The following is a 115,343-nucleotide window of genomic DNA, read 5'->3' as shown; positions in this document are numbered from 1 at the left end:
ATCTTGATACAATAACAAGATCGTGTTCATTGTCAATCACAATATAATTACCTCCAAAACCATTGGCATAAAAAAGATTTGACGGAGCACCCTGAATAGCATTGTCCGAATTAATCCACCACAAATAGCCATATGCTTTATTCGGAGACGAAGGCTGATGCACCGAGTTAACCCATTTTTCTGAAAGAATTTGTTTGTCTTTCCATTTACCTTTTCGCAGAAAAAGAAGTCCGTAACGGGCCTGATCCAGCGAATTAATAAATAAACCGCCGCCAAAATGCCCTCCGCCACTGACCGACTGCGTCATCACACCATCTATATTTACAAATGAATTATCATAGCCGTACCAGCGCCAGGTAGTGGAAGCACCGATCGGATCCTGGATTTTTTCCTTAAGAACTACGGCCAGCGGTTTGCGCCAGACCTGCAGCAGCGAATATGCCAGCAAATTGACCCTGATATCGTTGTATTCAAAATTAGTACCCGGTTCAAGCATTTTGCGGTTTTTCCAATCGTCTATCGCGCCTTCCTTCGGCGGACGATCTGCCCAGTCGTGCTGGGTAAAAAGTGTTCCCGACCAGTCGGAACTTTGGGTTAACAAATGTTCCCAGGTTATTTTACCATTGTGTGCGCCTTCATAGGTATCATCCCATACATATTTACTTACCCTGTCATGAACATTTTTTATCAGGCCATTATCAAGAGCCAGTCCTGCTATGGTAGAAAGATAGCTTTTAGTTACGCTGAAAGTCATGTCAACTCTTTCAACATCACCCCATTTGGCTACGATATATCCATTTTTGATAATTAGCCCGGCCGGTCCGCCTCTCTTTTTCATGGGTCCGAGAATTTGGTAATCAGGTTCACGCTGATAAGATTTAAGATTCGCAATCCGAAGATCCCGGTCAACCTCATTTTCATTATGCAGCGCAATATTTACCGCACTGTCTAGCCATTGTTTGTTCATTTTCAGCTCGGCAGGTGTTTTACTTTGCCAGACGGAATCGGGATAATAAATTCCCTGGGCATAAACCTGGCTGACCAGAGCCACAATAATACAAAGCAGGAAAATACTTGATTTTTTAAACATCAGCTTAAAACTTAACTTTGTGGGAGTGAGAATTTCTTTCCAACATAGTTAAGATAATTACATCGAAAATCAAGATTCTTTGATTTAGAAATTGAGACTATTTATTCATAATTATCAACCCGCTAATTTTCAGCGCCCCCTTATTCCCGGTCAAAATGTAAAAATTAGTTTCGCTCGATACTTTTTCTCCCGAACTGTCGTAGTTGTCCCAAGCAACCTGGCTTATGAAAATTGTTTCTGAAAGCTGTTGTTCGCTGAGTACTCTTGGCATTGCTTTTTCGATATTTTGTGCCTTGTAGGGCTCAATGCCTTGTTCCCAAAATGCTATTACTTCCGACATTTCGGCAACAGTCTGCACTCCCTGATCGGAATAAACAGCCATGGGTGTCTGATAAAAACCGGAAATATTTTCAGCTGAAAAGGAAGTTAATGCTGTTGCATAATCTTCAAAAAATAATTGAACTGAAGTTGCCATAATATTTTGCTTTTAGTTGTTACCTAACTCTTTTACACATACTTACTAAACTTAGTGTAAAGCTCATATTAAGATGAAACTAAAAAATCCTGCCAAAATATAATACGGCTTTGGAATAATAGCACGAACCAACTAAACTGCCCGCAGTAAACGAAGTTTGATTTCGGAAACATTCTGTTCGCGAACAACTTTAAACTCGCCTGCTTCCCAGACTATTTCCCAGCTACCGGGTTCACCGTTGCGTATTTTTAGCAAATCTACCTGCCAGCTCGGAAAACCAACACCAGGCATTCCATCTTCAAGTTTACTGGGGATCGATTTGATTTTCCATCGGGAAACACAGGCCAGGGTATTTATAGTTCTTGGGTTATTTCGGTGCAAAAATCCCGTAACCCTGCTTCGTTCTACAGCCAGCTGAAGACGCCTGGATTCAGTGAAACTAATTTCCCGTATCTCACCAACTACCGCTGCCAGTGATTTGCATTTCAGGGCTTCTTCTATTACCCATAATTTATCCTTTTCGTGATTAAGATCTATAAAAATGATCTTGTCAGGCTCAAGACCGAATATTTTCAAAGCCGGGGGAAATATTGTTCTTTTTGTACTGATCCATAAACATTTACCTCCGTTTTGCATGAGCTTTCCCAATAACCCGGACATGAAACCGGTGGTTGCTGCACCATCCTTGGGATCCGTGCTGATAAATTCGTGTATCGCTCCAACCGGAAAAGCATGGTTTGGAAATGATGCCTCGATCTGTCCCAAACCAAAATGGATGCGTGGAAGGTCCGACGGCGAAACCAATCCCTGTAAGGAAATGACATCTCTCCTCAGTTTTTCAAGTATCTCAATTTTTGTCGTCGGATGTTCCATAAACAAAATAATTAAATTACATTTGTTGCTATAAGCAACAATATTATGTTTCCAATATTAACACCATACATTGACAATGGCAACTCTTTTTTTTCATAGCAACATCCGGTTTCTTAGGGAGAGGCGAAAATTTAGCCAGGAAGAAATTTCTGAAAAACTGGATTTGTCAAGAAACAAACTTCAGGCCCTGGAGTCGGGAAAGACTAAAAACCCGTCTGCTGCCGATCTGGTTAAATTTTCTGAGTACTTCAAAATTAGTATGGACAGCCTTTTTAAAGTTGACCTTACCAAGCTGTCTGAACTTAAAATCAGGGAACTGGAAGCAGGCAATGATGTGTATATGACCGGAACAAAAATCAGAGTTTTGGCAATTACAGTTAATAACGACAATAAGGAAAATGTTGAATATGTTCCTGTAAAAGCAAAAGCCGGATACCGGAGCGGATATTCGGATCCGGATTTTTTGGCCATGTTACCAAAATTTTCCATGCCCAATCTTCCTGCCGGTACACACCGTATGTTTCCGATTACGGGAGATTCCATGCTTCCGGTGCCCGACGGCAGTGACGTAATTGCCTGTTATGTTGACGACTGGAAACAATTAAAGCCCGGCACGCCCTGCATCGTGATTCTGAAAGGAGAACAGGATTTTGTTTTTAAACTGGTTACTGTGTCAGATAATCAATTGTTTTTAAAATCGCTGAATTCTGTTTACGAGCCTTTCACCGTTCCTGTCACGGAAGTTTTGGAAATATGGCAATTCCACTGCTACCAAACCAAAGAATTCCCCGAACCATTGCCCGACCTGAAAGTACTGGCAAAAGCAGTGCGGGATTTACAGGAAGAATTCAGGGACATGAAAGGGAAAGGTTGATTTAGTATTATTACAGTCATGTAATTATTGTTTATATTAAGAGTGTCAAAATGAACAAGTAACAACTTCACCTCATTACCTTTTCTTACAAATTAACCTGAAATGGTATGCTCCGCAATTATTTTAAAATTGCCTGGCGCAATCTTGCCGGAAACAAGACTTACTCTTTCGTCAATATTGGCGGGCTGGCAGTTGGAATGGCGGTTGCTATGTTGATAGGCTTGTGGATTTACGATGAGCTTTCTTTTAATCAATCCCATAAAAACTACCGACAGATCGCACGCGTCATGCAGCAGCAAACTCTGGATGGAGAAATAAATATGGGCGGTAACGTACCGGCGCCGTTATTCAAGGAGCTTCAAACCAATTTTAAAACGGATTTCAGCAGTGTAGTTATCACTTCCTGGCTTCAAAGACATACGCTGACATACGGCACAGCTACATTTACAAAGCCCGGCAACTTCATGTCGGCCGGCACAGCTGAAATGCTTTCTTTAAAAATGAAATCCGGAAGCGCCTCGGGGTTAACAGATCCGTCAACGATCCTTCTTTCCGAGTCGACTGCAATAGCAATTTTTAAAAACGCTGATCCGGTTGATAAAATGATTAAAATCAATAACGACCTGGATGTCAGGGTGGTCGGCGTCTATGAAGATATTCCCTACAATTCGGAATTTCACGAACTGGGATTTATAGCACCATTTGCGCTTTTCGTTTCATCCAACCAATGGGTGAAGGAGGCTGTAGAAAACGGTGAATGGAAAAACAGTTCTTTCCAAATTCTGGTGCAGCTCACAGAGAACACCGATTACAAAGTAGTTTCCGACAAAATCAGAGACATTAAACTTCAAAAAGCGGGGTCAGATGATTTGAAATTCAAGCCACAAATCCTGCTGCATCCAATGAATAGCTGGCATTTATATTCAGAGTGGGATAATGGCAAAAACGTTGGAGGACGCATTCAGTTTGTGTGGCTGTTCGGCATTATTGGCGTATTCGTTCTGCTGCTGGCATGTATCAATTTCATGAACCTAAGTACCGCACGCTCGGAAAAACGCGCTAAAGAGGTAGGAATCAGAAAAGCGGTCGGCTCACAACGGGTGCAACTTGTAGGACAGTTTTTCAGTGAGTCATTCCTGATTGTATTTTTTGCATTTTTTATCTCATTACTACTTGCATGGCTCGTTTTACCAACTTTTAACGGGATTGCCGACAAGCAAATGTTTATACCCTGGCGCGACCCTGTTTTTCTGGTTATCGCGTTTGTCTTCACACTTTTTACCGGACTTACAGCAGGCAGTTACCCCGCGTTCTATTTATCTTCATTTCAGCCCATTAAAGCACTTAAAGGCAAATGGACACCGCTCGGATTGCGTGCTACGCTGCCCCGCAAAATTCTGGTGGTTCTGCAATTCACAGTTTCCATTACACTGATTATTGGAACATTCGTTGTTTACAAACAAATTCTTCATGCAAAAAACCGTCCCATTGGGTATAACAAACAAGGCCTTGTGACCATGCTGGTAAATACTCCAAACCTCCACAGGCATATTGACGCATTATTGGACGACCTCGTAAAAACCGGAACAGTAACATCATTAGCAGAATCGGCCGCACCGCCAACCGAGGTGTTTTCGGCGAATGTAGGTTTTAACTGGAAGGGTAAAGATCCTGGGCTGAATTCAGAATTTGCAACAATAGGCATTTCACATGATTTTGGAAAAACAGTTGGCTGGCAGTTTATTGCAGGACGTGATTTTACCAGAACTTTGTCCAGCGATTCTGCCGGATTTGTGGTTAATGAAGCGGCGGTAAAGTTTATGGGATTGGCAAACCGCGGTTTGAATCATGCGGTCGGAGAAACGGTAACCTGGGACGGAAAACCATTTAAAATCATTGGCGTGATTAAAGATATGATCATGGAATCTCCCTACGACCCGGTCAAAAAGTCAATCTTTTTCATTCACCCAAGAGGTGGCCGCTTTATCACGGCAAGGCTTAATCCAGGCACGAATTCAAGTTTGGCATTAAAAAATATAGAAACCGCATTCAAAAAATACAGTCCCGATTCTCCGTTTAACTACCAGTTTGTAGATCAGGAATATGCATTAAAGTTTGCGGCTGAGGAAAGGATAAGTAAACTGGCAGCAGTTTTTACAGTTTTAGCTATTTTTATAAGCTGTCTTGGCCTCTTCGGAATGGCGTCATTCATTGCAGAACAACGGACAAAAGAAATTGGTATCCGTAAAGTTCTGGGTGCCTCTGTGACCAATTTATGGCAGTTACTTTCAGGTGATTTTGTGATTCTTGTTCTGGTTTCCTGCCTGTTGTCCATACCAATTGCCTGGTATTGTATGGACAGCTGGCTGGAAAAATACACCTATCACACCAACATTTCCTGGTGGATTTTTGCAGCCGCCAGCGCAGGTACACTTGTACTAACGCTGAGCACAGTAAGTTATCAGGCGATTCGCGCTGCTTTACTCGACCCTGTGAAAAGTCTGCGTAGCGAGTAGTAGTTTTTGGTCTTCAACCTATCTTACTTTTCCAGTCCTTTTTGAGCTGAGCATATTTAACGTGGCTTTCTGCTTCTTTCCACTTGGTAAAAAATATGGCAGCTGCTTTGGCTTTTTCCTGCTGCCCTGTACCTTTTTCCAAAAGCTGATAGTCATGTTCCTTATCATATTTTTTACCGCCTTTATAGTTAGCGTAACGTCGGGCACGGGTAAAGCCCATCTGCAGATATTTGCGTGACATGTCAGCACCGACAAAATCATTTTTTTCTAAATAATCAAGAAAAAGTTCATAGATCCTATTGCTGCTTTCCCGGGCAATCTCCTTTGTTTTAAAGCGCCAGAACTGCCCGATCTCTGTCTTATAAGGCTCACAAATTAACACACCCTGCTCCCCTTTCCCGACGCGATAAAGCTCCGGGTATTGCCTGTAGTCCACATCCGGCTTCCAGGCATATGCGGCTAAGTCAAAATTCAGGTAGGTTGGTTTGTCGTTCATGAATATTTATTAGGGTATTGATGATCTTCCCCTATTGCGGTTTTCAATTAAAAACAAAAAAGCTGCCCTTTCAAGACAGCTTTTTTTTGGTTGATTTAATTTGCCTTAGCAGCGTCCCGCAGCGCCTTGATTTTATCATGTGCAGCGTTTATTTCCTGCGCCTGAGTGTTCACTATTTCCTGTTCATCCAAAGTAAGTTCACTGTCCAGAGCATCTTTGTATGCTTTTTTAATTGCATCCTCTCCGCGTTCAGCTTCTGATAATATGCTCGCACGGTCACTTCCGCCAAACAATGATTTCACATCAATCCAGACACGATGTAAGGTCCCGCTTACACTTTTTCCGGTTTCCAAATGTGGTGCCGATCCGGCGACTGCCGACAATGCCTGCGCATTTTTACGGCTTTGCTGTGCGTAATTCTCAAAGAGATCTTTCAGGTCAATATTTTCGTCACTGATATCTTCGATTGCCTTTTCAAAGCCGGCTACACGGTCATTGTTAATTTCAATCAGATCGTTAATTACTCCTGTGGCGTTTGATGTATTGGTCATAATTTTGATTTCTGTTTTGTTAATTTATTGTGTCATTCAAGAATATCATGCCACAAGGATTCTTATCGTCGTCACAATAATACTGTATGGATCATCTCTATAAATAATAAATATCTGATTCAACACTATTGAGTCTATGATCAAATTGTATTTCCTAAGCCTTATTAACATCGCCAAAATCCATTTGCCAGCACACCGGGAAGTTTACGTCATAAGGAGAATCTGCCATCTTAGATAAAATGCCTGTAAAGGCTCAGTCAGAATTACCCGTTGTTTCTAAATTTGGAAATCTCTTTACAAAGTAGACCAAAAAGATGAAAAGTCTGGCGGGTAATTTATCTCGAACGAGACCTTTTTAGTTTACTAACCATTAAGCTAAATCCCAATGAAGAAGTATTCGCTGTTGATGTATTTTGTTTTAATCTGTGCATTTGTGACACAAGGACAGAATAAGAGCCCGCATGAAGATGTTGTAATCACAGTCCAAAAGGAGAAAACCCGCGTTTACACAGAAGAAAACGGCAAATTACACATCAATGTTTCACCAAAAGATCTAGCCAAATACAAAGCCGCCGGATATGTGCGTTACAGCGACTTCGGTGCCAAAGGCGATGGGAAAGCAGATGATATAGACGCTATCGCAGGAACACATGCATTTGCCAACCTGCACGGCCTGACAGTAAAAGCCGATGATGGTGCCTCTTACTACATCGGAGGAAAAGAGCGAACTGCTGTAATCAGTACCAACACGGATTTTGGTAAGGCTGCTTTTATCATTGATGATATAAATGTTCAAAATCGCAATGCGTCTGTATTCATAGTGAGTTCAAGTCTCAAACCATTCAAACTGGAAAAGGTAACGACACTGAAAAGAAATCAGCAGAAAATTGATGCGTCTCTACCCGGTCCATGCCTGATCACGGTCACAAACTCTAATGTCAGGCAGTATATCCGCTTCGGACTTAACCAAAATAACGGATCTTCACAAACCGATATCTTTGTCGTTGATAAAAACGGAAATGTAGATAAAAATGCTCCGATTATTTGGAATTTCGACCAGATCACGGAGATTACTGCTTTACCAATTGATGAAAAACCGCTTAAAATTACCGGCGGGCGTTTTACCACTATTGCCAATAAAGAAGAATCAAAATACACTTACTACAACCGAAACATAGCCGTTAGACGATCCAATGTACTTATCGAAGGACTGGAACACCGCATCACAGGTGAAGAAGACCATGGCGCACCTTACGGAGGTTTCATCAATATCGGTGATTGTTCTTACGTGACAGTAAAAAACAGCGTCCTGACAGGGCACAAAATGTATAATACCATCGGCGCGGCAGGCAAACCCGTTTCAATGGGTACCTATGACCTTTCTGCCAACCGAGCACTCAATGTGTCGTTCATTAACTGCACCCAGACAAATGACATTGACGATAGTAGGTATTGGGGCATTTTAGGTTCTAATTTTTGCAAAAACCTTCTTTACGACAATTGTGTATTGTCACGATTTGATGCACACCAGGGTGTTGCCAATGCCACTATCCGCAATTCTACCCTGGGACATATGGGAATCAATGCTATTGGCAGCGGGTTATTGCTAGTGGAAAACTCCACAATCCGGGGCAGAAGTATTGTCAACCTGCGAAACGACTATGGCAGTACCTGGCAGGGCGAGCTAATCATCCGAAACTGTGTTTTTGTTCCATCCGGCGGAAAACCGGTTAGCCCCTCAATCATAACCGGATCCTATTCCGGCCAGCACGATTTCGGATACACTTGTTATATGCCGGAAAAAATTACGATAGAAAATCTTCGCATAGATGATTCCAAGCATCCGGAAAATTACCAGGGACCTGCCATTTTTAGCAATTTCAATCCGCAGATGACTGACGGTTCTTATCAGGAGAAATTCCCCTATGTCAAAACAAGAGAAGTAAGTCTTAAAAACGTAAAAATTGCCAGTGGAAAAACGTTGAGAGTTAGCGATAATCCGTTCATGTTTAAGGATGTACAGGTGAAGAATAATTAACAATACTCGTACATAATGCCAAGAATTTTACCCTGCCGCCTAGGGTCTAAGATTTTCGACTAATGATTATTTTTGATGACCGAACGCTCAATAATTCGGCTTTTCAAACGGGATGCACGGGTTGAAGCTGCATTGTTTTGGCCATGGGCATCTTTTTCAAAAACAGGATTGTACGGATCATCCATAAACTGATGGTGATGAGACGAAACATTTTCTGAAACATCAACTGCCCCATAACCATCCAAAATGGCAGCCACTTTTTCTGCGTCATCCCTATTGGTTGTATGCACTGTGATAATCGTGCCTCTGTGGCCAGCTTCGGAGTAGGTCGTTACCTCTTCATCATCGGCTCCGAAAAGATCTTTGAAGAAATCTGCTATTTTCTCCATGACATCGGTAGGCTCATTTTCCTCAGACGGAGTATTCGTTTTATAAGAAGCGGTTCTGACGGACACCTGCTCATCTGCAAAACCACTTGCACGAAGTAAATCCTGGGCTCTTTCTGCCTGCTCAGCAGTTTCGAATATTGATACGACTGTGTTTGCCATGATTAAAAATTTTAAGGTTGTAAATCTGTAAGAGAAAAATTAAGTCTAGCCCTAATTTTTAAAAACGTCGGGTTACCTTCGTCAGTCTGTCGTTTCTTCGGATTTTGGCTGGTTTGGTCAAAAGATTAAAAACCATGCCACTGTTTTCCGATATTTATTATGCAGGATATGATTGCTTGTATATTATAGTTTATTCCATTGTTTTTCAGATACAAAATGTTTCGATAACGACAGGATATTTCCTTGAACAATAATTAATTAAAATGTCAATTCCAGCAGGACTGAATATTATACCAACCGGCAAAACTTAGCAAATGAACAAAAATGGAGAGATAATTATTATTGAGGATGATGAGGATGATCAGTTCCTTTTAGAAGAAGTTTTCACTACACTGCAATACCCAAATGAGCGGATTTACTTTCCGGACGGTCTGGCTGCCCTGGAATATCTGCATGGAACAGGCAATGCACCCTTTTTGATATTATCTGATATCAACATGCCCAGGCTGAATGGTTTCGAGCTGAGAAATAAACTGCATACCGATGCAGAACTAAAACTTAAATGTATTCGCTATCTGTTCTTTTCAACCGTAATTAACCTAAACGTTGTAATTGATGCATCCAGCACTTCTGCCCAGGGCTTTTTTGTCAAGCAAACTTCTTTTGAAGAACTACTGGATACGATCAGAGTCATTATGGAATATTGGAAAAAGTGTGCGGCACCCAATAATTTCTAAACTTTCCATCCCATCACATTGATCTTAAGAGGTTTTTAAGTTCATCCAGGTTTACAGGTTTTTGCAAAAAGGCAAAGGCACCTGATTCTAAACATTTTTGGATCAGATCCCGGTCCGAAGAACTACTGTAAATTACCACCGGCACCTCAACATATCCGGCGCTGCCTTGATCCTTACTTTTTAAAATAGTAAGTGCCTCATAACCGTCCATTTCCGGCATCTGGTAATCTAGGAAGATAACTTGCGGATAATCTGCACCATTTTCTTTTACCCGAGACAGCATATCAAGAAGTGCCCGGGCTCCGTCGAAAACAACGAGCTCATATTTGGGATTTATCCTTTTAAGCAAAAAACTGAGCAAAAAACGCTGATCGGCCGAGTCATCTACAATGTATATGGTATTCATTTTAAAGGAAAATTTTAGACAAGATTGGCGCATGAGATAAAATCATTCCAATAGGTCAGAAAGCCGTTTATCACAACACTTGGGCACTTTATAATTTCCCAGGAACAAGCCAAAGCATATACGGCGCAAAAAAATCCACTTGAATTCACCAAAACACTTTATCCGTCAACCGTTGCGCATTTTCGGACAGTTGATGTCAGCAGAAATTTCATTAAGCCTTTCCAATAAGCTGGTACAATTTTCATGTAATCCGGGCGAAACAAGAACAATTCATTTAGACTTTTAGCTATGAGGCCTTACCTCATTTAGTTTTCAGATAGTTACATTAACACTTACACCATGAATCAGCATATCGAAAATGAATTAGTCCAGTCGCCGGAGTCAGTGGAAATAAAGGCTTGCCCTGGGAAACCATTTCCACTTGGCGCCACCTGGGATGGAAAGGGAGTTAACTTCTCGGTTTTTTCCGAACATGCAGACGGTATGCAGCTATGCCTGTTTAGCGACGATAATCATGAAAAAGAAAATGTTGTAATTAAAATTGAAGAAGTTACCCATCACATCTGGCATGTTTATGTTCCTGACCTCGGGCCCGGGCAGCGCTACGGTTTCAGGGCATCAGGACGTTACGAACCTGAAAACGGGCACAGGTTTAATCCAAATAAACTCCTCATAGATCCCTACTCAAAGGCTTTGGACGGGACGTTGAAATGGGATGAAGCAGTTTTTTGCTACCAGGCTGGAGCTCCCGACGAAGATCTGAGTTTCAGCGAAAAAGATAGTGCTGCATTTATACCCAAGTCTGTTGTAATTGATAATCGTTTTGACTGGGAAAATGACGAAAAGCCTGATATACCGTACAGCGACACAATTATTTACGAGGCGCATGTCAGAGGATTTACCATGCTCCACAAGGATATTCCGGATTACATAAAAGGAACCTATGCGGGAATAGCGCATGAAGTCAGCATCAATTATTTGAAAGAACTGGGTATAACAGCTATTGAACTTTTACCCATCCATCATTTTGTCGCCGATCAGCAACTGATTGAAAAAGGGCTCACTAATTATTGGGGATACAACACGCTGGGCTTTTTTGCACCTGACGCCCGTTACAGCAGCAGTGGCACGGCTGGTGAACAGGTAATTGAATTTAAAAAAATGGTTAAAGCGCTGCACAAAGCGGGTATAGAAGTCATTCTGGATGTTGTCTACAATCATACAGCAGAAGGAAACCACCTGGGCCCTACCCTTTCTTTTCGAGGACTTGACAACGCTTCCTATTACCGCCTGTGTGCTGATGATCAACGCCATTATATGGATTACACCGGAACCGGTAATACCTTAAATGTGCAGCTGCCGAACGTTTTGGCTTTAATCATGGACAGTCTGCGGTACTGGATAACCGAAATGCATGTAGACGGTTTTAGATTTGATCTGGCGGCATCGCTGGCAAGGACGCTTGAAGAAACCGATAGTTTAAGTTCTTTTTTTAATATCATTTACCAGGATCCTGTCATATCTCAGGTAAAACTGATTGCCGAGCCCTGGGACATAGGCGATCAGGGATATATGGTAGGCAAATTTCCGGTCGGCTGGGGAGAGTGGAATGACAAGTTTCGTGACCACATCCGTGATTTCTGGCGCGGAGGCGACATCAACCTATGTGAGTTTGCACACCGGTTTACAGGTAGCCCCGACCTTTACCAGGGAGATTACAGGCGCCCAACGGCCAGTATCAATTTTCTGACAGCACATGATGGTTTTACACTTAATGACCTGGTCACTTATAACAGGAAACATAACCTGGCCAATGGAGAAGATAATAAAGACGGAGCCGAAGCCAATAACTCATGGAACTGCGGAGTCGAAGGCCCAAGTGCTGATCAAGAAATTATACTTCTTCGCCACAAACAAAGAAGAAATCTTCTGACTACGATGTTTTTATCGCAGGGCGTTCCCATGCTGGTTGCAGGAGACGAATTGGGTCGCACACAAAATGGCAACAACAATGCCTATTGCCAGGATAATGAAATTTCATGGATCAACTGGGAGTCGGCTGATCTGAAATTATTGGAGTACACCAGATCACTGATACAATTTTGTAACGACCATCCGTCATTCCGGCGCAGAAGATGGTTTCAGGGACTGCCTGTTACCGGAACAGAATCAAATGACATTTTGTGGCTGCATGCCGACGGAAGTACTTATTCTGACCCGCAGTGGGATATTGAACTTGCCAAGACTTTTGGCGTATACCTGAATGGTAAAGGAATCAGATGTGTAAACTGGGACGGAAAGAGAATCACGGATGATAGCTTCTATATTATTTTCAACTCTGAGGAAAATCCGGCAGAATTCGTTTTGCCATCAGCAGAGTGCGGGGATCAGTGGCGAATTGTAATTGATAGCAGCGAAGGTTTTATCAGTGAAAAGGATGAAGAATTCAAAGCAGGTCACACACTGAATGTGCCTGGCCGGTCGGTGATGGTTTTGAAATGCCCCATTGACTAATTGTTTATTGGAATTGGATGTCGGGAGAACAAATGCCTATTGTCCTGTGGTATAGTTTTTTACAAGCGCACACGACTCAATGCCAACTGATTCTAAAAGTTATGATTTCATTAACGTATAAAAAACATAACCAACAATAATCAGAAGGCTTGATTTAACAAACCAACTAACCACTTTTACTTTATGAAAACGCTTTTTATCTCTGCCCTGATTTTAACAGGACTACAATTTGCTGTCTTTGAGGCAAGCTCCCAGACAGCTCCGGCCCAGGATACTGACTTTGTAAAAAAGGCTGCCGAAGGCGGTATGCTCGAAGTTAACCTTGGCCAGCTTGCACTTAAAAACGGAGAATCACAGGAAGTGAAAAACTTCGCAAAAATGATGGTTGATGACCATACAAAGGTTAACGGCGAACTGATGGCACTGGTAAAAAAGAAAAAAATGGAAGTCCCGGCACAATTAGGAAGTACCAAAAAAATGATGACAGACAGTCTGGCCTCTCAAAGCGGAAGCAGCTTTGATATGCTGTACATGAACATGATGATTGCTTCTCACGAAGAGACAATTGGCTTGTTTCAGGATGAATCAACCGGAGGCAAGGATGCTGACTTGAAGAAGTGGGCAGGTGCTAAAATTCCGGCTTTGAAACATCACCTTGAAATGGCTAAAAAGTTGTTTAAGACAAATTAATTATCTCGAATCAACCAAAAGGCTGTGCACAAAGGCACCTTTTTGGTTGATTTGATCGTTCTGAGAGTCTATGAACAGAGATTTATATATTGTTGATGATAGCGCCGACCATCAGTTTCTGATGTACAAGCTTTTAAAAGACTCGGTTACACCATATCCAATAAAATTTTTCGAAAGTGGACAGGCCCTTTACAGGCATATCCAGATACTTGTACAAACCAGTAAGCCGGATTTTTTACCGGCACTAATTATTTTAGATCTGAATATGCCGGGTATGAATGGAATCGGACTTCTTAAATTATTGCGACAAATTTCTAAGGCAAATAATTTAGAGATTCCTGAAATCCCTGTTGTGATCATGAGCAGTGATATATCTTCTGACCAAATCAATCAGTGTTACCAGGCGGGCGCCAACGCCGTTGTGGTTAAACCTTTCGATTACAATCAGATGAAGAATACGGTACTTTCCATTTGCCGGTTCTGGATCAGAAATCAGGATTCTGTCTTAAATGTCTGATTTTTTAATAACTCTTAAAAACAAATCCTTCAATTTCCGCTACATCACCGTCTGCACCTTTGGCTAAAATGCCTGCGCGAACGGCCCTGTCCCAGGGAGGCAGAAACTTAATATCCGGACTTGCTACTTTTAAGGTCGTAAAATCAGATCCTTTACTGCTGTAAGAAAAACTGATATCCGTATTATTTTTTACATTCATCTTAAGAAACAAATGCATGCCTTTCGCAGCGATTGGAAACACACCCAGATTGCTTTTCGCGCCATTTTTAACAAGCGTAACAACAATACTATCCTGCGTTGCAACCGTATAAATCAGATTTTTATCGTCTCCAATCAAAGCAACACCCGCAAGTGTATTCTTTCCCGGTATTGTTTCTACTACTGCTTCGTAGTTTTGGCTGTCTATTCTCCGGGCAATATAGGTTTCGCGGTCACCCTTGACTTTCATTCCCAGCCTGCCATTTTTTATTTCAACTGATGGTTTGTTGAAAACAGACCAGCTCCATTGTAGATCAAGTTTTTCTTTATCAAAATCATCAGTTATGGAATAGGATGAACTTACATCTGAGGGCGAAATATATTCATCAGTAAAGCGCAGCCAGTTGTCAGAAGTGAATTCAAAACCGCGAACCAATGCCTGCCGGCCGGTATATTTGTTTGAGGCCCTGTCATAGGCGTGGTACATAAAGTAGTTTTTACCCTTGTGCGTAACCGCCGTCCCGTGGCCCGGGCACATCCACTCTCCTTGCCCTGTCAGAATCGGATTTCCGGAATATTTTTCCCAGGGCCCCATTAGCTTTTTTGAACGTGCAATACCAGTTGCATACGTGCAGCCCGCTCCGCAGCAACCGGCAGCCGCATAAATTGCGTAGAAATATCCATTATTTTTTATGACCGAAACACCTTCAACCAAATTTGCTTCCCAGGGTGTGTCATTTCGAAAAAGCTCCTTTTTTCCCCCCGTCAGCGCCGTCCGCTGCTCGTTGATCGTCTGAATCCAGATCGGCGTCGGTTTGCCCACGCTGTTGCCATCTTCTTTCCAGGTCAGGTGCAGCTTGTTGTTTTCATCCCGTATTGGAAACCCGTCGATCGATCCTGCTTCCTGACAGACCAACGGCCCGTGATCTTTGAACGGTCCTTCCGGAGAATCGGCGCTGGCAACTCCGACACAAAGATTCCCACCTTTTTTATGTGCGGTGTAGTACACATACACTTTGCCATTATCATAATTCAGCTCGGGAGCCCAATAGTAAAAATCTGCCCAGGAAGTCAGATCAGGAAAAACGGATCCTGCCTGCTGCCAATTTTGCAAATCTTTCGATTTCATAAGTGGAAATGCAGGAGCCCAGTTGGAACTCGTCGCAGCAGCATAGTATGTATCTCCCACTTTAATCACTGACGGATCGGCAAAATCTCCGCGAATTACTGCCTGCTGTGCGTTTGCAAACTGGATAAATGTAAACAGCAGCGTACAAATGCTAAGTTTCTTCATAAATGAACTTTTATGTAAATGTTTTTTGCCAAATATAAGCAAACAGTAACTTATCCAGGGAAACTCGATCCACGATATATTCAGGTTTGTAAAAAAACGCATTCGTATTCCGGCAAATTTCATTTCGGACTTTTTTAAAGCATTTAATAGCAATCAAGCAGGGTGTAACAATTTCGAAATGTAATGAATAAGACGAAATTATTGTTAAACAAGAGCAGCCTTAGCCGGCCAGCCTATTTTATGAATACTTAATTAATAAATAAGTCGATCATGACAAGTAAAGTAAAAGAAATACATCAGTTTGGTCAGAGCATCTGGCTGGATTTTATCGACCGCAAAATTATTTTTTCCGGTGAGCTGAAGAAGTTAATTGATGATGATGGCGTCAGAGGTGTCACTTCCAATCCTGCCATATTTGAAAAAGCCATCAGCAGCAGTTCAGATTACGATGCTGACATCAGCGAATTGGCCAAAAGTGACATCACCAATGAAGAAATATTTTTCGGTCTGGCAATTGCAGACATAAAGCTGGCTTGTGACATATTGAAACCTGTTTATGATCAGGAGGTTGTGGGAGCCGACGGCTATGTAAGCCTTGAAGTATCCCCTTTCCTTGCGCTTGATACAGAAGGCACTATCAAGCAGGCAGGGGATCTTTGGAAAGCGGTAGATAAAGAAAATGTGATGATCAAAATTCCGGGAACGAAGCCCGGACTTGCCGCCATTCAATCAGCAATCAGCGAAGGAATTAACATCAACGTTACCCTGCTCTTTAGTCTCGATCGTTACGAGGCTGTTGTAGAATCGTATATTTCAGGATTGGAGAAAAGGTCTGAAAAGGGTCTGCCTATTCATAATATAGCTTCGGTAGCCAGCTTTTTCCTTAGCCGGATAGATATTCTGGTTGATCCTTTACTGGATGAAAAAGGTTTAGGCGATTTAAAAGGAGAAGTTGCCATTGCCTATGCGAAAAGCGCGTATCAAATCTACAAACGTCTTTTTAGCACTGACCGCTGGCAAAAACTTGCAGATAAGGGGGCCGTTCCACAGCGTTTGTTATGGGCCAGCACGGGAAATAAAAATCCCGCTTTTAAGGATACCAAATATGTAGAAGCGCTAATCGGGCCGAATACGGTTAATACCATTCCTATGGATACATTAACAGCTTACCGTGATCAGGGGATACCTGCGAGCCGCCTGGAAGATGACGTTCAGAAAGCGGATGAAATCATTGAAAAAATCACTGCGGCAGGAATTGATATTGATGCAGTTACAAAACAACTGGAAGATGAAGGAATAGAAAAATTCAATAAACCCTTCCAAAAATTGCTGGATGCTATTGAAGAACAAAGAGCGAAAAGCAACTAGTCTTCCGGCGTGGACCTGTTTCTATTGTTGGCTTTCAAACTTAATCTAAACAGGTTCACGCTTTATACTAAAACCTTAAATTCATAGATTTAACAAAAGTGTTTACCCAAAAACTATGTTCTTCCGTAAAACAAGAAATCTTGCTTCTTACGCTTTGTCCAGTCAATTTCAAGCACAGATGCCAGTATATGATTTAGCGCATCAATTGAATTGGGCTTCATTATAAACCCCTGCGCCCCAAGATCTTCTACCTGTTTAACAACCTTTAAACTAGTATTGGTAGAAAGAAAAATTACCGGTATTTTAGGTAAACCGCTTGTTGATTTTACCAGGGTGAAACATTCTATACCATTAAGACGCGGCATATTGATGTCCAGAAAAAGCAGATCCGGTGGAATATCACTGGAGAGTTCCGAAATTACTTCGGAGCCATCCGTCACAACCGTCAGCATGTAAGTAAGCCCGCTGTCGCGCAGCGCATGATCAAAAAGAAACACATCGTCTTCATCATCCTCGGCCAGTAGGATGCATATTGTATCATTCAAAACCTGTAAGGATTATTTTAGTTTTACCAAAAATATAAAAAATCCCCGATACTTACCGACTCTGAATGGTATAGGAACGCTTTCAAATCAGTATAGACGCTGTTGATTGGTACGGTTCTTTCATATTTATAGCAAATTTGATTTACTCTACACTTCATGGATTGGCAAGAACTATTTATCAATGACCTGGACTGGGAATTTGCTTTTGAAATAATACTCCGTACTCTGATCATGTTCGCGCTCATCCTGGTTTTTCTGAGAATCTCAGGAAAAAAGGGAGTCAAACAATTATCGATTTTTGAAGTGGCAATCATCATTGGATTGGGTTCAGCAGCTGGGGATCCAATGTCTAATAAGGATAATGCAATTGTACCTGCATTACTGGTTTTTGCAACAATATTGGGATTTTACCGCCTGGTCACCTGGTTTGCAATGAAAAATGAAAAATTCGAAAGCGTGCTGGAAGGAGATCCTGTTTACATTATCGAAGATGGCAGATTTAATTTGGACACTGGTGACGAAACATACGCAAAAGATGAATTTTTTTCTGAAATGCGGCAGCAAAGCATAGAGCACCTGGGACAGGTTCGCACGGCCGTTTTAGAACCCAATGGCAACGTAAGTTTTCTATATTATCAGGAAGATCAGGTTAAATCGGGTTTGCCGGTTATGCCTAAATTGTATAAACAAAAAATCAAGAACATCAGCTCCCCGGCCGATTATGCCTGCTCGTTTTGCGGCAATACTGAGCACATCGAAGAAGGCCCCAAAAAGTGCAACAGATGCGGTAAGGATGAGTGGGTTAAAGCACTTGACACACCCAGACTTTCGTAAGGAAATGGTTTACACAACCGAATAGTTTTTTATTTCAAGATTTTAGGTAGCAATAAAATCGTAGCCACGATAATTAAAGTATATAGTAAAATATGGCATTTTTAATCTGATATGCCTTTTATATTGAAAAATATTTCTGATTTTTATATATTGAGTATCTTTTCCCATCATAGCCAGGAATCCTTTGGACATTTTTACGGAGTCATTCAGTTTACAAACCCTGACAATTTTGCTGGCCGAGGATGACCATGACGATATCCTGGTTTTCAAGGAGGTTATTTCGGACTTTCAGATAACCATCAATTTACACTTTGCCAAAGATGGACTGCAGACACTTGAATTGCTTCATAAACTGCAGAACGTTGATATCGTTTTTCTTGACATCAATATGCCGTTGATGAATGGTTTGGAGTGTCTTTCTGAAATCCGGAAACAGTCACTTCCCGTTTCTGTCATTATGTTATCGACTTCAAATAGCGACTACCATGTATCTCAGTCCAAAATATTGGGTGCGAATGGTTACATCACTAAACCCGCATCACTAAACGACTTCAGGCAGGCGATTAAGGATGTACTGACAACGGACTGGACAAAGGAGCAAACGGATTTTTACGCAAATATTTAGCAATTATAAATTCAGGCAATAAAAGAAATTTTTTATACCTGCCGCCCGCCATCCTTGATTCCACTACAGAAGAAAAACCCGCTGACATACCAGCGGATCAATTCTTAAATCCACAAATCAATTAATTCCATTCGCCGGTAATGTCTTTGGCAACAAGCGGATTGGTATTTTTTTCAGTTAAGGGTATAGGAAACAGAACGTGTTTATCCTGAAAAAAAGACTGGCTTGACGTTGGATATTTGGCCTTCTTCTCTGCATTCAGCGTTTGTTTGGCAATTCCCCATCGTATCAGATCAAACCAGCGAACCTGCTCACCGGCAAGTTCCAGCTGGCGTTCGAGCATAATCTTTTTCATGGCTTCTTCCTTCGTTCCCAGCGAAGTGTAAGCATAGGCGCCGGAGCGTGTACGGACCTTATTGATCAACGGCAGCGCATCCGCTATTTTACCGCTATTAGTATATGCTTCGGAAAGCATCAGCAACACATCTGCATAACGTATCACCTGCGAATTGATATCCGACTGGGGAAGTTCTCCTTTTTCTTTGTATTCGTAGGGTTCGTATTTTCTCCACCTGAAACCATTTCCGTTTTCCGCATAAGGATAAGGCTTTGCACCACCAGTGCAATTGTCACAATAAGTCACGTCGCCACCACTTGTTTTATCTCCGTAAAAAGTATTCTTTGCCCTGGGATCCACATATACTTTTCCCGATTCGTCATTGTAAGTAAATGCCTTTACCGCCGCATCTGAAATAAACACGTTCCGCCAGTCATTCCAGCCATACTCCATGGCCCTTCCGGTCAAGGTGTTTTTACCACTTCCCGACCCTTCCTGTGAGCCAAACATGTAGTAAGGACTTCCTTCGGCCCAGCCTCCCCATGCTTTGTGAGGTATATCAAAAACCGTTTCAGCATTTTTTACCGGAGATTTGGTAAAAAGCTCATCGATATTCGAAACAAGATTATAGGTATATGGCGCTTTGGTCAGTAATTCAAATTGCACGGCAGCTTCCGTATATTTTTTCTGAAACAAATAGGATTTGCCAAGCAGCGCAATAGCTGCACCTTTTGTGGCACGACCCAGATCGGTAGCGCTGTAAGTTACTGGCAATCCGCTTATCGCATTGTTCAGATCTGATTCTATCTGCTTCCAGTTGTCTTCAACGCTGGATCTTGATAAGTAGAACTCGCTGTTTTCACCGTAGTCTTTTCGGATGGGTACACGCCCCCAAAGCGTTACCAGCAAAAACTCTGCATAGGCTTTCAGAAAGTAGGCCTCAGAAACATACTGGGCCAGTTTGACCTTCTCAGCATCAGAAGCCGGAACAACCTTTGAGGCTTTATCGATCACCAGGTTCGACCTGAATGTCATTTTATAAGCTGTTGACCAAAGATCATTAATTTGTGCATGGTTGGCCGCGTAGCTGTAATCGTGCAGCTGTAAAACATCTCCCAAAAGCGGGGCATCGGCCTCGGCCTCATTGCCGGTAAGGTCCATCAGATAGTAAAAATCCCTGGAATAAAGTCCCTCATAAAGCATCAGACCATAGGCTGCCGTAAGGGCTTCGGATATGGTTGCTGGCGTAGTAAAGTAGGTATCGTCGTTGTAGCTCGTCTGGTTTTTAACGTTATCCAGCGAGTTGTCGCAGCCAGCTATGGCCAGACAGGCCAACGTTCCGAGCGAAAGTATTTGCTTTTTCATTATCAGAAAAATGAAGTTGAATGGAGAAATTTAAAACCCTACCTGAACTCCGAGAAGGAAAGTTCTTGGCTGTGGATATTGACCTGTATCTACACCTTTTGTGAAAATAAAAGATTTAGCATCGTTTACACTGGCACTCACTTCGGGATCATATCCTTTGTAGTTGGTCAGTGTCAGCAGATTCATCCCCGTTGCGTAGATCCGGAAGCTTGAAAATACTTTTCCGGTTGTGGAATTCAGTACTTTTTTCGGCACGGAGAAACCAAGTGTAAGATTGCGCAGACGCATGAATGAACCATTTTCCAGAAACCGGTCAGATGCACGCAGGTTAGATGGCGTATTTTGTCCTGATCTTGGCATGTCGGTAACATCACCATCTTTTTTCCACGCATCCAGAACCGCCGTGGAAGAATTAAAAGGCCGGGTCGTCCCTTCGGTCCAGTAACGCAGTGCGTTGTAAACCTTTACGTCTCCAATCCCAGCCAGCCCCATCGAAAGATCCCATGCTTTGTAAGCTAAATTAACAGAGCCGCCATAGGTCCAAACCGGAATCGCCGAACCTAAAAAAGCCTGATCCATATCGGTTATCTGCCCGTCACCATTCAAATCCTTATAAACGATATCACCCGCCTTTAAGCCATCCTGATATGTTTTAAAGCCTTTAGCAATAGCCTGCTCATTGTATCTGGCAACTTCAGCTGCACTGGAAACCACTTTTTCTACCTGAAACCCATAAAATGAACCAATTGCTGCGCCCACGTCCGTTTTAGTAATGTTGATCCCGCCGTTTGTGCTGCCGCTGACAATAGGGCCACCATTACCGAGCGAAACCACATTGTTCTTGTTGTATCCAGTATTGGCAGATACACTGTAACTAAAATCTCCGGCCTGTCCAGCGTAAGAAAGCGCTATTTCAAAACCTTTGTTGACAGCATTGGCGGCATTTTGAACCATGCTCGCATCATTATAAATGTCCCCAAGTCCGGTTGATACCGGCAGCTTTACGTCAAGCAGCAGATCTTTGCTATTGCGTTTGTAGAAGTCCACACTTACCTGAAGTCTGTTGCGAAGAAGGCCAAAATCAAGTCCGAAATCTGTCTGTGTTGTCTCCTCCCATTTCAGGAAAGGATTAGGCACTCTGGTAACTGTTGCACCCTGCTGAAATGCTTTGCTTTCTCCAAAAGAGTAAACAATGTTGTTGTTTCCGTAACCGCGGTAAACGGTCGGATCTGTAAGGAAAAGGCCAATGTTGGCATTTCCGGTGATCCCCCAGCTACCCCTGATTTTAAGATCGGAGATAAAGGAAATGTTTTTCATAAACTCTTCATTGGCAACTTTCCAGGCTACCCCCACCGAAGGAAAATTCCCTTTTCGGTGCGCCTTTCCAAAAGCCGGGTTAATATCCTGGCGTAAAGAAGCATTGATCAGATATCTGTCGTGAAAAGCATAAGTAAGGCGTCCAAAGTAAGAGCGCGAAGCATAGATTCCTGATCCTGAACCTGTTATACTATTCGATTTAGATACCCCGATTTGTTTGATCAGATCATTTGTAAATCCTGATCCGGTCAGGTTGACACTCCGGCTTCTGTTACCCTCGTTAAAGGTATTACCAACCATAACCGAAAAATCATGCTGACCGAAGCTTCTCGAGTAAGTCAGGATGTTTTCAACGATCGGCGAAACTGAAAAACCGTAACTCTCATCGATTTTGCGATCCGTTTTAAGATTACCATTCAGATACTCACCGGTATAATTGTAGCTGTTGCTGTTGGAAAGACCAATATTTGCCTGCGATCTGAATTTAAGACCATTGAAAATATCTACTTCGCCCCAGAGCTGAAAGAGATTAGAAACACCTCTGGAAAGTTTCTCCGTTAAATAAATTCCTGGTAAAGGATTCAGTGCATCGTTTTGATCCAGAATGGTGGTCACTCTGCTGTATCCGCCCAGGTTGGTTGGATCCATGGTTGGCGCATACGGCGGCATGCGGAGTGCTTCCACAAAACTGGCGACATTTCCGGTTGTTCTGTTGTATTTGAAATTAATGGTTTGTCCAAGCCGTATTCTTTTTCCGATCTGCTCTTCAAGCTGCGTACGTAAATTGATACGCTGATATCCGTAATCTTTCATGATCCCTTCCTGATTGGTGTATCCGGCTGAGAAATTATAGGTTGCCTTGTCGCTGCCGCCCGTTACGTTCACATGATGTTCGGTCAGCTTTCCACTTCTAAAAATCTCCTTTTGCCAGTCGGTTCTGGTCACCAGTACATCTGGTGTATTAAGTTTGTCAGGTACTTTATTTCCCTGCGCTTCGTCAATATCTTTCACGAGTTGTACATACTGAGCGGCATTGAGCATATCCAGTTTTTTCCAGGCCTGCGCCACGCCGACATAGCCGTTGTAGGTTACCCTCGGCGTACCTGCTTTTCCTTTTTTTGTTGTGATCAAAACGACGCCGTTAGCGGCAGAAGCTCCGTATATGGCAACAGACGCGGCATCTTTTAAAACAGTGATATCCTGAATGTCATAAGGACTAACCGAATTAATATCACCACCCTGGATTCCGTCTATCACATACAAAGGGTCTGAATTGGTGAGTGAACCAACGCCGCGGATAATTATTTTGGCATTCGATCCCGGCAAACCGCCCGTATTAACAATTTGCACACCGGCTATTTTTCCCTGTAAAAGCTGCTGTGCAGATGTGGCCGAAACATCGCCAAATTCCTTTCGTCCCACTACGGAAACCGCACCGGTCAAATCTTTCTTTTTAGCCGTTCCATAACCAATCACGACTACTTCTTCCAAAGCTTTTGTATCTACTGACAGAGAAACATCAATCGCCGAACGATCACCGACGATCTCCTCTTTTGGCAAATAACCTACAAACGAAAAAATCAAAACGATATCGGAGCTCGCGCTTGTTATTTCATATTTACCGGAAATATCCGTTGTAACCCCTCGTTGCGAGCCCTTTATCACGACGCTGACACCAGGCAGTCCGTCGCCCCTTTCATCGGTTACCTGGCCTTTTACTGTGATCTCTTCCGGATTTAGTTTTGTGGTTTTCAAAACCGAAACCTCTGGTTTACTCAAAGTTTCAGGAGATGATACCGGAGCAATAGTTGCGCTTTCAATGGTAGCAATCGCGGGTTCGAAGGCCTTCTTTTCAAATCTGGAAACAATCACATAGGCTTCCTTACCGGCTTTTCTGAAACGGAGATTAAAGGGTTTAAGCAAGTCGGTCAGCTGCTTTTCCAGCTTGTTTCCTTCCTGGTGAAATTCAGCACCGGTAATAAGAATGTTTTTAACCGTTTCTTCTTCAAAAATTATGCTTACCTGATGCTGTTTACCCAGGTCGATCAATAAATCTTTAAGGTTTTTAGCTCTGTTTCGGGTTTCCGAATGCTGCGTGCGGACTGGTATCTGCTGACTTGCAAAGGAAATAGCCTGAGCCGTGCAAAGCTGCTGAACAGATAACATGGTCAGCACGATGCGGGTTTTTTGTAGAAATCTGCTACTCATGATTTAAATTGGTTACTGATTTTCTCAATTCTATGAATTCATTGTGTTTTACTACTTCAAGATGAAGCAGCTCGGATAAGATGGCGAGCAAATCGTCTGCCTGACGGGCTTTATAAACTCCTCCGATCCGACGTTTACCGAGAACGGGGTCCAGGATACGTACCTTTACTTTAAAGCGGTCATTCATTTGCTCAACGGCCTCCGACAAAAGGGTATTGTCGAAATAGAACATGTCCTGCTTCCAGGCTACAAACTGACCCGGTGCCGCGACAGATGTAAGAGTAGATTTCCCGTCCTTCTCAGATAAAAACAGGTTACCGGGTTTCATATAAAGCTGCTTGCCTTTAGGCAGGCTCAGCTTCACTTTTCCTTTTGTTAAAAAAACCTTCGTTGCCCTCTCGCGCGAAAAAGCCACAAATTCGGTTCCGAGTACCTCAATGAGATAATCTTTATCCATTCTAACGATAAATCGGCTATCGCTTTTGGTATGTACAACCTTAAACTCTGCCTCACCTTCCAGGATCACTTCCCTGTTACCGGAGCCAAAACCCAGCCTGGGAACACGTAGCACAGAATTGGCATTGAGCACCACGCTGGTTCCGTCTGACAGCTGATAGGAAGCGATCTTTCCGTTTTCTGAGATCAGTGATTTGTACATCAATTCTTTTCTGAAAACAAAACCGGCAACCAATAACAGACAGGCTGCCACTGCACTCCAAAGCCAGGCCGTTTTCACGATACTGAATCGGTTTTTCTCGATCTGCGGCGCTGCGGCATTTTTCTCAACCTGTTCATTATTGATCAGGGAAATGTAGGCTGCCAAAGCAGTTTCGATCTTTGGTGAAAACTGGGGATGACGGGTTTCCCATTCATCCAGATAGTGATAATAAAGCTCTTCATTCTGCGGATCAGCCAGCCAATCCTCAACGAGCTTACGCTGAATGGATGTAGTCCTTCCGTCAAAAAAATCGAAAAGGACATCCTTTGATAGTGATTCTTTCATCTTATACTTTTTAGCTTTTACAGCCCGGTCAGGACTGTTTGGAAAATTTCAGATCAACCGTAAAAACCTCATCTGAGGACAGGAAATGTTTCAATGAGAACATTTTAAAGAACAGACAATTACGGTGTTCTCAACCCCATACCGGATTTATACTTTAATTGAAAGAAGCAGAGCCAGGTATATAAACCAGCTGTCTTTTAATCCGTTGCGAAGTCTGGCAATAGCGCGCGTGATAAGGGCCTCCACCGATTTCGGCGTAATTTGCAGTTCAGCGGCGATCTCCTCGAGTGTTTTACCTTCCACACGTTTAAGCAAATAGGCCCTGCGGCATTGCGGCGGCATTTCCTGTACAATTCGTTCGACCTGCTGATGTAGTTCACTATATAATAATGCGTCACAGGGATTCAGCGCCTGGGCTACAAACGGAGTTGCCGCTGCTTCCAATGGAGAGGTCCTGTTCAAATCCCATTTCAAATAATTGTAAGACCGGTTCCTTACAGCCTTGTACAGGTAGGCCCGATAGGAAGTTGTTATCATTTCAAAAGTTCTGCCCTGCCAGAACGCTGCAAACACCTCGGAAACGATGTCTTCTGCTACCTCGTCCGAATGCACAAACCGGATCGCATGATTGCACAAATTGGTGTAGTACCGTCGAAACAGCAGTTCGCAGCCCTTTTGGGGATTTTGGTTAAACATTTCACGAATCAGGTATTCATCGTGGAGCATAACCGGCTCGTTATCCTGCACAGGCAGATCCGAGATCTGTTTTACGGCTGATTCGGGTTCTAATTTTTTTATAGAATTAATTGCCATACCATTTAATTAACCTTACTACGGATTTACAGTTTAATCATATAGACAAGACTGTATGCCCCATCCCCATACTATAAATAATATTTTTTTTTCAATAAATAATTCTATAAAGCCAGATTACCAAAAAGATTTTTTACAGCCTGTTTACAAAAAAGCCCGGATCAACCTGGGCTGATCCGGACTTCAACATTAAACTTCTAAAACGATTTAAAACATTAAGGCTTAACTATTTTCAAAGAAAGCGTTTCTTTTGATGTACCAACCTTAATCAGATACAAACCTGAATTTTTACCCAGAGGAAGGGTGTGCTGCTCATTTTCTACGGGTTTGTCAACCAGTTTTTGAAACAGAACACGTCCTTTCAGATCGGCAACCAGAATCCGGACAGGCGATGCGTTTGCCCCGCTGACAATAATGTTTGCATGATCTGTTGTCACAGGATTTCCCAGGACGGTCACATTCAGCCCGTCCGACGTTGTTTCGATCTCTGGCAAGCCAAGTCTGGCATTTACCTGTGTAGCCGGTTCCTGCCCATAAACCAGCTGACCTTTGTAGTAAATCGTTATCTTATTGTTTTCAGCGAATGTGCCTGCTGCTTTATAAGAATGATCATTGGTATCATCAAATGCCGACCAATCCGTTTTTCCGATTCTGTACTGAATATTGCCTGTATTGCTCAGCGGATATAGTTTCCCCAGAGAAGCTGCTGCTTTCAATTCAAAATATGTATCTGCATTCACAAGCTGTTGGCCCCCGGTAAACTGCCCTGAAATGTTCCCCGCAGCTAACTTTGCAAAGTCAATCCAATAGTTAAGGCTTGCTGTACCATCTGCTGTGAACCAGTAACGGATTGATAAATCTGCGTAGTCCACCGGCACGTTTCCTTTGTTTTCAATTTTAAGCCAGGTGCTCAGCGAAGTAGGAGAAGCATTGGTGTTTTTATTTTCGGAATAAACTTTCAGATCTAAAACTGCCGCAGCTGTATCAGGCTCTGTTCCCCACCAAAGTTTACCATTGCGATATAGGGTAATATGGTCATTTGCAGTGTAGGACGAGCTGCTTTTAAATGAATAATCATCCGTTTCTGCAAGATTTTCCCAGTTTACATTCGCAAATCTCGACTGAATAACACCTGAATTACCTCCCGCATTTAAACTGCCTGCAGATGCGTTAAACTGATACTCCACATAGCCCAGTGCTCCCTGACGCGGTTTGTCAAGTGCAACATAGTTTATGGTAACCTTGTTATTTCCGATCTCGGCATAGTCAATCCATTTGTTTATCCCGGCATAATTCTCCGCAGTAACCCAGTAGCGCGCTGTAAGTTCGCTGTAAGGGACGGCAACTGAACTTTCATTGGAAATGGTCAGATATGGCTTAATGGTATTGTTGTCAACCTGGCCATTGTCCCCATCTTTATAAAGCACCTTCAATCCTGAAGAAACCTTCAATGTACGGCTCGACGCCGGGGCTGCGCTGTATGTTTCGTTGCCATTCTGAGAGGCGGTGATCACAGTCGTTCCGGGTGCAATGACCTGGATCTTCCCGTTTGAAATGACAGCTACTGTTGTATCCGAACTTGAGTAACTGACCGGTAAACCAGAACTCGCTACCGCACCTGGATCAAAACTGATATCGCCTACAGTCTTTGGCGCCAGACTGTCCAGAGAAACTGTTTGTGCGATTTGTGGCGGAGCAGCAATCGTCAGACAGAAATCATCTACCACCAACTGACCAGACGGACCAGCCTTCGAAGCCCATATACCGATGGTGGCTGCGTTTGCGGGTGCAAGTTTAGTTACTGTATATTTGGTATATACGGTTGCAGTCGCCGCCGGCGTAGATGGATGAACCTGGAATTGCGTCGTGCCGCTTGTTATTTTAGCTCCCTGTGAATCATAAAAATCGATTCCGATTCCGGCCCACCACGGCAGGATCAATTGGGAAGCATTTGATGGGTTAGGAGTTCCTTCCACTTTTGCCCAAACATCAAAAGTGATTTCCGACCCGCCTGTTACAGGGATTGCTTTTCCATAATTAATCGCTCCCTGATCTGCCGTAATCACAGCACTTTTCAACCCGCTGCGGGCAGAAGTGCCAATTTTTGCGACGGAAACATTCGGGTTTCGGATCCAGTTTACAAAGCTGCTCTCAAAACCATTATTCGTCATAATCCCGCATGCTCCCGCGCTGATCACAGTTATGGCCGAACCCGAAGAAAGTCCGCTGGCATCCTGTGCAGTAGCTGTAACAGTAGCTGTTCCGATAGCCACCGCAGTAACAATTCCACTGCTGTTAACCGTAGCAACTGAAGGATCCGATGAGTTCCATACCACCGTTTTATTACTTGCATTTAAAGGAGCAACAGTTGCTTTAATCGAAGTTGTATCTCCCACGCCAACAGTAGCGTTGGTTTTACTTAGTACCACCGATGCCAGCAAAACATTGGAAGCCGATATGACGCTGCTGGCTGTTTTTGCTCCATCCTGCGTTGTAACCGTAATGGTAGCATCTCCCGGAGCAACACCGGTTACAACGCCGCTCTGGTTAACCGAAACAATACCGGCATTGGAAGTCGACCAGATCAGCGTTTTGTTTGTGGCATTTGCAGGCTGTATCGTTGCAGCAAGTGTAACCGAATTATTCACACCCACTGAACCGGTTGACGGGATCGTCACGCCTGTCACTGCGATGTTCGCGGCCGTTACTGTTGAAGAAGCCGTTTTGCGACCTTCGTCTGTGGTTGCTGTGATGACGGCAGTACCAGGCGACACTCCGCGTAGAAGCCCACTTCCATCAACACTTACCGTGGATGTATTTGACGAAGTCCAGGTTACTTTTTGATTGGTTGCGTTTGCAGGTAACACCATTGCTGCCAATCTTGTTGTATCACCCACACCTACAAAAGCAGTTGATGGGTTCACTCCGACTGACGTAAGGGGTGTAAGGCCGACTTCAATCGCATTGATTGCAGGATAATTCATGTTTGCAATCGGTCTGAAGGTCAGATTGATCAACCCGGAAACCGTCGATCTAATATTGAATTCTTTAATGATCGGCTTATGTCTGCCACCAGCCTGCGCAAATATATCAAAGTTTTTAAGCAGCGTATCAGCCACAGAATTTCCGGTCACATTAAACTTCCGTTTTCCGGAAGTGATCGTTTCACTGATTTCAGAAAAGTGCAGCCGGACCTTATAGACCGCATTTGGAATCAGGTTTCCGTAACTGTACTGTAATGTCGTACCACTGTTTCGCTGTGTTTTGTAAACATTCTCAGGTGCCGGATTTACAAGACCTGTCAGATTTTGAGCAGTTTGTGTGCCCGATGTCCACATGGATGCAGACTGAGGCGTGTCAGCTACGAAATTGCTTATCGTCGGTCCGCCGCAATTATTTGCCCGGATATTGGTACCGACTGTCAGCAAAGTAGCAGCTGTTTTTCCACCGTCCGCAGTGGTAACTGTGATTGTTGCCGTGCCCAGATTAAGTCCGGCAACCAATCCGCTTTCATTAATTTTGGCAATGGTAGTGTCAGAAGAAGTCCAGCTCACACTTTTGTAAGTAGCGTTTACAGGAAATACAGTCGCAACCAGGTTTTTAGAAACGCCCAATCCTACCAGGGTTGTCGAGTCGAGCATTACCGAAGTTACCGGAATTACAGGTGTAACTTTGATACTGCTTTGAGCGGTTTTTCCGCCGTCCTGGGTGGTTACCATAATGGTTGAAAGCCCCGCAGAAACGCCTGTAACCAGCCCGGTCGAACTAACGGTAGCAATATTCGTGTCGGATGAACTCCAGCTAACCGCGTTGTTGGTCGGATATGCCGGTGTGAGCGTGGCTTTCAGTTGTTTGGTAAAACCAACGATGACTGAATCCACGGCCGGAGCCACTGCCACGGAAACGACTGGTCCGCCGGAAGGTTCACCGACAAAGATTCCATTTCCACCAATGCCAAGGTATACTCTTCCATGCAAATCAGCAGCCATGTTACTTACAATTCCCGGAACCGGATTTGCGATCGTTGTCCAGCTGCCGCCATTATCATCTGAACGAAAAACACCATAAGAAACACCATTTATGGCCGTTCCCTCCGAACTAACATAAATAACGGGGTTGGACGATGCGGTTGTATCAGCCTTTCCGACTGCCACCCACTTTGGTCTGGTGATTACCGAAGGGTTTACTTTTGTAAAAGTTTTTGCTGTATCTGTTGAATGAAAAAGTCCGTCACCTGAAAATGAAATCCAAAGATCTCCTTCTTTTCCCGGGGTTGTTTCCACATTCATTTGCGCCACATTTCCTACATTAGGTAAGTTGCTGGCCGCCGCTGCAAAACTCACTCCACCATCGGTGCTGACATAAACTTTGCCAGCTGCATAAATGTAAAAAATATTACCGTTCACTTTGTCCGCTGCCAGTGGCTGCATTCCCGCCCAGATATCGTAAATACTGCCTGCTTTTAAAACGCCGGTAGGAACGCCCACGCAAGCAGTCCAGTTGGTGCCGAGATTGGAAGATTGGTAGGTTAAGCCTCCTTGTGTAACCCAGACCATTTTTCTGCTGGTGGCAGAAACGGCAATCCTTCCTCTTGCTCCGGGTAGTGTAGCAAATTTGGTATAAGACGTGCCGCCGTTAGTCGAATAACCTCCGATAGCAGTTCCATTCCACCCATCACTGCCGACGCGTGCTATAAAGTTTGGATCGTTGTACTGAATTGCACCACCCGAAGTATTACAGCCTGTATTGGTAATAAATGAGCTTGATATTCCTTTTGCGGGTGGCGTATCCAAAGATTTATGGTCAAAACCACCCACATCTCCCGTGGTAGAAACAAGATAGTTAGAGCCTGAAGGTGGCGCTACCAATGGGCCTGCCACTACAATTTCTTCCAATCCGTTATTACGTAATTTCCATGTAACCCTGGAATCCCATACGTTGGTCGTCTGACCTACGTCAAGCATATCCGAAAACCAAACCTGTCCTGCACTGAACGGATCCCAGGCAAAACCATTCACATTGTGACCGATATTTCCGTTTGCACCATCTCCTCCTGAATGAGGTGCCTCAGTAGCATCCCGGGTTGCAGGGACCATTGACGACCAGCTTCCTCCGCTCCCGCCCGTGGTGCTGCGGTAGGCAACATCATGATTCCATGAACCTGTGGTTGTTACAATAATCTCATTACTGTTGGCGGGATTCACCCCTACACCGCTGAATTCCTTACCGGTTACCGGCGTAATATTTACCCAGCTGCTTCCGTTCCATTTGTTTACTGTTGTACCTTCTTCTTTTACATTATAGTCCCGGAGCGTTTGTGTCACAAAAAAAGTACCGTCATTGCTAATGCTGGCGCGGCGCGGCCGGACAGGGCTGCCTGGCATTAATGCAAACGAATTCCCACCATCCGTACTACGGTATACGCCATCCCGGCTTCCAAGAAAAATGTTTTTGGTCGCACCATCAATCACACCACCGCTTTTATCGAAAAATATAAATCTGCCGGGCAGGTCGTCGGGTAAAGAAGTATTGACCTTCGTCCATGATCCTACCGCCCCAGCCGCTGTACTCTTGTATGTACCATTGGCACGGGTTGTTACATATACCACATTACTATTGTTAGGATCAACCGCGAGTCGGTCAGAAAAAGTCTGGTCGCTGTTGGGGAGAACAGTTATCGGCAGCTGGCAGTCTGTCCAGGTTGCACCCCTGTCCACCGACTTCAAAACCGTACCGGGAGAAGTTCCCCCACCAGGAACAGTTCCCTTGCCTGTCTGATGAGTTGCATAAAGAATGTTTCCCGTTACGTCGCCCGGATCAAACGCCAGGTCCCCGCATTTAGCTGCTGCTTCCCAGTTCCAGTAGGTCGTTGGTATTTTGCCATACCACATCAGATCTTCCCATTTTTGGGTAGCATGGTTCCAGCGATAAGGCGTACCAACATCAGTGGTAATAAAATAAAGATTTGGCACTTTCGGGTGCGCCTTAATGCTTGTCACATTACCGCCACCGCCCATTCGGACTGGCTTCCAGTTGTAAGTTTGCGCATTTGCTACAAAATTCAGGGCTCCTGTAAGTGCAATCAACAGGATCATCATTCGGATTGATGTTTTCATAAATGTTGTTTTAGTAAGACATAAATTGTGTTACCAAATCAAAAACAACTTCCAAAAACGCCCATTTTGTAGAAAAACATTGAACGCCTTATAGAACTAAGTTTTAAAAATTTGACAACACATCCCCTTACAGACAAGCAAAAAGAAAAATCCCCATATTATAACTTGATATTTTACAAAAAAAAAATCCTGACCCATGTTACCCAGGCCAGGAATCTTGCTGTAAATCGCTTAAAAAGCAAACTTCCGGTTCAAGTTTCTTATTGCTGGTCGGACTGGCTGGTAAACTTTTTAAAAACCAGCAGTGCCGCGGCAAGATCTTCCACTGCCAGTCCGGCAGATTTAAACAGGGTAATTTCTTCCTGGCTTTTTCTTCCCGGATGAGTGCCTTTCACCAACTCAACAATATCGGCCTGTATATCTTTCTCAGAAATAAGACGCTCTGCAATAGGTAATGCCAACTCTCCGGTTTCGTGTAATGCACCCATGCGGGAGTCAACAAAAATGCTGCTTTTCCGTATTGCTTCATTGTCCGTTTCGCGGGTATCCGGTTTGTGTGAACCGATCATATCCAAATGCGTCCCCGGCTTAATCCATTCTCCTTTTATTACGGGCGTTTTGGACAAAGTCGCGCAAGAAATCACGTCAGCCTCCCGTGCAGTTTTTTCCAGATCTGTTACGGCTTCTGCATCAATATTTTTAGTTTTAAGTGCGTTTACAAAAGCTATCAGTTTATCCTGATTCCGCATCCATATATTCACTTTTTTAAATTTGCGGACAGCAAGGTGCGCTTCAACAAGGTGTGTAGCCACCGCTCCCCCGCCAATGATCAGCAGGTTTTCAGCGTCTTCTCTTGACAGAAAAGAAGAGGCAAGTGCGGAGGTACAAGCGGTTCTTCTCGAAGTTAGCTGTGCAGCGTTCATCAGAGCCAGTGGCTGTCCGGTTATGGCGTTGCTTAGGATATATTGGGCAAATATGGCAGGGATATTTTTCCCGGCATTTCCAGGGGCTACGGTAACCTGCTTCATCCCGATGTACTCTTTATTCCATACAGGCATAAGAATCAACGTATTTTCCTCACCCTCAGCATTTTTATAAAAGTGGTGGTGACGAAGCGGCAGCGTATAATCAGAAAGAAATATTTCGCGCAAGGCCTCAATCAGTTCCGGATAGGCTAAATATTCACTTACCTTATCGTCAGGTATAATTAACATAGATGTATTGGATAAATATAAACTTCAAAATTAGTCAGCTGACTCTGGCAAGATATACGGTTTTTAACCGTAAGCAAACGTATTTTAGCAGAATACACCTTATGCCACTGTACACAAAGTTTTTTCAAAACTTTTATTTAGCTATAATTTAGATTTTAAAAACGTCTATGGGCTTACTTGAATGGTTTTTTGAATCCCGTAATCCGGGTCCGGTTGGTAAGGTCGGGATAAATCCACCTGAGCCTGACGATGAAGGTGAACCTCCACGAAAATGGCTTATTTACGTTGCGATTGTTGTGGGCCTGATTCTGGCAGGCACCGCTCTGTCCTGGGTCTTCGAAGATTCGGCTTACATAGGATTTAAGCAAAACCTTTACAGACTTTGCCTTTTTTTCCTCTATGTGTTAGTTGGTCATTTCGTGAGCGCCAAGCCCGACCATACGAATATTGGCTGGTTAGGGGGATTGGTTGACAACCCATTCAGAATCTCGGACGATTTTAACCGATGGGTCCTTTTTACACAGATTATTTTACTGCCTGGAAAATTAATTGCATATAGTTTAGTTATGAGCCTGATAATTGGCAGACACTTTTTTAAGAAGTTAAAACAGAGGTTATAGGCATCAGGACTCACATATCTCATCTACGCAGGCTCTAAACAGCCCGTACCCGAGATTGATTTATATATAAACCAGTTAGCGTGTATCGACTCTTCTCTCAACAGGCCAGTTGCACGTTCATACACTTTTTAACAACTCCCATGCCAATAAAGGCCTGTTTGTTCAACCTTAGGTATGAACTTTGTCAGCAGGTCGTGAAATTGGTTGAGATGAAATAGTTTTTAAGTTTCGCAAAAAGTCATTGAACCTCCTTTACATAATGTAAAGTCACCACCCCGGACCCGAGCGTTTTTGATTCCAATAATTTCAAATTACTCATTGGTGTTTTGCTGTCGAAAAGACTGATACCTTTCCCCAGAATAACCGGATGGAGTGTTAATTTATATGCATCGATCAGGCCAAGATTCATAAGGCTTTTAGCCAGTCCCGGGCTTCCGAATATCACCAGATCTTTGCCGGGTTGCTCTTTAAGTTTGTTTATCTCTTCTGCCACATTGTCTTTTATCAACGTCGTATTATTCCAGTCCGCACTGGGCAATGTTGTTGAGAAAACAATTTTAGGAATCTGATGCACCCATCGCGCATGGTCAAGCTCCTGTTCGTTTGCATCCGGATTATTCAAAACCGTGGGCCAGTAACCTTCCATCAAATGATAGGTATTCCTGCCGTAAACCGGCGAACCTACCGTTTTTATCAGCTCTTCGGCGAACTGCTGAAGTTCCTCGTTGTAAGATAAAAAACCGAGGCCGCCATTTATATCTCCGGCAAAACCATCCAGGGAAATGTGCGCGAACAAAACCAATTTTCTCATACTGATTACATTTTTTTTAATAAAAATATAAAATAGTTTGTTAGCGAACTATTGCCGGACTGCGAACAGTATAATAGCTTATCGACATTCCGGAAGTTCCCCAAAACTTCATAATATCCGACAGGACAACTTACCTGAACGAAGCCCTGAATTCCAAAGGTGACTGACTGGTTTTACTTTTGAACAGTTTGCTGAATGACTGAGGATGTTCAAAGCCGAGTGCGTACGCGATCTCCGTTACTGACAAATCGGTTGCCGATAAATTTTCTTTTGCTTTGGCGATCAGCTTTTCATGAATATGCTGTTGGGTATTGAGGCCGGTAGTCACTTTGAGCAGCGAACTAAGGTAATCTGAGGATAGGTTGAGTTGTTCTGCGAGGTAATTTACAGTTGGCAGCCCATTTTGTGAAGCATTATTTGCAAAGTGTTCATTCAACAACACTTCCAGTCTATCAAGCACCTGATGATTGGAAATTTGACGGGTTAAGAACTGGCGATGATAAAAGCGGTCGGCGTAGTTGAGCAATACTTCAATTTGCGACAGAATAATCTGCTGACTAAACTTATCCATGTTGCTTTGATACTCCCGACTGATATTTTGAACAATGCCGGTTATGATCGTTTCCTCCTGCTCTGACAGAAACAATGCTTCATGGGCCGAATAACCAAAATATTCATAATTTTTTATGTTTTTAGCCAAGGCGGTACGCCAAAAGAAGTCGGGATGGATCAGCAGCATCCATCCCGACCTGTCAGGCAAATCCCGGCTGACTTCAATCCTGAAAACCTGCCCTGGCGCAATAAAAAACATAGTACCTTCATCAAAATCATAATCCTGCTGACCGTATCTGAACTTGCCGTCGATATTTTTCTTTAAAGCGATCAGATAAAAATCGTTAACCCAGCTGATTTTACTAGTGTCAGGACCATGTTTGATTGAACGATAATCAATAAGGCTGATCAACGGATGTAAAGGCGGAGTTAGCCCCCTCGACCTGTGATACTCGCTGATCGTTTTAATCCTTTGAATCCTGTTATCATTCATATGTACTAACTTTATCAGCACAATTTAGTAATATTTCAGCAAAGAGGGTACCGCTGCATTTTCATTAACATCTGCTATTAGATCTGAAAATATACGTTGAACAAAGAGCTTAACTGTTTGTGTAAAAGGTTTTGATGTCCTTGATAAGCTCTGTTCCTCCAGGCTGCCAGCCCAGAGCACGCTGTGTTTCATCGCCTGATGCCTGCACATCCATGGCCGCAAAATTTGCGAACGAACCAAAGTGTGCTGCCGCGTCCTCTTTATTTTTTGCCACCACAGGAATATTTAACAAATGCCCAATGGCAGCAGCGATATCTTTGAAAGCAACACCCTGCTCAGCTACGGCATGGTAACGTGTACCGCCGGGCGCTGCCTTTTCCAGTGCAAGCCGATAAAGTTTGGCAGCATCAGATCTGTGTACGGCAGGCCAGTAATTTAATGGCTCGTCCTGGAAAACGGAGATGCCCTTTTCTCTGGCAATGTTGACCAGCATGGGAACAAAGCCATGATCGCCCCTGCCATGTACAGTAGGAGAAAGGCGTACTACTGCTATCTGCACACCGTTTGCGGCAACTGCATCTGCCGCCTGTTCTGATGCAATACGGGGATTCGGACCGGGTACGGGGTGGTCACTTTCATAAACAACGCGGCCGCGAGGAAGCAGTCCCAGCGCGGATGTTACAACAATTGGTCGCTGATCATCTGCATAAACATCTCCCAAGGCTTCAATAATTCGACGATCGTTCTCGCAGCTTTCTTTGAACACAGTAAAATCGTCGTGGTTAAAGGCCGTATGAATAACACCGTCTGCCACGGCAGCACCTTTACGAATACTATCTAAATCATTTAAATCCCCAAAATGCACTTCCGCTCCGAGTGAACGAAGCATTTTCGCCCCATTTTCCGAACGGGTAAGGCCCAACACCTGATGACCTGCCGCGAGTAATTCCACAACGACAGCCGAGCCAATAAAACCTGTGGCTCCGGTAACAAATACTTTCATAGTTTTAAATTTAATTTATCGATCCCACGGGTCGTCCAGAGCTTGTTTTCATTATGAATACAAATATCAGCTAAGCTGGATTTATTTATTTAGCCAAATCCATGTTTGTTGTAGCCAATACCGGGGAACTCAGTTACAGGAAGTTATTGTGGTTATAATTTTAAACGCCGGGAAGTAATTCAGGCTATTTCTAAAGGCCTGAGAAAGTTAAATCACAAAGAAAGGTTCGGTAGATTTTAAAACTAAATACTTTTTAAACCAAATAGGTTATTTACATGCGATCAAAAAAGGCGCTGAGACAAAAAACGGGAGTTTATTTATTTCAGAATAACAATTCCAATATTAAGAATACCATTATTTTTAACTTCTGGAGAGTTGGCTGGATTACATAAATATATTAAAAATGAAAATAGACAAATCAGGAAAAATTCTGCTTTTAATTTTAATGTTGGTGGCTAACGAAGCACTTGCGTGTATGTGTATGCATTACAAATTTGCCGAGAAGTATATACAATCTGATTTCGTAGCAGTAGCCAAAATAACAAAGGTTTATCCTAATGAAGGTGAAGAAGAAATTTACAAGGCCGATATTAAGATAAGGAATCTGTTAAAGGGAGAAAACCTGCAATCCATTTACATACAGGGTCGCAGCGATGGAAAGAGAGGAAGTTCATGCAGTATTTTTATTCCGGAAAATACGGAGTTGATTATTTATGCCAGAAAAACAGCGAAGAATAAATTTTCCTTTGGATCCTGTTCCGGTTATTTAATACTGAATCAAAAAGGTATAGGACGTGAGAAAACTGAAAAACGGGAAATGGAAATGTTAAAACTTCTAAAAGCAGAAAATATAAATTTCACAAACACAATTCGAATTGGAAATAAAATGGGATTTTCCGATAAACTAAAAAAGTTTGATGGTATTAACCTGAATAAAAGCTATTCAATTTACGAAATTACTTTGGCCTCTGACCTATCGGTTAAGAAACTAGATTTGATAAGCGGATTTGGCGGAAAGGTCGACAATGAACTGAGTAAAATTATCCAAAAATCCACATGGACAAGCTTTGAATATAAAAGTGAACGTTCGGTAGTTAAAGACAAAGTCCCGGATGGCTGTAAATTTTTACTGGCCTTTTATTTTTATAATGCTGAAAAAGTTAGCAAAAGCTTTATAGGTGAATATGATCTTTGAAAATAATATGAGGCGAAAGTCTAAACATTTCATCCTACACCTAATCAGCTAAATGTCCCCTCAACCCAAAATCACAAAATTTCCAACTGGCCGTTCTTGAAAGAAGAAAGAACCGGGGAGTCCGAAGGAAGCTCGGTGATGAGATAATCTATTTCCTGTAAATCGGCTACTTTCATTTTCATCACTGAATTTAATTTCTCAGAAATGGAAAGCACCGCAACTTTTGCAGATGCTTTGATCATCGATTTTTTAACCTGAACAGTCTCCCAGTCTGAGTCGGTCAGTCCGCCCTGCGTGTCCAGCGCGTTGGTTCCTATGATACACAAGTCTGCCTTTATCTCCGACAAACGCTGATGAACTTCGCCGCCTACCATCATCTGGCTATAACGGGATACCTGCCCTCCTATCAGTAAAATCTCAATATTAGGCTTGTCCAGTAACTCCACGGCTGTGAGCGGGTTAACAGTCATAAAGGTTGCTGAAAAATCTTCCGGAATAAGTTTAACCAGTTCACGGATAGTCGTCCCTCCTCCGATCAGCACCAGCATTCCTTTCTTTAACAGCGTCAGTGCCTTGCGGCCAATGATCTCTTTTTGTGAGTGGGCATAGGTCTCTTTCAGACTGGAATTATGATGATAAGCCTTTGACATGGCGCCACCGCGAATCTTTATAATATCCCCTTCCTCTGCAAGTTCATTCAGGTCACGCCGTACGGTATCTTCTGAGACGTTCAGTTTCTCGGTCAGTTCGATCAGCGAAATTCGCGTATGGATATTGATCTCTTTCAGGATCAGATCTTTTCGTTCTTTTTTTAAAAGGCTAACAGACATTGGTATTCTGATTCATATAAATGATGGCTGGCAACAAAGGTATAAAAAATGCAGATTTTAACTCATCTTCCATACGAAAGTGCAAAAATTGCAACCTTTTACCATCTTTAAATTAAAATAATGGCCTTTTTAAAAATTAAATTGCAAAAACTGCGTTAAATCTAAAATTATATTTTATGTTTGCCTCATTAACGCAGGAGTATATTTGCATAATTTGCAAAAAACCTAACTAGTAATATCACCTATAACTATGAAAAAAAATCGACAATCAGAAGACGCCAGAAGCTTACTAAGCCTTTCATTCGCAGGAATAATGGCTTTCAGCGTTTTTGGTGGAGTTGTAGCTAATGGGAAGGCAATGGAGTTAGTAAAAGTTTCCAGGCATTTCCAGACGGCAAAAGAAATTTCGGGCAGTGTTGTTTCTGCAAAAGATGCAACACCTGTCATTGGCGCAACCGTGCTGGTGAAGGACAATCCGAGTGCCGGTGTGATTACCGATGTGGATGGTAATTTTAAACTCGTACTGCCAGACACCTATACCGGAAAGCAGGTAACTCTGGTGATTAGGAGCGTTGGTTTTGAGACAATTGAAATGCTTGTGGAAGAAAACCAAACTTCACTTGCGATTAAACTGAATGAAAATGCGGAGCAGCTTGGCGAAGTAGTCGTTACTGCTCTTGGCATGAAAAAGGATAAAAGAGCATTGGGTTACGCGGTTACGGAAATAAGCGGATCGCAATTTACCCAGGCTCGGGAAAACAACGTAGCGAACGGCCTTACAGGTAAAATTGCAGGGGTAAACGCCACCGGGTTATCAACAGGGCCTGGCGGTTCCAGCCGTGTGGTGATTCGCGGTAATGGTTCTTTAACCGGTAACAGCCAGCCATTGTACGTCATCAATGGTATGCCGATTGATAACAGTGTTCCTGGTGGGTCTTCTACGGTAAACGGACTTGGAACAAAAGCAGGTACCGACCGTGGTGACGGGATCGCGGCAATCAACCCGGACGATATCGAATCAATGACGGTATTAAAAGGCGGTGCAGCTGCTGCGTTGTATGGTTCACGCGGTGCCAATGGCGTTATTCTTATCACAACAAAAAAAGGAAAGGCGCAAAAAGGAATCGGAGTTGAGTACAATGGTACCTATACGATGGAGAATGTGTCGGTTTTTCCGGACTTCCAATATGAATACGGACAAGGTGATGGCGGTGTAAAGCCAACTACGCTTGCACAGGCACAAGCCACGGGTCGCCGCTCGTTCGGTTCCCGGATCGACGGTTCAACCGATTACATGGCTGCTGATGGTAAAACACATGCTTATTCGGCTCAGAAAGACAATCTTAAAAATTTCTATCAGACCGGAACGACATCGACACACTCCGTGGCACTGTCCGGCGGAAATGATGCAGTGGTGTACCGCCTTTCTCTTGCTGACTTAAATGCTAAAAGCGTATTACCGTCCAATACATATAATCGTAAAACGGCTAGTTTAAACATTTCGGCAAAGCTCAGCAGCCGCCTTCGTGCAGAAGCGGTAGTTCAGTATAATCGCGAAAAAGGAAAAAACAGACCGGTTGCAGGTGATGCCCTGGGCAACCCCAACTGGATGGCTTATGAAGTTGCCAACACGGTAGATGTTCGCTGGCTGGAACCGGGACATGACGCAAATGGAAATGAAATGCTCTGGAATGACGCCGGGATTGTTACAAACGGATATTTCTTCGTAAATAAATTCAAGCAGGTGGATACCAAAGACCGTTTTATCGGGCAGGCTTCTGTTTCCTACGATATTCTGAAAAACCTGACGGTGAAAGCCACAACGACCCGCGACTTTTATAACTACAATTTTACCAGCGTTATGCCAACCGGAGGACAATACATTCCTCAGGGACAGTACGATGGAATTAAGTCGGATGTGTCGGAAACCAACAGCATGATCACGGCTAACTATAACACCAAATTTGGTGAGAATGTCGGTTTTTCAGCAATGGTGGGTGCCAACGGACGTCAGTTCACTAACAACCAGTTTGATTTTACAGGTCAGGGTTATACGATACCTTATTTCTATAGCTATTCCAATCTGGCAACTTCCTCGGCTGTGCCTACTGAAACCAATGTTAAGACCAATTCTGTATTTGGTTCTGCGGATTTCGATTATAAAAACATCTGGTTTGTAACTGCGACAGGTCGTCAGGACTGGTTTTCTACTTTAAGCCCTACTGCAAACAGTATTTTCTACCCGAGTTTTGCAACCAGCCTTATGCTTTCAGATATCTTCCAGATGCCAAAGTCAATAGATATGCTGAAACTACGCGCTTCATGGGCGCAGGTAGGTGGCGGCGGCCCTGATCCTTATGCAATTAACCTGGCATACAGCAGTGTGCCAAGCGCAAGTTCTGTTCCCCTGCAGAATGTTAGCTCCGCTTCTATCACCAATGCACAACTTAAGCCATTTACCTCTACTACCACTGAGTTTGGTTTAAATGCGCGTTTGTTCCGTGGCCGTGTAAATCTGGATGTAGCTGTATATGATAAAAAATCTACCAATGATATCGTAAGCGTGCCTATTTCGCTTGCATCGGGTTATACCAATGCCATCCTGAACTCGGGAGAGCTAAGTAATAAGGGAATAGAGTTGTTATTGGAGGTGACCCCGTTTAAAAACGAGAATTTCTCATGGGATGCGGGATTCAACTTTGCCTATAACAAAAGCGAAGTATTAAAACTGGCCGAAGGAATCTCGACTTTCTCAATTGGTACTTCCGCAAACGGTAACGCCTTTATCAACAACCAGGTGGGAATGCCTTTCGGTGGTATCTACGGTTACCGTATGAAGAGAAATGACCAGGGAACGATCATTTATGATACCAACTCCAACCTGCCGGTACAAACAGATAACAATCAGTACCTGGGGAATGGTGTTCATCCTTACACAATGGGCTTAACCAACACATTTAAATACAAAAACTTCTCACTGGATGTACTCGTGGACGGTAAGTTCGGAGGAGATGTGTTCTCGGTAATGGAAGTTTATGCTACCCGTCTGGGACTCATGAAATCAACATTACCAGGACGTGAAAATGGGTTGCTTCTGGAAGGTGTGACTGCCACTGGTGCTGAATACAAGTATACCGTTCCTGTTGCTAACCTGCGCAGCGCTTACTATAACAACCTGAACCGGTACACTGAGCTTTTTGTACATGATGCAAGTTTTGTGAAGTTACGTCAGGTTGTTCTTTCTTACCGCCTGCCGGCTGGTTTCCTGAAAGCAGTGGGTGTTCAGTCCGCAAGTGTCTCCCTGGTAGGACGTAACCTCCTGATTCTCTACAAAACAACAGACAACTTCGATCCTGAACAAGGTCTGACCAGTGGCGCTGCGCAAGGAATCGAATCTATTGGTTTGCCTCGTACCCGTTCGTTTGGTTTGAACCTCAATCTGAAATTTTAATCACCGAGAAAGAAATGAAAAAATCATTCATAAAATATACATTACTCGCCGCTTGCAGCACTTTGTTGCTTAGCTCCTGCGATAAGGATTTCGTTGAACTCAACACCAACCCGAATGCGGTTACCGTTCCCAATACACCGTATATTTTTAGCAAAGCGGTTTATGATGGTGCTGCTTACAGCGGTAACAAGGGTTCATTGTTGTTTGGTCTGATGCAATACACGACTAGCTATAACGATGTGGAAGGTTTTGGTTCCAAATACGTTGCCTCACAGGTAAACGCGACCGGCGGTGTTTTCACCAACGCCTATCCGAATCAGATCAATGAAATAGGTGAAGTAATTAAAGCAGTAAAAGACGATCCGACAAAGGTTAATCTTTATGCCGTTGCCAGGATCTGGCGGGTATATTGTTTCAGCCGTCTGACTGATTTGTATGGTGATATCCCCTACTCTGAAGCCGGACAAGGTTATAACCTTTCTACTTTTCAACCTAAATATGATACCCAGAGCGCCATTTATGCTGATATGCTGAAAGAACTGGAAGCATCTGCGACCAGCCTCGATGCTGCAAATGCAGCAACGTTCGGAAGTTCTGATCTGATCTATCAGGGCAATATTGTTAAATGGAAAAAACTGGCCTATTCGCTGATGCTGCGTTTGGGGATGCGTTTGACAAAAGTTGAACCAGCTACCGCACAGACCTGGGTAACTAAAGCAATTGCAGGTGGTGTAATCCGCGATTATGCCGACATCGCAAAGGTAAGCTATCTTTCAGGCGGTCAGAATATTAATAAAAACCCGATTGCCTGGCAACTTTTGAATGATAATTACCTGCGTGCAGATGGTGTCAACAATACAGAGGGTGGAAAATACCAGAATGTATTTATTAATTCTTTGAAAGCAAATAATGACCCCCGTTTAAGTGTGCTTTCGGTGGTTTATGTAAATGGTGTTGCCAGCTCGGATGAATCGATTCAGAAGGGAATGCCTGCGACAATTAACGGGACCAAACCTGCTGATTTTGTAACCTATTCCGAGCCTAAGCAAACCACAGTATTGAAGGTTGATGCGCCATTATTATTATTCACTACTGCGGAATCAAACTTCCTGTTGGCAGAAGCTGCTCTGAAAGGTTGGTATACAACGGAAACCGCTGCCAGTTTGTATGAAAAAGGTGTTCGTGCCGCAATGCAGCAATGGGATTTGATCAGTGGTACAACTAACACCATCAGCCAGGCCCGTATTGACAGCTACGTAACAGCCCACGCTTTCAAAACTACCGGAACTATGGCGCAGCAATTGGAACAGATTTACAACGAATTCTGGGTTGGAATCTTCCCTGACGCCCAGGAAGTTTATAATAACTATCGTCGTACCGGTTACCCCGCATTGGTACCTAACGTTTATCCCGGCAATGCCACCGGTGGTAGAATTTTCCGCAGATTCCTCTACCCCGTTTCAGAGCAAACCCTTAACCGTGAAGCCTACAATGCGGCGGTTCAGCAACAGGGAACAGATGATTTGCTAACCCGTATCTGGTGGGACAAACCTTGATAAACCTGTAAGCCTTATACGAAAATACAATCGATCAATTTTGTCCTGAAATATGCTGATTCTCTTTACCGTCGTTTCGATCTTGTTACTGGTCTACCTAATTGCCGGCCTGAAGCTCGATACGTTTGTCTCCTTTATTCTGGTTTCAGTAACACTGGGGCTTGTGGCAGGAATGACGGTAAGCGATATAAGTATTTCCGTTCAAAAAGGAATTGGTGCCACGCTTGGCGATCTGATACTGATTATTGGTTTCGGCGCCATGCTGGGGAAACTGGTTGCCGACAGCGGAGCCGCTCAGAAGATTACCGATGAGCTGGTACGCTTTTTCGGAGTGTCCCGCATCCAATGGGGCATGATGCTTTCGGGTTTTATAATTGGTATTCCGCTTTTTTATAATGCCGGCTTCACCATTGTAATCCCACTCATTTTTATGATCGCCAGCAGTACCGGTTTGCCATTGCTTTATATAGCCATACCCATGCTCTCCGCTTTGTCGGTAGCGCATGGGTATTTGCCCCCGCATCCGTCTCCCGCAGCTATTGCGAGCCAGCTGCATGCGGATCTGGGCAAGACGCTGATGTATGGTATTTTGGTGGCTATTCCGGCAATTGTTATATCCGGTCCCATCTTTGGGCGTTCGCTCAGAAACATGAAAGCAGAACCCCGGAAGGACCTGTTTAATCTCCAGCCGCGGCCACAACACGAGTTACCTGGTATTGGCATCAGTATCGTTACAGCCCTCCTTCCGGTTGTTATACTCATAAGCACTTCCGGTATTCGCTCGGTAAGCGGGCTGCCTCAACAGGGTTTTGTGTCTGAGATAATCGCCTTAATTGCCCTTCCCTGGTTTGGAATGTTGCTTTCCGTACTCTTTGCCGGTTTCTTTTTAGGTGTGCGGCGGGGTAAAAGTGTTGGAGAAATTTCCAGCTCCTGTGAAGAGGCCTTTAAAGCGGTAGCAGGAATATTGCTGATCATTGCCGGAGCAGGCGTATTTAAGCAAATTATGACAGACAGCGGCATCAACAACGCACTGGCCGAATTACTTAAATATGCTACACTTTCACCGTTGATCCTGGCCTGGTTTATGGCAGCGATTATCCGGGTATGCGTAGGCTCAGCCACGGTTGCAGGACTTACGACGGTCGGGATTCTTGCTCCGACCTTGCTGGCACAAAGCGTACATCCGGAACTGGCCGTGCTGTCGATCGGTGCGGGAAGTCTGATGTTTTCCCACCTGAATGATGGCGGATTCTGGCTCTTCAAAGAATACTTTAACCTAAGTATAAAAGACACTATTCTCAGCTGGTCGTTAATGGAAACGATTATTTCGGTGGTTGGCCTACTTGGAATACTGTTATTAAACGCATTGATATAAATCGGTAAAAAATCAGCAAACCTAATTAATTGCAAAACAGTTGGATATCCTGCACTCAGCAGCTCCTCCGAACTATAATTGAGTAACCGCATGTTTTTAAAAAAAGTAATTATTCTGTTACTGGGTGTTTATTTTACTGCAAACGCGCAAAAGTTACAGGTCAATAATAAACCCGAACGCATAGAATGGTTTCAGGATCTGGCTTTCGGAATGTTCATCCATTGGAATGTAGATGTGACGCTCGGTGCGGTGATCAGCCATTCTCTGGCAGGAGCTTCGGATGAATACGTAAACAAGTACATCAAGGAACTTCCTGACTTCTTCAACCCAAGCAAATTCAATCCTGCGGGAATGGCTAAACTGGCGAAACTTGCGGGTATGAAATACGTGGTATTTACTGCAAAACATCATTCAGGGTTTTGTATGTTTAATACAAAAACGACTCCCTTCAATGTAATGCAAACGCCTTATGGAAAAGACATTACAAAAGAAGTTGTGGATGCTTTCAGGAAAGAAGGGATTGCGATAGGTATCTATTTTTCTCCGGAAGATTTTTATTTCTTTCATCAAAACAAAATCCAGATTGGCCGTTTGCAGCTACCGGAACATTATCCTGCCAAGAATCCGAAGCTGATGGAGTACGACAAAAAGCAGTTAAAAGAATTGCTATCCAACTATGGAAAAATCGATATTCTGTTTATCGACGGTCCTGGTGATGGCCTGCGGGAATATGCATGGAGCCTGAACCCTGATTTGGTGATCACTCGCGATATCATGAATACCCCGGAGCAAAATACGCCCGACGAACCGCTACCCCGCCCCTGGGAAGCCTGTTATACGATGGGAACCGACTGGCAGTATAAGCCTACCAACGATCCGCACAAAACTGGTACAGAGATCATTAACATGCTTACTGAAATCAGAGCGAAAGGAGGAAATTTTCTTTTGAATATTGGACCTAAACAGGACGGCGAGATTCAGATAGAACAGGAAGCCCTTTTGCAGGAGGTAGCGCTCTGGAATTTTGCCAATGGTGAAGCCATTCATAAGGTGAAACCCTTGCCGGTTGTAAGAGAAGGAAATATCTGGTATACCCAGTCGAACGACGAAAAATACATTTATGCGATCGTTCAACGCAGCGACGCCGACGACTGGAAATATGGTTCACGCAAGAACTTTGTGTTGACACATATTGAAGGAACTCCGCAAACAAAAGTGACCATCCCTGGTTACAAAAGTGAACTGGTTGAATACCGGGAAGGCCTCGACGCAGGAATTTACACAGCGCCAACACCGATAGGTCTGGTGGTGAGCGCGGTAAATGGTCAGCGGTTTTATACCAATAATCAATGGCCAAATTCCGTAGTCCTCAAAATAGAAAATGCCCGTTTCCGGAAACTCAATATACCTGCTGCTACGCAAAGTAAAATGGACGGAGCTAAGTAGAAATTGGAACAAAAACATTTAATAAGTTACAACAACGAAATCAGATTTTATGAACATTGAAGCGACAATCAACAGCCCCGAACAAGCATTTGAATCACTTAATTTATCATTGCCACCAGCCCCAACTCCACTGGGTGTATACAAGCCCTGCTTAATTGACGGAAAATATTTGTATTTGTCCGGCCATGGCCCTGTGCGGGACGATAAAAGCCTGATTATAGGCCGGATAGGAAGTGAACTTGATATTGAACAAGGCAAACTGGCCGCACGTCAGGTTGGATTAACGATGCTTTCGACGATAAAAGATAATGTTGGAAGTCTCAACAAGATTAAACGGGTTGTTAAAATATTGGGTATGGTAAACTGCACCTCAGATTTCGAGCGCCACCCCTATGTGATCAACGGCTGCAGCGAACTTTTTGCGCAGGTCTGGGGTACTGAAAACGGAATTGGCGTAAGAAGCGCGGTGGGTATGGGATCATTGCCCGACAACATTCCGGTAGAGGTTGAGGCGCTGTTTGAATTACATGATTAATTAGAAAACGTATGTTTATATTCGATGCCCATCTCGACCTGAGCATGAATGCCGTGGAATGGAACCGCGATTTGCGGTTGCCGGTAACGGAAGTGCGGGCCCGGGAAGCAGGAATGACCGATAAGCCCGACCGGGCAAAAGGTACTGTCACCTTTCCGGCATTACGGACGGGAAATATAGGATTGGTTGTTGCAACCCAGATTGCCCGGTTCGTAAAACCCGGAAGCCCGATTCCCGGCTGGTATTCACCACAGCAAGCCTGGGCAATGACGCAGGCGCAGCTGGCCTGGTATCAAAGCATGGAAGAGTGCGGGGAAATGGTTCAAATCCATAACCTCGAAACACTTGAACAACACCTGACACTTTGGAACGACGGCACGCCAAATGACAGCAAACCGATTGGTTATATCCTGAGTCTGGAAGGAGCGGATTCGCTTGTTACCCTGGGACATGTGGAGCGCGCTTACAACTATGGGCTCCGCGCGATTGGACCTGCACATTATGGTCCCGGGCGTTATGCACAAGGCACGGATGCTACCGGTTTTATGGGCAAACCGGGTCAGGATTTGCTTAAAGAAATGGAGCGGCTGAATATCATCCTGGATGCAACCCATCTTTGCGATGATAGTTTTTGGGAGGCTATGGATCACTTTAACGGACCTGTCTGGGCAAGCCATAACCTTTGCCGAAGTCTGGTTAACCACAACCGGCAATTCAGCGACGAGCAGATTAAAGAATTGATTAGCCGCGGTGCAGTGATCGGTGGCGCACTGGATGCCTGGATGATGGTACCAAACTGGGTTCGCGGACAGTCAACGCCATTGGGTATGCATTGCGACCTGGCCGTGATGGTCGACCATCTGGATCATATTTGTCAGCTTGCCGGCAATGCCAACCATGTTGGTATCGGCTCCGATCTGGATGGGGCTTTCGGATTGGAACAAAGCCCCCACGACTTGGACACCATCGCAGACCTGCAAAAGGTCACAACCATTCTGGAACAAAGAGGATACTCTCCCACCGACATCGAAAACGTAATGCACGGAAACTGGCTGCGGTTTTTGAGGAAGAACTGGAAGTAGGGAACTTTTAAAGTAAAGTAGCCAGAGGACCGTCCGTTACGGCTCTCTGGCCACTCACCCTGACTTAATATTCGCAGTTTTTGCAAAGTATGAATGACGCTGTCGCTTCTTCCATTAATTACAAAATTTATTAATTTTTTCTCTCAAACGTCGCGACATACGCAACCCGATAATCATTTGTACCAAATGGCACGGTTGTTATTGATACATTCACCAATCTGAAACCCTGGCTTTTATTCAGATTAACTTCTTCCCTGATTTTTGCAGCCACATTTTTATGACCTATTTCCTCTCCGGAAATTATTTGTGTTTCATACGTTTCCTGAGCCTGTATTGAACTTGTAATCGCATAAACAGATATGGAAATTAGAAAAGTGCAGATAACCACACCGATAAATGTCTTTTTCATGAAGCTAAAGATTTTTGTGTTAAAGTCCTTCTTTCCGAATTCCGCCTACGTTACCTGATCGTAGGTCTGTATTTTTCTTTTATGTATCAACTCCGTTGGCGTCAGGCCGAATAGTTTTTTGAACGCGAATGAAAAGTGTGAGAAGTTTTCAAACCCGACTTCCAGATACACTTCTGACGGACGCAGTTTTTTCTTTGAAATGAGATAATGAGCTTGCTCCAGACGCTTTTGTTGTAACCACTTTTCGGGTGTTGTTTCAAATATCTTTGTAAAATCCCTTTTAAATGAGGAAAGGCTACGTCCGGCGAGTTTGGCAAATGATGAAAGCGGAATGTTATACTTGTAATTATGATTCATATAAGCCTCCAAATCTATCTTATGCGGTTCCTGAAAATCAAACAGAAAGTTTTGGAAAACTTCACTTGTCTGGAGCAATAACTCAATAGCTTCACGGGTTTTAAGCTCCGCAAGTTTTACAGTAAATTTTTTCGGGTTGTCAATATATGGCAGCAATGAATCAAAAAATCCTTTTAAAAACACATTTCCCTTCAGGTCAATCATAGGAGTATCTTTATACGAACTTTGCTTCAAGATATTATTTTCTGCTGCGTATTCTTGTAGGGATTTTTGGTCAAGAAATATGCTGATTAAAGTAACTGGTTTACCATTTGGACCAGGCCTTTTTAACTTTTTAAATAACTGATTTCTACGCATAATGCAAATTGAACCTTCTTTTAATACAAATGTTTCCTTATTTGTATAATAAAGTGATTCTCCGGAAAGCATTATTCCCAGAGCGTGCTCGGGGAAGTAATGTTCGGTGCTCTGTAATTTTTGATAACCACAGGAATACAGGATATTATGCTGAAGAATCAAGTTGTCTTCCATAGTTGGTTATTTTATTTGACTCATAATTAATTTATCCATCAGCTTATCGGATAAAATCCCTCTAAGGAGCAACAAAACCGTTGAGGCCAGTTGATTGGTTGTATATCGTGTTTTTGGATTTTTTGCCTCAATTCCCTTTTTGATCAGTTTTGCTACAACGATTGGCTCCACGACATTGCCCGCTAACTCGGCGAACACCTTATTCGTTTTGATCGCCAGGTCTTTATAGGCTGTATTTCCCGAGACCTTTAACAAACTATCCGTAGCAATATTCCCCCATTCCGAGTTAGTGGCGCCCGGCTCCACAACGATGACGTCAATACCAAATTCTCTGACTTCATTTCTCATACTGTCGCTTAACGCTTCCAACGCAAACTTGGTTGCGTGATACCAGCCACCTAATGGAAAAACAATTTTACCACCAACAGACGAAATGTTCACAATCCTGCCATATTTATTTTCCCGCATTTTAGGCAAAACCAGCTGCGTCACCCTCATTGCACCGAATACGTTAACTTCCAACTGATATCGCGCGTCGTCTATAGAAACATCTTCAATCGCCCCATAAGAGCCAAAACCTGCATTGTTCACCAAAATATCAACACTTCCCGCTTCTTCCAAAATCTGATTTACACAATCCAATACACTTTCATCTTTTGTAATGTCCAACGTAATAGCTCGGATACCGTAAGCTTTAAGATCCTCCATGTTTTCCAACCTGCGTGCTGCACCATAAACATGGTAGCCATTCTGTGCCAAATAAATTGCCGTTGCTCTGCCAATTCCCGCCGAAGCACCCGTAACTAAAACTGTCTTTTTCATTTCCATAAAGTTATAGTGCAAAGGTAATTCGGGCGTGCAAGGCGTAGTTTGTCGAAACGTTCAGGTTTGTGTGCTGAAAAGTTCAGAGGAAAGATACCTGTTTGGGAAGTATCACAGTTGACTCAGTTTGCTATCCATGGTATTTCGGTCGGAGGCAGATTAGGTGCACTGTACGTTCTGTACTTTTATTTATATATTTCACTACAAATATTGCAGTGCGCTGCACCTTTTTGGCAGAGCACCAATATAATTGTAGAAATTATAATGCAGAATTTTCAAAGATGCAGTGCTCCGGAATAAATTTGTCAGTCACTACAAAATACTGATTGTGCGGAATGCACTTCACGCCTAGGTGAAAGATAAAGTACCTCCAATTCTTCTTGCACAGGCGATAGTACAGTTGATTTATCTACTTAGGACCTAAAACTTTGCCTGAACAAGCACAGGCGGAATGTATCCGGTAGGCAAAGGCTCAATTCACGTTTTTAACCTCAAAATAGCCAAATATTATTCATAAATCGTGATTTTACATACCTATATCAATATTTTTTTATTGCCGTTAAATAAGATTGTCTTGTCTCAGCTTTATTAATTTAAGTCATTTACTGCCACATTCACCGGCCCGCTATTCTTTAATAAAACCCGCTATTCTTTAATAAAAATAAGATGTAACCGTAGTTACCGGCAATATCGGTATAGGGAAGATCTATGTGCTTTAAGCTAAACAGAAATTTGATCCTGTGTCTTTTTGACCTGTGTTTTTTTCAATCAGGAGTGTGTCTGTTTCGTATGCTTAAGCGACTAAAAAAGAGAAAACACATTAATATGGCGTACTCCGAAAAGCCCGAAACAGAGTAGGAAAACAACAATTTATCTGGTTATAGAAATGAAAACGCACAACATGGTTCCAATTGCCGATTTAATTCCTGACGACGAAACACAAGGGTTAACGCCAAATCCCGAAGGGCCGTTTAACCCGCCATTGTCTCCGCAACTACCCCAGCTCCCGACAACGCCTTTTCCTGTTCCCACACAGCTTTGTTTCATCGATCTGAAAGCCGGATGTTATAAAATTAAATACACACCAGCCTCGCCGTTGATCCTGACTCCTTATTACCTGGGAACAATTCGGGTAGAAAATACGGGCGGCGGCAAGCGGATCAGCGGAGATTTGTACAAATTCAGTAACATACTGCCTTTCCCATTTCCTGTAGTCGTACAAGGCAATGATGCAGCTGCCGATGCCCCGACAGCGATTCCAATTTACTCCCGCACAAAATATTATTCGTATCTGAAAGGCACGGGCTTTGCGAAATCGTCTGTATTTAGCGCAACTTGCCAGATGACCATTACACTGGATGAGTATGTATACAATAAGCCGGTAGCACCCAGTTTCAACGGCACTTTCAACAACGCTAAGTCCCGCACAATTAAAATAATCGTAAAGAAGGGAGTAGACGCAAACACATTCACAGGCAATTTATACGAAGGGGCAGTTAACAAAGGGGCTGTGACGTTGGAATGGGTATCAGAATACTACCGCAGAGCAGTTGTCGAGATTGATACTCTGGTGGGCTCAGTGCCACCCGTGCCCGTAAATCCGGGAACAGCTGCCGAGGAGAGTTTCAAAACAATTTTCAAGACCGTTGGCTGGGAAATGACCCCCATCTACAATGACTTAAATGTGGCGGTACCGGCCGGGGTAACACCAACTAACTGCTGGCCAGATGCAACATTACATGCTTTGATGGCCGTTGTGAAAAGTCCCGCAGCCAGTCTAGATGCAGAATGGAGATACCACATGATGGTAGTCCCGGGTAATTTGGGTTGCTCAAGGGGGAAAATGTATGATTCAATAGGTGCACACAGAGAAGGGGTTGTGAGTTACTCTGACGACGGTTACCCAACCGGCCACTCTTCTAATTTTGGTACAGCAGCGAATAAAAAACAACGTAACGTACCAAGGGCTTACATCAGAAGTGCTGCCCATGAACTGGGACATGCGTGTAATATGATCCACCAGGAGGGAGAAGGCGGCGCAGACAATTCAATTATGACCACTACGCCAAGTGTTGCCGACGTATTGGGTGGACCGGCATCAGGAGCTGCAGGTGTATTTCCCGACCACATACACCTTGGTTTCAACGAACATTGCCGGCAGCATCTGATACATTTCCCCGACGTGGTGGTACGGCCCGGAGGGCTTAACTTTGGTGCGGGGCACAATACTTTTGCCCCGCAGGCTTCCGACTACGAAGTGCTCGATGCACGGCATGTTTCATTTGTCGTCAAGGCACAGTCTGACAGGATCAAAATAGGCGAGCCATTGCTGCTAGCCTGGGAGGCAACGAATAATTCGGGCCAGGAAATAAATATTCCGTCGGACATCAGCCACATTACTGAACTGGTGAATATTTCGGTTATAGATCCGGATGGTAATGAAACCGAAATTCCAAGTTTTGTCATCGAGTGTGAGCATATTTCGATCAAACCTCTGCCCGACAAAAAAAAGCTGGCTGCCGCTACCAATTTGTTTTGGGGAAGCAAAGGCTTTGCTTTTACAAAACCTGGCAAACACATTGTCAACATCTTTATTGGCTGGAATGATAAGGGAGTCCATACTGCGCTTTCGGCGTCAAAGGAGGTGTGGGTAGACTACCCCGTAACAGAAAAGGACAATGAAGTGGCCAGTCTGATGATGAACGATGAAGTTGGAATGTTCGTCGCGCTGGGTGGCCAGGCATATCATTTGACCGAAGCTTCGAAGCGGATTGCCAAGGTCATCGACATTGATGCTGGTCATGCGGTGGCAAAAGCGATGAATAAATTGTATTCGTCTAACTCAGCGCAGGCCTATATTCCTATTGAGAAGAAGATGGTTAAGAAGTAATTGAAAATTTGCCTTGGGATTGTTTGGCTTTCAGATCAGTTGTCAGCAGGTCAAATAATCCCAAAGATAAATCCCTGCCGGCTTCATTAATTTAACCAGCAAAACATCCACAGTATGGCAACAAATTTTCACTTAGCTCCACCAGCTACTTTGAATAGTGGCATGATGTGCGTCCCAATCGATATCAGTCATATCGAAGCGAACATGGTTTTTGATTTGTCAAACCATACAGCAAAGGGTGATGCCTTTATAAAATACTTAACCGGCAGCGTCAGCGGCTGCCCGATTTTCGATCTCAGGCAGACCATTACCGAAATATTTGAAGATGATAGTCTGGTCGCCACACCGCTCAATAAAATATTTACAGCTGATTTCGGAGGTGGCGCAAATGCGGGCATGAAGGTTTTGAAACAGACTCTGCCAGCCAATTCTGCTCACAAACTCAGGCTTAAATACAATATCGGTATTCCTGATGCATCAACGGCCGGATCTTACCAGCCACATGTAGACTTCACCGGTAACAGGTTGGTGTTTAATTTTGGATTTACCGATCTTGGCGCTGGCCGGTACCTGGAATCTTTCGCGCCTGCCAATCTGGTCTACGACCAATATTCCATTGAAATTAATGTAAGGCTTGTCAATAGCACAGTAAGTCACAGTGTTATTACCAACGGAATAGTTACAAGCCTGGGCTTCAACAACTGGAAAATAAGCTTTCCGACTACGAGCACCGCGCTATCCACCTTGCTGGAAATAAGGCCTGCGGATACCCTAACGTGTCAGTCCGACACGGTTCTTTTGCCGGTGAGTGGCCAAACCGTTACCATAACGGCCTGGAAACCGGCCACTTCGGCTCTTGATCTTGCAACGCAACTGGCTGCTGTGAAATCGCGTCTTATTGGCAACGAAAATAACTTTGGCCCATACTCCCATGGAAACCGGTTCACGGTATTCCTGAACACTGGTGGTATGGAATATGACGGAGCAACAACCACATCACCGGGAAGTTTGAGCCACGAAGTTTTTCATAGCTGGTGGGCCAGGGGGATCAAACCAAGTTCTCAGCCTGATGCCTGGTGGGATGAGGCGTGGACAACCTACTATGACGGCGGCGGAGGTAATCTTTCATTTCCCTTTAATTTTGCCAATGCACCGGTTGAATTATGCCCCCGAAATCCATGGATTCGCATTACAGCGCCGGGATCCTACGACGCAGGTAATACATTCTGGAAAGGGATTTCGGCATTGATAGGAAATATAGCGCTCAGATCCCTGATGAAAAGCTTTTACGTCAAATATAAAAGTACGCTTGTGTCAACCACACAGATCGAGTCATACCTGTTGGCAAAGTCGGGTAATGCGACCATTGTTGATGCATTTCACAAATTTATCTATGGGATTGGCGACCCCGTCAGTACACCTGATATCTGGTTGAAGGATGATACAACAGATGTATTGGGGAATAATTTATTAACGGGCCGTTTCTGGAACTCGCCGGACATTTGGGTTCGTAATAAAGACGACGATGGTTTAACACATCAATCGCCGGAATTCGGGCAGGATAATTGGATCTATGCGCGTGTGCGCAATAAAAGTGCCGTGCAGGTTATTAAACATTTTGCCGTCGCTTTCAATGTGAAACATTATGCGGGCACTCAATTTACGTATCCGGATGACTTTTTGCCATGCCTGGACGTCGCTGTGGGTTTTAATTTATTACCCGGATCGAGCCAGGTCGTAAAAATAAGATGGAAGAAAAAGTATGTATTACCCGCAAATTCCCATGCATGCATCGTTGTAGCAGCACTAACCCGTGGAGATGCAACCGTTAGTGGAAGCCACGTGTGGGAAAGTAATAATCTGGCCCAAAAGAATGTGACCATAGTCGACGTTAAACCAAACGGGTTTGTTTTGATCCCCTTCATGGTTGGCTATAATCTTTTGATCAAGGCCACAAATTTTAAGCTGCAACTGATAAGACCTCCGTTGTTTCCCAAACTTGAAGTAAGTATAATCCACAATTCTAAGATATTCTCAAATTTTAGTTCGCTGCAGCCCTGGACACATTTTCGCCCTGATACCCTTCCTTCATCAACCGGCGAAGTTCCTCATGAACATGAACCGGATTTTTCGGTGAGGACAAATCACAGCGACAGGATTGAAATCGGGTTTCCGAATTCAAGTTACGAAATGCACTTTGCTCCTGAACATATCAGTACACTCAGTTTTCCCTTAAAGAAAAAGGATAGTTTATTACTGTATCTGAAAATAAAATTACCCTCTGCCATCCGTCACGACGGACCTTTGCTCTTTGATCTGCTGCAGACTACATCCGATAGCAAAAAAATTGTTGGGGGGATTTCGATTGAGGTAAACGTTGTACAGTGAATATTTTGACATCGTATTTAATTGAATGGATTCCCGTCGATAATGTTGATTTGGATCATTCTAAAAATAGAGGAATGTGATTAAGTAAATGGGTGCGTGTGACTAATCGAACTATAATTATTAAACAACAATACTATGTGTAATAACCGCAGAAATCCGGTGAACTGTATTTTACCTCCCTATATTCTTGAAAAAATTGATCAGACAAACAATTCTGACCTTGGCGATCAGATCGTACTGACAGCACAGGCAACTGCCCGGTTCAGAAGCAAAAGAGCATCCTTAAATGAAATGACAAAAAAGGGTAAAGCAGGTTTTTTGCGAACGGTATCCGGTGACACAGATTTGGAGGGCGTTTTACCAAAACCTAAACATTTAATTTACGATGCTGGCGGCCTACCCATAACGCCAGGTGAGTTAATCTGGAAGGACGGCGATCCTGCGCCCAAGGATAAAGATGCCAAAAATGTGCTGAATGGCGCGACTCAGACATGGAAATTTTATTACGACCTGTTCAAAAGAAATTCGATAGATGGGATCGGCATGCCGCTGACACAATGCATTCATTACCGGGAAGATCCGAGAAAGCCGTTTTCAAACGCGATCTGGGATGGTGAGCAAATGATCTACGGAGATGGAGATACCATATTTTTCGATAGCTTCACCAGGGATATTGATATCATTGCACATGAACTTACCCATGGTGTGATCGATTACAGCGCCAAACTGGAGTATAAGTTTGAGAGCGGTGCACTTAATGAGTCGTTCGCTGATGTTTTTGGCATCATGGTAAAACAACGTGCAAAAAAAGAGAGCGTGAAAAAATCAAATTGGCTTATAGGTCAAAATATTCTGCTCGGGGATGAATACGCCCTGCGTTCCATGAAAGAGCCCGGTTCAGGTTATAAAAATCACCCCGGGATTGGCGACGATCCACAGGTTGCCGTGATGAGCGATTACATTAATATGTCGCAGCATCAGGATAATGGTGGCGTGCATTACAACTCGGGGATTCCTAATTTTGCGTTTTACGTGGCCGCTTTTAATTGCGGAGGAAATAGCTGGGACAAATTGGGTAAGGTATGGTATGCAGCGATGACCGATAAAATATTAATGAAAAAGAATTCCAAATTTTTAGATGCAAGAAATGCTACATTAACAAAGGCTGAACTGTTATTTGGTAAAGCATCGCAGGTGTATAAGGCGGTGGGCGAAGGCTGGGATGCAGCGGAAGTAAAGTAATAATAACTTATCCAAATCTGAGATGAAAATAATACTCACAAAAAGCGGCGGACTGATTGGGAAACCTCAGAGGGCCGAAATTGACCTTGATCTTACCCCAGAGCAATGGAGGAAAATGAAAGATTTGCTCAAGAAAAAGAAGCCATCTAAAACGGTAGCCGATGGTTTTAATCAATACGTGGAAGCAGAAGGTGAGGACGACACAACTTTAATTGATCCGGTAAATTTGCCCGTGTCATTTAAGGAACACTATGCGGAGCTGGAAAAAAAGCTGGACTATCTAAAATGAGTTACTGATAAATATGCAAAAAAAGACTTTATTCCGCCTGATTCAACCCTGAAATCTTAACGAATCAGGCGGAACTATTTAATATGTGTCTTCGGTATTACTGCGCTTTTTCTTTCTCTAACCACTCATTTATCCCGCCGTATAGACTCCGCACTCAAAATATACTAACATTTTTAAGTGTTAAATACAGGAATCCTATATCCGACAAACCTATTTTATTTTCACATGACCACGTGTTGATGACTAGCCCTGAAAGTCAGACCAGTGGTTAACCTTAAATGAATTGCCACCCTTCTTAAGCGTCAAACTTAACGCCGGATACGTTGCAGCTTTGCAGGCAATATTCTGGTGTTCCAAATCAGATTGATCATAAAAATTACAATCTTAAAGTGGCAAACCAAATTAATAAAGTAGTTAACATCGCAACTCAACGTTTCCAAATATTAGAACCCACTCTTCTCAGTCCCACTACCCTAACAAAAAACCGAACAGTATAAAGGAAATTAAATATATTAGCCACCACCAAAGAAAACTTAGACTACCAGATTACCCGCCGTCAATGGACAACAACAAACTAAGCACTAAGCCGCATTATCAAATTTTAGACGGACTGCGGGGTGTGGCGGCTATTATTGTGGTTTTTTTTCATCTTACCGAGCCGCTTGCCAGTAGCCGGCTGACTAATGTTGTAAATCATGGTTACCTGGCTGTTGATTTTTTCTTTTTATTGTCCGGCTTTGTAATTGGTTATGCTTACAACGACAGATGGGACAAATTAACCATCAGCGGTTTTCTTAGGCGCAGGTTCGAGCGGCTGCAGCCACTTGTTGTATTGGGCATGACGCTCGGTGCCATCGGCTTTTACTTTACAGACTCTACGATATGGCCGCTTATCCACACAGTTCCGCTATGGAAGCTGCTCGTCGTGATGATCATTGGATGGACGATTTTACCTGTTCCACTGTCTATGGATATACGCGGCTGGCAGGAAATGCACCCGCTTAACAGTGTTGGCTGGTCTTTATTTTTCGAGTATATCGCAAACATTCTTTATGCCCTGGGTATAAGAAAATTATCCGATAAAGCTCTGGCATGTTTTGTGGCTATGGCTGGTGCTGTCCTTTTGCATTTGGCTGTCACCAGTACCAACGGAGACGTAACCGGTGGCTGGACGCTAAATGCCGAACACATGCGTGTGGGAATAACGCGTACGATATTCCCGTTTTTTGCCGGTTTGCTTTTATCGCGCGTATCGCGGCCAACCCGGGTCAAAAATGCTTTTTTATGGTGCAGCCTGCTGGTCGCGGCCGTTTTAGTTATGCCAAGAATTGGCGGTGCAGAACATCTTTGGATGAATGGTTTGTACGAATCTTTTTGTATCATCATTGTCTTTCCGCTGATCGTATACATCGGTGCCAGTGGTGTGGTGCATAGCCAGGTGGAAGTGAAAATTTGCAGATTACTGGGCGATATTTCTTACCCCTTATACATGACGCATTATGTGCTGGTCTACTTTTACGTGGCATGGGTGAGCAATCACAAGGGAATTTCATTATGGCAGGCCTGGCCATACGCCCTGCTCACATTTTCTGCCGCTATCGTGCTGGCTTATATAAGTTTAAAGTTATACGATGAACCTGTAAGAGCGTGGTTACGTGAAAAGATAAAGTAACGAAAGTATGTTTCGCTGAATCAGAATCCTCAATTTCTACAAACGTTTTTGTATCATCCCGCCCTCACCGGGCTTATACCAACCAAAGGATATGCTTCTTTCCAAAGTATTTCCAGGAACTTTTAAAGCCAATTAATCTGTCTAATCTAAAAGGACCTTGAAATACGCTTAATGAAAAAAATAGGATTTTTATCGTTCGGGCATTGGTCTAACCATCCGGCGTATAAAGCCCAGACAGCAAGTGACACCTTGCTGCAGTCTATTGACCTGGCTGTGGCTGCCGAAGAAATTGGTTTAGACGGTGCTTATTTTCGTGTCCATCATTTTGCAGCTCAGTTGGCATCGCCGTTTCCATTGCTTTCGGCTATTGGCGTTAAAACAAGCAAAATAGAAATTGGAACGGGTGTAATTGACATGCGTTATGAGAATCCGTCATACATGGTGGAAGATGCCGGTGCTGCGGACTTGATATCCGGAGGCCGATTGCAGCTGGGTGTCAGCAGAGGGTCGCCGGAACAGGTAATTGACGGCTGGCGTCATTTTGGATATGAACCAACTGAGGGAGAAACCGACGCTGATATGGGTCGCCGCAAGGCACTGGAATTTCTGGAAAGATTAAAAGGAAAAGGATTTGCGCAGCCAAATCCCTACCCGATGTTTCCAAATCCCCCGGGATTGCTGCGTTTGGAACCACATTCGGAAGGATTGCGGGAACGTATCTGGTGGGGCGCTGCTTCTAATGCAACTGCTGTTTGGGCGGCCGAAAATGGCATGTATCTTCAAAGTTCCACCTTGAAATACGATGAAAGCGGTAAGCCTTTTCATGTACAGCAGGCCGAGCAGATCAGGTTGTACAAGGAAGCCTGGAAAAAAGCAGGACACCAGCGCGAGCCGAGGGTTTCGGTAAGCCGGTCTGTTTTCGCATTGGTAAATGACCAGGATCGCTATTACTTTGGACAGGAGGCCGACCGCAGGGATAAAATCGGAATGATTGAACAGGACAAACGCGCGATTTTTGGTAGAAGCTATGCGGCGGAACCGGATCAGCTCATCAAAGAACTGGCCCAGGATGAAGCTATTCAGGAAGCGGATACCGTTCTTTTGACAATACCCAATACTTTGGGAGTCGATTACAACGTACATGTGCTGTCCTCGATTTTGGAACATGTAGCACCCGGGCTTGGGTGGCGTTAAATTGTACACTGGCATTATGCCAATGAGAGCACAGGCTCAGGATACCAATCGTGTGACTGCAGACGGTTTGATTCTGGCTTGTGCTCTTTTTGTATTTTGACCCAACCACTTGCGTGAAGGCGTAAAGCGGCACGATCCAAACAGGATGAAAATAAATTGCCAAAGGTTTACAACTAAACTGGCGATGATAAGGTCATGTAAAAAACTATAACCTTATCATCTTATGAAAATCTCCAAATCTGTTATTCAGGCTGTTGCTGCCGCCGTTATCGTAAGCAGTGTGGTTTCCTGCACAAGCGGGCTGATTAATCCTGAAAAGGAAAAAGGGAGTAAAACCAAAAACGTCGATCCGTGCCCGGGTTGCGGAATGGGCTGATACCGGAAACATGTCCACAATCTTTTCTTCCGTAGCCTGTAACCTTGATGCCAATATCCTGTTGGCATCATTGCCCCTATTTGAAAGTGATCAGATCGAAGCTATTGAATGGTCATTTGACGCTTTATTCAAAAATGATGAGCTGCCTCTCTGGTTTAACAATCTGATTCTGGAATTCAGCAGCCATAACAGGTTAGTCGGGCATGGCGTTTATTTCTCGCTTTTCTCGGGAAAGTGGATGCCTGAACAACATGATTGGCTGAAAAAGTTGAAGGTATTGGCTGAAAAATACCGGTTTGATCATATTACAGAGCATTTTGGTTTTATGACCGGTGAGAACTTTCACAAAGGCGCGCCTATGAGCATCCCGCTCACTGCAGGCACTATGTCTTTAGGTATTGATCGCCTTCACAGAATACAGGATGCCTGTAATTGTCCCGTTGGATTGGAGAACCTTGCGTTTGCCTACTCTATCGACGAAGTTAAAAAACAGGGGGATTTTATTGGAAAACTGGTCGAAAGCATTAATGGCTTTATCATCCTTGATCTTCACAACCTTTATTGTCAAATTCACAACTTTGATGTGGACTACCAAAATATCATCGATTTATATCCACTGGGCAGAGTGCGTGAAATTCATATTTCGGGCGGAAGCTGGGACAAACAATTGACACGTACAGGAAAACCGATCAGGCGGGATACGCACGATGATGCCGTGCCGGAAGAAGTTTTCCGGATTCTATCGGCAGTGATTCCCAGATGTAAAAATCTAAAATATGTTGTTTTGGAACAACTTGGAACGGCCCTGGATTCGGAGCAAAAGCGTAAGGCATTTCGGAAGGATTTTCTAAAAATGGACGCTATTGTCAAAGAATCTGCGTTCCAATTTTACAATAACCCGGTTAATGATTTTAGACCATATCAAACCATTATACCGCATCCGGTTCCCCTTGAAGATCTTTCGTTTTATAACCAGCAACTACAACTTTCAAACATCCTGGAAACGGCTGTCGATCAGGAAAATGCCCGCCATCTGCTATCAAAATCCAGCCTTAGAGATTCTGATTGGGAAGTTGAAAAATGGGAATCCGGCATGATTCAGACCGCAATAGCCATTGCACAAAAATGGAAGGAAGGATTTTAATCCGGTTTGGATTGCTTCAATCAAAAAAAGCTGGCCATCACAATTGGTGACGACCAGCTTCAAAAACTATCGTTTTATTAATTAGTCTTATCAAGACTTTTTACATGTTCAGCATGCGCTTTGACCACAGGCAAAGTCTTGTCGATAAAAGCTTTAAGGCCGGCATCTTTCACTTCTTTCTGGGCATCTTCAAAAAGTTTTACAGTTTGATCGTGATCTTTTTTCATTTGCGATATGTAGGCTTTGTCAAAATCACTTCCACTTTTACCGCCAAGATCGGCAGCCGCTTTTTGCTTTTCTTCATTTGGTGCCGAAGGCAAGGTAATACTTTTGCTTTCCGCCAACGTTTTTAGCTCATCATTTGCTTTTGAATGGTCGGTCACCATTTGTTTTGCAAATTCTTTCACTTTCGGATCGGTAGCTTTTTCTTCAGCAATTTTGCTTAGTGCAACTTCTGCCATACCTCCATTTGCCGCTGCTACTGCAAATTCAGCATCGTCTTCGGCGAAGGCAGCTGTCGAATCAGAAGCCGCATCGTCGGCAACTGCTTCGTTAGTACTGTCGGCAAACTCAGTTGTGTCTGTTGTCTCGGTCGATTTGGACCCACAGCCTGATAACATTGCTATGGTTGCCAGGGTCAGGAATGTTGATGCAATTTTCATTGGTAATGACTTGTTTAAGTGGTGATAAAATTTTTTATGCCGGCTATCACCGACATAGTTGCACCTAAACATACAAAAAGCATGCCCACTCCGATAAACAAAAGAAATCCCCGATCACTTCGAGACACCGTTAGCCGAATGCAAAAGCCGACATGCTGTTTTTCGGTTAATGGTATTCGATAGGGTGAGATAGCGTTAACATGGTGCGCAGCAATGGTAATAACATCCCATAATTTAGCTGCACTTGATTCTTACTATGGCCGGGAGATATTGTTTTCCACGAGATAAATCTGGCTTTAATTGAATATTGTTCTGACATTTGACATCCGTCCTTGTTGTAATAAATTAGCCAGTTGAGATTCTGAGCTAGGTGTAATTTTTCGTTTCAGATTACAAGTTTCGTCTTAAAATCCGATAAAGTTTGACAACAAAAGTTTGTAAACACCCAGTAAACTATTCACCCAAGAAATGGAAAGTTATCAGCCATATCATGAGATTTTTCGACGGAGTTGTGACTTTCGTGTCAAATATGAATTTTTACCACTGGATAATCCGACTGGCTATCAGTATTTACCATCAAGTGGTGAAGCATGCAGGTTAATGTATCAGGGAGCCAGACTGGATTTCCAATATCGTGATAATCTAAAATTTCCAGGCCAAGGTTTTATTATCTGGCCGGAGTTTGAGGATCCTGCCGGTTTTTTAATACTGGGAAAATGGATTCCAATTGAACCTTTCGGCACTGCGAGGATGTGGATAATTAATAGGGATTTTATTACTATTCACAAACAGGAGCTTAGCATCGGCACAAAGGGCTATATGATTAATGGCAGTTCCAAAGTGGCAACGTGTGAAGTGATTGAATTAAGCAACCATTTACAAAATTAGAATTTTACCTTCTCACAAAACGATCCGAATGAAATCGAAATATCTTTCCCTTCCAGGATCATCCTTGAATATTATATTGAATGATCGTACAGAGAAAGAAGTAAATAAAGGAATGTCAAAACTTATAACTTCTAAAACTGAGGATGTTCGACACCACCGTTTCTCTTCTGGCTCACTTGTGTCTAATCATTATTGGTTTATCTGGCTTTTTACTTCTGAGTAATAAACTGAAAACCGAAGTTGCAGAACCTCCGGTAAAGCAGCTTTTCTGGATATTCGGAATATATGGAGGGCTGATTCTCTTGATTTTACACTTACTCAGTTGGCAATATTCAGGTATGGCTTTTCTTGGTCTTCTGGCTGTCGCGGGGATAGCTCCTGTAACGGGCCTTACCGTTTCTTACTCCCTGAGGCGATCCAGACGAAAGTCGGAATCTCATCAAATCTTATTTATCCTTGGACTGCTGTATACCCCGGTAGCTGGGTTGCTGCTTGTTAGTTTATTTTTATTCATAACTAATTTCGGAAGGAATATTTAACTATGACAGTTTCTGAAACAGATTTGCTTAATGAATAAGCTTTCTCACCTTACATTAACCGAAATTTCAAACTGATTTTAAATCGAGCAGCTATCTTTACCAACTAACATCGAACCATATCTGCCATGGAAAACGAAGGAATTAAAAAACGTCTATACTTCAGTATGTTTTATCTTCACAACGGACAATCGTAGCTTAATCGCGTATTGGTATCCATAATCAGATACATTATTTTTATTCACAAGCTCAACAAAATTTACGCTCCAGGCAGCATGCCCAAGTACACTTACAGAACTGCGACGAGTTCAGATAGCGAAAAGCTCATCGAAGTTGGCCTGAAATCTTTTGGCCAAATGAAAGATCAATTAACCGACAGTAACTGGAAAAGATTGGAGGCATATCTGACAGCAGAAAATACCTACCCTGATTTGCTAAACAAATCTACCTGTTTTGTTTGTGAGCACCACGACGGTATTGTGGGAATGGCGTTTTTAATACCTAGTGGTAATCCAACGGATATTTTTGATGAGAATTGGTCGTATCTAAGAATGGTAGGAGTCAATATCGAATATGCAGGAGCCGGGATAGGAACCGCTCTGACCCGGATGTGTATTGATCATGCAATAAAAACCAACGAACAAACGATTGCCCTACATACCTCGGAATTAATGAATGCTGCCCGTTATATTTATGAAAAACTTGGATTCAAAAAAATCAGGGAACTTGATGCCAGATTCGGGAAAAGATACTGGCTTTACTTACTAGAATTGTGATTTTTGTAGCATACCTTATTTTGGATCCCTTTTGCAGGCTGTTGGCAATTTGACGCCTGAGCCTGTATGTTAAATACTATACTGCAATGAGAACAAGTGCTTAAAATATCTTTCGCTTTTAAATTGTCAGGATCTGACAACACACTATCTTGGTTATCAAAAAAGAAGGCCCTCTTTGTTATTTGACAACGAAGGAAAAACGACAGTGGATTAGATTCGATGACCGTTGTCAAAACCTTGACAAAAGCCTACTAAGCCACTGCCGATAGTTCGTTACCAAAAACTTATCTTACTAATACTCATGGCATTTTACACTAAAAGCTCTTCAAGACCAAATTCCGTCAAAACTTTTTCATATTCCACAGCTACAGCGTTGTTGGCCCTTTTAATAATTTCGCCTGTCGATGAGTCAACAACTGTTCTCAATGGCCTTTGCCATTTTGGTAAATTAATAAGATTTACGACTGCATCTGCAACATCCTGCGGATCAGGCTTTGCTGTTTCAAACATTTGACCAATGGCGCTAAACATTTTATCCGGAAATTCATTTATCAATTTATAATCCTCAAGAACTGAGGTGTCGGACCCTACCTGAACCTTTTGGGACATTTCAGTAGGAAAAGCGCCCGGTTGAATAATGGCAACATCAACTCCAAACGGCCGTAATTCATAATGCATACCTTCACTCAAACCTTCCAACGCGAACTTTGAAGCAGCATACACTGCTGAAAAAGGAGCACCAAACCTGCCCCATCCGCTCGAAACATTGATAATCAAACCATCAGATTGTTTACGCATAAATGGTAATGCCAGTTTCATCATTCTCCAGGGAGCAAGAAAATTGACATCTAAAACACGCTGCACATCAGCAGGAGTAGCACTTTCAGCCACACCAAACATGGTAACACCGGCATTGTTTACCAATACATCAATTTTTCCTTCGGTAGTGATAATGGTGTCAAACGCACTTTCCACACTTGCATCATCGGTCAGGTTCACATCCAGAACGGTTACATTCTCTATATTTTCTAACACTTTTGCTTTATCAGCATTTTTTCCACGAGTATCTCTCATAGTAGCATAAACTTTATGCCCCAACGCGGCAACACTAATGGCTGTAAGCCATCCAAACCCGCTATTTGTTCCTGTTATTAATACGACTTTTTTGCTCATTTTTCTGTGAATTGAATTAATGATACAAATGTCGGTATCTAAAAAGGGCGGTCATTTACCAAATGGTAAAAAGCGATTTCAACGAATATTTCGTCTAATTCTGCTGAATGATTGCTGGGTGATCCCAAGGTAAGAAGCGATATGAGAAAGCGGAATGCGGTTGACAAGACCGGGGAAATGTTCAATGAACGATAAATAACGGGTGGTAGCATCTTCTGAAACCAGCGGGCTTCTTCTTTCGATCGTTTTTAATAAACAATTTTTTAATATCAGACCTGTAATGGCATCCCAGCCAACAATTGTATTTCCGATGTCGTCCCAATCCTTCTTTGAAAAAACGAGCATTTTGCAGTCGGTAACTGCCTGTATATATTCCGACGCTACTACTTGCGCCTCAAACTTTTGTTGATCCGAAACAAAATTATTTTCTTCAATAAAGTGATGCGTGATTTCTTCGCCTTTGTTGTTGTAATAGCAGAAACGAACGACACCTTCGAGAATAAATCCAACCTGCCTTGGTATTTTTCCGGCTTCGGAAAAATATTCGTCCTTGTGAAGTTCGATCATTTTTGCTTTGCCCGTAATGAGATCTGTCTGCTGCTTATTAAGATTTCCAAACTGTAAGATATAATCTATGAACTCTTTCATAGGGTAAATTTCGAAATTAATCCGGGAGGTTTATTTACCATTTGGTAAAAAGTTTGATCGAACAGACCAATTCAACTCACCACTTTCTCTATCATTTTCCACCACTTTTCCAATTTTCCTGTCAGATCTTCGATGCGTATTGGTTTAGCGATATAATCATTCATTCCGGCATCCAGACACTGCTGTTCTGTTCCGCTCAGGGCGTTGGCAGTCAGCGCAATAATAACAGGCTGTTTTCCTTTGTTTTTACGTATAGCGGAGGTTGCCTCCAGCCCGTCCAGCACCGGCATCTGCATATCCATCAGAATCAGATCATATTCCTTTTTACCGATTGCATCCAACGCCTGCTGTCCGTCGGAGACAATATCAGGCTGATAGCCAAGCCTGGTCAGCATACTCTTCGCAACAAGCTGATTGACAGGATTATCTTCTGCTACAAGAAGCGTTAAAGGATAGCTTTTCCCAAACTCAGCAGTCATCTTGCCAGAAGCTGTTTTATGGATCACCACAGCCGCGTGGGTTTGTAAAGCATTTAATATATGCTTGCTCAGCTCGTGTTGACGGGTTGGCTTGGTAAGGGCTGAAACAAAAAGTCTGCGATGCACTTCTTTTAGCTCCTGACCAATAGAGCTAAGCAGGATCACCGGCAAATTGGGATGCCGTGAGCGAATCACTTCCGCGAGCTTAACCCCATCCATTTCCGGCATTTGCATATCGGTAATTACCAGATCGACTTTGGGATTAGTGGACAGCAAATCAAGCGCCTGCTGACCCGACTCAGCAAGAATTGGCCGAAGTTTCCATATTTCAAATTGCCTTTTCAGAATGGTAAGGTTAGTCAGGTTGTCGTCCACAACCAGAATTTGCTTGCCTTCCTGGCCTTCCATACTATAATGGACATAGGGAGCCAGAATTTTGATGCCTTTACTCGTTTTTACAGTGAAAGAAAACGTTGAACCCGCGCCCGGCTCACTGACCACCGAAATATCGCCGCCCATAAGTTCAACAATTCGGGCCGAAATAGCCAGTCCAAGACCTGTTCCGCCATACTTACGTGTCGTAGTGGAGTCCACTTGAGAAAATGCTTTGAAAAGCTTATCCAGTTTGCTGTCAGGAATTCCAATGCCGGTATCTCGAACAGCGAAATTAATTCGCAAATCATTCGCATTTCCTACGTCCTCCTTCGTAACAAAGAGACACACTTCCCCTTTTTCGGTGAATTTCATCGCATTACCCACCAGATTGATTAGTACCTGTCTGAGTCTGAGTGAATCTCCTACGATTTGTAACGGGACATTTTCTTCGATATGATAAATCAGATCCAGTCCTGCAGCTGTGGCCCTAGCTCCGAAAATATCCAGCACATCCTCAATGCATTGCCTCAGATTGAAATCCTCATTTTCCAGTTCCATACTACCAGACTCAATCTTTGAAAAGTCGAGAATATCGTTGATTACATTGATAAGCTGATCGCCGCAATTCACAATTGTTTCGGTAAATACACGTTGCTCGTCGGACAAATTTGTTTCCTGCAGCAAAGCCGCCATGCCAATCACTCCATTCATCGGTGTACGGATCTCGTGACTCATCGTGGCAAGAAAAACGCTTTTTGCCTGATTGGCCTTTTCTGCTTCATTGCGCGCATATTCAAGTTCAGTATTGGCTGCCAGTAGTCTGACATTGGCCTCTTTCTGAATAATTTCGTTACGTTTCCGTTCCAGTGAAAGTGCAGCTTCTTTTTCCAATTCTGCCATTTTAGCAGACTGTCCCAGTTGAAATTCCACAGATTTTTTCATGGTGTAAGCCCACAGCCCGCAAATGAAAAATATCACTGCAGCCAGCAAAATATGAATGACAAAAGTCATCAGGTCAAAATATTCGAGCCGTGTAAAATATACTTCCGTATAACCTGAGTTCTGCAAAAAGCCAAAAACTGCGTGATGTATCAGCACAACCAGCATCATCGGAATTTGCAATTGCCATTTGCGGTATGTGATCAGCAGTGCACTACCTATAAATGCAAAAAAATGCATCTCAAACAATCCATGCATCTGGTAAATAAACTGCGCCATATAAATACCCAGCACGGCACTCAGTACATACTGATAAAGGTCCGACGCAGGCAATAGCCACTTGGTAGAATAATAGGCGATCATCAGGATACCTCCCACCCCAAATGCAATAAACCAGGTATCATAAAATCCGGCCAAAAGCAGACCGAGCAAAAAGTATCCGATCAGAAAATAATTCATGGATCGGTCTGAGCTTTCCTTTACCATAAAAAGGTTATAAGTTTTTTGGAGTAAATATATTTTCAATTGCCTTGTAAGACAATCTGCTTATTTCTTACAATACGGCAGACTACATCCGTAGGATCTCAACGCCTCATCGTCGAATGCCATATCAGGAGAATTTCCGAGCAGTCCTGCAAGCGCAATTTTTGCGTAATTTGTACGCTCGTCTGTGCAGTAACGACTTTTGTTATAGTTGCCACGGTAGAAAAGCTTGTCCTTTGAGTTGATCAAAACAGCCTGAGGCGTCGAATAAACTCCACATTCGCTGGCAATACCTGCATCAAAAATGACCGGTAAATCCAGCCCCAGTCGATCCTTTATCTGTTGTGCGCTAAACTTTTTCTCGCTCATCACCACAACGGCAAAATCGACCTGCTTACCATACATACGCACAAGAGACCTGAAATGATTGATATTAAATTTCGAACAAGGGCACTCCGGATTAAAGAAGTGAAGGAATCGTGGCTTTTTATCAGCGCTTTCCGGTATCCCGTGCACCAAAAGCTTACTCCCCACTGCAACATGTTTGTAGTTAGCTGGAACAGGCGTGGGCAACAGATATACCCATGAATTATACCAGAAAAGCGTTATTACTGCCGAGAATAACATCAGCAGCCACAACATTGTCAGTTTTTTTTTCACTATTTAGATAAAGGCGTCTACATTTCGTTCCGTATCCGGATGTTTTAGAAAGCACCCTGGCATGTAGCAGAAAAATATTATATACTACAAAAAAACAGATAAAATTTCGATCTGTCATCATATTTAACTAGCAAAATTCGCACATTTTTACTACAAAAATTCTACACGAGCTTGGTAATTATATTGTCACCTCCGGAGTGATACGAAATTATAATAGGTATTGACGGATCTGAAGCAAATTTCAACTACTGCAAACAGACCAAAATTAGGATGAGATTTACTTAGCTAACCATGGTTTGTAACAATCCTTATTTGCTTCATGCCTACAACCTGCTGCTTGAACAGTACAGTTTTATGTTTTAAATTTATTGCAAAGAACATTGAGCTAATATATCATTTCCAATATTTAAACTGGTTTAAAGTATGACAGGTTTATTTGAAAATACCGGCAAATCCCTGGAGACATGGCTGGAAATAATTGATGCCTCTGCGGCACGAAAGCATAAAGAGATAATCGACTTCCTGCAAAAGGATCATAGCGTTTCCTACGGTTTTGCCAACACCATTGCCCATAAGTATAATAAATCAGATGCTGCGTCTTACCAGGAAGAATATCTGGTTAAAAATCAGTATAAGGGCAAAGAAAACTTAATTCCCGTATATGAATTACTTATACACCAAATCACGACTTTTGGTGATGACATTACGGTTGCTCCCAAGAAGGATAGCGTAAGTGTTGTAAGGAAAAAACAGTTTGCATTGATCAAACCAGCGACAAAAAACAGAGTCGATCTTGGGTTGAAATTTAAGAATAAAGCGTTTGACGGAAGGCTGGAAAATTCCGGCCCATTCGGAGCCATGTGTACACACAGGGTTCAGCTGTTTACCGCCGAAGACGTTGACTCCGTCGTATTTGATTGGTTACGCGAAGCTTATGAGGAATCCGTTTAGCGAACAATCAGAACTTTCTGTAGTGGGTCGGATAATCGAGAGCTCTTTTCGCCGGGTTTGGATAAAGTATAAATGACTGATGAGCTTGCTTGCACGACACATGAATAGGCGGATTTCCCATCAACATCAATCTGCTTTAATCGATTGTAACTTACTAAAAGCAGGTTCTCATCCATAAACTGATAGGTTCAAGATTCTTCGACTCTCCTTTACCATTCGTAAAGCCGATCTTTTCAAACTTTATGACATCAATGCTACTTTCAATTTCAAACCCCGAATTATTATTTTCGGTGGTTGTATGACCAGTTTAACAAATTACTTCCACCGGACTTCGTTGCGGTAAAATTTACAAGTTTGACGGGCAGGGCACTATTGTAAGTATGTCTTAAACTTACAAGTGTTAGGAAAGGAACCGGATTATTAGCATCTACCGTATCAGATACACTATATAAATAACTTCTTTACTTTTTACAAAGTCTGCTTCGGAGGCTCGAATCCTGTCGGAATAGTTGTTACATAACTGTCTGAATTAAGACCTTCCTTAAAGATTGGCGCTTCGTAAGCAGCATAATATGTTGCACAGCCCCGATACCCCCGCGTTATTTAAAATTCGATCTTAGGGGGTGTTTTAGGCATATCACCAAACATGGGCGACCTCGGATCGCAAAGCCAGTATCAAACTGCTTTTTATCATTTATTTAACGGTAAGAATTTGACCAAAATCATCCATATCTTGTTAAGTTAAGAGGCTCATTGGCAAATAATTGATACCTGAATTAAATCGATAAAAATCTTCGCATGAAAGTAAATATTCCGGCAGCATCAGTTATTCTTTTTGGATTTATTTTATCATGCACCTCAAAGCAGAACAAAGACATTGATAATAATCAATTGCTCGGTTCAGGATTTGGGATAAACGGCGTAACACTCGTAGTAAAAAGCTTGGACAGTGCCCGGAATTATTATGCCACTGTGCTTGGATTCGCTATGCCAAAAGCTGAAAATTTCGAACCGGGTCTTTACAGGGGTACGCTCAGCACCTTGGTTAATTTTCCGGATCAGTCGTACCTCGAGCTTCTTGCGGTAAACGATACAGGGAAGGTAGCGGTGAAAGATTCTTTTATCACGTCTTTGCGTAAGAATAATCAAGGTGCCCGCCTTTATTCGATATCAACTTCCTCAACTGACACAACATTCCGGTGGCTCAAATCAAAGGAATTAGCAACAGATTCTATTATGTCGGGCCGGACTGCGAAAAAGAAACCAAAGGGATGGAGCTTTGACGACGGAGGCGCGCAATGGCGCAGTGTCGAATTTGATACGATTAATCCGCCCCCGTATCTTCCTAATTTCACGGAGTATGTGGGCTATCCTTATACAGATCTGAAGGAAGATTGGAGCCCGGCCGGGTGGCGCAAATATTACGACAGCAATCCTAACGGCGTAGTAGGAATAACGTCCCTGCTGATTGTGGTGGAGGCCTTGGAACCTGCACGTAAGAAATTCAAAAAAATTGGATTTAGAGAACTGGAAGCCAGCGACACTCTTGCCCGCTTTAAAGTGGCACATAAGCAGGAATTACAGTTAACCGCCCCAAAATCTTCCGGTGATGCATACAGCAGGTTCTTAAAAAAACGTGGACCGGGTGTGTATGCGATGCGCTTTGAAGTGAAGAATCTGAAAGACACCCGCGACTTTCTGAAAAAAAAACTACCGGCAAAAGCCATGCTTGCCGACATGGCCAACAAACGTCTGACCGTATTTAAAGAACATGCTTATGGTGTCCAGCTTGACTTCATTCAGGAGTCGAAAGAGCAGGCTGCGCTGGCCAAAATATACGATTTCAAAGAAGACACGAAACTTAACAGTGCTTCATTGAATCATGCTTCACGTATTTATGCAAAGTACTGCGCGTTGTGCCATGGCAAAGACCGCGAAGGTTATACCGCAGATAACGCACCTTCACTACGTTCCCATGCATTGATGGCAACTACGTTAAAACCAAAATCAAGTTATAATTATCTCGAACACACTATTTCTTACGGACGGCCAGGTACTGCCATGGCGCCTTACGGAAAGAGTCAGGGCGGTCCGCTTAGTTACGATGAAATTGAACTATTACTAAAATGGCTGCATGAGAAAAGTGGCGTCAAAAAGCCGATCGAAATGTCAGCAAACCCGGTAAGTGGCAATGTTGTACTTGGAAAAGGATTGTACGTAAAACATTGTGCATCCTGCCACGGTGCGGAAGGAGAAGGTTTAAACGCTCCCGCCCTGGGGAATCCGATGTTACTGGCTACGGCTAGTGATGAGTTCCTGCGTTATACAATAACAGAAGGAAGGAACAATACGCCTATGCCAGCATTTAAAGACAACCTGAGCAAAGTTGAAATTAATGCGCTTACAGCCTTTCTCAGAAGCAGGGCTTCGGGCTGGAATGCTCCCGAAGCGGTTACAATAAAAGAGCCGTTGCCAAAAGATTACGTATTGAACCCAACAAGAAAAGCACCGAAATTTGCCTTGCGGGAAAACCTGTATGTATCTGCGGTTCAGGTAAGAAAAGCATTACAAGAAAATGCACGGATAGTAATTCTCGACGCCCGTTCTAAGGCGGCATGGCATCAGACGCATATTCCGGGAGCCGTTCCTGTGCCTTACTATGAAGAACCCGACAAATTCATCAAAGACATACCCAACGACAGCACCATGATTGTTGTCTACTGTGCCTGTCCTCATGCGGCATCTTCCAAAGTAGTTAACACATTAAGACGTTTTGGCTATAAGCATACCGCAATTCTCGATGAAGGAATTCTGGTATGGGCACAGCGAGGTTACCCTGTTGAATTTGGGCAGGATAGTAAGAAAAAGAAATAATGTAGCCGCTCGTTGGTAAAGTATAAATGTACCAATTTGTCAGAGTAAACTTTTTGATGATGGCTGCACAACTAAAACCTGGTGACCGCCAGCCACATTTCTGAATATGATATTCGTCCATTTATCCCAATCGACTGGCGATGGCAGCAAAAACGACATTTATTAGTTTATTATTTCTCACTAATATTTCCTACGCGCAACTTTCGCAGAGGTTTGATTCGCTTTTTACTGCATACCATAAAAACGGTCTTTTTGATGGAACTGCGCTGATTGCCGATGATAGCGGGATTGTCTATCAGCAATCATTCGGTTTCTCAAATCAGGAGCATAAGATTCCAAATAAGCCCGCTACGGTCTTCAGGCTTGGTTCACTTGAAAAGCAATTTACAGCAATGCTCATCATGCAGCTTGTTGAAAAAGGGCACGTAAGCCTGACTGGAAAAATAAGTGACTACCTTCCTCTATACCGAAAAGATATCGGCTGTAAAGTTACAATCGAACAACTTTTGGCCCATACCTCAGGAATACCGAATTATACTGCTTTTCCAAATGTCTGGAATGACTCTTTGAGACTTTGTTACGAGCCATCTTACATCCTGAAACAATTTTGTAGCCGGGACCTGGAGTTTGAACCCGGGACTAAATTTAAGTACAATAATTCCGGCTACTTTATTTTGGGCCAAATCATAGAAAAGGTTACAGGAAAACCACTTTCAGCCGTGATAAAGGAAAATATTCTGACACCCGCAGATATGGTTCACTCCGGCTTGGAAGATCACATTTTGCCAGATTCGAATAAGGCTACAGGATATTATCGGCTCGCCGGCACTTATGTAAACGAGCCCTACATATACGTCCCAAATACAGTTGGCTTCGCCAGCATTTATTCAACCGCCTATGATCTATACCTGTGGGATCGCACGCTTTACACCAACAAGTTGCTATCAAACAATTACTTACGATCCTACCTATCAGCACTCTTCAAGGTTGATCCGGAATATAGTTACGGTTTTGGATGGGAGCATGCCCGACTTGTAATATCTGTGAATGATACTGTCGAGACAATGGAACATAGCGGGGCCATACGTGCATTTCGTTCAAATATCTTCAGAATAACATCAGAAAGAAAATGTATTATTCTGCTTTCTAATTGCGCAAATCAATCATCCTATGATCTTTTCTCACAGGCAATGAAAATATTCCGGATAGGAACCTGGGATAAGCCAGGTAAACTTCTTACCGATACGTTATACAATTTGATCAGAGAAAGCACATCAGACAGTGCTATCGAAATTTATAGAGATTTGAAGTTAAACCATCCGAACAAATATAATTACAGCAGCTCATCGCTTGAACATCTTGGTGAAAGGTTATTGATACTGGGAAAGTATGCCGAGGCTGCTGCCATTTTTCAACTGTCAACAAAGGAATTTCCCTCTTACACAAATGGGTATTTTTACGAGGGAAGGGCTTATGAAAAGTTAGGAAAAAGAAAGGAGGCTATTAAAGCCTATAATAAAGCCGTTCTGCAAAACAAATCTTCCAGAGTATAGATGCTGCATATCAGATTAAATATTTGAATGGTCAAAAATAGAGGTGCCTAAGCAATGAGTTTATTAAAATAGATTCAATTCGAAATTTTAAATTTCCCGGTTCGCCAACAATTCAAATATGTATCTACTACTACCGGATCAGATACACATTCACTGATTTTTTTACTTCTTCCAAAGTCTGCCTGGGAGGTTCAAATCCTGCTGGGACAGTTTGCCTGGCAAAAGTCTGCAAATACAGAACCCAGGCATCCCGCCACCAGATGGCCTCCCTGTGCTGAACTTCCAGCCTTTGGGCAACACTGGCATATATTTGCTCATCAAGACTGCCCTTTGCCATGTCCCACTGCTGCCGCATCCACGAAACGGAATCAGCGCCGGTATAAAAGCGCGTACATAATTCCTCCCAAAGCGTTCTCCCTGTGCTTAGCTTTTCATCCCAGCGAACATGATGAAACCACAACAGATATGGCAATGGTGTTTTGTCAGGATTATTCCACTGCTTCTGCACCTGAGGCTGGTACTGAGCCAGCGCATTGCTTCCCGAGGCTGTACGGTCAAATCCTAATCCGGAAGAATCTGCCCGGTGGTAATATACCGCTGTCCAGTCTGGCCTTGAACCTTTGTTTTGCCAAGGCTCAGGAGCGAAGTGAACACCCATCCAGGGCCGTGAAAGTCCAAGCGGCGTATTGTAGTCAACATAAATTTCCCGGGATCGTAACATCAGCAGTACGATACTTTCCGCTGCTTTCTGATTGCGGGTCAGAGTAAGCGCTGTCCACTCCCGGGCAATCTGCTCAGAGCTAAGCTCATGATCCCAGCTTAACCTGCCGAATGCATACCAGTTGGCCTGGGCCAGCGGATGTCCTGTCCAGTTTCGGTCGCTTCCCGTGTTGGCCACACCCGCCATAAGTGTACGCGAATAACCGTGCAGACTTCCATCGACAACCCTGGCTACACTCGATCCCTGACCATTTACATAAGTATCTGAGTTAAGACATTCTTTAAAGATCGGCGCTTCATAAACAGCATGTGCTGCAAATCCCAGATACTCCTGGGTTATTTGAAATTCGACTCCAAGCGGCGTTTTAGGCATATTACCAAACAAGGGCGAGAACGGCTCTCGCGGCTGAAAATCAATCGGGCCATTTTTTACCTGTACAATCACTTTCGGATCAAACTTTCCATCCAGGGGAACAAACTCTTCATAAGCTGCCTTAAAACGGTCTGCTCTCGGGTCAGCCTTGTAGACAAAAGCACGCCAGATTACAATGCCCTCATAGGGTTTAAAGGCTTCTGCCAGCATGTTGGCACCCTCCGCATGGGTGCGGCCGTAATCCTGCGGGCCGGGTTCTCCTTCTGAATTGGCCTTAACCAGAAAACCGCCAAAATCAGGAATTTCTTTGTAGATCTGAGCTACCTTTTCTTTCCACCAGGCGCGCACCTGAGGATCCAGCGGGTCTGAAGTAGATAGTCCACCCAGTGTTTTCGGAGCAGCAAAGTATACCGACAGGTACGTTTTGATGCCATATTTTCGCATAACATCGGCAATTGCTGCAACTTTGACGATATATTCCTGTGACATGAAACGTGCGCTGGCATTTACATTGTTCAGCACCGTTCCGTTGATTCCCAGCGAAGCATTTGCACGGGCATAGTCCTGATATCTTGGATCAATCACTTCGGGCAGCTCATACCATTTCCAAAGGGAAGAACCAGCGTAGCCCCGCTCGACAGTTCCATCCACATTGTCCCAGTGGTTCAGCATACGGTAACGCACTTTTGGACTGCTTGCTACCTTCAGATTTTCAATCGGAAGCTGCATCTGCATGTGTCTTAAAAGGGCAAATGTTCCATACAAAATACCGCTTTCTGATTTTGAGCTGACCACAATATTTCCACCTGCTAGCGCAATGTGGTAACCCTCGTCCTGCTGATCATTGCTTGCGTCGAGCCTTAAGACGATTCCACCGGTTTTATTTCCAAATGAATTGGTAACAGAAACACTTTTACCCAAAAGATTTTTTAATCCAGTTTTAAGCTCAACGGCTGCGCTTTTTACTATCTCACCTTTTGATGCATTGCCAACAAAGGCTGTAAACCGGAGATACTCTGCTTTGACAGATGCATTTATCACAGGTTCATATTTAAGCCAAAGCCGGTAGCCGTCATCCCCGTCTGCGGGTAACGGATCGGCAGCAAATAATGCCGGGCCGGTCAGGAGAAAGCTAAAAAATAAAAGGATTTTCGTTGTCATTGTGCATATTGAATTGTGTCCTCAATTTTCGACCGACTGAATTAGTCAGCAACGATAAATATCAGGCATGAATTATTTTTTTACATTACGGATATGCTCCGCTACATTAAGCATGGTATCGATATAAAGGTCGTCCTGCTGTTCTTTCAAATAGTGCAGCAACTCGCTGTGCGCCTGACTGGAAACGTTCAATGCATGCTCTCCACCGACACCGTGAAAAAGAAAAACAAGCAGTTTTCCACTTTTTTGTGCCTCTTTCACAAGCTCAATCATTTGCTGTCCGGTCTGCCCGACCATCGAATAGCAGTCCATGTCGAGCAATTTCTGTTCGTCAAAAGAATGCATCTCGTGTCTTACTGCTCTTGCTGCCAGGAAATCCGCCGACATCGTTGGAATGAACTCACCTTCGATCACTTTCTTATGGCCGCAGGTAAAGGCAAATGTGCGTTTGCCGTCAAGTCCGTCGATTGATTTCAAAAATGCATTACACATTTTGATTTCATCCTGAATTCTTCCAAGACTGTACTTGCTCAGATCATATTCCGGTTTTACCCAGCTCATGCCCGGGCCGCTTGCATCACAGGGATGATACAAGGTGTGATTACCCAGTTCATGCCCGTTGGCAGCGGCCTTTCGCCAGTCTCTGATCCGGTTGCGGGCTGCGTCCGATGAAGCTGTCAGGTAAAAGGTACCTTTCAAACTCAGAGAATCCAAAGCCGGTATGACATTATCAAGATGTACATTCAGCGCATCGTCGTATGTTAATACAACCGCAGCCTTTTTGCCTTTCCAAGGTTTTGATTCATCCAGAATTTCTCCATCTGTACGGAAGGGGGATGCCGGTAAGCCCTGTGAGTTGTAAAAATTAATCCCCTCGGGGTTGTCCTGCCAACCGTAACGTACATACTTAGGAGTCTTTACCGACTCACCGGACAATTCAATCTGATCTTTACCTAAAATTTTAGCTTTTGCCCAAACAAAATGTTTGTCGTAGTCTGCCACAGCAAACCAACGCAGATCTTCTCCGTCACTTGATCTTATACCACCAGCCACATCGTCGAAAGTGAGCAAAATTTTATTACCGGAGATAGTTTTTGATTTAAGCCTTGGTCCGCTATGAACGACATCTTTGTCATTATATGCAATATTTCTGGCTGCCAGCGCCAGCCTTTTACCTATATCTTTTTTGTTCAGAGGATGGATATCGTTCCATTCACCCAGATCAAGTGTTACTGTCACGGACGTAGTCTTAAGGTGTAGTGCATTATTCTGCCCCTCCCTGAGTACTGCCAGACTGCTTTCTGCGGGGGTGTAGTCGATATCCTGAAAATTAGGCAGCTGCACAACCAGGAACGGAAGGCTCTCATCCAACCAAAGTCTGCGCCAGTCACTAATCAGAGCCGGCATCAGCTTCGTATAATCACCTGCGTTGTTGACATTGGATTCACCCTGATACCACACCAAACCTTTTAGTTTCATTGGTAAAACAGGAGCAATCATCGCGTTGTACAACGCCGCAGGCTGATTTTGAGCTATTAACGGTGCGCTCACCACTTCGGCGGTATTTACCGACTGATAAACCCGACCGACCTTGTACTGCCAGGTTCCTTTCAAATCAACATGCTGATCACCGGCAGTCATAAAATAGGGCTTATCCGGTACAAATCCGCCTTTTCCCATCTGATTTGTAACCCTGATTACAAATGTATTTTTACCTGCTTTCAGAAGACCGGGAGGAAGTTCATAGCGGCGGGGCGGATACTGATAAGTGGTATTGCCTATCTTTTTGCCATTGACATACATTTCATCTGCATCTATGATGCGGCCCATATATAGTTTAACCGGCTTTCCCACCCAGCTTTCAGGAACTTCGACGTCCCGGCGAAACCAGACAACGCCATTCAGATCTTTAAGTCCCTGATCCTCCCAATAACCTGGAACGTTAAAATTTCGCCAGCCTTTTGGCTGGTAATCATTGCTTTCCCAATGTTGAGCCTGTCCTAAATCAATGTTCACAGAGTGTTTTCTTCCGCCATTTGAAAAGCTGCGGCCAAGCGTGTTGACGTAAGTCGTGTCTTTGTTTTGGATAATGGTTTTTTGAATATCATTAAAATCCTTGTAACCCCCTTCACTGATCCATGCTTCGATCGGCGTGCCTCCTACCGAACTGTTGATTATTCCAATGGGAACCTGATATTGTTTGTAAAGATCTTTTGCAAAAAAATAGCTCACAGCTCCCATGGCAAGCACATTTTTCGGATTAACAGCTTTCCATTCGCTATTAGGCAAGTCTTGTCTTGGTCCGTTCAGGTCAGTCACAGTGGGAATAAAGAAATTACGGATGTCAGCATAGTTTGCAGAATCGATATCGCCAGCAAAACGTTCTTTAACCCGCTCCATATTGATGACCATATTGCTTTGTCCACTGCAAAGCCACACGTCACCGAATGCTATATTTCTAATCCGGATCAGGTTTTCCCCCTTCAAAACCAACTCAAAGCCCGTGCCTGCAGGTTGCGAAGGCAGTAATATTTTCCATTTACCACCTGAAGCGGTCACTGTACTGAAGCTTTTGTTTTTAAGTGTCACTGTCACCTTTTCTTTTGGAGTGGCCCATCCCCAGATCGTAACCGGCTGATCACGCTGTAACACCATATCATCACCAATCAGCTGTGGAAGGCGGATGTTGGCCAAAAGATCACCGGACAGAAAAAAAAGTAAAAATACTAACCTAAAAACGTTCATCGACTAGCTGGGGAAAGTGACCAATCGCTAATAACCGTATCGATTGCCTTTATATAAAAAATGAATATACTAATAAATTAAAGCCCGCAGGCATCCCCTTAACAGGACTCCACCTGAGAACACTTGACTACATTTGATTACCACAGCCCTCACTTCAAATTCAAAAAACCTCCTACCATCAAACTTCTAAAAATTCACCACACCGGCATAAGCCTTTTTGGGTTGGTAATTCTGATCAAACAGAAGCGGATAATCTTTGCGGCCGGCTATTGGAAAATTATCCAGCCAGCTCGATTTGTCAGATACATTCCAGAATGTAACCCCGGTAACGGTGGCTTTGTATTTTCTGAAAGTATCAAACAGCATTTTGTAGTGGGCTGACTGCTTCTGCTGCATTTCAGCGGTGAATTCGCCTCTGTCTGTTTCTTTCTTTTCTCTGCGTTCATGCTCTTTGGGATAAACCGAAACGTCCAGCTCTGTAATCTGAACCGCAAGTCCCAAACCGGCAAATTGCGTAATGGACTTTTCCAGCTCCGCCTGCGTTGGTTCATAGATAGACCAATGTGCCTGCAAACCGACACCATCAATTGGCACATTTTTGTCCTTTAATTTTTTAACTAACTGATATATTTTTTCCCTCTTAACAGCGCTTTCCGTGTTATAATCATTGTAAAAAAGCTTTGCTTCAGGATCGGCAGCATGGGCATATTCAAAAGCTTTTTGAATATAATCCTCTCCTATGATCTGATAAAATTTCGATTCGCGGTAAATACTTTTGCCTGTATCCGGCACTGCTTCGTTCACCACATCCCAGGCGTATATTTTACCTTTGTATCTTGTCATTACCTCCGTAATGTGTTGTTTCAGACGGGCAAGCAGCTCTTCGCGTGTTACCGGCGTTCCCACGGAGTCCGTAAAAAACCAGCGAGGGGTCTGGCTATGCCAGCAGAGTGTATGACCTCTTACCCGGATGCCGTTCCTGACCCCGAAATCAACAATTGCATCCGCATCCTTCCAATTGTAGCGGTTTTTTTCAGGATGGATAGGTCCCATTTTCATTGCGTTTTCCGGAGTAATGCTACTGAACTGTTGTTTGATCAGCTCTGACTCGGCACCCGACAAATTTCTGGGAGCGACTGCTACGCCGATTGGAAAATAATCTTTGTAAGCCTCTTTAAGTGTTTTCTGTGCAAAAAGGTTATCCGGAGAGAACAATGCCGCCACAATGACTGCCCCTTTAACCCAAAATAATAATCCTGAATATTTTACCATGACTTATATTGATTGAAAAAATGAGATAATATTCGCTATCGGCGGGGCCGCTCAGGCGGTCGGCAGTCACATTGATGCAGATAAGAAACTGCGGACAATTAGCAACTGAACTTTCAACAGCCGAAAGCTGACGGCCGATAGCCATACGCTACTTAAACAAAAGCTGTGAAAACTGAAACAGATCATGCCTCCACACCGGCCAGCTATGCCCTCCAGGATATTCGCTGTAGGTGTATTTCACTCCCAGTTCATCAAATTTCGCACGCATAATTTTGCAATTGTTATAAGCAATATCTTCCTGCCCACCCATTGAGATCCAAAAGTTTTTGAGATTACTATTAATCTTCTCAGCGTTGGTTTTCATAAATGCATATTGCGGTTCTGTAAGTGCCGTATTATTGGAAAACCAGCCTGAACTGAATACTCCGAGCGATGAAAACATTCCTGTATTTTTTATCCCCGCATACAATGTTTGTAGCCCACCCATCGACAATCCTGCAAGTGCTCTGTTTTTGGCATCCGTTTCTACACGGAAATTGTTCTCCACAAATGGAATTGCGCTTTGTTTCAATTCGTTTTCAAATGATTTTAATACATTTTCATTAAAACCGGCGATGCCACCGGAACCTCCCATATTTCCATCCAGCATAACGATAACCATCGGTTTGGCTTTTTCTTCTGCGATCAGATTGTCCAGGATCAGGTTTGTTTTGCCCTGGTTTGCCCATCCTCTCTGATCTTCACCACCGCCGTGCAGCAGGTATAGAACAGGGTATTTTTCGGCGGATTTATCATAACCAGGCGGTGTATACACATACATTTCACGCCAGTTTCCCATGGTATTTGACTGATACTTTTTAATACGCATATCCCCATGAGCAACATCTTTTTGCGCATAGTAACCGCCATTCCGGTATGGAATCTCGATACCGCTGGCCATTCTGCCCATTCCGTAAAAAGTTTCACTTGCAGGATCCACCACGGCAAGGTCATCAACTAAAAGTGAATAATAGTGAAAACCTTTGCCGATTGAATCGGTTGTGACAGACCAGTAACCACCGGTATCTTTCGCCATTTCATATTTTTTACCTAAATCAATCTGAACCTTTTGTGCCTGAGGAGCTTTCAATCTAAAAACAACGCGGTTGTCTGGCAAAATCTGCGGATATTGTGCCGAGCGTATATTGGTTTCAGCACGCGTACCCAGCATGGTGTATTTCGACAGAGAAGCGTTGTCAACCGGTTTGAATAAAAACTGAGAAAACATATACAGCCCGTTTTTCCAGACCTTAAAATCATGAACTCCGGGCTCGATGTAGTACACATGCGGAACCGAATGTTCGAACATGTAATCATGCGTACGCTTGCTGAACGTAATCAGCCTGTCGTTGTCGCCACAGGAAATAAACAGGAGTTTCAGCTTCTTTCTGGCGTCCTCAGGATCGGGCATGAGCTCGCCAGGCATTTTCGTGTTCGGTGCAGATGAAAACCCACCGACCCAGGCAAACTGATCCAAATTACCCAAGCCAATGTTCAGCGATTGGCCACCTCCCATGGATAGTCCGGCAATAGCGCGTTGTTCCCGATCTTTAAAAACCGGGTATTTGCTTTCGATGAAGGGAATCAAATCTAAAAGCAAGTCCTGCTCGAAGGTGGCAAATGCAGCGACTTTATCTTGCGCCATGATATTACCGGTAGCACGGTCGTCCTTCATAGCCCTTCCGTTTGGCATAACGACAATCATAGGTTCAATTTTTCTTTCCGCATAAAGATTGTCCAGGATCAGCTGCGGATTTCCGCCTTTTAGCCACTCTTTTTCATCTCCGCCAATGCCATGCAAAAGATAGAGTACAGGATATTTTTTCTTTTTAGAAAATCCAGGCGGTGTATAGATCAAAGCCTTGCGGGTGCTGCCGACAGTCCCGGACTGATACCGGACCGTATCAATTTTGCCCGCTGCAACTCCTGGCAGTACCACGTCATAACCTTTGGGCATTTCTTTCAGCATCCGTTGCGCCATGCTTACTGATGCAAGCATGAGCAGGCTTATGGCAATTGACACAATTGTTCTCATAACTATCAAAATATTGGGCGTATAAACAGAATACGGTTAGATCAATACTATTTGGCCACCGCTTTGAACATCGGATCCTTACTACTGTATTTCAGATATTTAAATGAAGCCGAATTACTAGTCTGCTCACCTGAGGAGGTGGCATACATACCAAACATACAACCAATAAAACCTCCGGCAACCTGCGTGCTCAAAAATTTTGCATCGACCTTATCTTTTATCAATTCCCAACTACTGGCTGTTGAAAAGTAAAAACTATACATGTCTCCGTTCGCTGTAATACGTAGCTTAACGGGTTTTGAAGCATCTGCTAAGGGCACCTGGCTTAGCAATTCCATGCTCTTTTTATTAGCTCCGCTTTTATAAAGCTGAATGACAGGCTTGCCCTTTTCAACTGATTTACCAATAAAATAAAAGTGAGATTCATCCTGAAAAATGGTCAGACCTGCTTTTTCATGCTCGGATTTCGCAGAAAAAGCAATTTCCACTTCCGTTGTGCAGTACAGATGCTGCTGGCGTTTGCCAATAAATGAAGGATTGCCCATTTCCAGGATTGTTTCCGGTTTCAACTTCATCGTCAGGCCGCTTAGCTTCGAAAGCGAGAAGGAACTGCTATCGATCGTTCTCATAAAAAGCAATGCAGGATCCAATGTTTTTTCAAATGTGAGCGTATATTCGAAATTACCCGCTTGCGGAAGCGCATCCTTTTGCTTTACTTCCTTATACTTTACCAAATAATCATACTTAATTTCCCTGCTTGACGGATTAATAATCGGCCAGTCGTCTTTCCATTCCACGGGTGCGATAAAGGTTTCCCGGCCTGTGTTGTAGAAATTCCCTTCGTAGGGTCTTACAGCAAGAAAAATAGCATATGTCTTCCCATCAGGACCATTCACGAACTGGGCATGACCAGCGGATGTGATCGGATCTTTGCGGTTGTCTGGTAAACCTTTTTGCGTCAGAATCGGGTTATTTTCATAAGGCAGGTAAGGCCCCCAAACAGATTTGCTACGAAAAACTACTTCTGTATGATTAACCGAAGTTCCTCCCTCAGCCGCATAGAGGTAATACCAGCCATTTCTTTTCATGATATGCGGTGCTTCAATCCAAACCGGCTTTTTACTCAAATCGACACCCCCGTTGACCAGCTGTTTCTCTTCACCGATAACTTTTAACTTAACCGGATCAATTTCGTAAATTCGGATGGTTCTGTGTCCGGAATACAGCGGTTTTCTTTCAGGAGCATCGCTGTTATAAACAATATACGCTTTCTTATCATCATCAAAGTAAAGGGACGGATCTATGCCGTGAACCTGAGGGACACGCACCGGATTGCTCCACGGGCCGGCAGGGTCCTTTGCAGTAACTACAAAATTTCCATCATGATCAATGTCGGTACAAGTTACGTAATATGTTCCGTTGTGGTAGCTGATCGCTGGCGCGAAAAGCCCACGGGTTAATTTTTCTCCCATAAAATCCATCTGAGAAGGCCGGCTGATTACGTTACCGATCTGTTTCCAGTTTTTAAGGTCTTTGCTGTGAAACACCGGAATTCCCGGAAAATAGGAAAATGTAGAATTGACAAGATAATACTCAGCACCTACCTGTACCACACTTGGGTCGGGGTAAAAACCTGTCAGGATCGGATTGACTAGTGTAGTGGTTTGAGCCAACGCACACTGACCCGTAAATAATCCGACGGATAAATATAAGATAGCTTTAAAGTGTCTGATTTTCATTAATTTAATAAATATTTACTAACTGAAAGAGACGACAAACTCCAGTGATACTATGCTTGATTGTGTTTATTTTTGTCAGGGGTTTATCGTCGTAATATTTCCGCTGCTGTCTCTGATCAGTTCTCTTACTTTCACATTGCGAAGATGTGTTTTTCCGGAGAGCTCCGAATCATGATAAAATAAATACCACTTTCCTTTTACTTCAACAATAGAGTGATGCGTAGTCCAGCCTTCGACCGGATTCATGATCACGCCTTTGTAAGTGAATGGCCCATAGGGCGAATTTCCTTCTGCATAACAAAGAAGGTGGGTGTCACCTGTTGAATACGAGAAATAGTATTTGCCATTGTATTTATGCATCCAAGCTCCCTCGAAAAAACGCCTGTTTGTGTCTGACGCAAGAAGTGGCTTTCCGTTTTCATCCAGAATTTGTACGTCTCTTAAAGGCTCACCAAACGATAACATATTGTCCTTCATAACAGCCACCTTCGCACCTAATGCAGGCTCATTTTCATGGCCTTTTCCCAGATCGGTCATCAGTGCTTTTTTATAGGTACCTGTATGCCAGCGTTGCAGCTGACCGCCCCAAATGCCTCCAAGATACATGTATGCTTTCCCGTCAGTGTCAGTAAAAACGGCTGGGTCAATGCTGTAACTACCTGCAATAGGCTTGGGCTCAGCCTTGAATGGCCCGGTTGGAGACTTGCTGGTAGCTACTCCGATACGGAAAATACCTTCTTTATCTTTGGCAGGAAAATATAGAAGATAAGTACCGTTTTTGTAAGCTGCATCAGGAGCCCACATTTGTTTATCTGCCCACGGTACGTCCTTCACATCAAGCGCCACACCATGGTCGGTGACTTTTCCGCCGATTTTGTCCAGGGAGTAAACATGGTAATCCCGCATTTGAAAATGCCCCCCTTCATCGTCCTGCGGCACGTCTGCCTCAACGTCATGTGATGGGTAAATGTAGATTTTCCCATTGAAAACATGTGCTGACGGATCGGCCGTGTATAAATCAGTTACCAACGGGCCAATTTTTCCCGGTGTTTTCTGAGCTGCCGACTGGCCGGAAACAGCAACAATAAGCGAAAGTGCAGCTGCAAAGCAATTATTAATTTGAATCATCATTTTACTTTGATAAAAACCGAAAATCTTTGACGTTTTTCTAGAAAGATCACTTTCTGCATTACTACCCAAATTTTAACCAAAAGATGCAAAACTGCGCTTACAGCAGCCCCGCATCCCTGGCTTATTGATTTTGATTACTAATATCCTGTGTTCTGCGGAAATTTTGGACCTTCTACTACCCTGTCAATCTGAGACTGTGGAATTGGGCGTAACATATGAAAGTCTTTAATATAAGTAGCCGCTTCCTTATTCCACTCCTGCACACGGCGGATCAGCGAGCGTGTTCTTACAAGGTCATGCCAGCGCTGCCATTCTCCGAAGAATTCGCGGCTCCGTTCGTCAAGAATAAAATCCAGTGTTACGTCAGCGGCTGTAATGTTCATGGCCGTAGCAGCCGTTGTGTTCTGAGCCGTGCTATTGGTTTTCCGAAATGCCGCGCGCTGTCGGAGAACATTGATCATTGTGGCAGCTTTCGCTGCATCGCCCGCCTTAAAATTCGCCTCAGCACCTGTCAGGTAAACATCCGCAAAGCGATACAAAACAGCAGGACGTGTAGATGGATCGTTGAAATTGGCACCACGGCTCGGATCCATATATTTTTTCAAAGCGGGATAAATACCGTTGTTCCAAAGACTTGGCGGCACGACAATACCCTTAAATGGCCGTGATCCCACAAACTGAGGTGCGCCCGGCACTTCATAGTCGGGCAGCCAAACGGCCGTGTCAGACCCAGGAACGGTGGTGTAACCTATGCCCCGGGTATTGTTGGCGGTAGTTGGGGTATTCGTCACAGCGGTATTAGAGATATAAACCGTGTAGAATGAATTGGCGAAACGTGAATCCACATCGCGGTTAGTGAAAGCCTGATCAAGGAAATAGTTTTTTCCGGCACGCGTACCCGTAGTCTGTTTATCCGAATTGGGACGCATCCGAACATAAGGACGACCGTAGTATGAATCGCGGATCATCCCCGAAGTACCACTGTTGGTGAAAACTCCGGCAGCATTTTTAATTGAGTTAATGCCACTGTTATTAGGATAATTCCAGTTGGTGAACCATGGGCTCAGGTTTTGTGCCGCACCACCACCAGCTGCACCACCAACGCTGTAGTAACCATATTTTGGATCCAGCACGTGGTCACTGACAAACATCGTCTCTTTTCCATAGTCGTTTGCAGGAACAAATGCGTCGCCATAATCCTGCCACAGATCCAGGCCGTAAGCAGATTTATTAGCAATAATCTCATCGCAAAGTTTGGCAGCCTGGGTAAAATCACTGGCCGTATTGTTCAGCCATCCACGGGTAAGGTATGCTTTGGCAAGCAGGAACTGGGCCACTGGTTTGGTTGCTGCTTTGCCCAGGAATGGAGCAGTTGGCTGGTTTGGCAGGTCAGCAGCAGCTTCCGTAAGATCCTTAATGATCAGCTCATAAACCGCTGCCGCAGGTTGGCGGGTGGCTGCCTGCGAGGCTATAGTAATAAACTCAGTGTGAAGCGGCACATCGCCCCAGGTCTGCACCAGATAGAAATACCAGAATGCCCTCAAAAATTTAGCCTGCGCAAGATACTGCTTCCTTGTGGTTTCGGGCAATTCTATCGTCTGACCATATTGCAGCACGCCATTCAGGGTGTTGATATCCTGAAACGCAACACCCCAGGCCGACCCGAAGTTACTGCTGTTCAAACCGTTGTAAGTATAGGCATTACCCGTGCCGGCATTGACACCTTGAATAAACTCGTCGGTTCCTGCCTGCATTTCAACGGTGAACCCCTCGGTACCCCACTGGCCCCGAATATCGTTATAAACCCCTGCTATCCCTCCAAGCACGCCGGATGGACTATTGAAATAAGATGGTACAATCTGGGACTGCGGGTGTTCTTCGAGCACTTTTTCACATCCGGAGCTGAGTGCAACGATCAGCCCGGCAGTAATCATTATTTTAATAGATTTCATGATCGGATTAAAATTTAAGGTTAACACCAACAGTGAATTGTCTTACCGGAGGATTATTAAGATTTACGGAAATCTGACGTTCAGGCGTTCCACGGTCGCTGGAGGCATCCGGATTAAGCGTCGACTGACCGCTGGCATAGCTGTTTCCCTCAGGGTCGATAGCCAGTTTGTCTTTCACCAAAGGCGAATAGATGATGAATGGATTTGTCAGGTTTACGTAGATTCTGGCCGACGTTGCACCAATTTTTTTGAAAACATTGCTTTGGAAAGTGTAACCAAAGTTGATGCTTCTGCACTTGATAAACGAACCGTCGTAATATCCCAGCGTCGAACCAAAGTTTGCCACAGCCCCGCTGGCATCAGGAGCAGGAAATGCATTTGTTGGATTTGTATCAGTCCAATAATCCGTTTTCACCTGATTTACACGGCTCTGGTTGAAGAATGCAAATCCACCTGACCCTGTGGAGTTACCTGTCAGGTAAGGCACAATTACTTTCATTCCCATACGGGCATAGGCGACAACGGAAGCATCAAAATTCCTGAAACTGAAGCGGGTAGTAAGGCCTCCCTCCCACTTGGGCTGAAAATTACCCAGAAGCTGACGATCATTGGCGTCAATTTTTCCATCCCCGTTCAGATCCTCCACTCTGATTTGTCCCGGGTTTTGCAGAGGTGACGACTGCTTGGCCAAAGTGCCGTTTTCCTTATCTGCAGTTTGCCAGATACCAAGCTTTTTGTAATCATAAATAACTGAAAGTGGTTGACCTACAAACCATCCTGCACCCAGATTGGACTGTTCCTGCGGTGTAGTCAGCTGAGTAATTTTTTCACGGTTGAAGAAATAAGTCGCGTCAATGCTCCAATTGAATCGTTTTGGTTTTCTGATGATCTCAAAGGTTGTGGTTACTTCCACACCTTTGCCTTCCGTTTTACCAAGATTTTTTAAAGTGGAACCCGCTCCGTTACTTGCAGGCAGCGGAACTGACAGCAAAATATTCTTGGTTTTCTGATGATACCAATCTACCGAACCGGTAATTCGGTTGTTGAGTATACCAAAATCGATACCAATATCGAGCTGCGAAGTTGATTGCCATGTCAGGTCATTGGCCGGAAGACTGGTAACTGTGTAGGCCAGCTGCTGTCCGGCAGTACCCGTTCCGAAATTGTAATACCCGGCTGATAATGCCCCTAGCGTTGAATAAGCACCGACATTCCTGTTTCCGGAAATACCCCATCCGCCACGTAGTTTAAGATTGGAAATAAAAGGGGCTGATTTCATAAAACTTTCTTCAATCACATTCCACCCCAGACCAATAGCCGGATAATTAAAATACTGATTACCAGGAGACAATGTAGAGGATCCATCACGACGTAAAGTCATGGTCAGCAAATACTTGTCGGCATAGCTGTAGTTGAGCCGCCCCATATAGGATAACAATCCGGTTTCCGAAAACGAGTTGCCAAAATCTGAACTCGCGACAGGCTGGCCCGATGCGAGCGAAAAGTTGGATGTTTTAATATAATCCGCCGGTACACCGGTCACTGTGAAACGGCTGCCCAATGAGTGGTTTTTGGTATACTCATAAAGTGCGGTAAAGCCCAGTTTATGCTTGCCTGCAAATGTTTTATCAAAATAAAGCAAATGTTGCAGGTTTACATCCCAATATTCTGTGTTACTGATCTCGGCATTGGATGATGCCTGCGTTGTAGCAGAATTGAAATAAGTCAGCGGACCATTGTAGCCATTGTAATTAGACTGGCTGAAATTCAATCCCGCATTGAACCGGTATTTCAGTCCAGGTAAAATGTTTACCTCTGCATAAATACTGTTGAAAGTCCGCAGTGCGCGAGTCCGTCCCATGTAGGAATCTTTTTTGGTCAAAATCGTAAGCGGACTTACGCCGGCTGCATCAATAGAACCTTCCGAGGGAAATGTATTTACGGTGCCATCCGCATTGTAAGGCGATGCAAGTGGCGTCAGCCGCACGAGGCCTCCTGGTATGCCGCCTCCGCCAGGTGTGTTCTGGTAAGTCAGCGTATTCAACGTGTTAAGACCGATCTTTACATGTTTTCCAATCCGCTGATCAATGGTCGCACGGATATTGAAACGCTGAAAGTTTTGGCTCGGAATGATCCCTGTTTCGTTGAAATAGCCCAAACCTATTGAATATTGAGTCGTCTCACTACCACCCTGTACACCCAATTGATGATTAGACATAAATCCTGGCTTGTAAATCAGATCCTGCCAATTGGTTGATATGCCCTTATCCAGCGCTTCCTGTTCTTTTTGGGTAATCACATAACCGGATGTTCCCGGGCTGGTGCGGTTGTATTTGGCTGCATCAAGTTTGAACTGAGCGTATTCGGGGCCGTTCATTACGTTGAATTTACCCATTACCCGTGTTTCTCCGTGATACCCGTCGTAGCTGAATACCGGTTTTCCCACCTTACCTCTTTTGGTCGTCACCAAAATAACGCCCCCTGAACCACGGGAACCATAAATCGCCGTCGCAGAGGCATCTTTTAACACCTCAAGATTGAGGATGTCATCAGGATTAATATCATTCAGGCCACCGAATGGTATCCCGTCGACCACCACCAACGGACCATCCTGGCTGTCTGCGGTACCTGAACTTGTCGTGAGCGTTCTATTTCCTCTGATTCTGATCTGTCCCTGGGAGCCGGGTGTACTGCCGTTGCTAATGATTGAAACACCCGCAGCGCGCCCTTTTAACTGATTGATCAGGTTCGGAGCGGGTACTTCTTTCAGGGTGGCTTCGCTTACAGATACAACAGATCCCGTCACATCTCTTTTGCGTTGGGTACCGTAGCCCACCACTACCACTTCTTCAAGTGTCTTGTTGTCGACCTCCAGGGTAACGTTGATGATCCTCTGTGACCCGATCATCACTTCCTTTGAGGCGTAGCCGACCAAGGAAAACACCAGAATCGCATCCGCTTCCTGAATGACCAGTTTGTAATTTCCGTTCTGGTCAGCGCTGGTTCCCCGCACTGTGGACTTCACAAGTACGTTCACGCCGGGAAGTGCCTGCCCGTCTGAGGATGTCACCTTTCCTGAAATCTCAATTTCAACAGCAGAACTCTGGCTGTATTTGGCACTGACTCCTGACTTGGCAGCTGCTGACCCGGCTATGACCTGGGCAGAAACGCCCAGCAGTAGAATTGGGAAGGCCGATATTGCCGTGATCCTTGCCAACATGTTACGGTTTAATAAACAGTTTTGCATATTTATTTATGATTTTATTTTCTTGGTTTACTTGAATAATCCTGATTGGTTGGCAAGCGGATTAGCAGCTGCAACGCGCCAGGTAAAATCTCGGGCATACAGCGTTATGTCATAGTTTTAGGATACATTTATTTGATTAAAACTTTTTCCATTGATGTTTGGATACTGGGTAAGAAACCATTGTCTTTGAGATAAAATAAATTAGTGTCACTTTGACAATACTAGATTTTGTCATAATTATACATTAATGATCTTACCCGACTGTCTTTGGATTCGGACTGCTTAACATTCCCAATCTTCTACCGTCCTAACTGATCACTTTCATAATTTTTTCGAGATATAATTTGATTTATTATTGAGCAAAAGTAGCACACTCTTACCCTCAGACGTGAGCATATTTGTTAATTTTAAAGCTACAAATGTTCAAATGCAGCAAAAAAATGCCGGATTCTGCGACAAACTTGCATTTTAGGAATTAATTTCCCGAATTTGCGCAAGAAGAGCATGCGCCATTGCACCATCAGGCTTTGACGCTGGCTTTGCACGCTTTACGGTTACAACCGGTAAGCTATAATTTCTACTCCTGAGGGCCGACAGCTATTAATCTTACTAAATCAATGTGCTTGAAAATCCGTAGTATTTATTATTTTGCTTGCATGCTTCTTATTCTGGCAGAGGTAATACTGCCTGCTTTTGCTCAGCAAACCGGGCCAAAGTTTACGTCCCTGACATCCATGGACGGCTTATCTTCAAACACGGTCAGTGCGATCCTAAAAGATCAGCATGGCCTGATGTGGTTTGCAACTGATGATGGTCTGAACCGCTTTGACGGAACGGATGTTCTGGTTTACCGCCATGACAAAAAAGATTCATCCTCACTTAAATCAAGTGACATTACCAGTTTGCATCAGGATAAAAGAGGCAGGATGTGGGTCGGTACTATTGAAGGTGGGCTTCATCTTTACAACAGGAAAAATGATTCATTTACAGCGATAAAATCTCCGCACAGTGTTACCAGTATTGCGAGTGACGCTTCGGGAAAACTTTGGGTAGGTACCACTGGCGGCTTAGTCAATGTAGACGCAGAAACCAAAAGGATCACTACTTTTTCTTCTATACCCAACGTTCCCGATGAAATTACAAAAGGACTTATTCTTAGTATTATAGTTGACAGTAAACAACGGGTCTGGGTGGGATCCAGAAATGGTTTGTACAGGATCAACCCGTCTGATAAAGAAAATGAATACATCAACTACTTACAGCGACTGCCCGATGATGCCGGTTCGCGTACGGTAAAGTCCATTATCGAGGACCGACAGGGGAATATTTGGCTGGGTACCTACAGCGGTGTATTCAAACTTAGTTCAGATGGGCAAATAGTAAAGAATTTCAGGTATGAATCCGGCAATAAAAATTCGTTGAGTACCAATATGGTCTTTTCAATCACTTTGGAGAATGATCATCAAATCTGGATAGGTACTGACGCCGGGCTTAACATACTCGATACGAGAAACGAAAAAATTACGCGGTATGGCCCGGATGCCAGAACGCAGTTCAGCCTAAGCAACAAATCGGTGCGCAGCATACTGATCGACAATGAAGGTATAAGCTGGCTCGGCACGTATAAGGGCGGTGTGAACAAATACGATAAAAATCTTGCAATTTTTGGACTGAAAAGATCTGATGTGAATGATCCGTATGGTCTGAGTGCGCCATTTGTCACCTCATTTGCACAAACTAAAACAGGCGAATTGTTTGTCGGCACCGACGGTGGCGGACTTAATCTGTATAACCGGAACACGAATCTGTTCCGAAAATTTCCGATCAATCCTAAAAACAGAAACGCGGCCGCCGGCCTGGCTATTCTCACCCTCGAACTGGTATCAGATCGTGAACTTTGGATAGGAACCTTCCGGGACGGACTATTTCAATTTAATCCCAGAACAGGATCCTATATCCAATACATTCATGGTAAGGATTCGGCGAGTCTGAGCAGTAATGAGATTTTTTGTTTGGAGAAAGACAAATCCGGGAAGCTTTGGATCGGCACCAATGGAGGCGGTTTAAATCTGTTTGATCCGGCTACCAAACGCTTCGAAAGATTCTTCGATCCGGCAATACCGGTTTCTGAGCGAATTATTCCGCTCAATGGCTACATAAGGGATATTTTAATGGATAGAACCGGAAAGCTATGGATCGCTTCTCACGGAACCGGGATTGCCGTGTTTGATCCTGTCAAACAAAAGTCGGTTCTGCTGGACAAACAATCCAGTAATCTTCCAGGTAATATTGTTTCCTCTATTTTGGAAGACCATAGGGGCAATATTTGGGTTGGCACCTTTGGCGAAGGTCTGGCCTTGTATAATTTTAGAACCAAAAAGTTTATTTGTTACGGACAAAAAGAAGGACTAGCCAGCAATGTCATCAACAAAATCCTGGAGGACGCTCAGGGACGTATCTGGGTAAGTACCAATCAGGGCATTAGTTGTTTTGATGTAAAAAACAAAAAATTCAAAAACTATACCTCATATAATGGCATACAGGACAGGACATTTGTGCTGGGCTCCGGTATTCGCGCAAACGATAATACTCTCTTCTTCGGAGGAATTGCGGGTTTCAATTACATCGACACACGTAGCCTGCCCGACAGCAGGCGTATTGCGCCAGTTATCTTAAAAGACCTGCGTATCGGTAACCGAAGCATAACGCCGGCAGATTCCAATCTGATAGACGCAGACATATCGATTGCCAAAACAATCAGTCTGGACTACAAGCAAAATTTTTCTGTTGGTTATGCTGCACTTGATTATACAAACCCTAAACAGGTGCAATACCGGCACAGACTCCTGGGGATGCAGTCAGAATGGAATGAGACGGGTGTAAACAATCTTGCCAGTTATACCAACCTAAGCCCTGGCAGGTACACCTTTGAAGTTCAGGCCAGTAACAACGGGATCAACTGGTCTGACAAAACCACTTCCATAGACATTGTTGTCAAACCGCCTTTTTACCTGACTATTTATGCTTACATACTTTATTTTCTGACACCATTTGCGATCGTTTTTGCAATGCGGCGCCGCGGTATTCAAAAGCTGCAGCGAAAATTCAGAGAAGAGCAGCAACGCGCACAGGCCGAGCAGGCACAGGAACTTGACAGAATGAAGATCAAATTCCTGACCAATATAAGTCATGAGTTCAGAACACCCATTTCATTAATTCTCGCGCCAGTCGAGAACCTTCTTGCCAAGACCAAAACCACCGAGCTGCATCCTCCGGCTTTGGCGATAAAACGCAACGCAAAGAGGTTACTTAATCTGGTAGATCAGCTGCTTGACTTTAAAAACATGCAGCAGCAGGAACTCCAGCTGGACCTAAGCCGAAAAGATATCATTTTGTACATTAACGACACCTGCGATCAGTTCAGTGATCTTTCGATCCGGAAAGGCATTCAATTTAATATTGAAAGTACAATTGGTCAGCTTCTGATGGACTTTGATGTCAACAAACTTGAAAGGATTTTGTTTAACCTGCTTTCCAATGCATTTAAGTTTACGCCCAAAGGCGGAGCGGTGAAACTAAGGATCTTCGAACAAACTGATTATGAAACCAAACGCTGGCTAACCGTCGTTGTCAGCGACACAGGAATAGGGATTACCGAAGGCGTACAGGACAAGATTTTTGACCGTTTTTTTCAAAATAATACAAACCTTTCTGTCCTCAACCAGGGAAGCGGAATCGGATTATCGATTGTACGGGAATTCGTACAGTTACACCAGGGGACCATCGCGGTCGCAAGTCAGCGCGGCCTGGGCAGTAGTTTTACAGTAAAGCTCCCAATTGCCGCCGACTCCCTAACACTTATTTCAGATCAATGGCCCAATGAGAAAGCGGTTGCCAGCCGTGTCAGCCCTCAGATTGCTGCACAGAAACAGGAAAGACTTTATGACGAAGATCCGTCCAGCGTTCTGATTATTGAAGACAATGAGGAGTTTAGACATTACCTTAAAGAAAACCTGCTTCCTTACTATAATGTAATAGAAGCTGGCAACGGAAAAGAAGGCTGGCAAAAAACACTTAGTCATCACCCCGAACTGATCGTAAGTGATATCGCCATGCCGGAAATGGATGGAATTACGTTAAGTCAAAAAATCAAAGCGGATAAAAGGACAAAACATATTCCGATTATTTTGCTCACTGCCTCCACAGGTGAGCAGCAGCAGCTCGATGGGCTTAATTCAGGTGCGAACGACTATCTGACAAAGCCATTTAATTTCGAGATTTTAAATGCAAAAATGAACAATCTCATCCTGTTAAACCGGCTGCTGAAGGGCGTTTATTCCCGGCACATTAAGTTATCCGGCCAGCAGCCGCAGAACGAGTCGAGTCAGGAAAAGTTACTTAAAGATATGCTGACGTACATTGAAGATAACCTGCACACATCCCAGCTTAGCGTTGAAAATCTTAGCAGACATGTCGGAATGAGTCGGGGAACGCTTTACAGTAAAGTCCTTGAAATGAGCGGCCAGACACCCATCGAGTTTATTCGCTCTATCAAACTTGAAAAAGCCGCTGTACTGCTGGAAAACAGTGATCTGAGCATTTCACAGATATCCTATATGACCGGCTTTACCGCACCAAACTATTTTGCAAAATCATTTAAAGCAAAATTCAACATGCTGCCGACTGAATATAAGGCAAAAAAGAGAAAACAGCCACAAATCGACATTTAGGCAGTCCTTTTTCATTTCCTACAACTATCTCACAAAAATATAACAAATCTCTGCTTTGCCAGAAACTAATCCCGGCTATGACCGCCGGGATTTTACTCTTAAATATCATTATATTCAGCTGCTTTATTTCTTGAAAAAAGTAGAAAAAAATCAAATGTGTTGTCAGGCTTTCTGATGGATGGAATTGCGGGATTTGCATATAGCTCAGCAAGCTAAGGCGCATTTGCCGGGCAACCGGACGGCTTTCTAAATCGTTGCTGATATCAAAACTGCTAACAATCAAGACTTCAATAAAAAATGGAGCTGATCATCTAACTGTAATCCGATGCCCCTCCGGCTCTCACTTCTTGGGTAACTCTACCTGCATATTCGTTCTTAGGTATGCAATCAGTTCTGTTACCTGCTTATCACTGAGATCTTGTAGTAATCCCGCCGGCATCATCGAAGCTTCGTTGACTTCCTGTGTTTGAATATCCGCTTTGTTAACCACAACAGCATCCTGCCCTACTACGCGTAACGTAAGTTGGCGGTCAGTTTCTTTTGCAACGTTACCCACGTACGTTCTGCCATCGCGCATAGTTACCACAACCATTTTGTAGTCATCCTGAATCTCACCGCTAGGGTCAAGAATGTTACCAAGCAGGTAATCCAGATTGGCGCGGTTTGAGCCGGTGAGTTCAGGGCCGATGATACCTCCTTCGCCGTACAGTTTGTGGCAAGGCGCGCAGGTTCGCTTAAATACGAGCCTCCCCTCGGCTTTGTTAGCAGTTGAAACGGCCTTTTCAGTCAGTAGATCTTTGTACTTTCTGTAAGCTTTTTCATCAAATGCTACGTGATCAATCGGCCCCCATACTTCTACGAAACCACTGCCCACCACCCGGCGCAACTGACGGGCTGTATACATGGGTATATCCTTTTTCGGGATTGTTTTTTTGGTAATTGCCTGTGTAAGCAGCCAGCCGGATTTCGGTCGTGAAGCAAGGGTTTGAACCACTTCGGATTTTTCCGCGGCACTCAGGTTTCGATAACGATCAATCAGCAACTTTGCCAGCGCATCATTATCATAGGCGGCAATGCTGCGGATTGCATCAAGCCTGATCTTTTCATCATCCAACAACACAGGCAGCTCTGCCAACAATTCCGGGCGTTGTCTGCTAGTGAGCGATTGTAATGCTTTCCGGCGCTGCTCTACCGGCGCATTTTTATTCTTTAATGTTATTAGATCGGTTTTCGCAGCTTCGGTGTCCCCAAACTGACGGGAAATGTCGGTTGCAAGCTGTGCAGTTGCTTTGTCGGTTTGTTTAAGTTTGGTAAAAATGGCATTCCAGTTTTCCGGAGTCCTGATGTCAGTTCTGCCTTCCAGTGCGTCGCGCATACCTTCCAGTAAATACGTCCGGTTCACCGCAGACCTCCCGATAGTTGTAACCAGCAATGCAGTTTGCTCAGCATCGACCACGCGACGTGCGATGAATTGTGCTACCATTGGAATTTTGGAAGTCTGTGCCAGTTCAAGGGCTTTGTAGGGATTTTCTTTAACCAAAGGTTCAATGCCAAACCAGATCATTTTAGGTAAATTATGATCCCCCGCATCCTCTGCGTGCGCCACTAACCCTTTTGCAATATTCCATTTGGAGATATCATCCAAACGCTGCAAAGCCGAAGCAAGATATAATCTGACCACCGGCGAGGGATCGGTAACTGCCATTTTAGCAAACATTACAACCGCATCCTGCGTAGGTTTTTCTTCTTCACACAAAAACCGGATTGCCCAGGCTCGAATGTGCGCATCTTTGTCGGACAAAGCACTAAATAATTCGTTTGCTGTAAGCGCATTGGTGATCTGCAAAGTCCACATAGCACGTAACCGCTCTTCTGGACTGCCCTGATGGTAAATTGCATTCAGTTTGTCACGTGCAGATTGGGATAACTTGTCTTTTACAGCGCGACTTTGAAGAATCACCCTGGCACGCCGTGCGTGCCAGTCGCTTTTACTGGTCTGCAAATCAACCAATTGCAAATCACTAAATTTCGAAAGATCGGTATACCGGCCCGGAAAGTTCTCTGCCAGTGAGTTTTTAGCTGTGATCCTGAAAATGCGGCCGGTCTCAGAATTCAGTACGTCGGAGCCACAAATGTCAGCGTCGTGCCAGTCAAGTACGTACATGGCGCCCTCGGGACCGATTTCCATACTGAAACCTACCCACTGCGCGTTATTGGCCATCATAAAATCGTCGCCATGGCTACCGCTAAAGCCTGAACCTTTTGGAGTCAGCACATCAGAGAGAATACCGTGCTCATGAATATTAGCCATAAAAATCCTGCCTTTTTCAGGAGCGGGGAACGCATCGGACTGATAAATGCGCGCCCCACCATGCGCCGAACGGTGACTGTGATCTGCGATTGTTTTTATATCGTTATAAACATAGGGATTGAAATGCTGGCCCCCCTGCCGATGGTAAATGCCGCCGGGCACAACATGCCACAAATGCGGGATCACGCAGGCTGTAATAAACATCTGTCCTTTTGCATCAAAATCAATACCCCAGGGATTGGAAAAACCGTGTGCGACTACCTCAAACTTCTGTTTCACGGGATGGTATCGCCATACCCCACCATTAATCTGCACGCCGTTTTCAACCGCAATATTATCAGGAAAAGGGTCTTTATGCTTGTATAATTTGCCTTTACCAACAGGCTTGCCAACCGTAGATGGCGTGGCAAAACCCTGTAAACCGTAAAGCCAGCCGTCGGGTCCCCACTGGAAACTATTCAGTGTTTCGTGGCGGTCGCGGATTCCCCAGCCGGTAAGGCGCACTTCGGCATTGTCCATATCCGCTTTATCGTCGCCATTTTTGTCGGGAATGAAAAGCAGGTTCGGTGGCGCGCCAACAAAGACGCCATCGAACCCAACTGCCAATGCAGACGGGAATGCAATACCTTCTGCAAATACTTTGCGGGTATCTGCTACACCATCCTTGTCAGTATCTTCCAGAATTAGAATACGGCTGGTGCCTGCATTCGAAAAGCCCTTTCCGCGCGATTCATAATCTTTATTCTCTGCAATCCACATTCTGCCTTTATCATCCCAACAAAACGCCATGGGCTGCGTCATCATTGGCTCGGATGCCCATGCATTTACCTGGTATCCATCCTTGATTGTCATCGCCGCAACAGCTTCCTGCGCATTGAGAAATTTAGCTTCCTTCCCTTCCCTCTGCGCCAGCGCCCACAATGCTGTCGCACTGTAGAGTCCGTTATCGCCAACGAATGCACCAAACGTTTTGTTCAGTTCCACATCATCAAGCGTGCCGGTGTAAATGACTAGCTCATGCCTGATAATTTCAGTATCTCCTTTTTTAATGTACCAATTACCTTTTCGTGCACGGGTCGGGCCCGCGCCAAGCTGATTGTCTACACGCCAGGTTTGCGGGTAACCCTGATTTTGTTTGTGATCCAGAATAGCAATATGCGCCAGATCATTGCGACCTTCTACCTGCATACCAATATCCACCCAGTGCGCGGCTTGCCCCTCTGCTTTTTCATTCTTTTGCCGGGCCGCATTTACCACCTCGCCTTTGATTCCTTCCTTCCAAGGCATACGCACAAACAGGCCGCCGTAGTCGTATTTCCCGATGGTTACATCCGCTTGCGCTTCACCGTTCCATTCAAGATCAAGCAGGTATTTACCGTCTTTGATCCGCATGGTCCAGTTTTGTGTTTCAGTTAAAACCGCCGTTCCGGTGGAATCCAGCAGGTTATACACGGTGTTCCATTTCACTATTTCGCCTTTCGCTTCAGTAACTTTTGCAGATACTTTTTTCCAGTAACCGTCGCCGGGATGGTGAAAATAATCACGGCCGTTTACGCGGGTATATCCCCAATAAATACCTGTTTGATGCTTGTGATGACCGGGACTATATTCTGTTAAAATGCCTTTTCCATCAGGGGCGACGATCGGGTGAAGATATGGGCGAAAATCAGCTTTTGCATTCTGGGTGATGATAGGCTTTGTTTCATTGCCACGAAAAATCCGGATCGTTTCGCCGTTCGCACTCTGCACAGCCCGCAGTTGGGTGTCGGCGGGTATTACCTGTGTTGATACTGGAGAATAAAACCAGCTCGTAAAATGAAAAAGCAACAAGAAAATTAACGGTGGCAGCAGCTTTACGGCATTCATAGGAAAAGAGTGTCAGGAATCATTTAGGATTTATCTACCATTACCAGCCAGACCAACCAAAATTTTGAAAGTAATTTCAAAGTCAATATGGCCGGAAATTAAACTTCGTCCGGGAAGTGAATTTCGGATCGGTTTTACTAAAAGCAGTGAACACTACCTTCTATACTAAATAAGACCTGCCTGGTTGTAAGATTAATTTTTCCTGTTTTAATTTGTAACCCTAAGTTTAATTGTAAAGCTTTAAAAGTTTTCAGAGAGAAACCGCGCTACTACGAAATGAAGAACAGCAGCGAACTAAGTTTTTAGCCATCAGAATCTATTGCACACTATTACTGCAATGGATTATTCCCGCCGCAACCTAAAGACCGTAACCTTTCAACCCGCAACGCTAAGCCTATAATTGACAGGACTTTGGCCTGTTAGTTCTTTAAACCTCCGGTGGAAGCAGCTGAAATTCTGAAAACCACTTTCATAACATACTTCCTTAAGATTGATATTATTGTCCATTAACAGCTTACAGGCATGCCCGACACGAATCTCGGTTAGGAACTGCAGATATGTTTTGCCTGTACGGGACTTGAAATAACGGCAGAAAGAATTAGGAACCATTCCTGAAATTTCAGCTACCTGTTCCAAATAAATCTTTGTGCCGAAATTATTAAATGTGAATTCATAAATGTTATTAATCCGGTCACTCTCTGACCCAAGAAGACTGTTCTGATAACCGACAGAGGAAAGCATTGTGTGCTCGTCTGAACGATAGATAAGTAGAAGGATTTTCATGAGCGTCATAATCCGTTCAGGCCCCTCAGCATGATGCAGGCCCGCCATTTCGCAAGCTATTGTTTCCTTCAGTTTACCCGACATAAGCATCCCACGTCCGGCCTTTTCCAAGACAGCTTTAATAGGCCTGTTTTCACTAAGATCAACAAATTTCTCTCCCCAAAAGTCAGGCGCAAAATGTACAACGGTGGAAAACGGTATGCTCGCAGTTTCAATGAAATCAACCGGCATATCAAAACGCCAGTAATGTGGCAGGTTGCTACCCACAAGCACGATGTCGTCAACATAAAACCGCTTGATATGATCCCCTACAAACTGGGTTCCGGTACCCTGATGAAAATGCACGAGCTCTATCTCCGGATGATAGTGCCAGCGGTTGTTTATGTTTGCAATTTTATCCTGCCTGATGCTAAATGAATAGCTTGGTGCATTCGGAACTTTCAGCAACTGGATTTTCACAGATCATATATTTACACCACGATTTACCAAAATAGACTACAAATATGTTAAAATCTCTTATACACTGGATAGTTTTCACCTCGATCTTTAATTAAAAACATTATTGCTTTGTATAATTAAATTTCTTTCCGGTAATATATATGAAGAAAATAATCTGATAGCCACTATTCCGTTTGTCGATTTTCACCACCATTACACCCCGGAGTTTACCATCGTCACCATGAAAACATTAGTTTGTGAATCACCCGGAAATTTCCGGTATCATAATTCAGAAATTCCCGTACTGGCGGAAAACCATGCGATTTTAAAAATCAGGAACATTGGCATTTGCGGAACCGATCTGCACGCATTTGAAGGCAAACAGCCGTTCTTCAGTTACCCGAGAATTCTGGGCCACGAGCTGTCCGGTGAAATCATTGCATGCCATGGTGCTCCCGACTTTTCGGTTGGTGAGGCTGTTACCTTCCTGCCCTACTTTAATTGCGGACATTGCATCGCCTGCCGAAAAGGGAAAACGAATTGTTGTACCAAAATGCAGGTCTTTGGCGTACATGTAGATGGCGGAATGTCGGAATACATTTCAGTTCCTTCCGATAAATTAGTGCACGCCGAAGGACTTTCTTTTGAAGAACTTGCTCTGGTTGAACCTCTTGCAATTGGTGCACATGCTGTAAGCCGCGCAGATGTTACAGCAATGGACACAGTTCTCGTTATTGGTGCCGGGCCAATTGGCCTGGGAATCATGGAATTTGCACGAATTGCAGGTGCAAAGGTAATCGCGATGGATATCAACGATAACCGGTTAGGATTTTGCCGGGAGAAACTCCATGTCGTGCATTGCATCAACGGATCCACACAAAACGTAAACGAAGAACTTGTCCGGCTGACTGACGGAGATATGCCAACAGTTGTCATAGACGCAACTGGTAATTTAGGGGCCATTAATAAGGGATTTGAATACCTCGCTCACGGAGGAAAATATCTTCTGGTAGGTTTGCAACGGGGAGAAATCAGTTTTAGTCATCCCGAGTTTCACAAACGCGAAGCCACCCTGATGAGCAGCCGCAACGCAACAAGAGCGGATTTTAAATTTGTAGTAAACTGCATTAAAGAAGGACTCATCAGTCCGGCCAGCTACGTTACCCATCGTGTCGCCTTCGGTCAGATTAAAGCTGATTTTCAGAGTTGGCTTGATCCTGCTTCCGGTGTAATCAAGGCAATGGTGTCGGTGAGCTGATTATGGGAATTACTTTAAGAATAATCAAAATAAAAATGAAACATTTTAAGAATAAATTAAAGAGATTGGTTAGCCCGGCATTGTCCGTGTTATTAAGCTTCAACTCTTTTGCACAGCAACCGGCCGACTCAAAACTTTGGTACAAAAAGCCTGCAAACCGGTGGGTGGAAGCCCTGCCAGTTGGCAATGGCCATATCGGGGCGATGGTATTTGGAGGTGTTGATCAGGAGTTGTTACAACTTAATGAAAGTACCCTTTGGTCTGGCGGCCCTGTAAAAACAAATGTTAATCCTGAATCGGCATCCTATCTTCCTCAGGTCAGAGAAGCCCTTTTAAAAAATGGTGATTATAAAAAAGCCAATGAACTGGTAAAAAAAATGCAGGGGCTTTACACCGAGTCATACATGCCGATGGGTGATCTGAAGATAAGCCAGGACTTTAAAGGAGAAAAACCGTCCAACTACTACCGTGATCTGGACATTGCGAATTCTATTGCGACAACAAGCTTTACAGTCAGCGGAGTGAATTATAAAAGGGAAATTTTCACGTCTGCTCCGGATAACATTTTGGTGATCAGGATTACAGCTACAAAGGCGAAACATCTTAATTTTAAAGTATCAGCCAGCAGCAAGCTAAAATATGTGTTAGAAGCAACAGCGTCGAAAGAATTGCTCGTTAGTGGAAAAGCACCTGCTCATGTCAACCCGAACTATTACAATCCCCCGGGAGGTAAAGATCCGATTATTTATGAAGATCCTGCCGGTTGCAACGGTACGCGGTTCCAGTTCAGAATAAAAGCTGTAAGCAAAGACGGAACCGTTTCAACGGATACATCCGGAATTCATGTTAAGGATGCAACTGAGGTAATCGTATTTTTATCAGCAGCAACAAGTTTTAACGGTTTTGATAAATGTCCGGATAAGGACGGAAAAGATGAGAAGTTGCTGGCAAAGGAATATCTTGACAAAGCTTTGGCCAAAGGATTTACTGCGTTAACCAAACGACATCAGGATGATTTTCATAAATATTCCAGGCGGGTGACTTTTAATATAACGGACAGCACGAAAAACAATCCTAATGTCTTGTTACCTTCGGACGAACGTCTGATGTCTTATTCGAAAGGAAATTATGATCCGAAGCTTGAAACGCTGTATTATCAATTCGGTCGTTATTTACTAATTTCATCGTCCCGCGCTGCCCTACCCGGTGTTCCCGCTGGTCCGCCTGCCAACCTTCAGGGACTTTGGAACAAAGAAATGCGGGCACCCTGGAGTTCAAATTACACCATCAACATCAATACGCAGATGAATTACTGGCCGGCAGAAGTTGCAAATCTTTCGGAAATGCATACTCCTTTGCTTGGGTGGATCAAGGATCTTTCTGAAACCGGAAAAGTGACCGCAAAAGAATTTTATGGCGCCAAAGGCTGGGTAGCACATCACAACGCGGACATCTGGGGATTATCCAATCCGGTTGGAAACGTTGGAGATGGTGATCCCGTTTGGGCAAACTGGTATATGGGTGCCAACTGGCTTAGCCAGCATTTGTGGGAACACTACCGTTTCTCGGGCGACAAAACCTTCCTGAAAGAAAAAGGCTATCCCATTATGAAAGAAGCGGCTATATTCACGCTGGAATGGCTGGTTGAAGATAAAGGCGGTTTTCTTGTAACTGCCCCATCTACATCTCCTGAGAACAAATTTAAAGATCCGAAGGGTGGTGAAGCGGCGGTTTCCATTGCTACGACTATGGATATCTCCATTATATACGATTTGTTTTCAAACCTGATCGAAGCGGCTGACGTACTGGGTAACGATCAGGATTTTAAAAAGTTGCTTATTGAAAAACGTGCTAAACTTTACCCGTTAAAAATTGATAGCCGCGGACGAATCCAGGAATGGTATAGGGATTTTGAAGAAACGGACACCTTACACCGCCATGTTTCGCACTTATTCGGTCTTCATCCCGGCCACCGGATTTCCCAGGATACACCTGAATTTTTTGAGGCTGCCAGGAAAACACTTGAAGTTCGGGGCGACGCGGGAACAGGATGGAGCAAAGGATGGAAGATTAATTTCTGGGCCAGGTTATTGGACGGCGATCATGCTTACCTGCTCATCCGCCAGCTTATGAAATACACCAACGAAGGAAACAGTGAGTACAAGGGTGGCGGAACTTATCCAAACTTTTTTGACGCGCATCCTCCTTTTCAGATCGACGGGAATTTTGCGGGAACAGCGGGAATGTCAGAAATGCTGTTACAAAGTCATTTGAAAGAAATTTATCTTCTTCCTGCATTACCATCAGCGTGGAAAGATGGCAGGATAACAGGACTTCGCGCCCGATCAGGGTTTGAAGTAGATATGGCCTGGAAAAACGGAAAGCTTGCCAGTTCCATTATTAAATCTTTAACTGGCGAACTGTGCATCATCAAAACAAACACACCCGTCACCATTACTGGTGCAAGTGTCACAACAGAAAATACCGGGACCGGATTTATCAGCAAGTTTAGAACAGAAAAGGGAAAATCATACCGGGTTCAAGCCGTTAATTGAGACAAACAATAATAAAAGCAACCCGTGGAAGATCGTTAAAATCTCCCCGGGTTGCTTATTGAATTATGCCTGATGCATGATCTCATTCGCTCCTGAGTGACGATACAGGATTCATCAACGCCGATTTTATGGATTGATAGCTGATGGTAAGCGCGACAATAAAAAAGGCGATGAACCCTGCTAAAACAAAAATCCAGAGACTAATCTCTACCCGGTAAGCGAAACCTTCAAGCCAACGGTTCATCACGTACCACGCAACGGGAGTTGCAATCAAGATAGCTACCACAACCAATTTAATAAAGTCGCTGGAAAGCAACAAAACGATGGTGCGGAAATCCGCTCCCAAAACCTTCCGGATACCAATTTCTTTTGTGCGCTGCTCTGCCATGTACGTTGCCAATCCGAGCAGTCCCAGACACGCAATGGCTATGGCCAGGCAGGAAAATGTGGTAAATAACTTTCTGAAAATAAAATCATCCTTATACTGGCGATTAAAATCTTCATCCAGAAAACTATAAAGGAAAGGTCTGTGCGGTTCTATTTCACTCCATATTTTTCCAACTTCATGAACCGTTTTTGTCAGGTCTGCTGATTTAACTTTAATTGACAGGTATCTGCTTGCATAGGCTTGAAAAGGCAGGGTGAGCGGTTCAATCTTTTGATGCAAAGAAGTGAAATTAAAATCCTTCACGACTCCGGTCACAACACCTTTTCTTCCCCACTGCCTGAATTTTTTACCTACGATTTCTTCGGGATTTTTATATCCGTATTGTTTTGCTGCTGCTTCATTAATGACCAAAGCACTGCTTGAGTCCGCCGGAAAATCCCTGGAATATGATCTTCCGGCAATGAGCTCTAAGCCAAAATGGGGTATAAAGTCTATCCCAACCTCAAAAATGGGTTGTCCCATCATTTTCATTTCGCCATTCTTTGTTTCAATCTCTGTGCCGGCATATGGGAAAAAGCTTCCGGGAACACTTCGTGAAAAAGCGGCTGAAACAATAGACGGGTTCTCTTCCAGCCTTGTTTTTAAGAGCTGCGATTTAGCATTAACGGCTTCGTCGTAGTTGTAGTCGATCACCAGCATACTTTCTTTATCGAACCCTAAATCTTTATCCAGCAAATGATTCATTTGTGTATAGACGATAATCGTTACCGAAATGAGTAATATGGAAAGACTGAATTGAAAAACCACCAATCCTCTTCTGAGATTTACGCCTCCTGTCGACTTGGTCATGCCTTTCAACACATGCACCGGACTAAATCCCGAGAGAACCAAGGCAGGATAAGAACCCGCCACAAAAGCGATCAACAACATGGCGCCTGCAACGATGGGAATACTTTTCCAATGGATCAAAATACCTGCTTCAAATTCTTTTCCGGTTAATCCTGTCATAAAGGGAAGCGAGATCACTACCAGAATTACAGCAGCTATCATCGATAGAGAAACAATAACAAACGATTCTCCTAAAAACTGAGAGATTAAACTGCTTCTGGCTGCACCAATGGATTTTCGGATGCCGACCTCTTTGCTGCGTTCCATAGAACGGGCCGTGGATAAATTCATAAAGTTGATCATGGCGATCACCAGAATGAACAATCCGATGATAGAGAAGATATACATGTTTGACAGACTTCCGGTTTCTCCCGGCTGACGATCCGCATCGGATTTTAGGTAAACATCATTCAAAGATTCCAACTCAATGACATATTTTGTTTTCGGGTCTTTGCGTTGCCGCTTTGCAAATTCAGGAAGCTTTTGTTTAAAAGCAGCTTCATCGAATTGTTCTTTTACAAGAAAGTAGGTGTAGAAATCAACATAGTCCCAAGTCTCGAAGACTTCCGGAATCGATTTTTTAAACGTACTCAAAGAAAGGATGGCATTAAACTTAAAGTGAGAGTTAACGGGAAGATCGGCTATGATGCCCGTCACGATGTATTGCCCGGCATTCGCTCTCCCCGGGGAATCGCTGCCTTTTAGTGTTTTACCCAAAGCATTTTCATTACCAAAATATTTCCGGGCCGTGCTCTGTGTTAGTACAATGCTATAAGGATTTACCAATGCTGTTTTCGGATCACCCTGCAACAAATCCCAGCTAAAGACATCAAACACAGTGGAGTCCATAAAGAACACGCCGTTCTCCTGATACTTTTTATCACCGTTAGTCAGTAGGATGTCGGACCTGCCGGAAAACTGAACTACTTCTTCTATTTCAGGAAAGTCATGTTTAAGTGCCGGTCCAACAGGTGCATTGCCCCATACCCAGGACGGCCCTTCTTTCGCCAGATTTCGGGGATCTTCGGAGACTCTCGTTCCATGCGTAACACGATAGATCCGGTCGCGCTTTGTATGATAAGTGTCGTAAGATAATTCACTCTGCACGAATGTAAAAATCAGAAAGCAACAGGCAATCCCTACCCCCAATCCGAGAATATTAATGGCTGAATATGCTTTCTTTTTAACCAGGTTTCTCCAGGCAATCAGAAAATAATTTTTATACATGGCACAAGGCGTAAATATGTAAGATGATTTAAAATTTCTTAATAGTACCGGGCGAATCATCCTGAGCATTTCCCATGTATAAATTCGCTTTGCTTTCCGAACAGAATACTGACGAAGATTATCCTGAAAAATCTCCTCCATGTCGCCTTCAATTTCTTCCAGGTATTCCGTCCGTAAAAAAAACCGCATCAAAAGCAGTGGCCATTGAGGCGGTTGAATATGCTCAGACTCAATCATATCATTTTTAATTCAGAGGCTGTCAAAGGAATTGATCTCCACAGATCTGCGCGTATCGCTCTGATTTCTTCCAACACTTTAATAGCGTGGGAAGTAGTATAATAAATGCGTTTGCGTTTACCTCCTCTTTTCAAAGTGGCTTCGCCAAAGGCCGAGGTGAGAAAGCCCTTTTCTTCCATTCTTTTTAGTGCCGATTGAATAGATCCTACACTTAGTTTTTCTTTCAAGCGCGCTTCCAGCTCCCTTTTTATCTCCACTCCATAAGCATCCTGCTGTAAGGCGGCTACTGTAAGTAATACAAGTTCTTCGAACTCTCCCAGTTTCGTCTTCTTCATGATCTGCTATTATTCGTAATTGCAGTTAATATAAGTACTTTATTTTATTCTTCATTGCAGTAGATATCAATTTATATCAAAAATAGAATACTTTATATTGACTATCAGCATATTAAATAAAAGATACAGATTGCTTGACTGCGATGGTAAGGTGCGCCTTGTACCGGACTGGCCGATATTCAGTCTAAACAAAGTCTCAACATTAGAATGCACTCACAAAGTATTCAGTGAAAGTGAATTGACGAAGGAAGTTCCTGTCGAGGATTGCTAAATAGTTTGAATTGAGAAAAAAGAGTAGTAAAACGAAGCCAGACGGTTTAAATCCCGAAGCAGTTATCTTAGCGGTTACCCTGATCGACCATGCTGTAACTCTGGCTCTGTACAAAAAAATCACAATAATTTCTTCCAAGGTAATAATTGACGTTTTCATAAATCAGTTTGCCTTAAGCCGGCCAAACCTGTGTTTTATATGAGAAACATCGGTTTATATGTAAGTAATGGACTAATAAATAAAAGACCCTTTGCCTGATCTTATCACAACATGGTGGTTGTCTAAAAATATTTTATCATTGCAATTATGTGATATGGTTAGAATTCTTGTACCGTGCGATTTTTCTCCGGCAAGCGACAAGCCGATTAGATTTGCTATCAACCTAGCTGAAAAAGTAGAGGAGCTGTTCCTGTTAAATTTGTTTGATGACAATAGTGCACCTAAAAAGCTTGAGCAGAATTTCAAACAAGCAGGACTAAATTTAAAAATCTGATCAATGAATATCCTGACATAGCAATTTTTTTACATCCGAAGATCCGATCATAGAAATTTTTACCATCCATTCCTAATTTTATTGACGATAAAAAAATAGGTTTGGTAGTCATGGGAACGCACGGCTCCCGAGGATGGGGTACTTTGCCCGTGAGATCCATGCAGATATGATCGCCATACATAGAAAGCAGAAAGCGTGATATGCGCCATTTGTTTACTGAAATCATCACCGCAGATATCGTAAATCACGCCAATATCCTGGTATGGACCTATTCGAGTTAAATTTTTGCTATCCTCAGCCCACAGTATTATTGACCAAAATGACTGAATCCGAATTAATCACTCATTCATCGCTTATTCAATGAACCAAACTCACTGGCATAAATCCTGGCTAACAAAAGAAAGTAACTGATCATAAGAGGACCAAAAATAAAGCCCCAGAAGCCAAACAGTTTGAGTCCGACAATTAATCCAAGTACTGCAATAACAGGATGCACGTTGCCAATTTTTTGAAGCAAAGTTACCCGTGCCAGATAATCGACATTACCTGTGACAACGATACTATAAATCGCCAGTCCGATCGCTCGTCCGCTTTCACCCGATGTATATAGATAAATGATTAACGGTATCCAGATAAACGCAGTACCAACAACAGGAAAAAATGCGAAAATAGCCGTAATGAAACCCCATAAAACAAAATCCTGTACACCAAATACCCAGTAACCGAAGATGGCAAATAGCCCCTGAATAATAGAAATCAATGGGATACCTAATGCATTGGCCCGGATCATGTTTTTGGTTTCGATGGCAAGGACTTCTACATTTTCCTCTTTTAAGGGTATGATGCCAGAAATCTTGCGCTCCATTTCAGTACCATTGGTAAGCATAAAAAAAAACAGAAAGAGAATCATGAGCAGATTGCCTGCCACAGATGCTGAACTGTTCAGGAAGGAAGGGATAAAATTCGTAATCAGCTTTTGGATTTCGCCCAGGCTTTGGTCTGTCACAATGTCGAAGCCCGTCCACTGCTTGATTTGGACCGAAGCAGCTTTAAAAACGACAATGACCTGCTCTGAATTGTCAAACAGGACGCTGACCTTGGACGAAATCAGATGAATTGCAAAGGAGGCCGGAAGGCCAACCCCGACGAGAAATGCAAGCATAAACAATAGTGCGGTTCCGCTTTTGTTCCAGTGTTTCCGAATGGTTAATGAAAAGTACCACTGCCGGCTCAGTATGTATAAAGTAAGTGCGCCTAAAAATCCGGGAAGAAAACCATATAACTCAAACAAAAGCAGGAATGCCAAAGCTGTTAGGATGATCAGTAACCCAATTTGTCTGATCTGGTTATTAAAAGTTGGCATTATTATGTGGATTAAACAGAGAGAGGAATTATTATCTTCGGGTCAAAGAACGTCACTTTGTATTGTATACCAATCTAAAATATTGAAATGCAATCATTTACTAATCCGATTACATTAATACGATAATTAAAAGCCAGGATCAGCTGAGCTTATTAACTGACTTAGTTTTTCTAACTTGAGAAAAGATGTCTTCCATTTAAAATACCAGCATGTCAGAAACACAGCGCCAAAATATTGCCAGGGAAACTGGCAAACCTGAGATTACAGATTTAAAAACAGGATTATCAAGTCAGGATGCCGCCTTGCGCCTAGAGCAATTTGGCCTCAATGAGTTAGATCAGGTAAAGCCGGAAAGCATCTGGTCCATTCTTTTACGGCAAGTAAACAGTATCATCGTCTGGATCCTGGCGGCAGCGGCAGTCGTTTCCTTTTTTCTCGGCGACAACCTTGAAGGCTTTGCAGTAATTGCTGTCATTTTGATTAATGCAATTACTGGTTTTGTACTCGAATACAATGCCCGGCAATCCATGGAAGCTTTGCGCAAACTGGACACTACACCAGCGAGAGTAATGCGCGACTCAAAAATAAAAGAGGTTCCGTCCGATCAGTTGACGATGGGCGACATCCTGATTTTGGAAGCCGGTGATCTGATACCTGCCGACGCGCTGATTCTGGAAGTCAATCAGTTAACTGTCGACGAATCTGCATTAACCGGTGAATCTGTTCCAACTCAGAAAACCACTGACCAATCCCCGGAGGATTCGCCACTTGGCGACAGACACGACTGTCTTTTTAAGGGAACTGCCATTACAAACGGAAATGCAAAAGCAGTAGTAACCAATATAGGTCAGGCAACAGAGCTTGGCAAGATCGCAACGATGGTCAGCGAGGCTAAGCGTACGGCGACTCCCCTGGAAGCAAAACTGGATGCATTGGGAAAAGTGCTGATCTGGGTTACACTCGCAATGGCGACATTATTCTTAATTGTCGGTTTTTTAAGAGGACAAGAAGTCAAACAGTTGATAGAAACAGCCGTTGCGTTGGCCATTGCAGCTATCCCGGAAGGCATGTCGGTTGTTGCCACCGTTGCACTTGCCTACGGAATGCTTCGTCTGGCTGAAAGGAAAGTGATCGTAAAACGTCTTTCTGCCGTAGAAACACTCGGAGGAACCAACGTTATCTTTACGGATAAAACGGGGACACTTACACAGAATAAGATTGAAGTTCATGCGCTCCGGGTGGCTGATAACGATTTTACAGTTCGACTTAATTTAAATACTGGTGGCGCTCAAACACTTGAGGTTATAAGAGGCGATCAGGATCTGATCCATTCACCCGAACTTGAAATGCTTGCCCGAATCGGGGCTTTGGTTAACAATGCACAATTAGACTCAAAGAAATCAGACCGTAAAGAACTGGGTGATCCTGTTGAAGTAGCCCTTCTTTCTTACGCACGCACTGCCGGTATCGATCTGCACAAGTTACATAAGAATTACAAGCGGCAGGCTGAGCTGGCTTTCAGTTCCGATACAAGGATGATGGCAACGCTGGATCAGGTGGGGACAGAATATTTTATTGGTGTAAAAGGCGCTGTGGAGGAAGTTTCTGCACTTTGTACTTGGAATAATCAGCAGGACAGAGACAAAGAACTCGAAGTGTCTGAACTGATGGCTGCGGACGGACTGCGGACCCTTGCTTTTGCTTACCGGCAAACCAGTCAAAAACCGGGAGAAAACTTTACAAAAGAAGAAAAACTGACTTATGCAGGACTGATCGGATTTCTGGATCCGCCTCGAAAAGAGGTGATTAAATCGTTAAATGCTTGTCATGAAGCAGGAATCAAAGTTATTATGGTCACCGGCGACCATCCGGCTACCTCGCTGAAAATTGCCAAACAAGTCAATCTGGTTGGGGAAGATGAGCAACTCGTGCTCACCGGGAAAGATCTTGAATCATTCGATTTTACCTCTGCCGATGATCAGAAAAAGATGATGGAATGCCGAGTTTTCGCCCGCGTAAATCCGGCACAAAAACTGGAAATGATAGATTTTTACCAAAAACAAGGCGACATTGTAGGTATGACTGGAGATGGGGTTAATGACGCTCCTGCTTTAAAAAAATCAGACATCGGTATAGCCATGGGACTGCGTGGAACGGCTGTTGCGGCCGAAGCTGCCGAAATGGTACTGAAAGATGATTCCTTTGCTTCCATCGTTCACGCGATTGAGCAGGGAAGGGTGATTTTTGAAAACATCAGAAAATTTATCGTCTTTCTGCTGTCCTGTAACATGAGTGAAATTTTCGTAGTCACTTTTGCAGGTTTTCTTAATGTGGGAAGTCCGCTCCTGCCGCTGCAAATTCTTTTCATCAACATCATTACGGACGTCTTTCCGGCACTTGCATTGGGCGTTGGAAAAGACAACAAAAAACTAATGAAGTCCCCTCCCAGAGACCCAAAACAGCCTATTTTACAAACAGCGGATTGGAAAAGAATTGTATATTATGCCCTTGTCATGACTACTTCGGTGCTTGGTGTTTACTGGTATGCGATCTACAAGCTAGGATTAAGTCCAGAAGAAGGAAATACAATTACGTTTTACGCGCTTTCCCTTGCACAGCTGCTTCATGTTTTCAACATGTATTCAGGCAAATTGCGTTTTTCTAATAATGAGATCACAAGGAACAAATTTATCTGGATGGCGCTCGTTTTGTGTATAGCGATTATGTTTGCCACTTATTACATCCCTTTCCTTCGACAAATATTATCCCTCCAGATACTTGATATTGAAGCGCTGGAATTAATCCTGGCAGCTGGTATTCTTCCTGTTTTAGTGATACAAACAACACGTTTATTTTTTCCAATTAAATAGTCAGGGTGTTTTTAAATCTGTGATTGATGCAACTTTTAGCCAGGCTTTTGTAAAAAAATAAGGTTTAATAGCTCCACCTTTATACTTCTCGTTTACTGATAAATTCATATCGCTTTTATTTAAGATGCACGATGATGATCAGCATCCGAGGCTCACTAACCGATCTCTCAATATGGATAGCAAAGACAGAACTGACGTTGAAATGGAGAAATCAAAAGCACACATCATCGTAGAAATCATAGAATATGTTCCGAACGCCGTGTTAAGCAAAACCATAATAAGGAAGACAACAGGTAATATTACAGTCTCTTCCTTTGATACAGGAGAAGAAGTGGCGGAGAAATCGTCCGCTTTTGATACCTACATTCAGATTATTGACGGATCTGCCGAAATCGTTATTGACGGTAAAAAGCACAAGCTAAAATTAGGACAAGGAATAATTATTCCTGCGCATACAAGGAATTCCTTTTGCGCCAAGGAACAGTTTAAAATGATCTCAACCGTGATTAAAAGCGGTTATGAGTGATTTTCAAAACTACATCCTGACGCTAAATGGAGGCTCATCAAGCATCAGGTTTGCCTTTTACAGCGCTCACGAGGATCTTAAATTAGCATTTGCCGGAAAGCTTGGGGGTATTGGAAATAAAATATCGGGAGCTATTCTGACTACCAGTATTTCTGATCAAACTGAGAATATTAAAATCACAGAGAATACATACGAACACGCCACCCATTTTTTGATTAACTGGCTGGAAAACCGAGCAGAATTTTCCGCGGTTGCTGCCATTGGACACAGGATTGTTCATGGCATGAAATATTCTGAACCACAGGAAATAACTCCAGACTTATTAGATTACCTCAAAAAGATCAGCCCATACGACCCGGAGCATTTGCCCGAAGAAATTAGACTCATTGAGCTGTTTAGCAAACGACATCCGGATTTAAAACAGATCGTTTGTTTCGACACTTCATTTCACGCTGAAATGCCAGCTGTCGCAAAACGACTTCCAATTCCTAGAAGATTTACTGAAAAAAATATTCAACGTTATGGTTTTCACGGACTTTCTTACGCTTACCTGATGCTGGAACTCGAACGCCAGGCAGACAAAAAAGTCGCCCACGGAAAAGTCATACTGGCGCATCTTGGAAACGGAGCCAGTCTTGCTGCCGTTAAACAGGGAAAAAGTATGGATACCACGATGGGTTTTACCCCTGGCTCGGGCGTGATGATGGGAACCCGCAGCGGGGATCTGGATCCGGGTGTGGCCTGGTATCTGATGCAATTTGAAAAACTGAGTCCCAAACAATTCAACCACGTTGTAAATCACGAATCCGGACTTTTGGGTATTTCGGAAACAAGTTCAGATATGCAGGAATTGATGAAATCCGAAGTTGATGACAATCGTGCTGCCGAAGCGATTGAGCTATTTTGTTATCAGATAAAAAAATCAATCGGCTCATTTGCGGCTGTACTCGGCGGCGTCAATACCCTTGTTTTTTCAGGAGGAATCGGCGAAAACATTCCGCAGATCCGCAGCCGGATATGCCAGGATCTCGGTTTTTTAGGAATTGAACTGGATGAAAAAAGAAATCAAATAAATGATCCGGTTATTTCAATGAAAAACGGAAAAGTTACAATCCGGGTGATTGCGACTAACGAAGAAATAATGATCGCCAGGCTCGTCCGCCAGGTTTTAAATTACAACATTAAACAATAACAATTATGGAAGTGCAAGATGCTGATCTTAAAGTGAAAACTTTATCGCCGGAATTGTTAAGAAAAATGGATGCATACTGGCATGCGGCCAATTATTTGTCAGTCGGTCAGATATACCTGTATGGCAATCCGTTACTCAAAGAAAAACTTACACTTGAACATATCAAGCCAAGGCTTCTGGGCCACTGGGGTACAACGCCCGGACTTAATTTTATATATGTCCATCTTAACCGCGTCATCAAGCAGTATGATCTGAATATCATTTACGTAACAGGTCCGGGCCATGGCGGGCCCGGCTTAGTGGCCAATACTTATCTGGAAGGAACTTACAGTGAAGTATATCCAGATATTGGTGAGGATGAAAATGGAATGCAAAA

General features: G+C 43.6%; 81 protein-coding genes (2 of these 81 only partly in view). 39 read left to right on the top strand and 42 right to left on the bottom strand.

All coding sequences use genetic code 11. The features are described 5' to 3' along the window. The 3 genes from E0F88_RS05695 to E0F88_RS05685 form a co-directional block, all read right to left on the bottom strand. A protein-coding gene (locus E0F88_RS05695; RefSeq protein WP_131957243.1) for a serine hydrolase domain-containing protein crosses the window boundary here: on the bottom strand, positions 1 to 1,090 show its 5' portion. Its footprint begins 62 nt before the window's first position; the window shows 1,090 of its 1,152 coding nt (coding positions 1-1,090); its start codon is at positions 1,088 to 1,090; the stop codon falls past the left edge of the window. A gap of 97 nt (positions 1,091 to 1,187) precedes the next feature. Beyond that, complete coding sequence (locus tag E0F88_RS05690) at positions 1,188 to 1,565, bottom strand: DUF6841 family protein (RefSeq protein WP_131957242.1); 378 nt, start codon at positions 1,563 to 1,565, stop codon at positions 1,188 to 1,190. 132 nt (positions 1,566 to 1,697) lie between these two features. Beyond that, positions 1,698 to 2,438, bottom strand: a complete 741-nt coding sequence (locus tag E0F88_RS05685) for an ImuA family protein (protein WP_131957240.1) — start codon at positions 2,436 to 2,438, stop codon at positions 1,698 to 1,700. A 76-nt stretch (positions 2,439 to 2,514) separates the two neighbouring features. Here E0F88_RS05685 and E0F88_RS05680 point away from each other — a divergent pair, with 76 nt between their 5' ends. Next, entirely contained in the window at positions 2,515 to 3,312 is a 798-nt protein-coding gene (locus tag E0F88_RS05680; protein ID WP_131957238.1) for an XRE family transcriptional regulator, read from the top strand. Positions 3,313 to 3,419: 107 nt separating this feature from the next. Beyond that, a complete protein-coding gene (locus E0F88_RS05675) occupies positions 3,420 to 5,828 on the top strand; it encodes an ABC transporter permease (protein WP_131957236.1) in 2,409 nt (802 codons plus the stop codon). 13 nt (positions 5,829 to 5,841) lie between these two features. Here E0F88_RS05675 and E0F88_RS05670 read toward each other — a convergent pair whose 3' ends face one another. Together E0F88_RS05670 and E0F88_RS05665 are read right to left on the bottom strand one after the other, a co-directional pair. Beyond that, positions 5,842 to 6,324, bottom strand: a complete 483-nt coding sequence (locus E0F88_RS05670) for a DUF4385 domain-containing protein (protein WP_131957234.1) — start codon at positions 6,322 to 6,324, stop codon at positions 5,842 to 5,844. Positions 6,325 to 6,419: 95 nt separating this feature from the next. After that, positions 6,420 to 6,875 carry a ferritin-like domain-containing protein gene (locus E0F88_RS05665; protein WP_131957232.1) on the bottom strand — a complete coding sequence of 152 codons (456 nt, stop codon included), beginning with the start codon at positions 6,873 to 6,875 and terminating at the stop codon, positions 6,420 to 6,422. 385 nt (positions 6,876 to 7,260) lie between these two features. Between E0F88_RS05665 and E0F88_RS05660 the strand changes: the two genes are divergently transcribed. After that, on the top strand, positions 7,261 to 8,913 hold the full coding sequence (locus E0F88_RS05660) for a hypothetical protein (protein WP_131957231.1): 1,653 nt from the start codon (positions 7,261 to 7,263) through the stop codon (positions 8,911 to 8,913). Between the two features lie 59 nt (positions 8,914 to 8,972). Here E0F88_RS05660 and E0F88_RS05655 read toward each other — a convergent pair whose 3' ends face one another. Next, the gene (locus E0F88_RS05655) at positions 8,973 to 9,461 is read right to left on the bottom strand and encodes a hypothetical protein (protein ID WP_131957229.1); all 489 of its coding nucleotides are present in this window, start codon (positions 9,459 to 9,461) and stop codon (positions 8,973 to 8,975) included. A gap of 314 nt (positions 9,462 to 9,775) precedes the next feature. On the opposite strand from E0F88_RS05655, the gene E0F88_RS05650 reads away from it, so the two are divergent. Further along, complete coding sequence (locus tag E0F88_RS05650) at positions 9,776 to 10,198, top strand: response regulator (RefSeq protein WP_131957227.1); 423 nt, start codon at positions 9,776 to 9,778, stop codon at positions 10,196 to 10,198. A 13-nt stretch (positions 10,199 to 10,211) separates the two neighbouring features. On the opposite strand, the gene E0F88_RS05645 is transcribed toward E0F88_RS05650, so the two are convergent. Then, entirely contained in the window at positions 10,212 to 10,604 is a 393-nt protein-coding gene (locus E0F88_RS05645) for a response regulator (protein ID WP_165940002.1), read from the bottom strand. 339 nt (positions 10,605 to 10,943) lie between these two features. On the opposite strand from E0F88_RS05645, the gene glgX reads away from it, so the two are divergent. The 3 genes from glgX to E0F88_RS05630 all read left to right on the top strand — a co-directional run bounded on the left by glgX (position 10,944) and on the right by E0F88_RS05630 (position 14,325). Beyond that, positions 10,944 to 13,118, top strand: a complete 2,175-nt coding sequence (gene glgX, locus E0F88_RS05640; protein ID WP_131957223.1) for a glycogen debranching protein GlgX — start codon at positions 10,944 to 10,946, stop codon at positions 13,116 to 13,118. A gap of 183 nt (positions 13,119 to 13,301) precedes the next feature. Then, positions 13,302 to 13,808, top strand: a complete 507-nt coding sequence (locus tag E0F88_RS05635; RefSeq protein ID WP_131957221.1) for a DUF4142 domain-containing protein — start codon at positions 13,302 to 13,304, stop codon at positions 13,806 to 13,808. A gap of 70 nt (positions 13,809 to 13,878) precedes the next feature. Beyond that, positions 13,879 to 14,325, top strand: coding sequence for a response regulator (locus E0F88_RS05630; RefSeq protein WP_131957220.1), 447 nt, complete (start codon positions 13,879 to 13,881; stop codon positions 14,323 to 14,325). A 4-nt stretch (positions 14,326 to 14,329) separates the two neighbouring features. Here the strand turns inward: E0F88_RS05630 and E0F88_RS05625 are convergent, their stop codons facing one another. Continuing rightward, the gene (locus E0F88_RS05625) at positions 14,330 to 15,817 is read right to left on the bottom strand and encodes a family 43 glycosylhydrolase (protein WP_131957219.1); all 1,488 of its coding nucleotides are present in this window, start codon (positions 15,815 to 15,817) and stop codon (positions 14,330 to 14,332) included. 270 nt (positions 15,818 to 16,087) lie between these two features. On the opposite strand from E0F88_RS05625, the gene tal reads away from it, so the two are divergent. Then, a complete protein-coding gene (gene tal, locus E0F88_RS05620; RefSeq protein WP_131957217.1) occupies positions 16,088 to 17,185 on the top strand; it encodes a transaldolase in 1,098 nt (365 codons plus the stop codon). Positions 17,186 to 17,298: 113 nt separating this feature from the next. Here tal and E0F88_RS05615 read toward each other — a convergent pair whose 3' ends face one another. Further along, positions 17,299 to 17,730, bottom strand: a complete 432-nt coding sequence (locus tag E0F88_RS05615; protein ID WP_131957215.1) for a response regulator — start codon at positions 17,728 to 17,730, stop codon at positions 17,299 to 17,301. A gap of 156 nt (positions 17,731 to 17,886) precedes the next feature. On the opposite strand from E0F88_RS05615, the gene E0F88_RS05610 reads away from it, so the two are divergent. Together E0F88_RS05610 and E0F88_RS05605 are read left to right on the top strand one after the other, a co-directional pair. Then, the gene (locus E0F88_RS05610) at positions 17,887 to 18,564 is read left to right on the top strand and encodes a DUF421 domain-containing protein (RefSeq protein ID WP_131957214.1); all 678 of its coding nucleotides are present in this window, start codon (positions 17,887 to 17,889) and stop codon (positions 18,562 to 18,564) included. Between the two features lie 184 nt (positions 18,565 to 18,748). Beyond that, positions 18,749 to 19,189, top strand: coding sequence for a response regulator (locus E0F88_RS05605; protein ID WP_165940001.1), 441 nt, complete (start codon positions 18,749 to 18,751; stop codon positions 19,187 to 19,189). A 121-nt stretch (positions 19,190 to 19,310) separates the two neighbouring features. Here the strand turns inward: E0F88_RS05605 and E0F88_RS05600 are convergent, their stop codons facing one another. From E0F88_RS05600 to lhpI, 6 genes are all read right to left on the bottom strand, one after another. After that, the gene (locus E0F88_RS05600; protein ID WP_131957210.1) at positions 19,311 to 20,891 is read right to left on the bottom strand and encodes a RagB/SusD family nutrient uptake outer membrane protein; all 1,581 of its coding nucleotides are present in this window, start codon (positions 20,889 to 20,891) and stop codon (positions 19,311 to 19,313) included. 30 nt (positions 20,892 to 20,921) lie between these two features. Beyond that, positions 20,922 to 24,416 (bottom strand): SusC/RagA family TonB-linked outer membrane protein, encoded by a 3,495-nt coding sequence (locus E0F88_RS05595; RefSeq protein WP_131957208.1) that lies wholly within the window; start codon positions 24,414 to 24,416, stop codon positions 20,922 to 20,924. Further along, positions 24,409 to 25,419 (bottom strand): FecR family protein, encoded by a 1,011-nt coding sequence (locus tag E0F88_RS05590; RefSeq protein WP_131957206.1) that lies wholly within the window; start codon positions 25,417 to 25,419, stop codon positions 24,409 to 24,411. Before E0F88_RS05590 ends, E0F88_RS05595 begins: the two co-directional genes overlap by 8 nt. 147 nt (positions 25,420 to 25,566) lie before the next feature. Next, complete coding sequence (locus tag E0F88_RS05585; RefSeq protein WP_131957204.1) at positions 25,567 to 26,232, bottom strand: RNA polymerase sigma-70 factor; 666 nt, start codon at positions 26,230 to 26,232, stop codon at positions 25,567 to 25,569. Between the two features lie 215 nt (positions 26,233 to 26,447). Next, positions 26,448 to 32,348, bottom strand: a complete 5,901-nt coding sequence (locus tag E0F88_RS05580; RefSeq protein WP_131957203.1) for a cellulose binding domain-containing protein — start codon at positions 32,346 to 32,348, stop codon at positions 26,448 to 26,450. Positions 32,349 to 32,608: 260 nt separating this feature from the next. After that, a complete protein-coding gene (gene lhpI / locus E0F88_RS05575) occupies positions 32,609 to 33,562 on the bottom strand; it encodes a bifunctional Delta(1)-pyrroline-2-carboxylate/Delta(1)-piperideine-2-carboxylate reductase (RefSeq protein WP_131957201.1) in 954 nt (317 codons plus the stop codon). A 167-nt stretch (positions 33,563 to 33,729) separates the two neighbouring features. Here lhpI and E0F88_RS05570 point away from each other — a divergent pair, with 167 nt between their 5' ends. After that, complete coding sequence (locus E0F88_RS05570; RefSeq protein WP_131957199.1) at positions 33,730 to 34,182, top strand: hypothetical protein; 453 nt, start codon at positions 33,730 to 33,732, stop codon at positions 34,180 to 34,182. Between the two features lie 238 nt (positions 34,183 to 34,420). Here the strand turns inward: E0F88_RS05570 and E0F88_RS05565 are convergent, their stop codons facing one another. The 3 genes from E0F88_RS05565 to E0F88_RS05555 all read right to left on the bottom strand — a co-directional run bounded on the left by E0F88_RS05565 (position 34,421) and on the right by E0F88_RS05555 (position 37,041). Continuing rightward, the gene (locus E0F88_RS05565; RefSeq protein WP_131957197.1) at positions 34,421 to 34,993 is read right to left on the bottom strand and encodes a dihydrofolate reductase family protein; all 573 of its coding nucleotides are present in this window, start codon (positions 34,991 to 34,993) and stop codon (positions 34,421 to 34,423) included. 130 nt (positions 34,994 to 35,123) lie between these two features. After that, positions 35,124 to 36,038 carry a helix-turn-helix domain-containing protein gene (locus E0F88_RS05560; RefSeq protein ID WP_131957196.1) on the bottom strand — a complete coding sequence of 305 codons (915 nt, stop codon included), beginning with the start codon at positions 36,036 to 36,038 and terminating at the stop codon, positions 35,124 to 35,126. A 109-nt stretch (positions 36,039 to 36,147) separates the two neighbouring features. Next, on the bottom strand, positions 36,148 to 37,041 hold the full coding sequence (locus tag E0F88_RS05555; protein ID WP_131957194.1) for an SDR family oxidoreductase: 894 nt from the start codon (positions 37,039 to 37,041) through the stop codon (positions 36,148 to 36,150). A 403-nt stretch (positions 37,042 to 37,444) separates the two neighbouring features. On the opposite strand from E0F88_RS05555, the gene E0F88_RS05550 reads away from it, so the two are divergent. Continuing rightward, entirely contained in the window at positions 37,445 to 38,236 is a 792-nt protein-coding gene (locus tag E0F88_RS05550; protein WP_131957192.1) for a hypothetical protein, read from the top strand. A gap of 71 nt (positions 38,237 to 38,307) precedes the next feature. On the opposite strand, the gene E0F88_RS05545 is transcribed toward E0F88_RS05550, so the two are convergent. Then, positions 38,308 to 39,066 carry a DeoR/GlpR family DNA-binding transcription regulator gene (locus E0F88_RS05545; RefSeq protein WP_131957190.1) on the bottom strand — a complete coding sequence of 253 codons (759 nt, stop codon included), beginning with the start codon at positions 39,064 to 39,066 and terminating at the stop codon, positions 38,308 to 38,310. Positions 39,067 to 39,316: 250 nt separating this feature from the next. Between E0F88_RS05545 and E0F88_RS05540 the strand changes: the two genes are divergently transcribed. From E0F88_RS05540 to E0F88_RS05515, 6 genes are all read left to right on the top strand, one after another. Continuing rightward, positions 39,317 to 42,517, top strand: a complete 3,201-nt coding sequence (locus tag E0F88_RS05540) for a SusC/RagA family TonB-linked outer membrane protein (RefSeq protein WP_131957188.1) — start codon at positions 39,317 to 39,319, stop codon at positions 42,515 to 42,517. Between the two features lie 14 nt (positions 42,518 to 42,531). Then, complete coding sequence (locus tag E0F88_RS05535; protein ID WP_131957186.1) at positions 42,532 to 44,073, top strand: SusD/RagB family nutrient-binding outer membrane lipoprotein; 1,542 nt, start codon at positions 42,532 to 42,534, stop codon at positions 44,071 to 44,073. A 52-nt stretch (positions 44,074 to 44,125) separates the two neighbouring features. Continuing rightward, positions 44,126 to 45,448, top strand: a complete 1,323-nt coding sequence (locus tag E0F88_RS05530) for a gluconate:H+ symporter (RefSeq protein ID WP_131957184.1) — start codon at positions 44,126 to 44,128, stop codon at positions 45,446 to 45,448. A gap of 90 nt (positions 45,449 to 45,538) precedes the next feature. After that, the gene (locus tag E0F88_RS05525) at positions 45,539 to 46,894 is read left to right on the top strand and encodes an alpha-L-fucosidase (protein WP_131957182.1); all 1,356 of its coding nucleotides are present in this window, start codon (positions 45,539 to 45,541) and stop codon (positions 46,892 to 46,894) included. Positions 46,895 to 46,943: 49 nt separating this feature from the next. Further along, on the top strand, positions 46,944 to 47,429 hold the full coding sequence (locus E0F88_RS05520) for a RidA family protein (RefSeq protein WP_131957180.1): 486 nt from the start codon (positions 46,944 to 46,946) through the stop codon (positions 47,427 to 47,429). 11 nt (positions 47,430 to 47,440) lie between these two features. Continuing rightward, the gene (locus E0F88_RS05515; RefSeq protein WP_131957178.1) at positions 47,441 to 48,511 is read left to right on the top strand and encodes a dipeptidase; all 1,071 of its coding nucleotides are present in this window, start codon (positions 47,441 to 47,443) and stop codon (positions 48,509 to 48,511) included. Positions 48,512 to 48,641: 130 nt separating this feature from the next. On the opposite strand, the gene E0F88_RS05510 is transcribed toward E0F88_RS05515, so the two are convergent. The 3 genes from E0F88_RS05510 to E0F88_RS05500 are packed head-to-tail and all read right to left on the bottom strand — an operon-like array spanning position 48,642 to position 50,630. Continuing rightward, a complete protein-coding gene (locus tag E0F88_RS05510; protein WP_131957177.1) occupies positions 48,642 to 48,920 on the bottom strand; it encodes a hypothetical protein in 279 nt (92 codons plus the stop codon). 45 nt (positions 48,921 to 48,965) lie between these two features. After that, positions 48,966 to 49,808 (bottom strand): helix-turn-helix domain-containing protein, encoded by an 843-nt coding sequence (locus E0F88_RS05505; RefSeq protein ID WP_131957175.1) that lies wholly within the window; start codon positions 49,806 to 49,808, stop codon positions 48,966 to 48,968. Positions 49,809 to 49,814: 6 nt separating this feature from the next. Further along, complete coding sequence (locus tag E0F88_RS05500) at positions 49,815 to 50,630, bottom strand: oxidoreductase (protein ID WP_131957173.1); 816 nt, start codon at positions 50,628 to 50,630, stop codon at positions 49,815 to 49,817. An 886-nt stretch (positions 50,631 to 51,516) separates the two neighbouring features. Here E0F88_RS05500 and E0F88_RS05495 point away from each other — a divergent pair. From E0F88_RS05495 to E0F88_RS05465, 8 genes are all read left to right on the top strand, one after another. Next, positions 51,517 to 53,520 (top strand): hypothetical protein, encoded by a 2,004-nt coding sequence (locus tag E0F88_RS05495; RefSeq protein WP_131957171.1) that lies wholly within the window; start codon positions 51,517 to 51,519, stop codon positions 53,518 to 53,520. A gap of 114 nt (positions 53,521 to 53,634) precedes the next feature. Continuing rightward, positions 53,635 to 55,908, top strand: coding sequence for a gluzincin family metallopeptidase (locus E0F88_RS05490; protein WP_131957169.1), 2,274 nt, complete (start codon positions 53,635 to 53,637; stop codon positions 55,906 to 55,908). Positions 55,909 to 56,043: 135 nt separating this feature from the next. Continuing rightward, positions 56,044 to 57,150, top strand: a complete 1,107-nt coding sequence (locus E0F88_RS05485) for a M4 family metallopeptidase (protein WP_131957167.1) — start codon at positions 56,044 to 56,046, stop codon at positions 57,148 to 57,150. A gap of 22 nt (positions 57,151 to 57,172) precedes the next feature. Then, entirely contained in the window at positions 57,173 to 57,439 is a 267-nt protein-coding gene (locus E0F88_RS05480; RefSeq protein WP_131957165.1) for a hypothetical protein, read from the top strand. A 559-nt stretch (positions 57,440 to 57,998) separates the two neighbouring features. Further along, entirely contained in the window at positions 57,999 to 59,111 is a 1,113-nt protein-coding gene (locus E0F88_RS05475; RefSeq protein ID WP_131957163.1) for an acyltransferase family protein, read from the top strand. Between the two features lie 171 nt (positions 59,112 to 59,282). Continuing rightward, positions 59,283 to 60,305: an LLM class flavin-dependent oxidoreductase gene (locus E0F88_RS05470; protein ID WP_131957161.1), complete on the top strand. Its 1,023-nt coding sequence runs from the start codon at positions 59,283 to 59,285 to the stop codon at positions 60,303 to 60,305. 223 nt (positions 60,306 to 60,528) lie between these two features. Next, a complete protein-coding gene (locus E0F88_RS33600) occupies positions 60,529 to 60,681 on the top strand; it encodes a chryseobasin-related MNIO class RiPP peptide (protein WP_165940000.1) in 153 nt (50 codons plus the stop codon). A 10-nt stretch (positions 60,682 to 60,691) separates the two neighbouring features. Next, a complete protein-coding gene (locus E0F88_RS05465) occupies positions 60,692 to 61,825 on the top strand; it encodes a multinuclear nonheme iron-dependent oxidase (RefSeq protein ID WP_131957160.1) in 1,134 nt (377 codons plus the stop codon). 77 nt (positions 61,826 to 61,902) lie between these two features. On the opposite strand, the gene E0F88_RS05460 is transcribed toward E0F88_RS05465, so the two are convergent. Continuing rightward, positions 61,903 to 62,487 (bottom strand): DUF4142 domain-containing protein, encoded by a 585-nt coding sequence (locus E0F88_RS05460; protein WP_131957159.1) that lies wholly within the window; start codon positions 62,485 to 62,487, stop codon positions 61,903 to 61,905. Positions 62,488 to 62,955: 468 nt separating this feature from the next. On the opposite strand from E0F88_RS05460, the gene E0F88_RS05455 reads away from it, so the two are divergent. Beyond that, positions 62,956 to 63,375 (top strand): hypothetical protein, encoded by a 420-nt coding sequence (locus E0F88_RS05455; RefSeq protein ID WP_131957157.1) that lies wholly within the window; start codon positions 62,956 to 62,958, stop codon positions 63,373 to 63,375. A gap of 811 nt (positions 63,376 to 64,186) precedes the next feature. Next, positions 64,187 to 64,687, top strand: a complete 501-nt coding sequence (locus E0F88_RS05450; RefSeq protein ID WP_131957155.1) for a GNAT family N-acetyltransferase — start codon at positions 64,187 to 64,189, stop codon at positions 64,685 to 64,687. Between the two features lie 309 nt (positions 64,688 to 64,996). Here the strand turns inward: E0F88_RS05450 and E0F88_RS05445 are convergent, their stop codons facing one another. The 4 genes from E0F88_RS05445 to E0F88_RS05430 form a co-directional block, all read right to left on the bottom strand. Next, a complete protein-coding gene (locus E0F88_RS05445; RefSeq protein ID WP_131957154.1) occupies positions 64,997 to 65,860 on the bottom strand; it encodes an SDR family oxidoreductase in 864 nt (287 codons plus the stop codon). A 78-nt stretch (positions 65,861 to 65,938) separates the two neighbouring features. Continuing rightward, on the bottom strand, positions 65,939 to 66,508 hold the full coding sequence (locus E0F88_RS05440) for a Crp/Fnr family transcriptional regulator (protein WP_131957152.1): 570 nt from the start codon (positions 66,506 to 66,508) through the stop codon (positions 65,939 to 65,941). Between the two features lie 71 nt (positions 66,509 to 66,579). After that, entirely contained in the window at positions 66,580 to 68,787 is a 2,208-nt protein-coding gene (locus E0F88_RS05435; RefSeq protein WP_131957150.1) for a response regulator, read from the bottom strand. Positions 68,788 to 68,847: 60 nt separating this feature from the next. Next, complete coding sequence (locus tag E0F88_RS05430) at positions 68,848 to 69,444, bottom strand: TlpA family protein disulfide reductase (protein ID WP_131957148.1); 597 nt, start codon at positions 69,442 to 69,444, stop codon at positions 68,848 to 68,850. A gap of 423 nt (positions 69,445 to 69,867) precedes the next feature. Between E0F88_RS05430 and E0F88_RS05425 the strand changes: the two genes are divergently transcribed. From E0F88_RS05425 to E0F88_RS05415, 3 genes are all read left to right on the top strand, one after another. After that, positions 69,868 to 70,395, top strand: a complete 528-nt coding sequence (locus E0F88_RS05425) for a DUF5655 domain-containing protein (RefSeq protein ID WP_131957147.1) — start codon at positions 69,868 to 69,870, stop codon at positions 70,393 to 70,395. Positions 70,396 to 71,193: 798 nt separating this feature from the next. Beyond that, complete coding sequence (locus E0F88_RS05420; protein WP_131957145.1) at positions 71,194 to 73,269, top strand: c-type cytochrome; 2,076 nt, start codon at positions 71,194 to 71,196, stop codon at positions 73,267 to 73,269. A gap of 140 nt (positions 73,270 to 73,409) precedes the next feature. Continuing rightward, positions 73,410 to 74,822 (top strand): serine hydrolase domain-containing protein, encoded by a 1,413-nt coding sequence (locus tag E0F88_RS05415; protein ID WP_131957652.1) that lies wholly within the window; start codon positions 73,410 to 73,412, stop codon positions 74,820 to 74,822. Positions 74,823 to 74,952: 130 nt separating this feature from the next. Here E0F88_RS05415 and E0F88_RS05410 read toward each other — a convergent pair whose 3' ends face one another. The 8 genes from E0F88_RS05410 to E0F88_RS05375 form a co-directional block, all read right to left on the bottom strand. After that, positions 74,953 to 77,076 carry an alpha-glucuronidase family glycosyl hydrolase gene (locus E0F88_RS05410; protein ID WP_131957143.1) on the bottom strand — a complete coding sequence of 708 codons (2,124 nt, stop codon included), beginning with the start codon at positions 77,074 to 77,076 and terminating at the stop codon, positions 74,953 to 74,955. A gap of 72 nt (positions 77,077 to 77,148) precedes the next feature. Then, on the bottom strand, positions 77,149 to 79,821 hold the full coding sequence (locus E0F88_RS05405; RefSeq protein ID WP_131957142.1) for a sialate O-acetylesterase: 2,673 nt from the start codon (positions 79,819 to 79,821) through the stop codon (positions 77,149 to 77,151). A 186-nt stretch (positions 79,822 to 80,007) separates the two neighbouring features. Further along, complete coding sequence (locus tag E0F88_RS05400; protein WP_131957141.1) at positions 80,008 to 81,093, bottom strand: endo-1,4-beta-xylanase; 1,086 nt, start codon at positions 81,091 to 81,093, stop codon at positions 80,008 to 80,010. Between the two features lie 148 nt (positions 81,094 to 81,241). Next, complete coding sequence (locus tag E0F88_RS05395; protein ID WP_131957140.1) at positions 81,242 to 83,167, bottom strand: alpha/beta hydrolase-fold protein; 1,926 nt, start codon at positions 83,165 to 83,167, stop codon at positions 81,242 to 81,244. A 47-nt stretch (positions 83,168 to 83,214) separates the two neighbouring features. Continuing rightward, the gene (locus tag E0F88_RS05390) at positions 83,215 to 84,906 is read right to left on the bottom strand and encodes a glycoside hydrolase family 43 protein (protein WP_131957139.1); all 1,692 of its coding nucleotides are present in this window, start codon (positions 84,904 to 84,906) and stop codon (positions 83,215 to 83,217) included. Positions 84,907 to 84,981: 75 nt separating this feature from the next. Further along, entirely contained in the window at positions 84,982 to 86,034 is a 1,053-nt protein-coding gene (locus E0F88_RS05385; protein ID WP_374756309.1) for a glycoside hydrolase family 43 protein, read from the bottom strand. A 140-nt stretch (positions 86,035 to 86,174) separates the two neighbouring features. Then, positions 86,175 to 87,989: a RagB/SusD family nutrient uptake outer membrane protein gene (locus E0F88_RS05380; protein WP_131957137.1), complete on the bottom strand. Its 1,815-nt coding sequence runs from the start codon at positions 87,987 to 87,989 to the stop codon at positions 86,175 to 86,177. A gap of 7 nt (positions 87,990 to 87,996) precedes the next feature. Continuing rightward, the gene (locus E0F88_RS05375; protein ID WP_131957136.1) at positions 87,997 to 91,236 is read right to left on the bottom strand and encodes a SusC/RagA family TonB-linked outer membrane protein; all 3,240 of its coding nucleotides are present in this window, start codon (positions 91,234 to 91,236) and stop codon (positions 87,997 to 87,999) included. Positions 91,237 to 91,892: 656 nt separating this feature from the next. On the opposite strand from E0F88_RS05375, the gene E0F88_RS05370 reads away from it, so the two are divergent. Then, complete coding sequence (locus E0F88_RS05370) at positions 91,893 to 95,966, top strand: hybrid sensor histidine kinase/response regulator transcription factor (RefSeq protein ID WP_165939999.1); 4,074 nt, start codon at positions 91,893 to 91,895, stop codon at positions 95,964 to 95,966. Here the strand turns inward: E0F88_RS05370 and E0F88_RS35020 are convergent. From E0F88_RS35020 to E0F88_RS05360, 3 genes are all read right to left on the bottom strand, one after another. Then, entirely contained in the window at positions 95,905 to 96,249 is a 345-nt protein-coding gene (locus tag E0F88_RS35020; RefSeq protein WP_510185869.1) for a DUF8487 domain-containing protein, read from the bottom strand. The genes E0F88_RS05370 and E0F88_RS35020 overlap by 62 nt on opposite strands. A 57-nt stretch (positions 96,250 to 96,306) precedes the next feature. Beyond that, positions 96,307 to 100,143, bottom strand: coding sequence for a PVC-type heme-binding CxxCH protein (locus tag E0F88_RS05365; RefSeq protein WP_131957134.1), 3,837 nt, complete (start codon positions 100,141 to 100,143; stop codon positions 96,307 to 96,309). A 375-nt stretch (positions 100,144 to 100,518) separates the two neighbouring features. Then, entirely contained in the window at positions 100,519 to 101,385 is an 867-nt protein-coding gene (locus E0F88_RS05360; RefSeq protein WP_131957133.1) for an AraC family transcriptional regulator, read from the bottom strand. Between the two features lie 220 nt (positions 101,386 to 101,605). Here E0F88_RS05360 and E0F88_RS05355 point away from each other — a divergent pair, with 220 nt between their 5' ends. Next, the gene (locus E0F88_RS05355; protein ID WP_131957132.1) at positions 101,606 to 102,622 is read left to right on the top strand and encodes a zinc-binding alcohol dehydrogenase family protein; all 1,017 of its coding nucleotides are present in this window, start codon (positions 101,606 to 101,608) and stop codon (positions 102,620 to 102,622) included. Between the two features lie 35 nt (positions 102,623 to 102,657). Continuing rightward, positions 102,658 to 105,177, top strand: coding sequence for a glycoside hydrolase family 95 protein (locus E0F88_RS05350; RefSeq protein WP_131957130.1), 2,520 nt, complete (start codon positions 102,658 to 102,660; stop codon positions 105,175 to 105,177). Between the two features lie 82 nt (positions 105,178 to 105,259). Here E0F88_RS05350 and E0F88_RS05345 read toward each other — a convergent pair whose 3' ends face one another. From E0F88_RS05345 to E0F88_RS05335, 3 genes are all read right to left on the bottom strand, one after another. Then, on the bottom strand, positions 105,260 to 107,917 hold the full coding sequence (locus E0F88_RS05345; protein ID WP_220466236.1) for an ABC transporter permease: 2,658 nt from the start codon (positions 107,915 to 107,917) through the stop codon (positions 105,260 to 105,262). Further along, positions 107,914 to 108,252, bottom strand: a complete 339-nt coding sequence (locus E0F88_RS05340) for a PadR family transcriptional regulator (protein WP_131957128.1) — start codon at positions 108,250 to 108,252, stop codon at positions 107,914 to 107,916. The genes E0F88_RS05345 and E0F88_RS05340 overlap by 4 nt, the downstream gene beginning before the upstream one ends. A gap of 202 nt (positions 108,253 to 108,454) precedes the next feature. Beyond that, positions 108,455 to 108,682, bottom strand: coding sequence for a hypothetical protein (locus tag E0F88_RS05335; RefSeq protein ID WP_131957127.1), 228 nt, complete (start codon positions 108,680 to 108,682; stop codon positions 108,455 to 108,457). Positions 108,683 to 108,773: 91 nt separating this feature from the next. Here E0F88_RS05335 and E0F88_RS05330 point away from each other — a divergent pair, with 91 nt between their 5' ends. Continuing rightward, positions 108,774 to 109,016, top strand: a complete 243-nt coding sequence (locus tag E0F88_RS05330) for a putative universal stress family protein (protein ID WP_131957126.1) — start codon at positions 108,774 to 108,776, stop codon at positions 109,014 to 109,016. A gap of 346 nt (positions 109,017 to 109,362) precedes the next feature. Here E0F88_RS05330 and E0F88_RS05325 read toward each other — a convergent pair whose 3' ends face one another. Next, complete coding sequence (locus E0F88_RS05325) at positions 109,363 to 110,379, bottom strand: AI-2E family transporter (protein WP_229213684.1); 1,017 nt, start codon at positions 110,377 to 110,379, stop codon at positions 109,363 to 109,365. Positions 110,380 to 110,588: 209 nt separating this feature from the next. On the opposite strand from E0F88_RS05325, the gene E0F88_RS05320 reads away from it, so the two are divergent. The 4 genes from E0F88_RS05320 to E0F88_RS05305 all read left to right on the top strand — a co-directional run. Beyond that, positions 110,589 to 113,249, top strand: a complete 2,661-nt coding sequence (locus E0F88_RS05320; protein WP_131957123.1) for a cation-translocating P-type ATPase — start codon at positions 110,589 to 110,591, stop codon at positions 113,247 to 113,249. A 172-nt stretch (positions 113,250 to 113,421) separates the two neighbouring features. After that, positions 113,422 to 113,775, top strand: a complete 354-nt coding sequence (locus E0F88_RS05315; protein ID WP_131957121.1) for a cupin domain-containing protein — start codon at positions 113,422 to 113,424, stop codon at positions 113,773 to 113,775. Beyond that, the gene (locus E0F88_RS05310; RefSeq protein ID WP_131957119.1) at positions 113,768 to 114,967 is read left to right on the top strand and encodes an acetate/propionate family kinase; all 1,200 of its coding nucleotides are present in this window, start codon (positions 113,768 to 113,770) and stop codon (positions 114,965 to 114,967) included. The genes E0F88_RS05315 and E0F88_RS05310 overlap by 8 nt, the downstream gene beginning before the upstream one ends. 5 nt (positions 114,968 to 114,972) lie before the next feature. Continuing rightward, a protein-coding gene (locus tag E0F88_RS05305) for a phosphoketolase family protein (RefSeq protein WP_131957118.1) crosses the window boundary here: on the top strand, positions 114,973 to 115,343 show its 5' end (the start). Its footprint extends 2,035 nt past the window's final position; 371 of the gene's 2,406 nt are visible here — the first part of the coding sequence; it begins with the start codon at positions 114,973 to 114,975; its stop codon lies off the right edge, out of view.

The sequence above is a fragment of the Dyadobacter psychrotolerans genome, assembly GCF_004349265.1.
Lineage (GTDB): Bacteria > Bacteroidota > Bacteroidia > Cytophagales > Spirosomataceae > Dyadobacter > Dyadobacter psychrotolerans.
Note: the sequence above shows the minus strand (reverse complement) of the source record. Positions and strands in the feature narration are given on the sequence as shown.

Coding starts and splice junctions, on each gene's coding strand:
- E0F88_RS05420 (WP_131957145.1), top strand. CDS start 71,194: ATGAAAGTAAATATTCCGGCAGCATCAGTTATTCTTTTTGGATTTATT.
- E0F88_RS05510 (WP_131957177.1), bottom strand. CDS start 48,920: ATGAAAAAGACATTTATCGGTGTGGTTATCTGCACTTTTCTAATTTCC.
- E0F88_RS05625 (WP_131957219.1), bottom strand. CDS start 15,817: ATGAAGAAACTTAGCATTTGTACGCTGCTGTTTACATTTATCCAGTTT.
- E0F88_RS05380 (WP_131957137.1), bottom strand. CDS start 87,989: ATGAAATCTATTAAAATAATGATTACTGCCGGGCTGATCGTTGCACTC.
- E0F88_RS05415 (WP_131957652.1), top strand. CDS start 73,410: ATGGCAGCAAAAACGACATTTATTAGTTTATTATTTCTCACTAATATT.
- E0F88_RS05530 (WP_131957184.1), top strand. CDS start 44,126: ATGCTGATTCTCTTTACCGTCGTTTCGATCTTGTTACTGGTCTACCTA.
- E0F88_RS05325 (WP_229213684.1), bottom strand. CDS start 110,379: ATGCCAACTTTTAATAACCAGATCAGACAAATTGGGTTACTGATCATC.
- E0F88_RS05655 (WP_131957229.1), bottom strand. CDS start 9,461: ATGGCAAACACAGTCGTATCAATATTCGAAACTGCTGAGCAGGCAGAA.
- E0F88_RS05535 (WP_131957186.1), top strand. CDS start 42,532: ATGAAAAAATCATTCATAAAATATACATTACTCGCCGCTTGCAGCACT.
- lhpI (WP_131957201.1), bottom strand. CDS start 33,562: ATGTTAATTATACCTGACGATAAGGTAAGTGAATATTTAGCCTATCCG.
- E0F88_RS05560 (WP_131957196.1), bottom strand. CDS start 36,038: ATGAATGATAACAGGATTCAAAGGATTAAAACGATCAGCGAGTATCAC.
- E0F88_RS05585 (WP_131957204.1), bottom strand. CDS start 26,232: ATGGCAATTAATTCTATAAAAAAATTAGAACCCGAATCAGCCGTAAAA.
- E0F88_RS05375 (WP_131957136.1), bottom strand. CDS start 91,236: ATGCAAAACTGTTTATTAAACCGTAACATGTTGGCAAGGATCACGGCA.
- E0F88_RS05340 (WP_131957128.1), bottom strand. CDS start 108,252: ATGAAGAAGACGAAACTGGGAGAGTTCGAAGAACTTGTATTACTTACA.
- E0F88_RS05355 (WP_131957132.1), top strand. CDS start 101,606: ATGAAAACATTAGTTTGTGAATCACCCGGAAATTTCCGGTATCATAAT.
- E0F88_RS05540 (WP_131957188.1), top strand. CDS start 39,317: ATGAAAAAAAATCGACAATCAGAAGACGCCAGAAGCTTACTAAGCCTT.
- E0F88_RS05610 (WP_131957214.1), top strand. CDS start 17,887: ATGGATTGGCAAGAACTATTTATCAATGACCTGGACTGGGAATTTGCT.
- E0F88_RS05590 (WP_131957206.1), bottom strand. CDS start 25,419: ATGAAAGAATCACTATCAAAGGATGTCCTTTTCGATTTTTTTGACGGA.
- E0F88_RS05550 (WP_131957192.1), top strand. CDS start 37,445: ATGAAAATAGACAAATCAGGAAAAATTCTGCTTTTAATTTTAATGTTG.
- E0F88_RS05365 (WP_131957134.1), bottom strand. CDS start 100,143: ATGAATGCCGTAAAGCTGCTGCCACCGTTAATTTTCTTGTTGCTTTTT.
- E0F88_RS05400 (WP_131957141.1), bottom strand. CDS start 81,093: ATGGTAAAATATTCAGGATTATTATTTTGGGTTAAAGGGGCAGTCATT.
- E0F88_RS05425 (WP_131957147.1), top strand. CDS start 69,868: ATGACAGGTTTATTTGAAAATACCGGCAAATCCCTGGAGACATGGCTG.
- E0F88_RS05690 (WP_131957242.1), bottom strand. CDS start 1,565: ATGGCAACTTCAGTTCAATTATTTTTTGAAGATTATGCAACAGCATTA.
- E0F88_RS05390 (WP_131957139.1), bottom strand. CDS start 84,906: ATGAAAATCAGACACTTTAAAGCTATCTTATATTTATCCGTCGGATTA.
- E0F88_RS05515 (WP_131957178.1), top strand. CDS start 47,441: ATGTTTATATTCGATGCCCATCTCGACCTGAGCATGAATGCCGTGGAA.
- E0F88_RS05635 (WP_131957221.1), top strand. CDS start 13,302: ATGAAAACGCTTTTTATCTCTGCCCTGATTTTAACAGGACTACAATTT.
- E0F88_RS05555 (WP_131957194.1), bottom strand. CDS start 37,041: ATGAAAGTATTTGTTACCGGAGCCACAGGTTTTATTGGCTCGGCTGTC.
- E0F88_RS05350 (WP_131957130.1), top strand. CDS start 102,658: ATGAAACATTTTAAGAATAAATTAAAGAGATTGGTTAGCCCGGCATTG.
- E0F88_RS05370 (WP_165939999.1), top strand. CDS start 91,893: ATGCTTCTTATTCTGGCAGAGGTAATACTGCCTGCTTTTGCTCAGCAA.
- E0F88_RS05445 (WP_131957154.1), bottom strand. CDS start 65,860: ATGAGCAAAAAAGTCGTATTAATAACAGGAACAAATAGCGGGTTTGGA.
- E0F88_RS05455 (WP_131957157.1), top strand. CDS start 62,956: ATGGAAAGTTATCAGCCATATCATGAGATTTTTCGACGGAGTTGTGAC.
- E0F88_RS05675 (WP_131957236.1), top strand. CDS start 3,420: ATGCTCCGCAATTATTTTAAAATTGCCTGGCGCAATCTTGCCGGAAAC.
- E0F88_RS05410 (WP_131957143.1), bottom strand. CDS start 77,076: ATGACAACGAAAATCCTTTTATTTTTTAGCTTTCTCCTGACCGGCCCG.
- E0F88_RS05450 (WP_131957155.1), top strand. CDS start 64,187: ATGCCCAAGTACACTTACAGAACTGCGACGAGTTCAGATAGCGAAAAG.
- E0F88_RS05645 (WP_165940002.1), bottom strand. CDS start 10,604: ATGAATACCATATACATTGTAGATGACTCGGCCGATCAGCGTTTTTTG.
- E0F88_RS05475 (WP_131957163.1), top strand. CDS start 57,999: ATGGACAACAACAAACTAAGCACTAAGCCGCATTATCAAATTTTAGAC.
- E0F88_RS05580 (WP_131957203.1), bottom strand. CDS start 32,348: ATGAAAACATCAATCCGAATGATGATCCTGTTGATTGCACTTACAGGA.
- E0F88_RS05500 (WP_131957173.1), bottom strand. CDS start 50,630: ATGAAAAAGACAGTTTTAGTTACGGGTGCTTCGGCGGGAATTGGCAGA.
- E0F88_RS05460 (WP_131957159.1), bottom strand. CDS start 62,487: ATGAAAATTGCATCAACATTCCTGACCCTGGCAACCATAGCAATGTTA.
- E0F88_RS05495 (WP_131957171.1), top strand. CDS start 51,517: ATGAAAACGCACAACATGGTTCCAATTGCCGATTTAATTCCTGACGAC.
- E0F88_RS05345 (WP_220466236.1), bottom strand. CDS start 107,917: ATGATTGAGTCTGAGCATATTCAACCGCCTCAATGGCCACTGCTTTTG.
- E0F88_RS05480 (WP_131957165.1), top strand. CDS start 57,173: ATGAAAATAATACTCACAAAAAGCGGCGGACTGATTGGGAAACCTCAG.
- E0F88_RS05320 (WP_131957123.1), top strand. CDS start 110,589: ATGTCAGAAACACAGCGCCAAAATATTGCCAGGGAAACTGGCAAACCT.
- E0F88_RS05405 (WP_131957142.1), bottom strand. CDS start 79,821: ATGAACGTTTTTAGGTTAGTATTTTTACTTTTTTTTCTGTCCGGTGAT.
- E0F88_RS33600 (WP_165940000.1), top strand. CDS start 60,529: ATGAAAATCTCCAAATCTGTTATTCAGGCTGTTGCTGCCGCCGTTATC.
- E0F88_RS05435 (WP_131957150.1), bottom strand. CDS start 68,787: ATGGTAAAGGAAAGCTCAGACCGATCCATGAATTATTTTCTGATCGGA.
- E0F88_RS05630 (WP_131957220.1), top strand. CDS start 13,879: ATGAACAGAGATTTATATATTGTTGATGATAGCGCCGACCATCAGTTT.
- E0F88_RS05465 (WP_131957160.1), top strand. CDS start 60,692: ATGTCCACAATCTTTTCTTCCGTAGCCTGTAACCTTGATGCCAATATC.
- E0F88_RS05680 (WP_131957238.1), top strand. CDS start 2,515: ATGGCAACTCTTTTTTTTCATAGCAACATCCGGTTTCTTAGGGAGAGG.
- E0F88_RS05335 (WP_131957127.1), bottom strand. CDS start 108,682: ATGAAAACGTCAATTATTACCTTGGAAGAAATTATTGTGATTTTTTTG.
- E0F88_RS05565 (WP_131957197.1), bottom strand. CDS start 34,993: ATGAGAAAATTGGTTTTGTTCGCGCACATTTCCCTGGATGGTTTTGCC.
- E0F88_RS05650 (WP_131957227.1), top strand. CDS start 9,776: ATGAACAAAAATGGAGAGATAATTATTATTGAGGATGATGAGGATGAT.
- E0F88_RS05665 (WP_131957232.1), bottom strand. CDS start 6,875: ATGACCAATACATCAAACGCCACAGGAGTAATTAACGATCTGATTGAA.
- E0F88_RS05525 (WP_131957182.1), top strand. CDS start 45,539: ATGTTTTTAAAAAAAGTAATTATTCTGTTACTGGGTGTTTATTTTACT.
- E0F88_RS05315 (WP_131957121.1), top strand. CDS start 113,422: ATGGATAGCAAAGACAGAACTGACGTTGAAATGGAGAAATCAAAAGCA.
- E0F88_RS05470 (WP_131957161.1), top strand. CDS start 59,283: ATGAAAAAAATAGGATTTTTATCGTTCGGGCATTGGTCTAACCATCCG.
- E0F88_RS05570 (WP_131957199.1), top strand. CDS start 33,730: ATGGGCTTACTTGAATGGTTTTTTGAATCCCGTAATCCGGGTCCGGTT.
- E0F88_RS05310 (WP_131957119.1), top strand. CDS start 113,768: ATGAGTGATTTTCAAAACTACATCCTGACGCTAAATGGAGGCTCATCA.
- E0F88_RS05485 (WP_131957167.1), top strand. CDS start 56,044: ATGTGTAATAACCGCAGAAATCCGGTGAACTGTATTTTACCTCCCTAT.
- E0F88_RS05395 (WP_131957140.1), bottom strand. CDS start 83,167: ATGAGAACAATTGTGTCAATTGCCATAAGCCTGCTCATGCTTGCATCA.
- E0F88_RS05595 (WP_131957208.1), bottom strand. CDS start 24,416: ATGAGTAGCAGATTTCTACAAAAAACCCGCATCGTGCTGACCATGTTA.
- E0F88_RS05670 (WP_131957234.1), bottom strand. CDS start 6,324: ATGAACGACAAACCAACCTACCTGAATTTTGACTTAGCCGCATATGCC.
- glgX (WP_131957223.1), top strand. CDS start 10,944: ATGAATCAGCATATCGAAAATGAATTAGTCCAGTCGCCGGAGTCAGTG.
- E0F88_RS05600 (WP_131957210.1), bottom strand. CDS start 20,891: ATGAAAAAGCAAATACTTTCGCTCGGAACGTTGGCCTGTCTGGCCATA.
- tal (WP_131957217.1), top strand. CDS start 16,088: ATGACAAGTAAAGTAAAAGAAATACATCAGTTTGGTCAGAGCATCTGG.
- E0F88_RS05545 (WP_131957190.1), bottom strand. CDS start 39,066: ATGTCTGTTAGCCTTTTAAAAAAAGAACGAAAAGATCTGATCCTGAAA.
- E0F88_RS05660 (WP_131957231.1), top strand. CDS start 7,261: ATGAAGAAGTATTCGCTGTTGATGTATTTTGTTTTAATCTGTGCATTT.
- E0F88_RS05520 (WP_131957180.1), top strand. CDS start 46,944: ATGAACATTGAAGCGACAATCAACAGCCCCGAACAAGCATTTGAATCA.
- E0F88_RS05490 (WP_131957169.1), top strand. CDS start 53,635: ATGGCAACAAATTTTCACTTAGCTCCACCAGCTACTTTGAATAGTGGC.
- E0F88_RS05440 (WP_131957152.1), bottom strand. CDS start 66,508: ATGAAAGAGTTCATAGATTATATCTTACAGTTTGGAAATCTTAATAAG.
- E0F88_RS05685 (WP_131957240.1), bottom strand. CDS start 2,438: ATGGAACATCCGACGACAAAAATTGAGATACTTGAAAAACTGAGGAGA.
- E0F88_RS05385 (WP_374756309.1), bottom strand. CDS start 86,034: ATGATTCAAATTAATAATTGCTTTGCAGCTGCACTTTCGCTTATTGTT.
- E0F88_RS05505 (WP_131957175.1), bottom strand. CDS start 49,808: ATGGAAGACAACTTGATTCTTCAGCATAATATCCTGTATTCCTGTGGT.